Genomic DNA, 115343 nt, shown 5'->3' with positions numbered 1-115343 from the left:
TTCACGCACTTCCGCGCAGCGTTCAGGGCTTTCACTGCCATGCAACTGCAGAATATCTGGTGCAATGTTGTCGACGATTTCCTTCAGTCCTGCATCATCCATATTTACGGTGAGCGCAACAATCTTCGTTTTGCCACGCACATGGTCTGCCAGCTCTTTCGCCTGCGCGATGGAAACATAACGCGGACTTTTCGGAAAAAAGACAAATCCGATCATATCGACTTGTTCTTTCGTAACCGCGTCCGCAGTTTCCTTTGTAGAGATGCCGCAGATTTTTATCGTAGCGGAAGAGACCATATTTGCACCGTGTTCAAGCAATACCAGAATGACCGTTAGACCAAAATAATCAGGGTTTGTCACCCTGTTCTGGTCATTATATGGAACCTGAAACGGACAGGACCAATGAGAAAATCTGGAGTTTATCGCGGTAGTCTAATGACTCTTGGTATATGTGGTGCGCTCGTTGCCTTTGCAAGCAGCCCCTCCGCGCAAACAGTTTACCAGCACCAACCGCAAGTGCCCATCGGGTTTAATCAGGGATGTGCAGGTACCTATGCCGTTAAGCCACTGAAATCAGGCGTGCTTAACCTTCGTACCGGTCCCGGAACCAATTACAACGTTGTCGGCCGCCTCATTTCCAACCAGGCAATCAACATCGTCGATTGCAAAGGCAACTGGCTCGGCATCCGCGACCCCCAAACCTCCGAACAAATCGGCTGGGTCTACAAAGGCTATATGCGCCGCGTTTAATCCACGCGCTCGCACCTCCCTTTCAAGCTTCTCAACTCATCTCCTAGGTTGAGAAGCTCCTCCAGCATTCACATCCCCATCAAAGTGCATAACCGTTATAGCTTCCTCTGTGTGTTGATTAGCTTTCAGTCTAAAATATTCTTCTAGCTCAACTTTTTTTGCTGCGTCGGATTTACTATCAACTTCAAACCACTCACCTTCAGTGTTCTTTCGCAGGGCTATGAAGTGGGCTCCTGCCCCGACAATCAATCGATCAACGGTGCCGTCTTCTGTAAGGTCTGTGATTTTTTTGATGTTAGCTTGAAGATCTGCTTCTGAGTTAGGCTTATCAAGATGGGTGTCCTTTAGGTTCGGCACTCCAAGTTGTTGTTGTTTTGATTTTATTATAGCCATCCCAGTATGAGGATCTGCCCCGTGTTCTCGAATATAGTCCTCAGGTGTCATTCCTTCGTAGAGCAACTCGAATTGTTTTTTTGCAGATTTAAGGAAAAATCCATCTGCGTCTTCTGAAATCTGACGGCGCATCTCTTCGATTGTTAAGCCAGGATAATACTCGCGTACTTCCCCAAAAGTTATGATATCGGACTGATTTTTGTAACCATCACAGGTGTTTTGTAAGAGCGCATCTTCCATATCTTGCGGAGATACTGCCCCAAAACCCAAACACGCATTCAGGGCATGCTTCAGACAGAATTTGCCATCTTGCTCCTCACAGTAGAGTTCGGGGTTAGGGCCGCTGGGTGTTTTGCGAGAGTCAACATTATTGCGAATGCCCGGAGCAGCATGTTTATAGGGCACAAGGATATACTTCTTTTCTGACATTATTGCGCGAACTTCACGCATTAGCCCTGCAACTTGCTCTAGGAGGTTTTCTGCTGCTGCCATATTGCCTGCCCTAATTGAGCGTTCAATCATCGGTATCAACTCTGAGCTCAGCAGCTGGCAGTTCTCAAAAACGGGGATTTTGTCTTCGTTGGGTATGTTTGCTTTCAATCCCTTCAAGGATTTAACCCATTTTTTTGCCTCTGCGATATTTGGGGTATTGATGGGTTCTGGCTCAGCTTGCTTTTCTTCGTGTGCCGGTTCTGGTGGTTGAGTTACGCAGGCCTGAAGATGTTTGCTGACATCTTGAAGTTGTTGCAGCGCATCTCGGGCAGCTTTGGTGTCATTGTTTTCAAGGTACATTTCAATCTGACTAACCATCTGATCAGACAGCATTTTATAGGTTGCAATTTCGTCCAGTATTTTAGGATCTGAAATCTTGGATTCATTCGCTATAGAGGCTGCAATCACGTTTTTTAACTGTTTTAGTTGATCAGCTATGGTTTGTTTTGTCCCATCATCACTAGCTTTTTGTGCAGCCTGCGTTTGGGGTTTTGGCTGAGGAGTACTATTCAAGTCCAGAATTTCTTGAGCATTTTGATACAATTGATCAATAAACGGTAAGCGTTGCTCTGAGTATTCGATACGACCGTCACGCCTCGAAGAAAGCATCACGCCTACATCCCGGATTGTTTTGTCTGCTTGCTCAATCATCGAGACAAATTGTGCCAGTAGCTGCTGGTCAGTAATTGTTGCCTGTTGCTGCTTCAGACGCTTTTCCCTCTTTCTCGCTTCTTTCAATGCGTTGCGAATAGAGGCCGCTCTTTGTCTTACTTCTTCTAAATGATGTTCTTCATTAAACTCAGCTTCTTGTTGTAAAGCTGTGGGGTCGGACTGATTGGGTGAAGTCGTCTGATCTTGAGATGGCGGTTGATGCTCTGATGCATGCAAATCGGGAGAACCTTGAGCAGATTCTAAGAAGAAGCGCATCGAGTTGATTGCATCCTCACAGGTGGCAAGTTTGCCCCGTGCTTCTTGCAGTTTTCTTTCCGTAACGTATTGCCGGCCTTCGGTAATGTAGGCTTGAGCTGCGCTGCCATATTGGGCAAAGCTGCTTGCAAGAGCAGGGTCTTTTATCTCGGCTCCTGCCTTCAAAACTTCATTGAGGTTTGCTTGAGCTTCATCCAAAGATCCCATGCAGCCAGCAAGGGCTTTGTTTAACGCATTCTGAGCTGCATTTTTTGTGGCTGAGTCTGGCCGCGATCGTTTTCCTTGAGTTGGATTAGCTGCTTGTTGCTCTGCTGCTTCTCTTGCGTTGACCACGCAGTCTATCAGCGTTTCGGTTAAGTTCTTGAGCGTAGCTAAGTTGGCTGTAATGGCCTCTTCAGAAGAACGTCCATGCCCTTCAATCAGATCCTCTGTCTCTGCAAGTAAGTTGATTGCAACTTGATAGTTCTTTTCAAAATCCCGTTTGAGGGCTTTGTCGGGAACTTCATTTACCTGCTGATAGCAAGACTGGATTTCAATCCGTGTTGTTTTCAGTTCCCTGCTGAGGCTCGGATCAACGGGAACAAATCTGACGTAACTTTCTGTTTTTTCAACTAGATTATTGAGAGTTTTCAACTCAGCCTGGCAGGTATCAAGTTCATGTCGTTTGAGCAAGCCCTCAACCTGCTTAACTTGCCCCTTTGCTTGCTTTGAAGAATCCGCGAATGCTTTTTGCTCTTGAGGGGATTTAATGGTCTTGCGAAGTCCATTGGCCTCTGAAAGACGGGTATTAGCGTCTTTAATCGCCGTTTTGATATTCTCAGTTTCGCGGACAGTCTGCTTCTGCATTTCGAGCACTTGCTGCACGCCTTGTAACTGTGCTTCTGCATCAAACAGCCGCTGGTCAGCACCTGCCGCATCGCCGTTTTTTACCAGACTGGTGACGTATGTCATTGTCGATGCAGCTTGCTTGAAGAGTTGATCAAACAGGGTCTTCTGGTCTTTTGAAACGAGTATCTTCCGCTCAGCCTTGTAACCTTTCAGCTTTGCAGAAAATTCCGTTGCTCGTTGTTGCAGAGCTTGAAGTGGATCAACATGCGGCACTGAGCTTTCAGAGTTTTGCTGACCATCAACACCGTTTTTCTGCTGCTCTGTAGCCCTACTCTTTCCTACCAAAATTCCAACACCATCAACGAGTGCTGCGATGTCATCAAGCGTGCTGTCCGCATCAAGAAAGTTGCCTGCCTGCAAAAGATCATCTGCGTTTTTCATGCGACTTTGAGTTTGATCACAAAGACTATCAAACGTCTGAATTTGAGCATCTGACTGGAGGGTGTGTTTTAGTGCTTTATAGCTTGCAAGTTCCGCTTTGTATTGAGCAGAACGATTTTTGCAGTGAGCCTCAATCGTAGCAGGTGTAGGGTCGCCGTCATACTCATCGAATGGCCATGAGTTGTGTTTGTAAAACTTCTGCGCCCATTGGTATTCAGCAACTTCGAGCGTACCCTTAGCCATAGATCGACTCCCAACTTCAGCCTTTTCCTGAGGCTATTCTTGTTGGGCCAACAATATCTATAAATGTGGAGCCAGCTCGCATGCATTTGGGGGCACGGTGAAGAGAGATTTGAAGTCTTCTGGCTAATTTTTAAAGAGATGTAACTTCTAAAATTGTGATCGACTGGAAGTGTAGAACATTCAATTGTTTAGGGAATAAAAAAGCGCCGCAGGAGCGACGCTTTTCTTGATCTCACAATTCTGTCAGACCTAGGTGATGTTATAGGCCGCAATGGCTGCCATGTTGAAGATCTCGCTGTCCTTTGCACCCATCGGCACAATCTGAACTGGCTTATCCATGCCCACCAGCAGCGGCCCGATGAGCGTTGAACCACCAAGCTCTTCCAGCAGCTTTGTTGCGATGGAAGCAGAGTGGAACGCTGGCATGATCAGAACGTTGGCAGGTCCATTTAGACGACAGAACGGATAAGCCGCCATCTTCTCCATGTTGAGTGCGATATCTGCACCCATTTCACCGTCATACTCAAAGTCCACCCGGCGGCGATCAAGGATCTTCACGGCTTCCTGAAGGCGCTCAGTCCGCTCACCCTTAGGATGGCCGAATGTGGAGTACGCCAGCATAGCCACACGTGGTTCAGAACCCAGACGGCGAGCAACGTGCGCTGCCTCTTCTGCAATATCCGCAAGTTCCTCAGAAGTCGGCATATCGTGAACAGCGGTATCAGCCACCAGAACGGTTTTACCCGGTGTAACAACAAGCGATACACCAATCACGCGGTGCCCAGGCTTGGTGTCGATACAGCGGCTGATGGTTTCCAGCGCAACAGAATAGTTTCGTGTCGTACCCGTTACAACACCATCTGCGTCCCCTCGTGCAACCATAATGGCTGCCCAGTAGTTACGGTCATTGTTGACGAGACGCTGACAGTCGCGCTGCAGATAGCCTTTGCGCTGCAGACGAGAGTACAGGTACTCGGCATAATCTGCGTTGCGGGTGGAGGAACGTGCACTGTCCAGACGAATACCCGGACGGTTCACATCAATACCGGCAGATGTCGCATTCGCGCGGATTTCATCTTCACGACCAACAAGGATCGCTTCACCCAGTCCCTGCGCAACAAAAGCAGAGGCTGCACGAATAACCGCTGGTTCTTCACCTTCCGCGAAAACAATCCGCTTCGGGTTCTGGCGAACCTTGGAGATAATCCGCTGCAACGTACCTGCAATCGGGTCACGACGGCCCTGAAGTTGAGCACCATAAGCATCCATGTCCACGATCGGGCGACGTGCCACACCGCTATCCATAGCTGCTTGCGCAACAGCCTGCGGAATGCGGGAGATCAGGCGCGGATCAAACGGCACCGGAATGATGTATTCGGGACCGAAACGAGGGCGACTGCCGCGATAAGCTGCTGCAACTTCATCAGGAACATCTTCACGAGCCAGCTCTGCGAGCGCCTGAGCACATGCGATCTTCATCTCATCATTGATGGTTGTCGCATGAACGTCCAGTGCACCACGGAAGATGTAAGGGAAGCCGAGAACGTTGTTTACCTGGTTCGGATAATCAGAACGTCCGGTCGCAACAATCGCATCAGGACGAACTTCCTTGGCTTCTTCCGGTGTAATCTCCGGGTCAGGGTTCGCCATCGCAAAGATGATTGGGTTCGGCGCCATGGATTTAACCATATCAGGCGTCAGGGCACCCTTAACGGACACACCAAAGAACACATCAGCTCCATCTAATGCGTCTTCAAGCGTGCGCTTATCGGTCTTCACAGCATGAGCGCTCTTCCACTGGTTCATGCCAGCTTCACGACCCTGATAAATCACGCCCTTTGTATCGCAAAGCAGCACGTTCTCATGTGGAACGCCCATCGCTTTCACCAGCTCAATACAGGCGATACCCGCCGCGCCCGCGCCATTACAGACAACTTTCACGTCTTTAATGTCGCGATCCGTCATGTGAACCGCGTTGATCAAGCCAGCTGCTGCAATAATAGCAGTACCGTGCTGATCATCGTGGAACACCGGAATATCCATGATCTCACGAAGACGCTGCTCGATAATAAAACAATCCGGCGCCTTGATGTCCTCAAGATTGATGCCGCCGAAAGAAGGGCCGAGGTGCTTTACGGAGTCGATGAACTCTTCAACGTTCTGGGTATCCACCTCAAGGTCGATGGAATCCACGTCCGCAAAGCGCTTGAAGAGGACAGACTTACCTTCCATCACTGGCTTTGAGGCCAATGCGCCAAGATTACCAAGGCCAAGAATTGCGGTACCGTTGGAGATAACGGCAACCATGTTGCCTTTGGTGGTGTAATCGTAAGCCCGGCTTGGGTCTTCTGCGATTGCCAGCACAGGAACAGCAACGCCCGGGGAGTAGGCCAGGCTCAGATCGCGCTGAGTAGCCATTGGCTTGGTTGGCGAAATTTCAAGCTTGCCCGGTTTTCCTTCATTATGGAAGGCTAACGCGTCTTGGTCAGTAAAGCTGACCTGCGAGCTTGCTGTTTTATCAGTGGTTGGCATGCGAAAAATTCCTCACCCTCAAGCGCAGTGTTCTTTTCAAATATCACTGGACGACATTATCCCCGTAAATTCGCGTTCTCAAGCTGTGAACTAAACGGACACGGGTGAAACACATAGAACCATTTGCTAGTGTCTGCGCCATGACTACAGCAGATATTGAAAAGCCTTCCCCAGCAAAAGGCCGCGTCACACCCATGATGGCGCAATATATTGAGATCAAGACAGCCAATCCGGACAGCCTCCTGTTCTACAGAATGGGCGACTTTTACGAGCTGTTCTTTGAGGATGCAGAGATAGCATCCCAGTCTCTCGGAATTACGCTCACCAAGCGCGGCAAGCACAATGGTGATGATATTCCGATGTGTGGCGTTCCTGTGCATGCTGCTGACGACTATCTGCAAAAGCTGATTGGCCTAGGCCACCGTGTTTCTGTCTGTGAGCAGACGGAAGACCCGGCAGAAGCCAAAAAACGCGGTTCTAAATCTGTTGTTCGCCGCGATGTAGTGCGTCTTGTAACCCCGGGTACTATCACCGAAGATCGCTTGCTGGATGCAAAGCGCAACAACTTCCTTGCTTCTCTTGCCCGCGTCAAAGGTGGCAGTGCAGCAGACGGCAATCTTTACGGCCTCGCCTGGATCGACATGTCCACGGGCATGTTCCGTGTGGCCGAGAGTGATGATGTGCGCCTTGCTGCTGATCTGGCGCGTATTGACCCTTCCGAACTGGTGCTGGCAGATGCACTGCTGCAAGAAACAGAGTTGCGAGCGACAGTCGAAGGACTTGGCGCCGCCCTTTCTCCTGTACCTCGCACCTTCTTTGATGGCGCAAACGCTCAGGATCGTCTCTCCACCTACTTCTCCGTGGGCACGCTGGACGGTTTCGCCAACTACACCCGTGCTGAGCTGATCGCCGCCAGTGGTATTCTGGCCTACATCGACAAGACCCAGCTGGGAGAGCGCCCTCCTCTGGATCCGCCAGTGAAGGAAGCTGCGGCTGGCCAGTTGCTGATCGATCCGGCAACCCGCGCCAATCTGGAGTTGACCCGCACCCTTTCCGGCGAGCGTCGTGGCAGCCTGCTGTCTGCTATCGATAAAACCGTGACCGGTGCGGGATCCCGCTTGTTGGCAAGCCGTCTGGCTGGTCCCCTTACGGATCCGGAACAAATCCGTCATCGTCAGGATACCATTGCATTCTTCGCATCGGACACTATGCAGCGCGAAGATATTCGCGGCCTACTGAAGTCCGCGCCGGATATGTCCCGCGCCCTGTCCCGCCTTGCTGTGGACCGTGGTGGCCCGCGTGATCTACAGTCCATCGCGTTTGCGATGAAATCAGCAAGTGAAATCGCTGGCTTGCTCGCATCCGGCGGTGCTTATCCGCAGGAAGTCGGCTTTGCCGTGCAAAAGCTGGAACAGGCGCCGCATGCACTCGGCGAAAAGCTTGGTATCGCTATCGCTGAAGAGCCGCCGCTCCTCAAGCGTGATGGTGGCTTCGTCGCGCCGGGTTACAATCCGGACCTCGATGAGCTAAAAGCCCTGCGTGATCAAAGCCGTAAGGTTATCGCTCAGATGCAGGCTGATCTGGCAGAAGAGCTTGGCATCCGCTCCCTGAAGATCAAGCACAACAACGTGCTTGGCTGGTTTATGGAAGCGCCGACAGCGCAGTGCGATCCGATGAAGGATAACCCTGCCCGCTTTATCCATCGTCAGACCATGGCCGGCGCTATGCGCTTCACCACCACCGAGCTGGCGGATCTGGAAAGCAAGATCGCCAGCGCTGGTGAACGCGCTCTGGCAATCGAGCTGGAAATCTTCAATGAGCTGACCAAAGCCGTCGTTGCTGCAGGTGGTCTCATCAAAGCCGCTGCAGAAGCACTGGCTATTCTGGATGTGTCCACGTCTTTGGCTGTTCTGGTAGAGGCGGAAAACTATTCCCGCCCAACCGTTGATGGCTCGCTGGCCTTCACCATCGAAGGTGGTCGTCACCCAGTTGTTGAGCAAGCTCTGCGCAAATCCGGCGAACCGTTTGTGGCCAACAATGCCAACCTCGGCCCGCAGGAAAACTATGAAAACGGCCAGATCTGGCTGATTACCGGTCCTAACATGGCCGGTAAATCCACCTTCCTGCGCCAGAACGCTCTGATTGCTGTGCTGGCGCAGATGGGTAGTTTCGTTCCTGCAACGAATGCCCACATTGGCGTCGTGGACCGCCTGTTTTCCCGTGTTGGTGCTGCAGATGACCTTGCAAGAGGCCGCTCAACCTTCATGGTTGAGATGGTGGAAACCGCTGCGATCCTCAATCAGGCAACCGACCGTTCGCTTGTTATTCTTGATGAAATTGGCCGCGGAACGGCAACGTTTGATGGCCTCTCCATCGCTTGGGCGGCCATTGAACATCTGCACGAAACCAATCGCTCCCGCTCGCTCTTCGCGACCCACTATCATGAAATCACAGCGCTTTCGCAGCGTTTGGAGCGTCTCAACAACGCAACCGTTCGTGTGAAGGAATGGAAGGGCGATGTTGTCTTCCTCCATGAGATCATCGAGGGCGCTGCAGACCGGTCCTACGGTATTCAGGTGGCAAAGCTTGCTGGCCTGCCGAAAACCGTTGTCAGCCGTGCGCAAAAGATCCTGAAACAGCTGGAAGAGCAAGACACCAACAAGCCTTCTGAGAAGCTGTTGGATGACCTCCCGCTCTTTGCCTCTTTCTCCCAACCGCTGGAAACCATTCCGGAGCCGGAAGAAGAAGAGAGCTTTGTGTCCAATGAGCTGGTGGAGCTGCTGGATAGCTTTGATCCGGATGATATGACACCACGTCAGGCGCAGGAGGCGCTCTACGCACTCAAGCAAAAGCAGAAAGAGCTGAGCGCAAGCTAAGCCCTCTTGAGGTGAACCTGCCTGCTATCGTCATCCCGGTCACCGAGCCGGGATCCATAAATGACAGCACTAAGAGCACCGCTGGAGATTTCCGGCGGTGTTTTCATGTGAAACCTGATAATCGGGATGAGCAAGGCGGCAGGCAATACCTGCGCTACTTATTGAAACTAATTCTTCGGCATTGGCTACGCGCCTTGCCCGGGCTTTCTTTGGATGAACAACGTCGCCTCTTTTGCCTATAAGGCACGATAGTCAGTTTCCTGAAAAGACAGTGGCTTATCCAGTCAAGTTTCCCTGCCCAAACAGTTCCTCCGTCTCTGACAAGCACATCAGCAAAAGCAGGTTGCCCTGCCGGTGCATCAACACCCGTCACCGCGTGATACCCTATATTCCTGGGCCCTTCCCCTCAAACCATGCGGCCACGTTTGAAGTTCGGTTCACCGGACCACCGAAAGCTGCGTTACCTCTTCCGATAGCCCCGCCCAGCCTACGACACACTGACGGTCGCTCCGCCAGCAGCCCGTTACGTAGGCATGCGATTAGTATGGGCATGGTTTCAAGCGAGGGGGATAAGTTTTTGAGACCCGGAACTAGCCTCATTGTGTCATCCCGGCCATCGAGCCGGGATCCATACTCCCTTGCCTTGCTATTTAACTAAGGCCTTAGCCGATCACTGATACCGGGGTTATGGGTCCCGGGTCTACGCTATGCTTCGCCCGGGATGACATCGAGAGATTTACTTTACGCAAACTCTGCGCAGCTACCTGTTACGAAACCGAAATGCACTCATGCTGATGGAGCGATAGGTGAAACTCTCATGCAGCTTTTCACCATAGGCATGCTCACCCGCAGCTCCATAGGCCACTAGAAGCGGAAGGAAGTGCTCATCGGTTGGCAGGGCCTTTTGATAGTACTTGTGAATGCCGGAGGAAAGCAGAGCACAGGTTTCCCCCTGTTCGACGAGTTCAGTGATCCAGTGGTCAAACTCCAGTGCCCAGTCCGGCGCGTCACCACTGCCGCTCACCTCAGAGAAGTTATGCGTCAGCGCGCCACTACCGATGACAAGGATGCCCTCTTCTGCCAACGGAGCCAAAGCCCGCCCAAGATTGAAGCTTTCTTCGCTGCCATAGGAGTACGGCAGGGAGACCTGAACTACGGGCACATCGACGTCAGGAAATGCCAGAGACAAAGGCACCCAGGCACCGTGATCCAATCCCCACGTGTCATCCTCCCGCACATTCAGGCCATAGCGCGTGATGGCCTCATGCACGCGGGAAACAAACCAACTTTCAGCGGTCGCTTCGTACTGCATCTCATAGAGTTGGCGTGAGAAACCGCGAAAATCGTGAATGGTCTTCAGCGGTCCGGCAGCATTGATGCTCAACCGTTCTGTTTGCCAATGGGGCGAAATAACAAGCAAAGCCTTTGGCTTACCTTCTGATTTCGCTAGGTTTTTGAGAAACTGATGAGCTTCCAGCTCAGGTCTTATTGCGAGATCTGGTGCTCCATGTGGTAAAAAGAGAGGTGATTGTTTCATGTGAAACGCTTTTTTGTTTCGGTTTGTTGATGAATTTCCTATCTCTTGCAGTGTATTGCATCAATGAAACCTAACCAATCTCAGTAAAGCTGATAGGACTGTTCACTAAAACAAGCATTATCCATTTACTCAGCCCAACGGAATTTCACGCGACCTCTGGAAGAAGCATGAAACACCTGCTAGATAGAGGAGCTTTTTATCAATGGGCCTCTTCATGACACGAACACTGAAAATTACGCGCCTTCCCCATAACGAAGGATTGGAGCTTCCTGCTTACCAAAGCGCAGAAGCTGCCGGGCTGGATCTGCAGGCTGCCAATGAAGAGGCAATTACGCTGCAACCGGGCCAGCGCGCCATGGTGCCAACAGGCCTTTCTATCGCGCTGCCATCTGGCCATGAAGGTCAGGTTCGCCCTCGTTCCGGTCTTGCTGCCAAGCATGGCGTGACCGTTTTGAATACGCCCGGCACCGTTGATGCGGACTATCGCGGCGAAGTGAAGGTCATTCTCATCAATCTGGGTGAGGAAGCTTTTGTGATTGAGCGCGGCATGCGCATCGCGCAGATGGTTGTTGCACCAGTGACTCAGGTGCAGATCGAAGAAGTGAAAGAGCTGGAAACCACGGAGCGTGGTGCTGGCGGATTTGGCTCCTCAGGTCTCTAAAGGAATACAGGGAAGTAATATGAAGCCGGAATTGGTGATTTTCGATTGTGATGGCGTTCTCGTCGACACCGAAACCATAGCGAATGAGGTCCTCTCCGGCTTCATGAAGGAAATCGGCCTCGATTTCTCGCCTTTGGACTGTCACCACCGCTTCACCGGCACCGCGATGGATACCATCAAGGAAGAAGCTGAGCGTTTGAGCGGTAAAAAACTTCCTGATGATTGGGCCGCACAGGTGCGCAAAGCCGATCTGGTTGCGTTCGAAGCTGGGATTGAGCCAATTCCGGGCATTCTGGATGTGGTGGCGCACTTGAAGGCAGAGGGCATTCCATTCTGCGTCGGCTCTTCCGGTCGCTACGAAAAGATGCAGATGACCCTTGGTTCCTCCGGTCTTTGGGAGACCTTCAAGGATGTCCTCTACTCCGCGCAGGACTGCAAGATGGGCAAACCAGCACCGGATATCTTCCTCTACGCCGCCAAAGGCATGGGCTACAAGCCAGAGCAATGCGTGGTGATTGAAGACAGTATTGCGGGCATCAAGGCTGCAAAAGCCGCAGGAATGCGCGTCTTCAACTACACCGGCGATGCAAATGCAGACATCGAACAAGCCAAAGCGCTTGGTGCGGTCACCTTCAGCCACATGTCTGAGCTGCCAGCGCTTCTGGGCCTCAAATCTCTGGATGAAACCGCAGTTTAAAGGCTGCGTGTTTCAAGCCACGTTCGATCCTTGCAAAAGACGATACTAATTCCGCAATCAACTAGAAACGAATTCTAAGAAATGCGGAATATTTATCTCTTGTTTCTACATCTGGCAGTTTTCGGGGTTTTTGAAACCTCGAAAACCCTCGATACACTTCCTACATTTCAGTGAGGATTTTGATGAGCCTGCCTTCGGGATTCTGACGTGGGGACAGGGCTCAATCTCACTGGATAATTGTATAAAGGGGATTTCGATGAGCACTTCCAAGCCGGGTCGTGGAAAAATTTACTCTTCCATCACTGAGACAATCGGAAACACACCAATCGTACGTCTGGATCGCTTGGCGAAAGCTCATGGCGTAAAAGGCAACCTGCTGGCCAAACTCGAGTTCTTCAACCCAATCTCCAGCGTAAAAGACCGCATCGGCGTTGCAATGGTTGAGGCGATGGAAGCGGCAGGCAAGATCATTCCTGGCAAAACCACTCTGATCGAGCCAACATCAGGCAACACCGGCATTGCGCTGGCATTCGTCGCAGCTGCGAAAGGCTACCGCCTGATCCTCGTGATGCCAGAGACCATGTCCATCGAACGCCGCAAGATGCTGAAGCTTCTCGGCGCTGAGATTGATCTGACTGAAGGTCCAAAGGGTATGAAGGGTGCTGTTGCACGTGCTGAAGAGCTCCGGCAGGAGATCCCGGATGCTGTGATCCCGCAGCAGTTTGAAAACCCGGCCAACCCTGAGATCCACCGCAACACCACTGCGGAAGAAATCTGGAACGACACCGACGGCAATGTTGACGTGTTTGTATCCGGCATCGGTACCGGCGGAACTATCACGGGTACTTCTCAGGTGCTGAAAGAGCGTAACCCAGCGCTTCACGTGGTTGCTGTTGAACCTGCTGACAGCCCGCTCCTGTCTGGTGGTCAGCCGGGTCCGCACAAAATTCAGGGCATCGGCGCTGGCTTCGTACCGGGTGTGCTCGACACGGCTGTTTATGATGAAGTCGTCACCGTTTCCAACGAAGACTCCTTCGCACTCTCTCGTGAAGTTGCGAAGACGGAAGGCGTTCCAGTCGGCATCTCTTCCGGTGCAGCGCTGAAAGCAGCGATCGAAGTTGGCAAGCGTGATGAGATGGCTGGCAAAAACATCGTCATCATCATCCCAAGCTTCGCAGAACGTTATCTCTCCACGGCTCTGTTCGAAGGTCTGGAAGCGTAAGTTCTGGCAAAACAGCCCGAAACAAATTAAGGGGGGCTTATGCCTCCCTTTTTCATGCGTAACGTTATTTCGAATGCGAATCCGAACTCATTTCGAGTCTGAATCGAATCAGCGTTACTCTGGCGGTGTGCCGTTTTTATCCAGCACTTCACCTGCAAGATACAGTGAGCCACCAAACAGAATGCGCGGTGCCTCTTCCTCATCCAATGACCGCCCGACAACCTCAGAGATAGCATCTTCCAGTGTCTCATGAGACGAGGCGGACAGACCTGCAGCCTGTGCAATCTCAGCAAGCTCCTCCGGAAAACGCCCCGCAGCCGTGGTCGTCAGCGGCACGCACATCACATGCTTTGCCAGCCCCTCAAACTGCTGGAAGAAGCCTTCAGGATCCTTCGTGTTCATCATGCCCATCACCAAAAAGGTTGGGCGCGAGGCCTTGTCAGTCAGGTCCGCAAGAAATGCCGAGATTACCTTTGCGGCGCCGGGGTTGTGTCCCCCATCCACCCAGATCTCTGTGTTCTCCGGCAGTCTCTCAAACAACTTGCCTTCATAAAGCGGCTGCATCCGTGCAGGCCAGTTGATCGACCGCAGCGCCTTGTCACAAGCCGCCCGTGCCTCTTCACTCTCCAGCAAGCCCGCAGCGCGCAGAGCAGCTAAAGCCAGGCCGGAGTTGGAAAGTTGATGGAAACCGGCAAGCTTTGGTGGTGAAAGGTCCATAAGGCCGAATTCATCCTGATAGACAAGCCGTCCCCCCTCTTCCCAGGCAGAAAACTCCTGTCCCTGGAACCAGATCGGTGCCCGCACCCTGCCCGCCTTGTTCTCAATCACATCCCGAATAGTATCCGCCTGAGGCCCAACCACAACCGGACAACCCGGTTTGATGATCCCCGCCTTTTCCATGGCAATGCCTTCAAGGCTGTCACCCAGGAAGTTCTCGTGATCCTTGGAAACCGGTGTGATGATGCTGACCAGCGGGTTTTCAATAACGTTGGTGGCATCCAGAACCCCACCAAGGCCAACCTCCAGAACCAGATAATCAGCTGGGTTGTCAGCAAACAGACAGAACGCAACAGCGGTTGTTGCTTCAAAGAATGTCAGCTCATGACCATCATTGGCCTTCTCAACACGCTTAATCGCCTCCAGCAGCGACTCATCTTCAACAAACCGCCCTGTCGCTCCCAACCGAACACGCTCGTTAAAGCGAACCAGATGCGGAGAGGAGTAAACATGAACCGTCTTGCCCTGTGCCTCCAGAAGTGCCCGAATGGACGCACCGGTAGAGCCTTTGCCGTTGGTGCCTGCTACATGGAAAGTCGGCGGAATGCGCTTCTCTGGGTTTCCCAGCGCCTTGAGAACCCGATGCATGCGATCAAGGGATAAATCAATCTCGTCCGGATGAAGTTTCATCAAGCGATTAAGGGCAATATCGATCTTGTTCATAGGCTCTGCACCTGCTGGGAATTCAATAAAGAAAAAGCCCGGCACAGTATGCCGGACTTTTAAAAACAAGTCGTAAGTCCATAACCCGTATGGATTTAGGAAGTCGCAGCAACCTCAGTGCCTGCTTCTGGTTCTGCCGGCTTTTCTTCAAGCACTGGCAGCTGAGCGTCACGCTTCATCAGCAGGTTACACAGGTTGGAAATGGTTTCTTTCAGGTCGTGACGGTGCACAACCATGTCGACCATGCCGTGATCACGCAGATACTCAGAACGCTGGAAGCCTTCTGGCAGCTTCTCACGAATGGTCTGTTCAATCACACGCTGTCCAGCAAAGCCGATCAGAGCATTTGGCTCAGCAATGTGCACGTCACCCAGCATCGCGTAGGAAGCTGTCACACCACCGGTCGTCGGGTTAGTCAGCACCACGATGTAAGGCAGACCTGCTTCACGAAGCATCTGCACAGTCACAGTTGTGCGTGGCAGCTGCATCAGGGAAAGGATGCCTTCCTGCATGCGTGCACCGCCAGATGCAGCGAACATGACGAAAGGTGTTTTGTGCTCAACAGCATATTCCATGCCGCGGATGATAGCTTCACCAGCTGCCATACCCAAAGAACCGCCCATGAAGGCGAAGTCCTGAACAGCAGTGGTCATGTCGTAGCCGTTCACCTTACCGTTTGCGACCACAACAGAGTCGGTCATGTCGGTCTTGGCTTTGGCGTCCTTCAGGCGGTCAACATACTTGCGCTGATCGCGGAACTTGAGCGGATCGACAGTAACTTCCGGAGTTTCGATCTTGGTGTACTCACCTTTGTCGAAGAAATACTCCAGGCGCTTCTTGCTGGAGATGCGCATGTGGAAGTTGGAGTTCGGCACGACCCACTGGTTTGCCTCAAGGTCGCGATGGAACACCATCTCGCCTGTTTCAGGGCACTTGATCCAAAGGTTTTCCGGTACTTCGCGCTTTTCGAGAAAGCTGCGGATTTTCGGCCGTACGACGTTGTTAATCCAGTTCACGGGCAGCCGCCTGTCTTTAATTTCGTTTTCGATTTTTAATGGCCATTAAACGGGCCATACGTAAAGCAATACTTATTTCCGAGCTTTTTCTACACCCACACGTAGTGAGCTCACAAGGTCGGTAACAGCAGCTTGTGTCTGATTTGTGGCTTTACCATTCTCATCAAGGCTCTTGCGAATTGCCTCAACAAGGATGGAGCCAACCACCACACCATCAGCGTGTTTGCCAATTTCCTCAGCCTGTTCAGCAGTTTTAATGCCAAAGCCAACAGCTACAGGAAGATCTGTGTGGGATTTAATTCGTGTAACCGCCTGTGCAACGGCGGTTGTGTCTGCAGCAGCAGATCCGGTAACACCGGTAACGGACACGTAATAAACGAATCCAGAGGTGTTCGCCAGAACAGTTGGCAGGCGTTTGTCGTCAGTTGTTGGCGTGGTCAGGCGAATGAAGTTTACACCGCCCTCAATTGCCGGAATGCAGAGTTCATCATCTGCCTCAGCAGGCACATCAACAACAATCAGGCCATCAACGCCAGCTTCGCGCGCTTCTTTCACAAACGCTGCGCTGCTGCGTACATAGATTGGGTTGTAATAACCCATCAGAACGATTGGGGTGTCATTGTCCTTTTTACGAAACTCACGCACCATCTGAAGGGTCTTGTCCATGGTGTGCCCATGCGCCAGAGAGCGCTGAGTCGCCAGCTGGATTGGAACACCTTCAGCCATCGGGTCGGAAAACGGCATGCCAAGCTCAATAACATCACTGCCAGCTTCCGGAAGAGCATCCAGAATAGCTTGTGAGGTGGCGAGGTCCGGGTCTCCAGCCGTAATAAAAGTTACGAGTGCAGGACGTCCTTCAGCCTTGAGCTTTGCGAAGCGTCGATCAATACGAGTTTCAATCATTCATCCGACCATCTGATGTATTGGGGCAAGCCCCACCAATCAATCAGCAAGGATGTAGGGGTGCAACTAGCCCCATGTCAATAAACACAGCGCAAATAGAATGCGTTTCTGGCGATTTTTATGAGAAATAGACAACAGCTCCAGAGAATATCCAGCGATATAGACTCGTGAAGGCGGCGATTAACCATTACGTCAATCAAACTATTGCCTTTTCTGATCTTGTGAATGCGCCAATGGAAGCCGACACAACACTCTAAAAAAACAAAAAAGCCGCAGATGATCAGCGGCTTTCTGACAGCGTATCTCCGAAAAGTGGAAACCGGTTTTCGGATAAAGATACGTGAGAGTAAAAAATGAAAGCAGTTCAAATGTGAACTGCTTTCATCTTGAAACTAAACGCAAATTAGTTGCGGCGGCTTTCAAGGAAGCCAACAATGCGGCGTACATCATGTAGCACTGGCTCAGCGATTTCCGCAGCGCGCTCTGCACCATCACGAAGAACAGCATCAACGCTTGCAGGATCGTCCATGATCCGGCGCATTTCATTGTTCATTGGAGCCAGTTTATCAACCGCCAGCTCAGAAAGGGCAGGCTTGAATGCTGAGAACTGCTGACCGCCGAACTCGCCCAGAACCTCTGCTTTGGACTTGCCAGCAAGAGCCGCGTAAATGCCAACGAGGTTGTCAGCTTCCGCACGACCTTCCAGACCATCCACTTCACTCGGAAGAGCCTCAGGATCTGTCTTTGCTTTTCTGATCTTCTTCGCAATGGTGTCCTGATCATCAGTCAGGTTGATGCGGGAAAGATCAGAAGGATCAGACTTGGACATCTTCTTATTGCCGTCACGCAGGCTCATGATACGGGTCGCAGGACCAGTGATCATTGGCTCGGTGATCGGGAAGTACAGCTCATCTGGTGCTTCGTGAGAAGGCTCAGGGTTAGGAACACCCAGACCCAGCTCTTTGATGCGCTCAGCAAAGTCATTGTTGAACTTCTGCGCAATATCGCGTGTCAGCTCAAGGTGCTGCTTCTGGTCATCGCCAACCGGAACGTGGGTTGCGCGGTAAGCCAGAATGTCTGCTGCCATCAGGTTTGGATAAGCAAACAGACCAACGGAAGCGTTTTCCGCGTTCTTCCCTGCTTTGTCCTTGAACTGAGTCATACGCTTCAGCCAGCCCATACGAGCAATACAGTTGAAGATCCATGCCAGCTCAGCATGTTCTTTCACCTGACTCTGGTTGAAGATGATCGACTTCTTCGGATCAACACCGGCTGCGAGGTAAGCAGCTGTTACTTCGCGGGTCTGCTGCGTCAGCTCGGCAGGATCCTGCCAGACTGTGATCGCATGCATGTCAACGATGGAGAAGATAGTCGGCATCTGGTCCTGAAGCGGAACAAAGCGGACAATCGCACCAAGGTAGTTACCGAGGTGGAGGTTTCCGGTTGGTTGTACACCGGAGAAAACGCGAGGCTGAAACGCCGTCATAACAAATATCCCTAGGCTTGGGCCTGTTGGAAGGGCCAGTGGGTTGCGCGAGCATAGATTGAATGGGTGACAAACAAACTAGGACAGCCCGCGCAGAGTAAGCCCGGTGGTTATGACTGCGCTTTTGCGTATGCGCAAGTGCTTTACAAAGCCGGAAAGCCGTTATCGCCGCAATTTCTGCAATTGTGCGCGAAAATCTACAGTGCCGGTCAGCTGTACCAGAATTCCAAAGGAAACCAGTCCGATAGCGACCAGAATGACAAGCTCACTGGCGCGCACCACAAACAGGTTGGAGGCTGATAGGGGCTCCAGAACAAGCGTGCCGCCATAAACCACAACGCCCATCAATGCGCTGGCAAAGCCCAATAGCGGAATTCTCTTCATCAATGCGCTGTCGATGACGAAATGACCACGTCGCCAAAGCACAAACGCCAGCAAGCTGGTGTTGACCCACCCTGCAGCTGTCGTGCCGATTGCAATGCCAACGTGCTTGAAGCCTGGGAACAGCAGGATCGACAGGGCAACGTTCACCACCATACCCACGGCAGCAAAGTACATCGGTGTTTTGGTATCTTCTCGCGCAAAGAAGCCCGGAGACAGCACCTTGTTCAGCACAAATGCTGGCAAACCAACGGCAAATGCCATCAACGCCAGCGCCGTTTGCTCAACAGCCGCATCAGTAAACTGACCACGCTGGAACAGCACCGCAATCACAGTGTCGGGAATAATCACGAGCGCAACAGCAGCCGGAAGCGTCAGAGCAAGTGCAAACTCCATGGACCGGTTCTGCGTATGATAAACCAGCTCTTCCTGTCCCGAGCGCAACTGCCGTGTCAGGCTCGGCAACAGCACAACGCCAATCGCAATGCCCACCACGCCAAGAGGCAGCTGATAGATGCGGTCCGCGTAGTAAAGGTATGAATTTGCACTGCTTTCCAGCGATGCGATGATCGTGCCGACCGTAATGTTAATCTGGGTAATCCCCCCGGCAATCACACCGGGAACCCCCAGCACCAACAGACGCTTAACACCGGGTGTCCAGCGCGGTCGCATAATTGGAATGCTGAACCCAAGCCGCTTCATGCCAATGGCAACAACAGCCAGTTGCACAACGCCAGCAACAGCAACACCAACCACCAGCAATACGCCAGTGGTCTGGTTCGGCTCCATGCCGTAAAAGCCGATGCCCGCCAGCACCGCCATCATCACCACATTGAGCATGACAGGCGCCATCGCAGCAGCCAGAAACCGCTGAAATGTATTGAGAATTCCGCTGATAAAAGCGAGCAATGACATAAACAGCAAATACGGAAAAGCAATCCGCGACATCAAGACGGTGAGGTCAAACTTTGCCGGATCAGAATAGTAGCCCGGTGCCAGCAGATGCACGAGCAAAGGCATAAACACCTCGGCCAGTGCGAGGATAACAACCAGCGTCCAGAAAAGAGCAGCTGCGATCTCACCCGCAAACTGCCGTGCGCCGTGCTCGCCATCCTCCTCAACAGAGCGGGCAAACAGCGGCACGAAGGCTGAATTGAATGCACCCTCTGCGAACAATCGGCGGAACAGGTTAGGCAACCGAAAAGCCACTACAAAAGCATCCGCAACGGGGCCGGTGCCCACAAAGGCAGCCAACATAACGTCTCGCCCGAAGCCGCAAAGGCGGCTCAGCATCGTCGCGCCACCAACCGTGGCGAAGCTCTTGAAAAGGCTCATATAAAATTACTTACCTGTAAGTTTTTGAGGTCTACGGCGTGAGCTCATAGGTGCTTTTTGTGGCTTTTTACCGTCAAATGCATTTTTAAGTCTATCGCGAATGGATTCCTGTCGGCCCACATTGTGAACTTTCTGGCCGGTCAGATCCGTCACATAAAATACGTCCACCGCCTTCTCCCCAAACGTTCCAACATGCGCGCTGGCAATGTTCAGGTTCAATGCAGAAATCTCGGTGGTCAGATCAGAAAGCAAACCAGGTCGATCAAGGCCAGTCACTTCAAGAACAGTATAGTTCTCAGACCATGAATTGCTAACCAAAACAGTGGTTTGCAGGGAAAATGCCTTGCTCCGTGCATTTGGTTTTTTCGCCAGTCCTTTCACTTCCGGCACTGGTGTAGTCCCACGCAATGCTTCTTTGATCAGACAACAAATCCGCTCACCACGACGATACTCATCATCATCTTCCGGTAGCTCACGACTGATATAGATCGTATCTAGCGCGAGGCCGTCCTTGGTGGTGTCGATGTGTGCGTCCACGATGTTCGCACCAGCCGCAAAACAAGCCTGCGCGATCGTGGAAAGAAGCCGCGGATGGTCCGGCGCCAGAACGGTGATTTCTGTAACACCTTCAAAGGCATGCGGTTTTACAGCGGTCGCCAGATGCTCTTCTTCCGCATCCGTCATTCGGATCAGGTTGGCATGGTTGATCTTGCTCTTCAGATCAACGCGCAGCCAATAGGCCGGATAATGACGGTTGAGGTAGTTGTCCAACTCCTCATCGGACCAGCCTTCGAGCTTCTCAGCCAGCTCCTGCTTAGCAAAATCAACACGTTGCTGCTGGCTCATGCGGCCATGGCCACCACTGAGAATGGTTTCGCTCTCATAATAAAGCGTGCGCAGCAGCTGGCCTTTCCAGCCATTGAACACATTGGGACCTACAGCCCGAATGTCTGCAACGGTCAAGATCAACAGCAGCTGTAAGCGCTCCAGACTCTGCACTTTGCGGCAGAAATCCTTGATGGTTTTGGGATCACTCAAGTCGCGAGACTGTGCGACGGTGCTCATCTCCAGATGCTGTTCAATAAGCCAGGCCACCGTATCGGTTTCTGCGGGAGAAAGCCCCAGACGCGGGCAAATCTTGCGTGCAATCTTCGCTCCAGCAATAGAATGATCCTCAGGCCGTCCCTTCGCCACATCATGCAAAAGCATTGCAACATAAAGAACTTTTCGGCTGTGAACCGACTTGATGAGGTCTGTCGCCAACGGATGGCTATCCCCACCCATCCCGCGCTCAATTTCAGAAAGCACACCGATGGACCGGATGAGATGCTCATCAACGGTGTAGTGGTGGTACATGTTGAACTGCATCATAGCCACGACCTTCCGGAACTCCGGCAGGAACTGTCCGAGAATGGAAGACTCGTTCATCGCGCGTAGAACGGTTTCCGGATCGCTGCGACTGGTCAGGATCTTCAGGAACAACCTGTTCGCCTGTTCATTCTTGCGGAAGTCAGCATTGATCAATCGGCGAGATCGACGAACCAATTTCAGCAATTCCGGATGCATATCCAGATTGGTTTTGTCGATCAGATAGAAAACTCGGATCAGATTGACCGGGTCTTTTTCAAAGATATCCTCCTTCGCCGCAACGATACGTCCATTCTCGACAAGGAAGTCCCTGGTACCCTTGATAGATCGCCGCTTATGCTTGCTGCCCGGAACAAAACTTCCCAAAAAACGCGAGATACTTGGAGCAGACTTTACATGCTGCTCTTCCAGTGCTGCTGCGAAAATACGGGTCAGATCACCAACGTCTTTCGCAACAAGGAAGTAGTGCTTCATGAACCGCTCAACAGCGCGCATGCCGGGGTGGTCCATATAGCCGAGCCGGTCAGCGATTTCTCGTTGCACATCAAAGCTTAAGCGCTCTTCTGGCCGGTTCGTCAGAAAATGCAGATGACAGCGCACAGCCCAGAGAAAGTCCTGACTTTTTCGGAACCGATTCAATACACGTCGGGAGAAGACACCCTTCTCAACCAATCCTAAGCCATTGGGAACACGATAGAAATACTTAGCGATCCAGAACAGCGTGTTCAGATCACGCATCCCGCCCTTGCCTTCTTTGACATTCGGCTCCACCAGATAGCGCGAAGCACCATGCCGCTCATGCCGATCATCCCTCTCTGCCAGCTTGGCTGCGATGAACTCCGGCCCGGAACCTGAAACGATTTCCTTATCGAAGCGCTTGGTAAGTTCTTGAAATAACTCAAGATCACCCCACACATACCGTGCTTCCAGAATGGCAGTTCGCACAGTCATATCTTCACGGCACTGCTTGATGGTCTCATCAAGGTTGCGGGTTGAGTGGCCGACTTTCAGGCCCATGTCCCAGAGCATGTAGAGGATGAACTCAACGACCTGATCACCCCAGGGCGTTTGCTTGTATGGCCAGAGGAAGAGCAGGTCCACATCCGAATGCGGTGCCAGTGTTCCGCGACCATAACCACCAACGGCGATCACACTGATGCGTTCAGATTTCGTTGGATTTTCAACGGGATAGACGTGTGTAACCGCAAAATCATAGATCACCTGAATGATCATATCCTGCACGCAGGACAGGCGCTCAGAACAACGGCGTCCCTGCCCGTCATCCATCAGGAGCTTTTCGATTTCCTTGCGGGCTTCTTTGTGAGTGGATTTCAGCTTGGTCAGAACTTCACTGCGCAGCTTAAAGCTGCTGCCGTCGCCATCGTACTTTTCAACCAGCTTGCTTAGTTCGTTGAGAAGCGATTTGGGATCAACCAGTTGATCCACTTTGAGTTCTTCAGGCGTCATATCAGCAGTCCACTTCAAAAGTCAGCACACTGACTTTACAGAGCTTTGATTGCTTAGACTACTGCGTATCTCCGAAAAGTGGGTGCCGGTTTTCGGACAAAGATACGCGGACAACAAAGCGTATCTCCGAAAAGTGGGCACCGGTTTTCGGATAAAGATACGCAAAAAACGAATCCTAAAGCAGTTCATTTTCTTCAGCTAAATACGAACTGCTTTAGATATTGTCGCGAGAGCTAACCACTCTTAGTTGGTGAATGAGGTGCTCAAGGGATTCTTCGGAAAGACCGTTGATCTTGGAAGCCAGCATGTTGGTTAGCTCCGTCGCCCGAGGTGTCAGGCCACCTGTATCGATGGTGATCTTCGGATTGGAAAGTTCCGCAAGCCGTTGAAGTTCCTCAGCTTCATCCCAGATCACGTTGAAGTAGGTGATGATGCGCTGAACCATGTACCAGGTCGGGGTACCACGCTTGCCGTGTTCAAGCGCGCTCAGGTAGGCTGAGGAAACCGAAAGGGCCTCCGCCATCTCCTTCAGGGTAATGTTCTGCTTTGCCCGCAGCTCCCTAACCTTGGCTCCAAAAGGTGTCATCCTGCTGAAATTCCTAAGCTATTTCTTGCGCTTGCGGATGCGAACGTAAAGCGCACCGCTGCCCCCATGCGAAACGTGAGCTTGATCGAAGCCTACCACACAGCTGCGCATATCAGGAAGAGAAAGCCACTGCGGCACCATTCTGCGCAGAACACCGCGATCGTCGCCGTATGGACTATGCGAGTTATCCAGCCCCTTACCGGTGATCACCAACACCAGTGAATAGCCCATGGCCTGCGATTGATAGATGAACGAGGTTAAGCGTTGGTGTGCCTGATACTGGGTCAGACCATGAAGGTCGATCCGCGCATCGATATAGCCCTTCCCACCGCGAACAACTTTCTTGCGCTCTTTCTTGTTCAGCGGCGAAAGTGGCGGAATTGGTGGCACAACCGGCGTCGGTGGAGTGTAGTCCGGAGCCGTCTTCCCTTTGTAACCACGCGACTTTTTCGCCTGTGGCTTTGGCGGAGAAACAAGTTGCGGCTTCAGCTCCGGCTGAGGGGCTTTAGCGGTCTGTGCGTTGATAAGTGGTTGATCAGGTTCGGAAAGCTGCGTTGTGTCTTCCAGCAGGTCAGAAAGGCGCTCTTGATGCCATGGTGTCAGAGTGGCTTTCACCCTGTTCCACAAGCGCTTGTCTGCTTCCGTCAGCTGCTTTGTCTTGGCTCGCTTTGTGCGATCACCATTCGTCATCTATCCGATCCGTCCACGATCAATTATTCTTTTGGAACAAGGAGATAGAATTCCGCACGGTGACGGATATTCCCGGCAATTGCACCTGCCTCTGCACCACTTCCAACATAGATATCGCCACGCGCCGGGCCTTTGATGGCTGACCCGGTGTCTTGGGCAACCATAAGCTTGGCGAAGCGATCACCTGATTTGTCGTAGGTCCTTAACTCACTAGAGACAAAAATTAAACTGCCATATGTGTGCAGATCATCATCAATTGCCAGTGATCTCAGGTCCGTAAGCGCTGTTCCTGCACCTCCAATGGCGGCAACCTCAGCGTTTTCCGGAGATTGTAACTCAAAGAAGATGTAGGATTTATTGTGCCGGAACACGTCTTTTTGCTGAGATGGATTCGCGGATAACCATGCCCGAAGCGCATCCATGCCCATGTTTTCACGGGTGATTTCGCCGCGCTCAATGAGGACACGGCCAATCGCAGTGTAGTCATGGCCGGATTTGCCTGCAAACGCCAGGCGGCGCAGTTCGCCATTGGTCAGGCGAACCCGCGCAGAACCCTGAACAGCTGTAAAAAATGCATCTATCGGGTCTTTCACCCAAAGCACTTCAAGGTCCATTCCATCCAGCGCGCCGTCCATAACATCCCCGCGTGTCGGCATCACTTTCAGGTTCTTCGGATAACCGTGAAGGGGGACAACATATTCGCCAGTGCGAACAAGCGAGCCTTTCAGCTCTGGCATGTAATAGCCGGTCACAAACCCGTCGTCCTCAACGCGGCGGAACGTAAAGTGTTGTTCCAGAAAGGCTTTTGCTTCCCGTCCGTCGTTTGCGTTGATTTTGCGCGATTTTGCGCAGATAGCGCGTAATTTTGCGTCGCTAATGCCAAACGCTTTGGTCGGCAGCGTTCGGCCCTCGCTTCCCTCGCAATGCGCTACAAATGCGGAAAGGGCCGCAGAGTGATCATCTGCAGCCCATCCTTCGATTTCGTTGGGATCAAGTGGCCCGGAGAGCTTCGCGCTTCGCATGGTCCTATGGTCATTTCCTAGGGTAGCTGTAGCAGCAGAACTTATCCCCGCCGCGACGGTGAGAGTCATAATGAACCTCACTACGCCGCGAGAGAAAGAAAACGTCATGCAGATTCAGTTGCAACCAGTTTCCAGTTTGGATCGTTCACACCAGTCACGCGAGCAAAGGTCCAGATGTCGGTCAGCTCGCTCACCGCTGTTGGGTCACCATCCACGATACGGTTTTCAGAATCCCGTGTCGCGGTGATCAGCTGGCTCTTGAAGCGAACGGTCACTTCAGCAAGGCTGTCTTTCTGGTTGAACACGGCTTCCACGATGTCAGCCTTGTCGATGCCCACGAAGGTGGACTCAACACGCTCATTGCGGCTTTCACGGTCATCAATCGCTGCGGAGAAACCGGTGAATACCTCAGGAGAAAGCAGGTCTTTGAGCGTACGGCGATCACCCTGAGCAAACGACATCAGAATGATTTCGTAAGCGCCACGGGCACCTTCTACGAACTCTTTAGGATTGAAAGACGGCTCAGCTTTCCAGATTTCGCGCAGGCCGTGGTTCAGATCAGTGCCCTTCTTGGCAACCTTGTCGATCTCGGCCTCAATCTGTTCGCGAGCTTCACGCTCAGCGCGCTCAGGGTCGTGGTGAACATGTTCACTGCCTGGAAGAGGAATAACATTGTCCTCATTCTCAGGTGCCTGAGTCTTTTGAGAGTCTTGTTTTTGTTGGGCAGAATACGGGTCAAAAGGTTGACGCTCGTTACCGGTGCGATTGCCCAAAACGGAGCGTAACCGCAGGAAAATAACAACTGCCGCAATAAGGAAGATGATGTTGTAGACGTCGAATATTTCGTTCATTCCGAGTACCGACCGGTCCTTTACTCGTTGGCTGCCAGGCGCCGATGATCAAATGCTTTAGATATCTAGATAAGGTGCTCTAACTCATTTTTACAGGCTCTGTCACTAATTTAAGGTTTCTATCAGCAACATCCAGCTATTTCGTGTTCATCCCAACGCCTTTTTAAGGTCTTAACACGCAAGTATAAGCTTAAATCAGTCATTGCAATTCTGCAGAAACAACCCACTATATGAAAGATCACTTCAAATTGAGGTGATCAACAAACACAATAGACCTGAACCAACGCGGACGCTATGCCACTCGGACTTATCATTCTTGCCTGTTTCATTCTGCTGCCAACTATTGAGATCTATCTCTTTATTGAAGTCGGAAGTGTCATCGGCGCAATCCCAACCATCCTGCTGACTGTAGCTTCCGCAGCTGCCGGCACATATATGCTGCGCCAGCAAGGCCTGTCTTTGCTCATGCGCATGCGCGCTGAAATGGATGCTGGCCGGGTTCCAAGTCACGAGATGATGCATGGCGCCATGATCGTCTTTGCAGGCCTGATGTTGTTGATCCCTGGCTTCTTTACGGATGCGATCGGTCTTCTGCTGTTTATCCCGCCAGTGCGCGAGGTCATCGGCAACTATCTGGCCCGTCATGTGAAGGTGCAGAACATTCACGTCAATCCGGGCTACCGTCGTCAGGATGGAACTGTAGACCTGAACGAAGACGAGTGGAGCTCTTCCCGTCACGGTGAAGAGGACACCCCGTCCCGCCCACGCTCCAATGATCCGGACCAGATCAGCCCATGGTCGGGCGACAACGACAAACGTCGCTAATCAGCAAAGCTTACTGGAGAGCCGCCTGAACAGAGGCCGGGCTCTCCAACAGTGTCGCGACCAGTGCCAGCAGATAAGTTATATTCAGCTCCTGCTCATCATTCCATGTGGTTGAAAAACACCAGCTGTTGCCATCACCATCTTCCAGCGCATACGTCATGTTGAGCACGCCGATCTCGCTGCCGCCCTTATAAGCGTAGGCCACCCAGTTATCCGGCTCCGCTACGCCCGGGTTCACAAAAATCCCTTTGATATCCTTCACTTTCCTCACGATCTTGCAAAGCTCGCGATTGGAAATGTACCATTCAATGCCTTCCGTCAAAGGCACGGAAACCTTGTCGATTGGGGGCAACTGAGCAGGCAACGCCGCAAGAATGCGCGCCCGTTCTTCTGGTCCGGCCTGACGATAAGCCTCGGCGGTTTTCTCATCGGCTTTCAAATGAAACAGCTGCTGCGTGGTAAGTGCTGGAGAGGTTTCTCCCGGCAGCATCACATTTTCCTGTCCCACCAGATCCATCAGCAAGTCCGTGGCGGTGTTATCGGAGATCTCGATCATGTTGCGGGCCACATCCAGCAAAACGAACTTCTTGCCCACTGGCTCGTTCTGCATCGTTCCACCTGGATACGAGATATGCCGTTGTTCAAGTGTGATTTTCTCCTGCCAGATCAGGTCTCCATCTCTCACCCGCTGTGCCAGCTGGTCCAGCACATACAGCTTGAAGGCAGACCCGACGGCGAGCCGATCATCACTGTTATGCTCCGCATGCACTGTGTCGTTCTGCATCAGCAAAAAGCTCTGTTTAGGCGCTTGCTTCTTCATGTGGTCCAGCAAGTCTTCATGCTTCACGTCCTTCACCAGCGCAAAACGAAACAGTAGACCCGTCAGCTGACCATCCTTGTTCTGCTTCAAAAGCGTTGGGATTGTGTAGGATTTCGTCTCTACGAGAAACTTATGCGGATCCTGTGTTGGCACCACATCAACCGCCGGACCATAAATCGAGCGCTGTTCTGAAAGGATGGAAACCAGCAGCTCTTTTGGGATCTTCTTGTAGACCTCTGGCGCAAAATCATCAGCATCAAACTCAGGCCCATTCCAGACTTTCTTGAGCACTTCCACCGGGCTCTTCGCCTCTTGCGCACCAGCAGAACCCGAGGCCACTACGAACACCAGTAGAACGCATAACGCCTTAAAATAACTAAGCAATTGCATCTCCAGAATATCTACTCGAAGTATATGCATCCTAGGCACATAAAAACTAACATTACCTTAGGTGACGGAGTGGCCAACCATGCCAAAGCAGCTCGTCGTACCCCCTCAGAGTCCCTGCCGGTAACCAACAAATAAAGTTGAAGAGAACCACGCTAGTATTCACGACCCTTAAAACTTATAATTGCACGAATTAATTAGTGTATTTGTGGGCGGGATTACATGGCGGCGCATCAAACCTCCAGTCGAGTGGATTGGGTCGACTACGCGAAAGGCTTCTGTATCTTTCTCGTGGTGATGATGCATTCAACCCTTGGGGTTGGCAGCGCCATCGGTGAAATGGGCTTCATGGGCGACATCGTTGCATTCGCTAAACCCTTCCGCATGCCGGACTTTTTTATGATCTCCGGCCTCTTTCTAGCCCTGACACTGGACCGGGACTGGCGCCTGTATCTGGACCGTAAAGTGGTCCATTTCTTCTACTTCTACATTCTCTGGCTCACCATCCAGTTTGGCATGAAGGCACCGTCCTTCGCTGCCGAGTTCGGCTGGGATGGCGTGTTGATGCACTACGCCCTCGCCTTCGTACAGCCCTTCGGAACCCTCTGGTTCATCTACGCTCTACCGGTCTTCTTCGTCATCACCAAACTGCTGCACTCGCTGAAAGTGCCATGGCAGGTGACCATGCTGGTCGCCGCAGGCCTTCAGATCAGCCAAGTGCACACCGGTTCCGTGCTGATTGACGAAACCGCCTCCCGCTTTGTGTTCTTCTTCGCAGGCTACGTGTTCGCGCAAAAAATCTTCGTGATTGCCGATTGGGTGCGCGAAAACACCATGAAAGGCCTGGCCTTTGTCTTCGTCTGGGCCGTAGTCAATGGCCTCTTCGTCGGCTACGGCTACGCAGACCTGCCCTTTGCATCTCTGGCGCTTGGCGGACTGGGCGCATTGGCAGTGATCACCGTCTCAGCGCTGCTGTCCAAGGTTAAAGCGCTGGACCTGCTCCGCTACATGGGCAAGAACTCCATCGTGATCTACCTGTCCTTCTTCTTCCCGATGGCCGTATCCCGCACCATCCTGCTGAAACTGGGGATCATTGAAGACGCAGGCCTGATCTCGCTGATCGTCACCTGCACGGCGACCATTGCACCAATGATCCTGTTCTGGCTGATCAGCAAACTCGGATACGGCCAGTTCCTGTTCAAACGACCAGCATGGGCTTACATCGCAGAAATGCCGCGTGCCAAAAGCCCTGCACCCTCACCAACCTGAGCGCAGTGCTAAATGCTGATTTTGTGAGCTCTCGAAGCGTCCGCTGTCGGGGGCTTTTTCTATCAAGCCACAGCACCGCCAATTTTAGTGGTTGGGTTCAGAAGGTCTTTCCGGTCTTTGCTTAGTGTTTCCCGTGAAACAGCTATTCGCGTGACAAGATCAGGGAAGACACATCCATGAAACTCGGGGCTCTCAGGGTTCTGCCGCTACTTCTCATTTTGATCGCCATCGGCTGGCTGGAGCTGCGCCCCTTCCCAGCTGTTGCGCAAAAAGAGGACAAAGCCCGGCAAATCCTTCACGAGACCATCGAGAAGTTCCAGGACATCAAGCAGATGACGTTCACGGTCTATGCCAGTGAAGAACGCATCTTCAAAGACATGGTGCCACTCAACTTCGTCTTCGAGTACACAGTCAACATCCTCGGTCAGGGTGATCTTAAGATCGATCTCCCGCGCCCGAATGGCGTCAGCGAAATCTACCTCGACGACGGCATCATCACCTACTTCGACAAAACGCGGAACATCTACACGCAGGGCGACTTCAACGGCACCGCCTCAGAGCTGATTGAAGTCCTGCGCAACGACTTCCAGCTCACTCTGCCCGGTATCGATCTAGTCAACCCGGAGCTGGACAAGATGGTCGATGAGCTGACAACCCGCTCCGTCTATGTGGGCCGCGAAGTCCTGCCCGAAGGCGTCGCCCATCATCTCGCCTTCTTTAATGACGAAGTAGATTGGCAGCTATGGGTCTACGAAGACACCGGCCTGCCCGGTTATCTCATTATCACCTATAAGGAAATCGGCGGACTGCCTCAAACGCACCTGTCATATCGGGGATGGAACCTTGATCCCCAGTTGCAGCCGAAAGACTTCAGGTTCCAGGCACCAGAAGGTGCGGAACGCTTCAGCCTGCCCGCCCTTTCAGCAGTAGAAAACGGAGGGAACTCAAGATGAGTTGCTCCACCACCCATATCCTCGGCCACACCGTCAGAACGCTGGCAATGCTGGCCCTCCTCTCCGGCTTCAGTCTCTCTGCAACTCAGGCTCAGGAAACCCCTCCACCACCCAAACAGGCCACGCCTGCTGAGGTCGTTGAGTGTGAGGAAGACTTCATGAAGCGCGAGGGCAAGACGGATCTGGGGACCTCCCAATACCGCGACAAGATCCGCGATCTTTGCAACAAATCCGTCCTTGGCGCGCAAAAATCTGAGAACGGAAACGAACCAGCCACCAACGATTACTACTTCAGCGGCGATAACAGCGGCTTCGTCTATGACCTCAGCGACGAATGCCAGCAGGTGCGCATTCAGGATGAGCTGATCTTCATCTGCCCGGAAGGCAAATACAAACCCACCATCCGCAACAACCGCACCGGCTTCATGCCTTACACCGAGCCCACAGAACCCATCCGCCCCGGCGAAAAGCCGTGAGGAAAATCGCGGGTTAGCGCCCTGTTTGCTCGCGGTACTTGTCAGTCTGACCCAATGCCCAACTGCGAGGTTGCCCTATCCTCTGGTTTGGACTTTTACGCCTGACAGAACGCTCTTCGTGTAGCCTTCAACATCATTCGTCGGGGCAAAATTGCTGATAAAATCAACAGCATACGCTCTGTTGGAGTCGTAATTGTAAGACGGTGTGGAGGCTTGTTTGACATGCAAGCACGAACGACTAAATTTGCAAATCGTTCTGGGTCATTTCCGCTTTCTTCGCTTTTCGCCATACTATTTATTGCACGTGTTGTGGAAGGCTCATAGGGGTCGTTGTCGGATGGACTTCGCCTTCTCGCTGCACCAAAGTCAGTTCGATGATCTCCCGGTTCCACCAGCATAACGTGGAGCCCGAAAGGGGCGACCTCCATTGATAAAGCCGCCGCATAGTTCGCAATCGCAGCTTTGGATGCGCTGTAAAGCGCTTGAAAGGGGATTGGGAGCCGTGATGCAATAGAGCCAATAATCACAATCGTTCCTGCTCTCCTTTTTCGCATATCAGGAAGAAAGGCGCGTACCATTCTATCAACGCCAAGTAGGTTGGTGTTGATCTGTCGAGCAGCTTCGGAAGCAGCTGTCATTTCGATAGGGCCAGCGATGCCAGAACCCGCATTCAATATCAAACAGTCGGGGACAAGGTTGATGCGGTTGCGAAGTGCAATCACAGAATCTTCGTCGCACACATCAAGTTCTTCTAAAGTGCCTCCATGGCGAGATGTACCAATCGCTTGCCATCCGTTTACTGTAAAAGCTTTTAGCATCGCGGCACCCAGCCCTTTGGAGGCACCGGAAATTAAAACAGAATTCATGAGCAATTCTCCAGATTTCAAATATGTTATCGATGGTAACATTGGTTGAGGCTATCTGGTCAAGTGGAAAGTTATCAATGGTAACATCGAGGCAAGAAAAACAAATTTCGGGCGCATCTGAGTATCATCACGGACGATTGCGTGAGGCGCTTCTGGACGCTGTCGAAGCCCAGTTGCCTGAAAAGGGGCCTGAGGGAGTGAGCTTACGGGCTGCCGCCAAGCATGCAGGTGTGTCCTCTGCTGCAGCGTTCAGGCACTTTAAAGACAAGCGGGCTGTGATGACGGCCGTTGCTGTCCGCGCACATCGCGGCATGGCAGAGCATATGGAAACTGCAGCAACTGAAGCGCGCAGTGCGGGGCTCTCGGTATTTTCCGCTAAAGGGCGAGCCTATCTGGACTTTGCTCTTTCTGAGCCAGCCAAGTTCAAAACAATGTTCCGCACGGCATTGTTGGATGAGGCCGATGTCGATTTAGTCGAAGCAGAGGCACGCATGACGCGCTTATTGCTGAACGATGCTGGTGAAGATGAAAATCACACTGAAATCCCAGCTAAATCCCTGCTTGCGTGGGGAGCCGTGCACGGCCTGGCAATGCTCTCGATTGAAGGTGGATTGCCCAACACAGCCATGAAGGATGATCGCTCAGCAATTCTGGAGGCATTAGAGCTGTTAGAACCGCAGGATGAGTGAGAGTAACTTCATTTTTGTGAGGTGGAAGTTGAGAGCCTGGTAGCCAGAGGCCGGTCCAACCCTACCATCCGCTAAAACATCATTGAAAAAGGGTTAATAGCCCTTTCTTTGTGCGCAATTGACGGGCATGATCCAGCCCATGTCGACACAATCCATTGCCCCAGCTCTCACAGAGAACGATCACCTCATCCTGATCGATGGCTCTACCTTCATTTTCCGCGCGTATCACGCGCTGCCGCCGCTTACTCGCAAGCCCGACGGATTGCCCGTTGGCGCGGTTTCCGGCTTCTGCAACATGCTCTGGAAAATGATGCAGGAAGGCCCGACCAAGGAAGAAGGCGACGAGCCAACACACTTCGCCGTGATTTTCGATAAGTCCGGCAAAACCTTCCGCAACGATTTCTACCCGGAATACAAAGCCCACCGCCCACCGCCGCCAGAAGATCTGCGCCCGCAGTTTGGCCTGATCCGTCAGGCAACGCGCGCATTCGGCGTGCCTGCCATTGAGCAGCAGGGCTACGAGGCCGACGATCTGATCGCCACCTACGCCCGTCAGGCAGAGGCCCAAGGCGCCCGCGTGACCATTGTTTCCGGCGATAAAGACCTGATGCAGCTTGTCACCGATAAGATCGGCATGGTCGATACCATGAAGAACAAGATCATCGGCAAGCCTGAGGTTTTCGAGAAGTTTGGCGTTGGTCCGGAAAAGGTCGTCGAAGTGCAGTCGCTGGCAGGCGATAGCGTCGATAACGTGCCGGGCGTTCCAGGCATTGGCCTGAAAACCGCCGCTCTGCTTATCAATGAGTTCGGTGATCTGGATACCCTTCTGGAACAAGCCGAAACCATCAAGCAGAAGAAGCGCCGCGAGAACCTTATCGAGTTCGCTGAACAGGCCCGCATCTCCAAGCGCCTTGTACAGCTGGAAGAAGCCGTGCCGGTAGAAACCCCAGTTGAAGACTTCTCCGTTTGTGACGTCGACGGTGCGCAGGCAGTTGGCTTCCTCAAAGCCATGGGCTTCACCAGCCTCACCAAGAAAGTGGCCGATAAAACCGGTGTCGTGCTGGAAAACATCGAAGCCGCTGACATTGTGATCGAAGGCTGGGAAAGCACTGCAAAACCGGCAGAACAAGCTGAGGATTCTGCGGGAGAACTTGAGGGTAAAGCATGGACTGCCGCCCCTCTGGCAGAGAAAGTTGCAGCTGAAATATCTGCACTTCCTATAGATAATTCCGCATACGAAACAGTTTCCACCGTTGAGCGCCTCAAAGAGTGGATAGCGGAAGCCTATGAAGTGGGCTATGTGGCTGTGGACACCGAGACGGATGCCCTCAACGCCATGGAAGCTGGCCTCGTCGGCGTCTCCCTCTCCTGCACACCGGGCAAGGCCTGCTACATCCCGCTGGCCCATGTGGACGGCGAAGGCGATCTCCTCGGTGGCGGCGCGCTGCTGGAAGGCCAGATCCCGCTTCAGGAAGCCATCTCGCTGCTCAAGCCAATGCTGGAAGATCCGGCTGTCCTCAAAATCGCGCAGAACATGAAGTACGATTGGCTCGTGCTCAAGCGCTACGGCGTGGAAATGGCGCCGTTTGATGACACCATGCTGCTCTCCTACGCGCTCGACGCGGGCATGGGCGGCAATGGCATGGACGAGCTCTCCCAGCGCTGGCTCAACCACACGCCAATCCCGTTCAAGGAAGTGTGCGGCTCCGGCAAATCCCAGATCTCCTTCGACAAGGTGCCGCTGGACAAAGCCACCGCCTATGCGGCCGAAGATGCAGACGTCACCCTGCGCCTTTGGAAAATCCTCAAACCACGCCTCGCCGCTGAGGAAATGACTGTGGTTTATGAGCGTCTGGAGCGCCCAATGGTGGCGACGCTGGCCAAAATGGAGCGCCGCGGCATCTCAATCGACCGTCAGATGCTCTCCCTGCTCTCCGGTGAGTTTGCCCAGGGCGCAGCGCGTCTGGAAAGCGAAATCCACGACGTCGCGGGTGAAATCTTCAACGTTGGCTCGCCAAAGCAGTTGGGTGAAATCCTGTTCGGCAAAATGGGTCTTCCTGGCGGCAAAAAAACCAAGACTGGCGCTTGGTCCACCTCCGCCTCCGTGCTGGATGATCTGGCCGCCCAGGGCCATGAGCTGCCAAGCAAAATCGTCGAGTGGCGCCAGCTGAGCAAGCTGAAATCCACCTACACCGACGCCCTGCCAAGCTTCATCAATCAGGAGACGGGCCGCGTCCACACCTCGTTCTCGCTGGCGTCCACCTCCACGGGCCGTTTGTCCTCGTCCGAGCCAAACATCCAGAACATCCCGATCAGAACCTCTGAGGGCCGCAAAATCCGTCAGGCATTTATCGCGGAAAAGGGCAAGAAGCTCATTTCTGCCGATTACAGCCAGATCGAACTTCGTGTGCTCGCGCACATGGCCGATATTCCGCAGCTCAAACAGGCGTTTGCTGATGGGCTCGACATTCACGCCATGACAGCCTCCGAGATGTTTGGTGTGCCGATTGAGGGCATGGACCCGATGGTCCGCCGCCGAGCCAAAGCGATCAACTTCGGCATCATCTACGGCATTTCCGCGTTCGGCCTCGCCAACCAACTGGGCATCGCACGCGGCGAAGCAGGCGACTACATCAAAACGTATTTTGAGCGTTTCCCAGGCATCAAAGACTACATGGAAGAAACCAAAAAGTTCGTCCATGCAAATGGTTACGTCGAAACCATCTTTGGCCGCCGCGCCCACTATCCGGATGTAAACACCAAAAACCCGAATATGCGTCAGTTCTACGAGCGCGCCGCCATCAACGCCCCAATTCAGGGCTCTGCAGCAGATATCATCCGCCGCGCCATGGTGCGTATGGACGAGGTTCTGGAAACAGCCAATCTGGACGCGCAAATGCTGCTGCAGGTGCACGACGAATTGATCTTTGAACTGCCTGAGGATCAGGTGGAAGAGACCAAAAAACTCGTCATCGCCACCATGGAAAAAGCAACAGAACCAGCCCTCCAGCTCTCTGTCCCCCTCAAGGTGGAAGCAGAAGCCGCAGACAACTGGGAAGAGGCGCACTAGCGCCTCTTTTTCCCTCAGGCGTGGCCTCAAGCTCCCATCGGTGTCATCCCGGCCCCCGAGCCGGGATCTATTGGGCATTCAGAGCCACGGGGAACACCAAAGCAAAAAGGCCAGCTTCGCAAATTAGAAGCCGGCCTTTCGATCATCCTCTGAGTGAAATGGCTAGTTGAACATCTCAACCTTTCCACATTTCTTATCTGAGAAGCTCTCTGGCTTCCATTGCTTGCCTGCCAGGTAGGTGTAGCAGACTTTGATTTTGTTGATAGCTTTCGGGCTATTGACGCCTTTGCTGGCATTCAGCGGGCTGCGATCCAGAATAACCAGATCAGCAACCTTGCCCTCTACCAAGCTGCCGACCTTGTCATCAATCAGCGTTTGCTCGGCGGCGGTGATGGTGATGCCCTTCAAGTTCTCATAGACAGAACGACCATTATCATCGCCTTGCCATTTGCTTTCAGGCATGTTTTTGACCTGATCACCTTTGATATTGGGATAAACCCAAGTACTGCGTGTGACCATCTGCTCAACATACCAAAGCGGGTTCACCGGTGCGATGGGGGCATCGCTGTGCAGTGTGAAGGGTATTTCGTAGTCCACATCCAGTGAGGTTGTATCCAGAAGAGGGGCGCGTCCGTCGCGGTCGCCTTGCTCGCTGATTTTATTCAGGTCTTTGCCATCCAGCAGGCTAACAAAACCGCCGCCCCAATACCCAACATGGCCCGTCAGGTGCGAGACAATGAAGCTTAAGGGATAACGCTGCTGAGGCTGGCATTTCACAGCCCGTGCACCGGAGATGAGCGTGGAGAGTTCCTGAACAACTGGGTCCGGCACTGGCCCTGTCGGGTCTCCCCCAACGGTCGCGTGAATTAGGGTGACCGGGTTAGAGTTGCATTTTGAAGTGGTCAGATCAAACGCAATCTGGGCAGCAGCTCTCATTGCTTTGTCGCCATTGGTGTGGATTTGAATAGCCCAGCCTTTATTCCAGAAAGGTTCCAGGGCTGCATAAAAGCTGCCTGCACCTTTATCCAGATTGGAAATGCTTGGATAAGCGCTATTGTCCGGCTTATAAAACTTATAGTTCGCCCCATGCCAACCTGTCACAGGCGTTTTTACGCCGGCGTCTTCATCCACGCATATTCCCTCTGCATTATAGTCCTGCGTAAGAAAGGCGGAGCAGCCCTGTGTTGAGCCATCGGCCCAGAACTTGATGCCAATCGCCCCATAACGCCCATCCGTATTGGTGATTTCCTTGCCGTTACTGATCACAGTATCCGGCCAAGTTCCGGTCATTTCCTCCTCGGCGATCTTAAGAGCCGTTCGGTCCGGGTGCGCTGGGTCATTCGCCGTGGCAGAAATAAGCGTGCGAATGCGGAACGGAGTTGTAAAATTCCCATCCTCGTCTTTTTGCAAGGCCAGATCCTTGTTGAACTGAAGAATCGGCGTGTTAAAGCCGCCTCCATTCACAACCGTGGTGACGCCAGTTGCGGCAACCTTCTCAATAACAGGGGGAGCAGCAAGCAGGCCCGCGTCATAATTGAAGAAGAAGAACGGGCTTTCATGAGAAATGCCTGCCGTAGTTTGCATGGCAAAAATAAATGCACCATAAGAAGCTTCTTCCTGAATAAGGCCGGAAAAATACTCTTTCCCATCCTTGAGATAGGTCTCCCATTTGCCAAGAGGCTCAGGAGAAGGCACATAATTCTCTCCAGCCTCTTGTTTTGTAATTCTGTTTATTTCAGGCCCACACGGCCAATCACTGCATATATTGGCTTTCATAAAAGCTTGCCCGTTCACATAGCCAACATGCCCGGACTGATCCAGAATGAAGACAGGATGATCATCCGCCCCATCAACATTTTGCTCTATCTCGTCAGCAGGAAGAGACCGGAACTTGGCAACCCGCTCGATTTCTTCCGGGGTTACCCCAAATCGGGAAGGGTCAATCCCGTTCCCCACAATCCACGCCTTTTCAATCGGGTCTCCCTTTTCTGGAAAAGGAACCCATCGGTTCTTTGCATTGTTTAAAGTGTTCCATGTCCAATCCAGCCCGGATTGAACTCGCCCGTCATACACGCACTCGACTTCGTCTTTGAAGCGCGGCGCTTCCTGATTACTATAGGTGCGGTAGTTATAGGGCTCCGGCAGGCAGGGAGACAGATCTGCCACACCGGCAAAACTCACCACATTGGGCAGGTGCATATGCGGGTCAATAAAGCCGGGCATTAAAGCGGCGCCTTGCAGGTTGACTTTGTTGACTTCTTTTCTTTCTAGATACTCCTGAACATCACTCTCTTTCGTTAAAATATTAGCGATCTTGCCATCTTCAACCAGCACCCCCTTCGCCTCTTTGCTGGTGTCCCCTTGTTCATCCGCCATGGTGATAATATCGCCACCATAGAAGAGCGTGGTTTGTTGAGCATGTGCATGGGATAGCAGAGCAAGTACTGTCATTGAGACACAAGATGACAAAAGCACTATACGTGTCCCTAATCTTGTGTTGCACGTATTCTTTGGGGAATTGGATTTTAGCATTGTAAGTAAATCTCCTGTAATCAACAGGCTTATGGTCGACATAGGAGGTTTGTTATTTCGTTATGAAGCTGGTTTATTTTGTTTTAATGACATTTTCACTGATAGAAGGCTCAAATAATTTAACTGAAGTGCTATTTTTAGTTTCATTAACTTTTGTAAGTATTTGGATTTTTTGAGCTTATACGCTTGTTGATGTAATTTTTGCTTTTGATTGGATTCTAATGCTGAGGAATTTTCTTTTGTTGCGAAAGGTATTCAGCAACACCTCCCCCACCTGCAGCATCTCCCCATTGACACCGCATGCATCTGGCGCCATTCTGTTTTTCGAGGCTTCACAACCTCTCCAAACAGCGGTTACCGCTCCCGATCGATTAGCGGATTTTTTGTGCCTGCTTTATAGGTAGTGCGCAAACCCTTTGCTATGAGCGGGAGGGCGGTGAATACAATACCTCCTTCGGGGGGGAATAAACTCGCCTGTCTGTTTGCAGGTTGTGAACCTCCCGCTCGCCAGCGGGCCGTCACAAGCTTGCTGTCGTCGCGGTCTTTCAACACCCTACAAACAGAGGGATTGAGAATGGACGACACCGCATGCGCATGTAGCGCCACAAACACGCTTCAAAACGAAATTGACGAAGTCATCATAGCCGTCTCGGATTTGGAAAATCTGGCTTATATGCAGCAATTAGTGCTGAATGAGCGGATGAAGGAATGCCGAGAACGCGATGCTTTGTTCACTCTGCAACAAGCCTTACGCGACCGACTGGAAGCATTAAGAAAAACCTGCGGAATACTGGAGCGGGTCGCCCATCCGCAGCCAATAAACTCCAAACTATCGCTTCTTGAATAAGTCACTGTGATCGGTGCCTGAAGTGTCTGCCATTACACCCCGCACGATCACCTCTTATAGGCGCCCTGCTGGTCTGCGGACCCACCACCCTTCCGCAGGCCAGCGCTTTGCTCCAAAAAGCCTCCAAACAAAACAAACCCCGCCATAAAAGACGGGGTTTGATAATATCCGGCGGACTTGTAGGGCATCAAGGCCGGCAGGATTACCTTGCTGGTCTACCAGCCGCAGGATTTGCCTTTGTTCTGCTCATCCAGATAGGCTTTGAGCGGAGCAAAATACTCAAGAATAGCGGTCGCATCGGCCTCACGGCTGCCAGTGAAAGCTTCCAGACTGTCCTGCCACGGCAGAGCGGAACCTGTTTCCAGCATCGCATTGAATTTCTTGCCAACTTCCTTGTTGCCATAGATGGAACACGCCGCCAGCGGTCCTTCCCAACCAGCAATGCGGCAGGCCTCACGGTAGAACTGGAACTGGAAGATATGCGCGAGGAAGTAGCGGGTGTACGGCACATTGTTTGGAATGTGGTACTTGGCACCTGGATCAAATGCATCTGCTGCCCGCTCAACCGGTGCTGCAACACCTTGATACTTCTCGCGAAGCTCCCACCAGCCGTCATTGTAGGTCTCTGGCGTCAGCTCACCATTGAACACCTTCCAGCGCCACTGATCCACCAGCAGGCCAAACGGAAGAAACGCGATCTTATCCAGAGCTTGCGCCATCAAAATGTTGGTATTCACCTCTTCTGAAGCATCCAGAGGCAGAAGGCCGATCTGTTTCAGATACTTAGGCGTAATGGAAAGGCTCACCATATCGCCAATTGCCTCATGGAACCCGTCATTCGGGTCATCCTGATACATGGGCGACTGGTGGTTATAGGCGCGTTGGTAAAAGTTGTGCCCCAGCTCATGGTGAACGGTGTTGAAGTCCTCCCCCGTCACCTCAGTGCACATCTTGATGCGCAGATCCTCTTTGCCATCCACGTTCCAGGCGGATGCATGACACTGCACATCTCGATCACGTGGCTCGGTGATCAAAGAGCGCTCGTAGAATGTCTCAGGCAGCGGATCAAAGCCAAGTGAGGTGAAGAACCCTTCCGCCGTCTGCACCATTTTCAGTGGCGTATAGTTCTGCTCCTCCAGAAGCTTGGTCAGGTCATAACCCTGCTCATCGCCTTCTGCCGCAACCAGCGGATAGATGTTGCCCCAGGATTGCGCCCACATATTACCCAGCAAATGCGCAGGGATTGGCCCATCCGCAGGCACTTTATCGGCACCGTAATGATCCACCAGCTTGCCGCGCACATAACAATGAAGGCTGTCGTAAAGTGGCTTCACCTCACCCCACAGGCGATCAACATCCTGCCGGAAATCATCTGGATCCATATCGTATTTGGAACGCCACATGGAGCCGGTGTCTTTAAAGCCAAGCTCCTGAGAACCTTGATTGGCGATACCAACCATCTCCGCGTACATGTCCTTCATGGGCGGAGAAACAGTGCGCCAGCCTCTCCAGACTTCCAGCAACTTGTCGTAATCACGGCTGGTCGCCATGATGCGGCTCAGCTTGGCAAGAGACAGTGCCTCACCATCAATCTCATACTTGCCGGTGCCATAGATGGTTTCCATCTCAGTGTTGAGCTGAGCAAGCTTCTTGATCTTGGCAGGGTCGTTTTCAGGTGCTGGCAGTGTCAGGTTCAGCTTCAAAAGCTTCATTTTGCGGGCAAGATCCGGCGGAAGATCAAGTCCATCAAACTGCTTTGTCTGGTTGGCGAGGGAAACGTAAAGCTTCGTGGTCCGCTCAGACATCAAAGCATTCAGCCAGTTGGTGTCATAAGTGATGAAGTTGGCATTCACCCACGCAATGCGGCCAGCTTCCTCTCCAATCTCCTGAATGGCTTTTTCTGAAGACTCGATGAATGCTTTCGCATCCTCAACCGTAATGGCCTTCTCCCCCTCAGCCTGTGCTGCACTCAGCGGAATGAGCGCAAGCGAAAGTGCAGGCAACACAGATAAAAAACGCTTCATGAGAGCCTCCCCCAACCATGGCGTACTTAAGAGATTTCAAATGTATTTCTTATGCATAATCTCTCTGTTATGCCGTTACGGTAAGGGTTTTATCCTGTAAGTCTAGCCCGTTTATCCGCGATATTTCTCCTATTTTGGCGATAAACTCGCAAAATTATTGCACGTGCATTAGCGGTAAATTGCAACCACTTAGTTCTCTTCAGCAGCTCTATGTCTATTCCTGAAGCTGGCTAACTATTGCGGTTCAGCACATCGTTTCTGGTGCGCAATGGTCACCATCGTGAATCACCAAAAGCAAGCGTTCTGTCACCCAGGTAAAAACGATCACGCAACGTTCACTTGCCTGCCTATATGTGCTGTGTTTAATCCCCTCAGGGTCACTATCCTCTTAATCTGAGTAGAACATGACAGAGATCTCCAGACGACAGCTCCTGCTCTCCGCCGCTGCCTTTTCCGCTGCTCCCCTCTTCATCGGGCGCGCTCAGGCAACGGATACGGATGTGGTGGTCGTCGGAGCTGGTGCCGCTGGCATCTCTACCGCTCGGGCACTGAAGAGCCGTGGCTACTCAGTCATCACCATCGAGGCATCAGGTCGTATCGGCGGAAGAATTCTGACTGATAATGAGAGCTTCGGCGTTCCATTCGATATGGGCGCCTCTCGCCTTCACAACCGGGAAAACAACCCTTTCGCAGATTATGGCCTCGCCAACGGCTTTGATATCTACCGCGCGCCTGATGAAACCCTCATGTACGTCGGCAATCGCCCGATAAATGACTCTGAACAAGCTGCGTTTTTTCAAGCACAGCGCAAAGCCCTCCGTGCCATGTGGCGTGCTGGCCGCGATGAATTGGACGTCTCTCCCGCTTCCGTCATTCCGGATCTGGGAGATTGGGGCCTGACCGTGGACTTCCTCATCGGTGCCTACGAAATCGCCAAGGATCTCGACAGCTTCTCCTGCGTGGATTGGTACACCGCAGCAGGCGGCAGCGACTTTTATTGCAGACAAGGCATCGGCACCCTGTTTCAGCATTCGGCCCGTGATGTTGCTGTACAAACTGATGTAACGGCAGAGAAAATTCGTTGGGGTGGGCAAGGTGTGACTGTCGAAACCAGTGAAGGCACTATCGCAGCAAAGGCGGTTGTCGTCACTGTCTCAACAGGTGTACTGGCCTCTGGAGATATTGAGTTCGATCCTCCGCTTCCGGTAAAAAAACAGGAAGCAATTCAAGAGCTTCCAATGGGTCACTATTTCCATGTCGGCCTACAGATGAGCAAAAACATCTTCGGCACCGGAGCTGATGCCTACTTCAACTACAAAGTGGATGAAGAAGTTAACGGCTCTCCTAAAGCCTTCGGCGCGCTCACCAACGCAGGCGGCACAGATCTTTGCTACTTCGATATGGGCGGAAACTTCGCCAAACACCTGCTCGAAGCAGGCAACAACGCAGCCTATGACTTTGTCGTTTCAGAACTGAAACGGATGTTTGGCAACCACATCGAAAAATACATCGTAGAGTCCAACAGCTACGACTGGCTGCATGATCCTTACACCTACGGCTCCTATGCCGCAGCCAAGCCTGGTGGGTTCTGGGCCAGAGATGAGATGCGCAAAAGCATTGCCGACCGCATTTGGTTCGCGGGTGAGGCCATGAGTGATGATGATTGGTCTACCATCGCTGGCGCCCACAAATCCGGCCTCATTGTTGCCGAGGAAATCTCAGAGGTTCTCTAGAGAGCTGACGGCCCAAGGCGATCTCATAGCCCCATAATTTCTGGATAGGATCAAACTACGGATTTTGTAGTGTTGCAGGACCTGATGACCAGCTACTCAGCCATCGTTTCCTGTAGGAGCACACATGACCAAAGTTCTGATCCTGTACTATTCCACCTACGGGCATATAGAAACGCTCGCCAATGCGATGGCTGAAGGCGTTGAAGCGGCAGGAGCGACACCAACAATCAAGCGTGTGCCAGAGCTGACGCCGGAAGATGTCGCTCGGGCACACAACTTCAAACTGGATCAACCAGCTCCAATCGCTGAACCAAATGAACTGGCCGATTATGATGCCATCATCTTTGGCACCCCAACCCGCTTCGGCAACATGGCTTCTCAAATGCGCAGCTTTCTGGATCAGACCGGTAGCCTATGGGTTCAGGGCAAACTGGCAGGCAAGGTCGGCAGTGTGTTCACATCCACCGGAACCGGCTCAGGCAATGAAACAACCATCAGCTCTTTCTGGACCACCCTCGCCCATCAGGGAATGGTCATCGTCGGACTGCCCTACACCTGCCCAGAAATCTCGGATATTTCGGAGGTACTGGGTGGTTCGCCTTATGGGGCAGGCACTATTGCAGGGGGTGATGGGTCGCTGAAGCCAAAGGAGAAAGAGCTGAACATGGCCCGCTATCAAGGAAAGCACGTCGCAGAAATCGCGAAAAAGCTCAGCGCCTGACACTCCCTCAAGGCCTCCGCCGAGATGGTAGATGAGTGTTGAAGTTGGCTCGTCCACGAGTTGTGCTAAATCCTGAGTGACCTGCATTTCTGCTTCAAAAGCTGATAAGATTTCTCGAAAATTGTCCTTGACCTCAACTTAACTTGAGGAGTTAGAACGCCCCAAAACGCCAGCGAAAAATATAAGAGTCCGCTGGTCAGATCGTTCTTGAAAGGAACTGAAATGCAGGAATCGGGCGCAAGCGCCAACAGCAGTTGGGCTGAACTGTTCACGGGCAAGCAAGCTATTGCTTCATTGGTCCTTTCTGGTGGGATCGCACTGCACGCCGTAAACACCTACATCTCCGCAACCATGCTCCCCTCCATCACCGCAGATATCGGCGGGCTGGACTATTATGCATGGAACACCAGTCTTTTCATTCTCGCAGCAATCCTCAGTGCCGCCGTGGCAGGCAAGGTGCTGCAACGCATTGGTGCCCGGCATTCATTCTTTCTGGCAGCTGTTGTGTTTATGACAGGCAGTGCACTGGCAGCTATTGCCCCCAACATGGGCGTGATGCTTCTGGGGCGGTCTGTTCAAGGCGCTGGCGGCGGCCTCATCTTCACCCTCTGCTATTCCATGATCGCATTCATGTATCCAGAGCGTCTCTGGTCCCGCGCCTTCGCGCTTCTTTCTGGCACATGGGGCATCACAACCCTGTTTGGCCCCGCCATTGGCGGCATTTTTGCTGAGCTTGGCGTCTGGCGTGCTGGTTTTGGTGTGCTGGTTCCGGTGACGATCCTTTACATCATGGCCACACTCGCCCTTTTGCCAAAGCATCAGGAAAACGGCGGCTCAGAGCACCCAATCCCGCTTGGTCAGCTGGCTCTTCTCGCAGGTTCCGTGCTCGTGCTTTCCATCACCAGCGTGTTTGAAGGCGCCATCTGGAGCATTCTCGGCTTCGCCCTTTCTATTGCAATGATCCTCACGCTGATGAAACGTGAGAAGAAGGCAGCCACCCGCCTTTTTCCAAAAGGAGCCTTGGAGTGGGGCTCGCCGTTGTTCTTTGTGTTTGCCAGTATGGCGCTCTTGATCCTCTGTGTGAATACGGAATTCTTCATGCCGTTCTATCTCCAGAAACTGTTCGCTGTTTCTCCGTTATGGGCTGGATACATTGCAGCAACGGTTTCAATTGGGTGGGCGTCCATGGAGGTCTATAGCGCCCGCTTTACTGACCAAGCTATGCGCCGCGTCGTGAACATCGGCCCTGTTCTCATGGCCATTGGCTTGATGACACTGGCCGTTATTTTGCCGATTGGCACTGCAGGAAACCTGATGGCGCTGATGGTAATCACCCTCGCTCTCATCTGCATCGGTGCCGGCATTGGTATCGGCTGGCCACATCTGGGCGTATTCGCGCTTCACTTGACGCCGGATGACGACAAGGAAAATGCAGCCTCCGCACTCGCAACCGTGCAGACTTTCGCAGTCGCATTCGGAACAGCGCTCGCTGGCCTCATTGCCAACTCAACCGGCTTTAACAGTACGGTTGGCACTGCAGGCATCGCCAATTCAGCCTTCTGGCTCTTCTCCAGCTTTGCTGTTTTCGGTGTTCTCGGATTTTTCAGTGCGCGCAAGATCACCAAGTGGCACGCCAGTCACGGTATGGAAGAGGCACAAGCTCAGACTTAAGGCCTTGACGAGAAATAGCTTTAGAGCGTCAGTGTAGTCCTTGTTTCTCCTAAAGATCTAGCAATGCTTGCTTAAGGCAATCATTAGATTGCAGATTGCCGTAAACGTAAGTTGGCAATCTCACTGTGATACCACCCTCAGAACAATATGAGGAGAAGTGTCATGTTGAGGAAACTTGGCGCAGAATTTGTAGGAACCTTTGCCCTGGTCTCCGCTGTGTGCGGCGGGGCATTGGTTTCTTACGCACCGGTTGAATGGTATGGCGGATCTGGCCTGCTGGGTGTGGCTTTCGCTGTTGGTCTTTCAGTTGTTTGTATGGCCTACGCTTTTGGCAATGTCTCAGGTGCTCATTTCAATCCATCGGTGACCATTGGCCTCTGGGCCGCCAAGCGGTTCCCAACCGCAGATGTAATCCCCTACATCATTGCTCAGGTCATTGGTGGTACAGCCGCCGCCTTCGTGTTCTGGACCATTCTCGCCCACGGCCCCGGTGATCCTCCAGGCTTCGCCTCCAACGGCTATGGAGAACACTCCAACGGTGGCTTCTCTGAAATCGCAGTGGCAATTACAGAAATAACCGTGACGGCCCTCTTCCTGATCGTGATCATCGGTGCAACCTCGAAAAAGGCTCCTGCGGCCCTTGCGCCACTCGCCATTGGCCTCATGCTGGCCTGCATGCACATCATCGCAATCCCGATTTCCGGTGCTTCTTTGAACCCAGCCCGCTCCACCGCAACAGCTATCGTCAACGGTGGTTGGGCTCTTGAGCAGCTCTGGATGTTCTGGTTTGCCCCAATCGTTGGCGCTTTAGTCGGAGCAGCTGTCTGCTGGATCATCGGCACCTGCGGGCGTGAAGAAACCGACTAACCGGCAGAATTTACAACGCAATTCAGCCCTGCTCACGTTTAAAAAGATGTGAGCAGGGCCTTTTACATCAGCTCATTCAATCCCCAGCTAGGGAAAACCCCTCAATTAAAACTTGACTATTATACTCATATTTATAAAACACAGCTAGAAACAACGTTTGCAAAATGCAGACTCAAGCTAGCTAAAGCAGCGTCTCAGCCAGCCACTCCCATACAAATTCAGACTGAGGCGATCATGTCTAATTCGCGCTACTCCCGTGCGGCCCTCCTGGCCAGCACGACCCTCTCGCTCGTCCTGATTTCTGCAGCTGTTTCAGCGCAGGAAGCCACACAACCTGCTGAAGTTGAGAGCCCAGCAACAATGCTGGATGAAATCATCGTTTCTGCAGGTAAAGAAAAAGTGGCGATTGATACGCCTCAGGCAGTCTCCTCCGTTTCACAAGAACAGATTGAAGCATCTCAGAGCAACACTCTGGGGGAGATTCTGAACACGGTGCCAGGCGTTACAACCATCAACGCCGATAATGCACTGGGCCAGTCTTTGAACATTCGCGGCATCGGTGGTGCGTTCGCCTCTGATGAAAACCGTATGATTATGCAGATTGATGGGGTTACATCATTCTTTGAGATGTACCGGGCAGGCTCATTCTTCTTCGACAGCGAGCTGTTAAAGGAGGTTGAAGTACTCCGCGGTCCAGCCTCCTCTACACTGTTCGGTTCAGGTGCAATAGGTGGTGTTGTTAGCGCACGGACGAAGGATGCAAGCGACTTCCTTGAAGGCGACGACAAACTGGCAGTTCGCACTAAAGCTCTTTGGGATTCAAATGGCAATGGCGCCCGCGGCACCGTCACCGTTGCTGCACGGCCTCTGGAAGATCTTGAGATGTTGCTGAATCTGAACTACGGACGTGACGGTGATTATGATGGTGCCGATGGTCAGGAACTTGGCAACTCTCGTATGACAGACCTCTCGGGTCTTGCTAAGCTCAAGTACAGCTTCGGAGCCAACAAAGACCAATCGCTTACTGCGAGCTATTTCAACGTCGAAAAATCTGGCAAAGGTCTCTATGACCAAATCACGTTCAGCCCGGGTTTTGGCTACGCTGATCAGGTCACAAATGAGCAACAGGCTGTACTGGCCTACGAAAATGCTTTTTCTAATAATGATTTGTTGGATCTCAAAGCACAGATTTCATGGAGTCAGACCCAGCGTGAGCTGGATGACATTACATTCCGGGCTGGGCCATCAGCACCATTGGGGACTGAGGCGGAGTATGTCTACAACACTTGGCAAGCAAAGCTGGAAAATACCTCAGAAGTGCAGTTCTCAGAAAGTTTGGATGCCTATTTCACTTATGGTGTTGAAGGCAAATACCATGAGCGTCTTAATCCACGCTTGAACCCAGATGGAAGCGTAACTCCTGGCTCGTCGTCCCATCCAGAGGGTGAGACACATTCAGTTGGTATTTTCGGGCAAGCTGAGTTTGTAATTAATGAGCGTCTTACACTCATTCCTGGGATGCGTGTTGACCACTCTCGCTTGAAACCAGGCAATGGAGTTGCTCTTCGGAAGGATTTGGATGAAACGGCGTATTCTCCAAAACTTGCAGCGATTTATGAGCTGACTGAATGGGTGAATGTGTTTGGTTCTGTATCGCACACAGAGCGCATGCCGGTGCTGGACGAAGTATTTTCCGGTGACGGTTTTACAGATCTTGGAAAAGAAAAATCCAACAACTTTGAAGCAGGTCTTGGGTTTAAGTTCAATGATGTGCTGCTAGCAAATGACAGCCTCCGCTTCAAAGTGACAGGCTTCTACAACAACATTGATAACTACCTTTACTCTTCTAGGGATCATGCGACGGGCAAAACAATCACGACAGCGATTGATGAAGCGCGGATCAAAGGTGTGGAGCTGGAAGCTGGATACTCTTCAGAGAGCTGGTATGGAAACCTGGGTGCATCTCTGACGCGCGGTGACAACCTCTCTGATGATGAGTACCTGGAAAGTGTTGCCGCCGATAACCTTTTTGTCTCAGTAGGTTATAAGTTCACTGACTACAATCTGGATGTTTCTTGGCGTTCTGATCTGTATGCTGAGCAAGATCGCGTGAATGAAGCTGCTGACGCATCCCCGGGATACGCACTGCATAGCGCACGTTTGGCATGGAAACCTGAAGATGGCTTCCTTGCGGGTTCTGAAGTTCGCGCAAGTGTAACCAACATTTTTGATCAAAAATACACAGCGCATCTAAGCGAAACAGAAGGCAAAGGTCGTTCCTTCAAGCTTAGCTTGGCGAAAACATTCTAAGCCTCTTTTCGGTGCGCTGTGAGTGCGGCGTGTCTGGCAATGCTGGTGAGACAGATTTGCCTGAATGAGGCTAGGCCCTTTGTGGCGGAGGGCTGGAGACGGCGGGGAAGCAATTCTCCGCCGCTTTCTTTTTACAGCGTATCGCTGAAAAGTGAGGGGCGCTTTAAGCCGTGATGAGAGCTATTTAGCCGTGCTCCGTTTCCAGCATCTCGGCCCAGGTCTTTGGAGTGTCGCCGTTAAGTGGGTTTTTCTTGGAGCGTTTGTATTTGATGGTCTCAAAATGCATGCTCAGGGTATCAGCCAGCAACATGCGCCCGATCAGGCCTTTTCCAAACCCAACAATCTCTTTAATCACCTCAAGAGCCTGAAGCGTACCGACAAGCCCGGTCAAGGCACCCAACACACCTGCTTCAGTACAGGTTGGGATGGAACCAGCTTCAGGGCGTTTCGGGAAAAGGCAGCGGTAGGTTGGGTTAATGTAGTTGCCATCCTCATCCTGCACGAAGGGCTTCAGCAGCGTAACAGATCCGTCAAACTGCCCCACAGCAGCGGTAACCAAAGGACGTCCGGCATAAAAACACGCATCCGAAACGAGATAGCGGGTAGCGAAGTTATCAGAGCCATCAACGACGATATGGTAGTCATTGATCAGCGCCATTGCGTTCTGCCCGTTGATGCGGGTCGGATGCGGAACGACGCGCACATTAGGGTTCAGGCGAGCAATCGCTTCCGCCGCGCTGGCGACCTTAGGCTCCCCCAGTTTCTCAGTATCATGGATGATCTGACGCTGAAGGTTGGAGAGAGACACAACATCATCATCAACAATGCCGATGGTGCCAACACCCGCCGCAGCAAGGTATTGCAGAACCGGAGCGCCAAGTCCTCCTGCTCCAATCACCAGAACACGCGCAGCTTTTAGTTTTTGTTGTCCTGGGCCGCCAACATCGCGCAGGACGATATGACGAGCGTAACGTTCCAGTTCAGAAGCTGTAAGGGAAAGCAAGTGGGACTCCAATAGTTTAGCCGAGCAGGCGGCTCACCAGTCGGGCTGTGTAATCCACCATGGGAATGACACGCGCATAGTTGAGACGAGTCGGCCCGATAACACCAAGAACGCCCACAACGCGCTGTTCACTATCGCGGTATGGGGAAACGATCAAGGAAGAACCGGAAAGCGAGAACAGCTTGTTTTCCGAGCCGATAAAAATACGTACGCCTTCACCGCCCTTGGCAAGATCCAGCAGCCGGATCAGCTCGCTCTTGTTTTCAAGATCATCAAACAACAGGCGAATGCGCTCCAAATCTTCCTTCGCGCCCACGTTTTCCAGCAGGTTGGAACGTCCACGCACGATCAGTGTGCCAGGATCATTCTTGTCCCCGCCCCAAACAGCAACACCGGCATCCACCACCTTAGAGGTGAGTGTATCCAGCTCCGCCTGAAACTCGTTTCGCTGCCGAACAAGCTCAGATTGCGCCTCGGCAAGGGTGCGATTGCGGATGATGGAGTTCAGGTAGTTAGAAGCTTCTGTCAGAGCGGAAGGCGGCAGGCCAGCAGGCAGATCAACAACACGGTTTTCGACCGAGCCATCCTCGCTCACCAGCACGACGAGCGCTTTCAGCGGCTCAATCTGCACAAACTCGATGTGGCGAAGTGTTGTGTCTGTCTTGTTGGAAAGGACAACTCCTGCCCCTCGACTCAAACCAGAGAGCATCTGGCTGGCTTCTGTGAGCACCTGTTCCGGTGTTTTATCTCCGCCCTTGGCTTTCACCTGAACAGCAATCTGCTGGCGCTCTTCCTTGGTCAAGTCTCCTACTTCAAGGAAACCATCCACGAATAGGCGCAATCCCGACTGTGTTGGCAGGCGGCCTGCGCTGGTATGCGGGGAATAGAGCAGCCCATGATGCTCCAGATCTGCCATCACATTGCGAATGGAGGCTGGAGAAAGAGGCTGGGAAAGACCGCGCGCAAGATTGCGGGAGCCAAGCGGTTCACCGGTATCAAGGTAGTTCTCGACGATACGCCTGAAGATCTCGCGGGAACGCTCATCAAGATCCTCAAGAGGGACAGAAGGAGGAACGCTCGTCACGGTATCGGTACTCCACATCAACAGCAGGTTTCGGGCAAAGGCCTCCTTCAATCCCTAGCACAGGACAATTGAACAGCCAAAACGCAATTTTAGCAGAAAATCAGCTCCCAAACCAAAACCAGCCTTTGCGCTTGCGGCAATCCGCAGCTAAAAGATCCGCAATACCATTTGTGAGATTATAGCTATTAAGCAACCCGAGGGAGCTTACCTTGAACCGTCCATCCAAACGTACACCTGAAGAAATGCGTCCAGTCAGCCTGGAGCGCGGTGTTGCAAAGCATGCCGAAGGCTCTTGCCTGATCAAATTCGGCGATACCCACGTTCTGTGTACAGCAAGTTTGGAAGAGCGCGTTCCGCCGTGGCTCCGTGGTCAGAACCGTGGCTGGGTAACCGCAGAATACGGAATGCTGCCACGCGCAACGCACGATCGTATGCGCCGTGAGTCCTCCGCAGGTAAGCAGTCTGGCCGTACTCAGGAAATCCAGCGTCTCATCGGCCGTTCTCTGCGCGCTGTTGTGGATCTGGGTGCGCTGGGTGAGCGTCAGATTACCGTTGACTGTGATGTCATTCAGGCAGACGGCGGCACCCGCACCGCGTCCATCACTGGCGCATGGGTTGCTCTGCATGATTGCCTGAAGTGGATGGAAGCGCGCGACATGGTCAAGACCGATAAGGTTCTGAAAGACCACATCGCAGCAATCTCCTGCGGTATCTACGAAGGCACTCCGGTTGCTGATCTGGACTACGCAGAAGACTCTTCTGCTGACACCGATGCAAACTTCGTTATGACTGGCAAAGGCGGCATCGTTGAAATTCAGGGCACTGCTGAAGGTGAGCCATTCTCTGAAGAAGAACTCGGCCAGCTCATGGGTCTTGCAAAACAGTCGATTTCCAAACTGGTTGAGCTGCAGAAGCTGACGGTGCTCTAATGCAGGCAGAAACAACAGAAAGTCGCCGCCTGGAACCTGGCAAGCTCGTGCTTGCCAGCCACAACAAAGGCAAACTGCGCGAAATTCAGGATATGCTTGCCCCGCACGGCTTCGAAGTTCTCTCCGCTGGTGATCTGGACCTGCCAGAACCGGTTGAAGATGGCGATACCTTCGAAGCAAATGCGGCAATCAAGGCTTTGGCTGCTGCAACGGCAACTGGCCTGCCAGCTCTTGCAGATGATAGCGGCTTTTGTGTAAACGGCCTGAACGGCGATCCGGGCATCTATTCCGCACGCTGGGCAGGGCCGGGCAAAGACTTCGGCGTTGCCATGCAGTCTGTACAGGACAAGCTGACAGAAACCGGCGCAACAGATCGCACTGCTTACTTCGTGGCTGTGCTGTGCATGGCTTGGCCGGATGGTCACACCCAGTTCTACCGTGGTGAAATCCACGGCGAGCTTGCCTGGCCTCCACGCGGTCTGGAAGGTTTCGGCTACGATCCAATGTTCGTACCAGAAGGGTTCGACAGAACCTTTGGCGAAATGGACAAACAAGAAAAACACACAACGAAGGAAGGCGAGGCCCTGTCTCATCGCGCCCGCGCCTTTGTTAAGTTTCAGAAAGAGTGCTTGCCGGCGTAATACGCGTTCCCGAAAAGTGGCTTCCGGTTTTCGGATAAGAACTCGTACAGAAAAATCTTTGGCAAGCGCAAAGGGAAAAGAATGACTGTGTCACCGGCTGGCGGCTTTGGGATTTACGTGCATTGGCCATTTTGTCTGGCAAAATGCCCGTATTGCGACTTCAACTCCCACGTACGCCATCAGCCGGTCTCACAGGAGCATTACGCCAAAGCTCTTGCAACAGAGCTGGCACGCTATGCGCAGATGGTGCCGGGCCGTACGGTCGACTCCATCTTCTTTGGCGGCGGTACCCCTTCCCTTATGGAGCCGAAAACCGTTGAGACAATCCTCAATGAAGTCGCCCGCCTCTGGCATCTGCCGGATACCGCCGAAATCTCCATGGAAGCCAATCCAACCAGCGTGGAAGCGACCCGCTTTGCAGGCTACAGATCCGCTGGCGTAAACCGCCTGTCCGTAGGTATTCAGGCGTTGGATGACAAGGAACTGAAGATCCTTGGACGTCAACATTCTGTTTCGGAGGCGATTCAAGCCGTTGAAATTGCGCGCAAGACATTCCCGCGCATTTCGTTTGATCTGATCTATGCCCGTCCAAACCAAACCTTGAAGGCATGGGAGCAGGAGCTCAACCGCGCCATCGATCTGGCTGCTGACCACCTGTCCATGTATCAGCTCACCATCGAAAGCGGCACCATGTTCCAGCGCCTCTACGCAGCTGGTAAGTTGGAGATGCTGGACCCTGATCTGGCCGCAGACATGTTTGACCTGACACAGGAAATCACTGCAGCTCGTGGTTTGCCAGCTTACGAGGTGTCCAACCACGCCGCGCCTGACGCTCAGTGCCTGCACAACCTTATTTACTGGCGTTACGGCGATTATGTCGGCGTTGGTCCCGGTGCTCATGGTCGTTTGACGTTGGAAGACGGTACCAAACTGGCCACGTCCACCGAAAAGCATCCGGAAACATGGTTGGGGCTGGTTGAAACCAAAGGTCACGGCGCTATTTCTGAAGATAGACTTGTTCGTGATGAGCAAGGTGATGAGCTGTTGCTGATGGGGATGCGGTTGCATGAAGGCATCGACGTACCCCGTTATGAACAGCTCTCTGGTCGTCAGTTCAATCCGCAACGCCTGCTGAATCTGCAGGAAAACGGAATGGTGGAATGGGTGAGCAACACCCGCCTGCGTGCAACGCAAACAGGCTTTCCTCTACTGAATGCCGTAATTGCTGAGCTGGCTTCCGATTAGCATTCCCAAATAAATTTCATTAGCAATTTCAACTTAGTGAAATAATTGCATTCGAATTACTCGATTCGATTGGGGTATTATTTTACATATTGTGCAATGCAACATGGTCGGTTACACTTACAATCACTTTGGCAGCGGTGAAGAACCTATTGATCTTCAATGCAAGTTAAGGTTGGTTTGTATTTCTCCATGAGTCTATGTTGCTGAAAAGGTATAGGGCTGCCTATACTTTTGCGGTGCAGCACTTCGGGCTAAAGTGTATTCGTGCTGCGGAAATCAAAAAACTACATGAACGAGAGTTGGCTGAAGCGAACGTCTGGGGAGGAAACATTCTGTGCTGTTCTACCATTTGTATGAAATGAACCATGCAGCGATGTCCCCTGTCCGGGCTGCAGCGGATATGACACGTTTGTATTTTCAAAACCCGCTGAACCCGATGGCGCACACGCAAGTTGGCCGCACAGTTGCTGCATCCTGTGAGATGCTGGAACGTGTGACCCGCCGCTATGGCAAGCCGGAGTTTGAGCTTTACACCACTGTTGTTGATGGCGAAGAAGTCGACATCACTGAGGAAGTCATCTGGTCCAAACCATTTTGCGACCTGCTGCACTTCAAGCGGGATCTGCCGAAGAGCAGAAAAGACGACCCGAAAATCCTGATCGTCTCCCCAATGTCTGGTCACTACGCGACACTGCTGCGCGGTACTGTTGAGGCTCTTCTGCCAAATCTGGATGTTTACATCACAGATTGGGAAGATGCCCGTCAGGTGCCTATTGCGGATGGCCGCTTCGATCTGGACGACTACATCGAATACATCATGCAAATGCTGCATTATCTGGGGCCAAACACGCACGTTCTTGCCGTGTGTCAGCCATCAGTCCCAGTATATGCTGCCGTCTCCCTGATGGAAGAAAATGGAGACAAATGCGCTCCGGCAACCATGACGCTGATGGGCGGTCCAATCGACACCCGCGAAGCGCCGACTGCCGTGAATGATCTGGCCGTCGAGAAAGGCATCGACTGGTTCAAGCGCAATGTCATCATGGAAGTGCCCTTCCCGCACAAAGGATTCACGCGCCAGGTTTATCCGGGCTTCCTGCAGCTCTCTGGCTTCATGAGCATGAATCTGGACCGCCACATGGTCGCTCACCGTGATTTCTTCCAGCACCTGATTGAAGGTGATGGTGACAGCGCTGAAAAGCACCGTGACTTTTACGACGAGTATCTCGCCGTCATGGACCTGACCTCCGAGTTCTACCTTCAAACGGTCGAGACGGTCTTTATTGAGCATTCTCTGCCAAAGGGCGAGATGATGCATTGTGGCAAGATGGTCGATCCGAAAAAGATCACCGGAACCGCGCTCTTCACCGTTGAAGGTGAAAACGACGATATTTCCGGCGTTGGCCAAACGCAGGCCGCGCAAAAACTGGCTGAAAACATTCCGTCCAGCCGCCGCTTACACTACATCCAGCCGGGTGTTGGCCACTACGGGGTCTTCAACGGTTCAAAGTACCGTTCCGAAATCGCTCCACGGATCGTAAAGTTCATTCAGGACAATCCGATCAACGTTCGCGCAGAGCAAGCCACCAAACGTGCTGCTAAAAAAGCGCTTCGTGACAACCCTTCTGAGAAATTTGCAGGCGATCCACTGCGTGAAATCCTGTTGGCTGAGCCCAAAGGCGCTGCTGATGATTTGCAACTGATCAGCGGTGTTGGGCCGAAACTGGAGCGTGCCCTGAACGGCGCTGGCATCTTCCATTACTGGCAGATTGCGAACCTGACAGAAGATCAGGCAGCCGCTCTGGATGACCGTCTGGACATCCGTGGCCGCATGGTTCGCGACAATTGGGTTGAGCAAGCGCGCCGCCTCAATGATTCAGTGCATTCTAATTGAATGTAAGTGAATATAACCAATCGTCTAATAAAATTTCATTCTATATCTTGAAAAGAAAATAGAACCACCCCATCTCAAGTCTGTTGATTTGAGAAGGGGTGATTTTAATGAATGTAAATGCAATAAAACCCTCCTGGAATCCTCTAAGTATTGCACTTATGGTTCTGGGATTCGTAGTTTTCTGGCCTCTTGGTCTTGCTATGCTTGCCTACATCTTGTGGGGCGACAACTTTAATGGCTGGAAGCGTGAAGCTAAATGCCAGTGGAATCGTAGCAATCTGAAAAATGCGATGGATAATATGCAAACTGCGACCCGTAGCGGTAACGCTGCTTTTGACGACTACCGTGAAAAAGAACTGAACCGCCTGGAAGAAGAGCGCAGAAAGCTCGACAGCATGCGTCAGGAATTCGATGATTACATGAACGACCTCCGTCGGGCTAAAGATCAGGAAGAGTTCGACCGGTTCATGAGAAACCGTCACAACCGCCCAAGCGAACCTTCAGCAGGTGAAGCAATCTAATGGGTCTTAAAGGTTCATAACAAGCATCCGGTGCTCTGTCTTGGCAGGGCACCCTTTTCTGCGTTTGAACTATGTTGCAAGACTTCAGCGCACTAAAGTAAATGGCACTGGTTGACTTTCAAATCACCCTTTTCTCTGTAATAACGAGAGCAATCAGTGCAATTTTTGAGGTGACATGGGGTTCTTTACGACAAAGGTTTTGCCGGAGTTTATTGAGGTGGATCTGGGCCATAAGCCCCTACAGATCCGGCTGAAACGAAACTCAAGAGCAAAGCGCTACATCCTCAGAATTCCACCGGGAGACCCAACCCCGGTTATCACCGTCCCAGCCCGAGGCAACCTGAAAACAGCTCAGGACTTCGCTAATCGGCAGGTGGGCTGGCTCAAGCAGCGATTAGGCTCCCGCCCAGATACAATCAAGTTTGAAGAACATGCCCGTATCCCGATCAGAGGCGTGCTGCATACCTTGCGCTCCTCAGGCAAACTGCGCGGTCTGGCTCAGCTTGATATGGAAGAGGAAACCGACGAGCCACTGCTGATGCTCCCCGGTGAAACGCAAAGCTTCCACCGCAAAACCAAAGACTTCCTGCGCAAACTCGCCAAGGATGATATCGAAGGCCATGTACGGCACTTCACCAAACAGCTCGGCCGCAACTATCACAGCATCACACTACGAGACACCAAAAGCCGCTGGGGCTCCTGCTCCCATGATGGCAAGCTATCCTTCTCATGGCGCCTTGTGATGGCCCCGCCGGATATTCTGGAATATGTAGCGGCTCATGAGGTCGCCCATCTTGTGAAGCTGGATCACTCACCGGAGTTCTGGCGCATATGTGAGGAGTTGGCTCCTCACACCAAGCAAGCCCAACGCTGGCTCAAAGAGCACGGCTCTCAGCTACACCTGTACGGGCAAGAGTAACCCTACCCACCTCCGAATAGCCTTCCAAGCAGATCCAAAGGGCTGGCGCTGTTGTTGTTTTGCCGTGGTGGTGGAGCGGTTGTTGCCTGCACAGCTGGCCGCGGAGGCTGTGGCTGCTGAGGAGCAGTCACAAAAGTTGGCTGGCGCCGTGCGGGTGCTGTACCCGGCTTTTGCAGAGGAGATGTCTCCGCAAGATTGATCGGTACGCCCGGCAAACGCGCAATCGGAATGTTCTGATGCTGCGTTTCCATTATCCAGGCCCAGATCTCAGCCGGTAGCGTCCCTCCACTCACCTTCTTCATCGGCTTGTTGTTGTCATTTCCAAGCCAGACAGCAGTGGTCAGTGAACTCGTGTAACCAATGAACCACGCGTCTTTGTAGCCCTGCGTAGTGCCGGTTTTGCCGCCTGCAGGACGCCCCGCCAACAATGCCCGCTTACCTGTGCCGCCATAAATGGTTTGCGCCATCATGCTATTGATTTCGCTGAGCTTATCGCCCCGAACAACGCGCCCTGTCCCATCACCAGAACGCCGGTAAAGCACTTCGCCCTTCTCATTGCGAATCTGCCGAACCACATGCGGAACCACACCATACCCACCATTGGAAAATGGCACATAAGCTGCTGCAATCTCTAAAGGCGTAACCTCAGAGGTTCCCAGTGCAATTGAAGGGTTGGACTTCAATGAGGAAGTAATGCCCAACCGCCGTGCAGTTCGCGCCACATTCGCAGGCCCGACCTCATGCGCCAGCTTGGCAGCGACGGTGTTGATGGAAAATGCCAGCGCTTGTGTCAGCGTCACGTCACCATAGTAGCGCTTGGTGTAGTTCTTTGGTGTCCAGCCTCGATATGTAACGCGCGCATCACGACGAATGGTGTTCGGTCCAAGCCCGCGTTCCAGCGCTGCCAGATAAACAAACGGCTTAAAGGCAGAACCGGGCTGCCGACGCGCATAAACCGCACGGTTGAACTGGCTCTTCCGATAATCAACTCCACCCACCAGAGCGCGGATCGCACCACTGCGATTGAGCGTAACCACAGCCCCTTGGGTCACGTTAAACTCTTGGCGAGACTCTGCAATGCGTGAGGTAAGCGCTGTTTCAGCCGCCTGCTGCATGTCCCAGTCGATCGTTGTGTCGACAATTATGTCTTCACCGATAGACCCCACATAACCCGGCAACAACTCCATCACATAATCAGCCACATAATTGCCACTGCTGCTATTGTGACTGGTGACTACATGCGCCGGGTTGAACAGAGCATTCTTGGCATCATCAGCCGTGATGAAACCCGCGCTATGCATAGCTGCAATCACCACCTGCGCACGCCCTTCCGCCAACTGCGCGTTACGCGTTGGAGCATACTTACTCGGTGCTTTCAGCAGCCCTGCAATGGTCGCAGCCTCAGCCAGATTAATCAGGCGGGCCGATTTGCCAAAGTAAACCCGGGCCGCTGCATCCACCCCATAAGCACCAGCGCCAAGATAGACCCGGTTCAGGTACATCTCCAGAATTTCTTCTTTGCTGTAGTTCCACTCCAGCCACAGCGCCATGACTACTTCCTGCATCTTTCGCTGCATGGTGCGTTCTGGCTTCAAAAACAGGTTTTTAGCCAGCTGCTGTGTGAGTGTAGACCCGCCCTGAACAGTACGCCCACTGGTGTAGTTCACAAACGCTGCACGCGCGAGACCAATTGGATCGATCCCAAAATGATACTTGAAACGCCGGTCTTCAATCGCCATCACGGCATCAGGCAAGTACTTTGGTAATTGCTCGAGCCGAACGGCCTCACCGCCAGTATCACCGCGGTTTGCGATCAAAGTACCATTTGCAGAAACAATGCGCACATTCGGTGGTCGCTGCGGCACAGCCCACTCTGAGGCTGGCGGCAAATGCGCAGCGTAATAAGCAAGAATGCCGCCGACAACAACGATGCCCCAGATGCCAAGCACCACGCTCCAGTACGTGCAGAAGCGCAGCGACTTCCACATAAACCGTCGGAATTTACTCTGGCCTTTGGGCTTTCCAGAAGATGTTGCGGCATCCAGCGCCGCCAATGTCTGCTGCTTTGCCTTTCGGCTCGGCTTCTTCGCAGGCCGCTTGGCGGCGGTGTTTTGTGTTTGTCGTGGCCTCTGCGTCGCAGGTTTTCTGCTCGACGCTGAGGGAGTTTGTGGTGCAGGGCGTGGTCGTGGGGACGCCTGCTTGTTCGTGGCCGCAACTCTGTTTGGACGGCGGATGTAATCCTCGTCGTCTTCAGGCCGCAGTGCAACGCCTTGCAGACGAGGACGTTGTGATTGTGGAGGGCGTTTGGGCTGACCGGCACCGGGCTGCTGAGGCGGTCTGCCGGAAGGGCGTTGCCCGGGGCGCACAGGCCTCCGTTTTCTGCCATTTCCATTTTGGCCAGTCGCCATAACTCCAAATCACCCCGATACTAATCACTTATCTCAGGCAATGGCGATCAGATAAGACCGAGCATGCCTGAACAAACACAGGCCACAGACTGCTTGGGAGAGAGACTGTAACCTGGATACAAAACACGAACGATTTTAGGGAAACAGGCTTAATTCTGCGTTAAACCATTCACGCGAATTGCGAAGATCAGCGATCAAAACTGGAGAGCGTTTATCGATATTCGCGCAAGCAAAAAGGGCGGAAACCCGCCCTTCATTGAATGAGATACTTCTGAGAATCTAGCTGGAATACCGGCTAGCATCCTCGCCATAGTAATTCACGTAGCGTGAGTTCAGCTTGGAGACCGGCATAATGATCAGCACATCAGTTGTTCCAAACTGGTGGTCAATTACAGCGCCATCACCAATAAAAGCACCAAGACGCAGATAACCCTTGATGAGCGGTGGCAATGAACGCAGTGCAGCTCGTTGATCGACCTGATCTTTTGGAATGCGGTTCATGTCAACATACTGGTCAGGAAGTGCTGAAACTCGCCATTCTTCGGGAGCTCCTGCAAAATGATGCAGGAAGGAAAGCTGTTCTGCAAGCAGATCAGGATCGGTGCCCTCAATCGAAGCACAACCAATCATCACATCTATATTATGCATCAACACATAAGACCAGATGCCATGCCACAGCAGTTCAACGGTCTTCTTGGTGCGATAAGGCTTCAGAACACAGGAGCGACCAAGCTCCATAAAGTTCAGATCACTGTGACGATCCAAGATGCCCTGAATATCAAACTCACCGGCCGTATAGAAACCACCGTTCAACTCAGCCAGTTCCTGACGGAGCAGGCGATATGTGCCAACAATCTGAGGCTTTAGTTTGGAGAACGGTTTATTGCGAACCTGACTGTTGTGATCCACTACCAGCAGATGATCGCAGATTTCGTCGTAGCTGTCGCGATCAAGGCGGCTCAGCTGCGTTTGAGCATCTGCAATCGCAGACATCTCTTCGTAAAACACTTCGTAGCGCAAACGCTGAGACATCTTGAGTTCTTTGGCGCCATTGGAAAGGCGAACTTCAAGCGGTCCAATCTTACCGAGGCTTTGTCCTGCCTCCGGCATTTTTCCCAGCATTGCCTGTGGGATCCACCGCGGCGCAGGTCGCCCTGCAAGCTTGTTCGGTGTGATTTTTCTTAGGACTTTCATCGGGGAAAGATGTCCAGATCCAGCCATACTATAAATATCTCATATTGCTTAGGTGTTTAAAAAACATTGCAATAATGAGAACGCCTTTCTGAATTTGCACCAATCGAGTAACCCATGTCAATTTTGGGTAGTCAATCTATGATATAAGCTCGTTTTAGGACAGTTGAGTGACATAACACCAACATTTATCCGCTTAAGCGTGCCCATATCTGCTAAACCATGCTGTCACCACAGTTAACCTGAGTATAACAACTGCCTCTTGATATTGAACAGGCTAAATATACCAAGTTACCCCTTAGCATACCGCTTTAGCACAGCTTCGAGATCCTGCTTTTTTAGGGGTTTGCTCAAAAATCCATCTGCACCAGCCTTCAGAGCCTCTTCTTTTGCCTCCGGCATAACATCCGCTGAAACAACATAAATCGGAACCTGAGCCGCAGAATTGCCTTCTCTGCCTCTAATTTGGGAAATCGCTTCCAGTCCATCAAGGCCTGGCATGTGAAGATCCATCAGAACCACATCAAATGTTCCGGTTGCGCTGAGAGTTACAGCCCTGTGCCCATCTTCGGCGAGCTCCGCGTGGTGCCCCAGTTTGCTTAGTAGCGCCTTGACCAGCATCCAATTGATTGGATTGTCTTCTGCCACAAGAACATTGAGATGAGGCTCGTGCTCTTGTGGTTCTGTCGTCTGCTTGATTTCCTCTGGAGCCGCACTGCTTTGCTCATCCGTTTCTTCAACTTCGGGACCAAGTGCAATGACGCGCAACAAAGATGCGCGGCGTACAGGACGTGTCAGATAGCCAGAAAACTCGCCAGTTTTGATATCGGCAATGCGAGCTCGTTCCTGAGGTTTGATGAGCACGATGATCTCAGGAGCATGAATAGAATGCTTTTGATAGAAGTCGCGAATACGTTCAACATACTCTTCGCCAACCAACAGGCGATCAAGCTGAGTTGTGAGTAGATTTGTTTCTAAATCTTCAGTATCAAGTACTCGGGTATGAGCAAAACCGTTGCTGATCAGAGTTCTCTGAACCAGATCAGCTTCAATATGATTACTGGTCAGGATTGCAATGTGCTCTGAATGTTCTTCAATAACCTTATCGACTACCTTATCGACCGGCATTTCAAGAAGGAACGTCGAACCACATCCGAGCTGGCTTTGAACAGTCAGTGAGCTGCCCATCAGTTCTGCAAGTCTCTTGGAAATCGCCAGTCCCAATCCGGCACCATCAAACTTGCGGTCACGTCCATATTCACCTTGTTCAAACTCCCGGAAGATGCGCGCTGCAGTGACGTCATCCATTCCAGGACCGGTGTCTTTTACTGCAAATTCCAAGAGATGATTACCAGCGGAATCCTGCGACACCTGCAAGACCAGTGAAACACCGCCTTGCTCCGTGAACTTGATCGCATTGCCGACTAGATTGTAGAGCACTTGCTGAAGCCGAGCTGGATCACTTTGGATTACCTCAGGGACTTCCGGTGCGATGTAAGAACCGATCTGAAGCCCTTTGGCATGTGCCTTGGGAGACAGTAACTCCACCACACGTTCGACCAACGGTGTCAGTTCTACCGCTCCGGTCTCCAGCTCCAGTTTTCCGGCTTCTATTTTTGAGTAGTCAAGGACCTCATCAATCAGCATGAGAAGCGTTGAGCCAGATGTTTTGATAGCGTTGATGTAGTTCTGTTGCTCGGCGGTTGTTGAGGTGTCGTCAAGCAAATCAGCCATGCCCAGAACGCCGTTGAGTGGTGTCCGTATTTCGTGACTGACCATTGCGAGAAACCGGGATTTGGCTTCACTGGCATTTGCTGCATGGTCCCGGTCTGCACGTAGCTTTTGCTCTGCGTGCCGCCGGTCTGTGACATCCGTGAGGATCCATTGGATGATCGGAGCGCTTCCGCTGCCGTCACGAATGCTTAAACGCAGCAGAGAATACCAACGGGTTCCGTGCTTTGTGCGCAAGGCAACATCTTCTGTTGTTCCTGCGGCACTTTCTTCAAGTTCTGGTGTGAAGTCTTCTGCATAAGGCAAGTGAATGGCTTTGCCCACTTCAATGCCAAATCCAGCAGGAAAGTTCCGCTTTCCAGCATCGTTGATGGAGAGCACGAGACCGCTGCTGTCACAGCGGATAACAATTGCGCCCAGCGCATCCAGAATGGAACGGTGCCGGTCATCGGCTTCACGCAGCTGCCAATCTGCATCACTTGCCAGTTCAGAAGGATCTTCCAGCTGCTCCACCTCACTTTGGATTTGGGCAGCTTTCCAGCTTTGTGCAATCACATCACTTGCAGGAAAACGGCGGAACAGAACAGCGCCGGCACCAAAGGCAAGCAGCACCACATAAAGGCTTTGCGCAGAGCGCCAATCCGTCAGAAGCAGCGCGATTGCAAGACAAACAACGCCAACGAAGATGGAAAGGCTCTTGAGAATAAACGAGGACTGCTCTGAGACTTCTGTTTGCTTGATAAGAGACACGCGAGCCTGAGTAACAACGTGGGTGCTCTCCTCGGTTTTTAGTCTCCGCTTCAACACTGCTTTTGCTCCAGCCGAACGATTTCGGAAATTCAGTAAAATTCAATTGGTAGGATATAACAGATTATGCTGCTGCCAAATAGGCCGAAGAGCGCTTGAAACTCAATGCTTCAGCTAGGTGAATCCTCTGCACCTTATCCGAACCATCCATATCTGCGATTGTGCGAGAGAGTTTTAAAACGCGATGATAGCCTCTTGCAGACAGTCCAAACTGAATGGAAGCCTGCTCAATTAACTCCTTGCTGCCCTTATCAAGCGCGACAATCTGTTCGATGATCCGCGCGCTTGCATGCGCGTTTACTGTGATGTCCAGTCCCAGTGATGCATAGCGTGCCTGCTGAACAGCTCGCGCCTTTGCCACGCGCTGGGCGACAGTCTCGGAGCTTTCCGAAGTGGTTGGGCTGATCAAGTCTTTTGCTGAAACTGCTGGCACGTGCAGCTGCAAATCCATGCGGTCAAGGAAAGGTCCAGATACGCGTGACTGATAGGAACTGGCGCATTTATCTCCTCGTCGGCAGGTATGCCCGGGCTCGCCAGCATAACCGCAACGACATGGATTCATTGCTGCAACCACCTGAACTTTAGATGGGTAGCTGACGCGGTAGTTAGCGCGCACTATCGTTGCCACTCCGTTCTCGATTGGTTGCCGAAGGCTATCCAGAACGGAGCTGTCAAACTCCGGCAGCTCATCCAAAAACAGAACGCCGTTGTGAGCCAACGAGACTTCACCGGGCTTGGCTTTTATCCCTCCACCCACCAGAGAAGCCATGGAAGCTGAATGATGTGGGGCTCTGAAAGGGCGTTGATTGCTTAAAGCGCCATCTTCCAGCTCTCCTGAAATCGAAGCGATCATAGAAACTTCCAGCAGCTCACGAGCAGAAAGCGGTGGGAGCAACGAAGGCAATCTACTGGCCAATAAGGTTTTCCCGGAACCTGGGGGCCCAACCATCAGCAGGTTATGAGAGCCTGCAGCAGCAATCTCCAAAGCGCGCTTTGCTGTCTCCTGCCCGCGAATATCTGCAAGATCCAATGAACTGGCGGCAAGTGGTGAACTGCGCGGTTTCGGATCGGATAGTGTTATCTCCCCTTTGAGAGCGCGATAAAGCTGTACCAGTGAACTGGCTGCGATGATCTTCAGGTTTTCATCAGCCCATGCAGCTTCTGATCCGCAGCTTGCCGGGCAAATCAATCCCTTCTCATTGGCAACAGCGGCAATTGCGGCTGGCAGAGCCCCGTTGACGTGAGAGATACTGCCATCCAGCGCAAGTTCGCCAATAACAACAAAGCCTTCTACCGCCTCAGCTGGCAGAGCGCCCATAGCCACCAAAAGTCCCAGAGCAATTGGTAGGTCGTAGTGGGAGCCTTCTTTGGGAAGGTCAGCAGGCGCGAGGTTCACCGTCACGCGTTTGGCTGGTAGCGCCAATCCAGAGGCAATGAGTGCAGAGCGTACCCGTTCCTTGCTTTCTGCTATTGCTTTGTCTGGCAGGCCAACGAGAGTGAAGTAGACAGAGCCGGGGCTGATCTGCACCTGCACATCAACATTGGCAGCATCGACGCCCTGAAAGGAAACGGTAGAGATGCGAGAAAACACCAGACACTCCTGCAGCCACAATTTATCAGAATTGCAGTAATTAAGCAGGAACGAATGGGAAACACGCAAGCCTTGAATACTCAGAAATACGAAAGCTTCCTTTAAAAGCTTCAGGTAATTTCTTGAGTAAAAGAAACGACTGATCCGAAAAAAATAAAAGGCCCTGTCGTTAAACAGAGCCTTGATCTTGTTTAGTTTTCTAACTTCTTTTCAAGCACATCCCAAACCCGGGCCGCTACATCAGGGCCGCCAAGTTTCTGAATGGCACGAATGCCCGTTGGCGCTGTCACGTTGATCTCGGTGAGGTTTCCGTCAATCACGTCGATACCGACGAGAATGAGGCCCTGCTCCTTCAGAGTTGGCCCAAGGCGTGCGCAGATTTCTCTTTCACGCTCAGTCAGATCGCTGTCCTTTGGAGAACCGCCACGAACCATATTGGAGCGCAGATCGCCTTCAGCAGGCACACGGTTCACTGCGCCAGCGAACTCACCATCCACCAGCAGAATGCGCTTATCACCGTGCTTTACATTCGGCAGAAACTTCTGAATGACCCATGGCTCGCGGAAAGTCACGGAGAAGAAGTCGTAGAGAGAGCCGTAGTTCAGGTCGTCTTGCGTTACGCGGAACACCGCCGCACCGCCGTGACCAAACAGCGGCTTCATGACGATATCGCCATGTTCCTCGCGGAAGGCATCGATTTCTTCGCGATCATGGGTGATCAGTGTTGGTGGCATCAGATCAGCGAACTGGGTCACAAATAGCTTTTCAGGCGCATTGCGCACGGAAATCGGATCGTTCACCACAAGCGTTGTCTTCGAGAGCTTCTCGAGAATGTGGGTTGCTGCAATGTAAGCCAGATCGAACGGAGGATCCTGACGCATCAGCACCACGTCCATCTCGGACATATCAACGCGCTGTGGCTCACCAAAGCTGAAGTGGTTGCCAGCTTCATCGCGCACCGTTACCGGCTCAACGCGGCACATAACCTTTTCACCCCAAAGCGCTAGACGCTCCGGTGTGTAGTGATACAGTTCGTAACCACGATCCTGCGCTTCCAGCATCAGGGCAAAAGCACTGTCGCCTGCAATGTTGATGGTGGAGATGTGGTCCATCTGAACCGCGACTTTAAGCGGCCGCTTGGCACCAGAAGTAGCTGCTTGGGGCATAGGCACTCCTAAAATAACGCAGGGGTAGAAATCCACGTAAATAATAATGGATGTTAGCCGCAGATATGTGGGTCAGAAAGCAATTTGTCTACATTTTTGCGATAAAATATTTGTTTCCTAAAAAATTTCAGCTTCGAAAAGATTAGGAAAATGCTGGGCTCCCCCGTGCTTTGGCAGAATAACCGCATCAAATCTCAAGGTTTTTCCCACCACTTCATGGTGGTGAGAAACCCATTCCCGCGCGGCATTGGCGATCCGTCGTTGAGAACGTTGCGTGATTGCATATAAGCCATCATCCACACCCCGCCGTGCCTTCACCTCCACAAACACGATTGTCTGGTCCTGTTCGGCAATCAGATCTATCTCGCCCTGCTTGGTTTTGTAGCGTCTTTCCAGAATCTGCCAGCCCGCCTGACGAAGCAGCATCTCGGCCTTCAGCTCCGCTTGAAGCCCTTTGTGGTAGGCCGCCTGCTTCTTGAGAAGGTTGCTCTTAGTCGCTCTCGGTGTCTTCTGCGGATCCTGCATTTTTCAGCTCCATCGCACGGGCATAAATCGTTTTCCGATCCACCCCGGTTGCTTTAGAGACTTTCTTCGCTGCTGCGCTCACTGGCATTTCTTTCAATGCCTCCAGCAACAGTGCGTCTGCATCAACCTCGGTCAGTTCCTGCTCTTCAGGTGGTGAGACAAGGATAACAATTTCTCCCTTGGGGCGATCCCCCGAGAAGAAATCACTCAGTTCTGCAAGGGTTCCACGCTGAAATGTCTCAAACCGCTTGGTCAGCTCTCGTGCCACAACGGCCTGTCGCTTTCCAAGAATTTCATTCATGTCAGCAAGCGAAGCCCCAACTCTGTGCGGGCTTTCATAAAACACCAGCGTTGCCGGAATTTCCTTCAGCTCCTCAAGACGTTTCTTCCTGCCGTGGGTCTTGTTTGGCAAAAAACCGGCGAACAAAATCGTATCAGACGGAAGACCAGCTCCAACCAGACCACTTAGCATGGCAGAGGCACCTGGGATGGGAATTACTTTGTGTCCCTGCTCAACCACGTCACCCACAAGACGGAAACCCGGATCGGAGATCAGCGGTGTCCCTGCATCTGAAACCAGAGCCACTGCACGACCTGCCTCAAGCGCTTCCATAATCTTCGGACGCTGCTTCTGGGCGTTGTGCTCGTGATACGTCATCATCTGCGTGCGGATGCCATAGCGTTGCAGCAAAACACCCGTCACGCGGGTATCTTCACAGGCAATAAGATCGCAGGCTGCAAGGGTTTCCAGCGCACGGATGGTGATGTCTTGCAGGTTGCCGATTGGCGTTGAGACGATGTGCAGGCCCGGTTCAATCCGTTTAGCGTTCAGCGAATGCTCGCCTATGTAGTATTTCCGCTCAGATGCAGCTTCGGAATGATCCATGGTCGCCTCGTGAAAGCTCCAGAATGGAGCAAGTTTTGCACAGTAGAGAGTGCACATCTAACCAACAAACCGCAAAATGACTAATTACAACGGGGAGTTTTTGACAGAATCCTTAAAAAAATCGCGGATTTCCTTGGGTTGAGGCTGTATTAACTGCGGTGGATCTGTAGAAATAAACCAAATGACAGCCTCTCCCCGAAAAGTGGGAACCGGTTTTCGGATAGGGACTGCGCAAAACAATCGATTAGAGCTGAGTGCATGCGGGCATGTCGCCAACTCTAAATGTAAATTGCCGGATTTCATTCCTTGTTAAACGAGGGATTGATCTGACGGCCTTCGGAATAGATGGGGCATCCATGAGCTTAGGATCAGCCACACTGCGTGGAATGAGCTTCCGCAAACTTGTGACAGGGGCTGCACTTGGCATCTCGGTCCTGTTGGCTGGCTGTGTTAATTCACCTAACTTCTCATCGGTGAACACTCCTCTTCAGCCTGATTTAAACCCGAACGGACAGCCGCAATTGGTCTCTGGCCGTGCTATCGGCAACGGTTCAGTACGTGTTGGCCTGCTTCTGCCGTACTCAGGCGAAGGCCAGTCCGCTGCTTCTGTGGCAACCCTCTTTGAAAATTCTGCCAAGCTGGCACTAGAAGATTTTCAGGGCGCTGACATTCAGCTCCTCGTAAAAGACACCGGCGGCACCGCTGAAGGCGCAAGCATCGCGGCACAGCAGGCAATCAGTGAAGGCGCTGAGCTGCTGATCGGCCCGGTCTTCGCGCCAGCCGTTCAGGGTGCATCCGCAGTTGCACGTCGCTCTGGTGTTCCAATCGTTGCATTCTCCTCTGATACCAACGCAGCCAAGCCGGGCACATATCTGCTCAGCTATCTGCCGGTTTCTGACGTAAATCGCATTGTTTCTTACGCAGCAGAGCAGGAACGTCGCTCCTACTCAGCCTTGCTTCCAAACAATGCCTACGGCGCAGTTGCTGAAGCAGCCTTCCGTCAGGCAGTTGGGCAAACGAATGGCCGCATCATCACCATTGAGCGCTACATTCCGGGCAATGCTGAAGATATTCGTGCCCGTGTTGCCAGCCTGAGCCGCTCCATTTCTCAGGTAGACACTCTGTTTGTGCCTGAAGGTGGCGGTGTTCCTCCGTTCGTTGTGCAGGTGATGACCGAAATGGGCGCTAACCTTGGCGAAGTGAAGATGATCGGCAGTGGTCAGTGGAACACGCCGGAAATCCTTCAGTCTCCAGTCATGGTCGGCAGCTGGTTCCCGGGGCCGGATAACCAGAGCTTCGAGCGTCTCGCAACCCGTTACCGCGAAACCTATGGTTCTCAGCCACCGCGCAATGCGTCGCTGGCATATGATGCAACCATTCTGGCCGCTGGGCTGGTGCGTTCCGCTGGGCCAGATCGCTTCTCTGACCGTGTGTTGACCAACCGTGATGGCTTCCTCGGCATTGATGGCATCTTCCGCTTCCAGCAAGATGGCTTGAACAACCGTGGTTTGGCTGTTTACGCCGTGACCGGTAAACGCGAAGCAGAGCCAATTGCTCCGGCACCGCGCAGCTTTGCAAGCCAGTTCTAAGCTCCGCAAATTCTGATGTTAAAGAGCCTCGCTCATCTGAGCGGGGCTTTTTTATTGGCATTTTCAGATCCTTCTAATTGTGCCGGTCCTGTTGGCCCTACGGTGATTACTCTGGCTTAGGCTGGTTTCGTCTCATGCCGAACAAAGGCACACAGCGATGCAGGAACTACGCTTTCATCATGTTGGCATCCCAACCAGCGAAAAGCTGCCGGAAGCGGACCACAATGAAAAACTGAAGCTGACAGCCACCGGCTATTTTGATGGCCCCTACGCCATCGAGTGGATGAACTTCGATGATGACAATCCCCTTCCTGAAGTGATCAAAACAACGCCGCACGTTGCCTATGTGGTTGATGACCTGCACGAAGCCCTGAAGGGCAAAAACGTTATCCTCCCTCCGCAAAGCCCGACAGAGGGTGTCTGGGTTGCCTTCATTCAGGACGGTCGCAACCTGATTGAACTGATGCAATTTGACAGGCCTGAACAGGAAATCTGGCCCCATCCGGATAAGTTCAGGCTTTGATCCCACATCTACGCCACCGCGATTTACCCAATGGGACGAATAGCCTTTAGGAAACTAATGAAATCCGTAGGGAAAACGGATAGAACTAGCTCAGGAAATGAGTTGGTGGGTCTACGCCCGCGCAAAAGGTGGTTTTAATAATGCTTTCAGACAAGCGTATTCTTCTCATCATCACAGGCGGAATTGCGGCCTATAAATCGCTGGATCTGATCCGCCGCCTTCAGGAGCGTGGTGCAAAGGTTCGTGCGATTCTCACCAATGGCGGCTCTCAGTTCATCACACCTCTCGCAGTTGGCGCCTTAACCGGCGACACCGTGTTCACCGAGCTGTTTGATCGCGAAGCGGAACATGATGTGGGCCACATTCGCCTTTCTCGCGAAGCGGATCTCGTCGTTGTTGCCCCTGCCACTGCAAACATCATGGCCAAGATGGCTCATGGGCTGGCAGATGATCTGGCCTCCTGCGTGCTGTTGGCAAACGACAAGCCGGTTCTCGTTGCCCCTGCCATGAACTCCAAAATGTGGAGCCACCCGGCAACCCAGCGCAATGTGGCGCAACTGAAAGCTGATGGCCTTCACTTCGTTGGACCGAACGCGGGCGAAATGGCGGAAAAAGGCGAGGCTGGCTATGGCCGCATGTCAGAGCCGCTGGAAATTGTAGCTGCGATTGAAGACCTCCTTTCTCCCAAAGACCTGCCTTTGAAGGGTAAGCGTATCGTCATCACCGCTGGCCCAACGCATGAGCCCATTGATCCGGTGCGTTACATTGCCAACCGCTCCTCCGGCAAACAAGGCTACGCCATTGCCGAAGCCGCTGCCGAAGCCGGGGCACAGGTGACACTGGTTTCCGGGCCTACAATTCTGGCGGACCCGAAGGGCGTGGAAACCATCCGCGTTGAATCCGCAAACGCCATGCTGGCCGCTGTAGAATGCGCCCTCCCTGCAGACATCGCGATTATGGCTGCTGCCGTTGCTGACTGGCGCGTGGCGCATGACAGCAACCAGAAAATCAAGAAGGACGGCAGCGGATTGCCGCCAGCGCTCAACCTGGTCGAAAATCCGGATATTCTGAAAACAGTAGGTCACCTACAAGATAAACGTCCGAAACTGGTTGTTGGTTTTGCTGCCGAAACAAACGATCTCATCGCCAACGCGCGCGGAAAGCTGGAGCGCAAAGGCGCTGATATGATTGTAGCAAACGATGTCAGCCCCGAGAATAACGTGATGGGCGGTGACAACAACACGGTGCGGCTGGTGACACATGGCGGCGTCGAGGATTGGCCGAAAATGGGTAAGGACGAAGTAGCTCGCCAGCTCGTCCAGAAAATCGCAGAGCTTTCCTGAGAGACTAGCGACTGAAATGAATTTTGGAAGGCCGGTGCAATCGTACCGGCCTTTTGTTGTTTAGGCGGACACTTGCTCGGTTTCGCGCTCAGCGCCAAGCGGTTGTTTGCCCAGGATCATGTCGGATGCTTTCTCGGCAATCATGATTGTTGGCGCGTTGGTGTTGCCGGAGATCAGCGATGGCATGACAGAAGCATCAATCACGCGAAGCCCTTCAACCCCATGCACCTTGAGGTCAGGCCCAACCACGGACATCTCATCCTGGCCCATCTTGCAGGTGCCAACAGGATGATAGATCGTCTCGGCTCGCTCTCTCACCGCCTGTTTGATGCTGTGCTCGTCGCGGCCAAAATCGTGGATCATATCCTCCCGGTATTCCGAGAGCTCTGGCCCTTCCAGAATATCCCGCGTCATACGAATGCCCTTCACCAGAACATCCAGATCTTCCTGATCTGTCAGATACTTCGGATCAATCCGTGGTGCATCCATAGGATCAGCGGAGTTCAGCCCCACTTCCCCCGTTGATTTCGGACGCAAAACGCAAACGTGGCAGCCAAATCCATAACCACCATAGAGCTTGCGGCCATGATCATCGATGATGGAGATGACGAAATGCAGCTGAACGTCCGGGCGATCCAGTTCTGGACTGGTCTTCAGGAATGCACCACCCTCTGCCGCAGGTGAGGCAATCATACCCGACCCATCTTTCCGCCAGCGCATAATCTCCTTGAACAGCTGAACCCCCGGCTTCAGGCCCAACCCCAGCATATCCGTTTTGTTGGAGCGATAGCTGATGGTGTAATCCAGATGGTCCTGCAGGTTCTTGCCAACACCCGGCAGATCATGCAGCACCGGAATGTTGTGTTTCGCCAGCTCATCCGCAGGCCCAATGCCGGAAAGCATGAGCAGCTGCGGTGATTGGAAAGCGCCAGCAGAAACAATCGTTTCCCGCTTTGCCTTCACCACCGCCAACTTACGTTTCTGCTTATACTCAACGCCAATGGCCTTCTTGCCCTCAAACAACACCCGCGTGCTGCGAGCATGAGTGATGACGGTCAGGTTTGGCCGATCCATGACAGGATGAAGATAGGCCGCTGCCGCTGAGCAGCGCTCGCCTTTCTTATCGTCCTGATGGAACTGCGTGACCTGATAAAGCCCAACGCCTTCCTGATCTCCGCTGTTAAAGTCGTTGTTCCGTTTGATTTGCCGCCCTTCAGCGGCAGCAAGAAAGGCGTGAGAGATTGGCAGAGGGGAGCGTTGCTCTGAGACCTGCAAAGGTCCGTCAGCCCCATGCATGGAGCTTTCACCGCGTTGATTGCTCTCCGATTTTTTGAAGTAAGGCAGCACTTCATCAAATGACCAGCCATCTGCACCTTGCTCAACCCAGCCGTCGTAGTCTTCTTTTTGGCCGCGAATATAAAGCTGCGCATTGATCGCGCTGGAACCGCCCAGCGCCTTACCGCGCGGATGGAATGTCGTGCGGTCATTCAGCTCGGTCTGCGGAACAGAGTCAAAAGCCCAGTTGTTGATCGCGAACGGCTTTGCAGAAACCATTGCCGCGATACCAAGCGGCGCGCGTACCAGAACGGACTTGCCCTCGCCACCAGCCTCCAGCAGGCAAACTGAAATTGAAGGGTCTTCAGAAAGGCGAGCTGCTAGCACGCATCCCGCCGAGCCACCTCCAACAATCACATAATCAAAATCCATTGTGCCCCTCCCCAGAAACAAAAGCACACTCCCGAAAGGCCTCTCCTCTTTCGAAAATGCAGCAGCAAGAATGGTCTTTGGCGTATTCCTGAGAAGTTCTCCCGGTTCTCAGTTGAGAACACGCCTCAAAACAAGAGCTTCGCACTCGCCTGAATACGGCGAGCTGTTTTATGGCCTGATGTTAGTGAGCCTTTCCCTAAACGGAAACCTGAACATTCTGGTGAGTATGTAAGGCCTGCAACTTCTCGTGGTGTATTCGCCGAAAAACTCATTGAAACGCAGGGGCTTGCTGAGTTTCTTCCCCAGCTTATCCCCGCCGCAGGTTTCTCTGGTTCGGGTCGGTCAAATCATGCAGTCGGTTCGCAGCAGCTTGCGCAAATCGCAAAATCACGGCTTTGCGGGTGGCCGCTGAAAGCTTGTGCTCGGGTGCTTCGCGGATAATCTCAGCCATATAATCATCCGCCAGAATGAACCCGGTCTCCTCCGGAAAAATCTCCTGCGGAACATCAGGGCTGGTCGCAAAAAACAGGCGATCACAGTAATCGCGATACTCATGCCATTTGTTGTCGGATTTGAAGTCCTCGATGGATGACTTGATCTCGATAATCCAGATCTCTGACTTCTTACCAAGCACCACCAGATCAGCCCGCCGTCCCGATGCAAGCGTGACCTCAGGAAGGCTCGTAAGACCCAGAACGCGCAAATATCGCTGCACTCCTCGCTGGATTTTCAATGCGCGGTCAGACTGACGACCATCGACAAGAGGATCATCAAGTTGAACGCGATTAGAGCCCTTCACAAATTCCATGAAATCGTTCCCACTTTGTTCTTTGTGATATTAGCAAGCTGTCAGACAAATTCAATCGGAGATTAGAGGGATCTTTAGTTAGGGGCTGGCACTGCGATATTCAACTGACCCGCTAATTCTCGCATGTTTTCGTCAAGCGGGAACAACCTGATGCAGTCTGCCAGAGCATCATGAGCTTGCGATGCTTGTCCGGCTTGCAGATACAGCTCCGCAGCCCGTATCAAAAACGTCTTCCGCCAGCGCTTGGGAGCAGTCCTCATCACCGCATCATTATGAAGGGTCGTATGCCATTCCCGAAGTAGCTCCGCTCCATCATAGTGCTTCCCAAGCAAAGCAAACCGCTCTGCCTGAAGCAACCCATAGCCCGGATTGCTCCGCAATGCCTCTGAAGCTTCTAAAGAAGGAACCTCACCACACGCCAATGCATACCCCAGATCAACTAATGCCTCGCAATCTGTAAGGCTTTGCGAATACAGTAGGTTCTTATCCGCAAGAAGCTCAGCCATGTCCCGCTGAAATGTTTTGATCAACTGGCGGATGGTGTTGAGCGAATAAAGCTGGTCGTGCAACGCATGCGGCCCGGCAATCCCATAACAGTTCAGGTTTTCGCTCACAGAAAGGCGCTGAACAGCAAGGTAACCGCAGGTATCAACCCAATCAAATAACCCGAACAGCAAATGCACCGGATGCCTCAGATCTCCTGCTAAGCGATCCAGCAACTCCAGCTTTTCCGGTGCAGGCCGAGCTAGATACTCAGCGCTTTGCGTGCCCGCTATGACCAGTTCCAGCTCAGGCGAAAAGGCATAGATCTCGCCGTCTTGCCTGCGCAGACCGGTGATTAGTGCTCCATATGCTCCCATGGAAGCGCCGTAATAGATGATCCGTTCAGGCTGCTCCTGAGCGATAGCAAGGTCGATGGCATGATCAATCTCTTGCTCCGCATCAAGGTACCACTGTGAGGCGGCATCATTCAGAAAAACACAGGCATGCTGTGTCTTGGCAAACAGTCGCTCCAGTCCGAACTTGCCGGAGGGAATGCGAACCTGCGAGAACACCACCACCAGCACACCGCTGCGGCCACCGGATTGGAGTTTCACCTCCAACCCGCGTGAAGATACATCTGGTCGCTCAGCTAAGTCCAGCATCAGCGGATGGGCTTAGGGCTTCTTGCGCTTCAGGTAACCACCGGTGTCACCAGCCGGAGCAGATGCGTAGTCGGAAGACTTGCTCGGTGAACGACGAGGAGGAGACTTTTTGCCAGCAGGTTTGCCCTTCGGCTTCTGCGCAAACTTGCCATTGCCCGGTCCTTTGCGTGGACCGCTACCCTTCGCTCGCTTACCAGCCACCTGCGCATTGCTGCGCGCGCTTTTCGGCTCACGATCAGACGGGAAGAAGGTGAAACCATCCATCTCCGCGATCTTCTTGCCAATAAGCTTCTGAATGGCACGCAGCATGCCGCGATCTTCCGGCAAACAGAAGGTGATCGCCGTTCCGCTCTTGCCCGCACGCGCTGTACGCCCAATACGGTGAACGTAGTTCTCCGTCGCGTTTGGCATGTCGAAGTTGATCACGTGAGAAATGTCGGACACATCAATACCGCGAGCTGCAACATCAGTCGCCACAAGGGTCTTCAGCTTACCGCGTTTGAATTTGTCTAGCGTCTTCTGGCGTTCTGCCTGAGACATGTCACCATGGATCGCCTCAGCAGGCACTCCATCTGCATTCAGGCGGGCGGCAAGACGGGCACTGCCCTTCTTGGTCAGAGTAAACACCAGTGCGCGCTCGCACTCATCCTTCTCCAACAGCTCTTTGAGCAGCGGGAACTTGGCGTCTTTTTCCAGATGCGCAATCTGCTGTGTCACAGTCTCAACCGTGGTCGCAGGCGGAGCGGTGCTCACCTCAACTGGGTTGGTCAGAAAGCGTTCTGACAGATCGCGGATCTCGCGCGGCATGGTCGCGGAGAAGAACAGGGTCTGACGCTTCTTCGGCAGCAGATAAGCGATCTCTTCCAGCTCTGCGATAAAGCCCAGATCCAGCATCTGGTCTGCTTCATCCAGAACGAAGATTTCCAGCTCATCAAAGCTCACACCGTTCTTGCGGTGCAGATCCAGCAAGCGGCCAGGCGTTGCCACCAACACATCCAGACCACGCTGCAATGCGCGGAACTGCGGAGGAAACGGCACACCGCCCACAACACAGCTGGTGTACATCTTGGTGCGGCCCGCATAGGCCTTGATGTTCTTGGTAATCTGGTCCGCCAGCTCGCGGGTTGGCGTCAAGATAAGGCTACGCACGCTTTTCGGCGCAGCGCGATACCGGCTCTCAAGCAAGCGCTGAAGAAGCGGCACTGCGAAAGCGGCGGTTTTACCCGTTCCGGTCTGCGCAAGGCCAAGCAGGTCCTTGCCATCCAGAATGTACGGAATTGCGTTTTCCTGAATAGGTGTTGGCTCGCTATAGCCTTTAGATTTCAGGGCGATCTGAAATGGTTTTGCAACACCAAGTTTGTCAAAGTCAGTCAACAGTGATCTCTCAGATAAGCAGAGTATCCGTTCCCGGTTCTGCTGATTTCGTCATGTGCTTCCCGCAGTCCTCTGAAACGTAAAGTGCGTTCCTCAATTAAGCAGATGCGTGAAACAATCTTGAAGAAGTTTGCCTTCGAGAAATCCAGCACAGCAGCACGCTGTATCAGTTAATTCTACTGGAATAGTCTCTGGGGCGTGGTTTGATCGGGCTATTAACATAGACCCGCCACATTATGCTAGAATTATTGCCGGGGAGCATAATATTCTGGTTGTCCTGACAAGAAAAGGGCGACAATTCTGGTTAGAGCAGTCCAGCTACTTGCATGTTTCATGTTCTTCTTTATGTATGGGTACCAAGAAAAATGATGCTGCTTTTATGGCCATTATCCTAAAACTGGCCTGCTGCTAATAACATTAAAGATTAGGGTTCGAGCTTTGATTGATGCAAATTTTGAAGACTTAGAAGAAAACGCTGAGGAAGCTGCCCGGCTTCTTGCTAACATGGCGCATCCCAAGCGCCTGATGGTGTTGTGTCGACTTGTTCAGAGCGAATGTACTGTAGGTGAACTTGCAGAAGCTGTGAATTTAAGCCAGTCCGCACTTTCACAACATCTTGCCAAGATGCGTGCCAGTAATCTGGTCTCCACCCGTCGCAGTGCTCAGACAATCTATTATTCACTGGCCAGCGCTGAAGTGGAATCCGTTCTGCAAACTCTTTACGGTCTTTACTGCGCTCCTCAGGAAGAAGCATAGCAGGGCCTGCCTTAAGGCCCCGCGATAACCACTGAGCTACCGTCCCACCTGCGTTTCTCTTCTGCATTTGGTAGCTGGTTGAACATATGAAGATCTACCGGAATTTCATCCTCGGACTTCAGACCTGAGAACTCACCAAACAGGCGGACGGTTTCTTCGTCCAGCGCGCCACCAATATACAGATGGGAAATGTCTCCGTTTACATCGGAGAGCTTGAAGCGTGTTTCCCAAAGCCAGAACACCTGCCGGTGGTCCTGATCGCTTTCGTAAACCATCGTCAGCGCAGGCAGGAAGCCCGCATTGGTGTGTGGCACTGGTGGCAGCTCGCCTGCTGGGGTTTCCCCTTTCAGGTATCCAGTCGCAGTCGGGAAGGACCATTCCGGTGCTTTCCGCCATCCAAGCTTGGTCAGCTCCTGCTCCAGCTGTTCCGGCGTGCCGGACCATTGCAGCGTAATTGGCTCTTCCAGTTCGCCCGTAATGGAAACGCGTTTTGCAGGCAGCAAGCGCCAATCCTGCATGCGCCAGCTGGATTTCTGGATCACAACGGACTCGCTGCGCGGCTCATAGGCTTCAGCAGCCGTCGAATAGTTTTGGCTGATGTGCCATGTGGATGCGATCGCCAATGCACATAGTGAGATGATCGTCAGAGCTGTTCTGCCCACCTTCTCATTATGAATGTGCCCGAAGACGAACGAGAAGAAGAAGACGGTACCAGAGCCAAACAGCAGGCCTGCCAGCACATCTGAAAGCCAGTGTGCCCCCAGATAAACCCGTGAAAACCCGATCAGGATCGCGAAGGTCGCAGCAACGGAATAGATAATTGTCTTGCTCAGGCGAGAGCGCTCATGGGCCACCAGAACCGCAATCACCCCAATCAGAACCGTATTGATAGTGGCGTGCCCGGATGGGAATGAGAATGCATCAGCGCCGGAATACAGCTCAATCGGACGATCACGCCCAATCAATGCCTTGGTGATGACCACGAAGATCGAGGAGCTGACAATTGCAATCACAAAGCCCGTTGCGCGGCGCCATGCCTTGCGGCCAAACAGATAGATACCCACGGCGAGCGTAACGGTCGCAGTCACCGTGCCATCGCCCATCATGGTGATCATGACCATGATCTTATCGATGATCGGCGTCCGCGCGATCTGGAAGAAGTTGCTGATCGCAAGGTCCGCTCGAGCCATCGGCATGCCCGGAGCCACGGCTCCAGTAAACCAGATGAAGCCCGGCAGCGTCACCAGCAGGAAGAATGCAGAGACCAGCATGCCCACGCTGCGTGGGTTTTCCGGGTCATATGTCCGCGCAATCCATTGGCTGAAGCGATCAGGACGACGACCAAACCAGTTGACGATTGCCTGATGCGAACCACCAACAATCGGCAGAATAAACATGATCAGCCAGCGGATAATCGCCACGGCGATCAGAAGAACCAGCAGCAGACCGCCAAGGATAATCGCAAGGCGGGTGTTGATCTCACCAATCGCAAACAGGGCAGAACCAGCCATCACGCCCGGCACCAGATGCAATGCAGCCCAGGCAAAAGCAGAGGTCACGTTGAAGAAGGTAAAGCGGCCAAAACTCATGTCGGCCATGCCGGCAATGCCCGGTACAACAGATTTCACACCCGGCACAAAACGGCCAATAAAGATGCTCTTACCGCCGTGTTTGGCAAAGTAATCTTCACCACGTTTTAGCCAGTCCGGATAGCGGCTCAAAGGCCAGATTGTCCGCACTTTGTCTTTGTAAAAGTAACCAAACCAGTAGGAAAACGCGTCGCCGGTTACAGCGCCTGCAGTCGTCCATAAAAAGATACTTAGAAACGGCAGTTCACCAAGGCCGATAAGCGTACCAGCTCCCACCAGAACAACCGTGCTTGGAAACACCAACCCGATCAGAAAGAGCGCTTCACCCATTGCGACGATAAAACAGATAAGGCCAGCAAAAGCCGGATTTGCTGCAATGAAATCAACAATGTGGTTGAGGAATGTGGTGACGAAATCGACGTTCACTGAAAAGTCTCTAGCTCTTTCTTAAATTACTTAGATCGCTGGGTGACCACTGAAAATGTATACATCGTGCCAAGGTGACCAAAATATGGTGCGCATTCTGTTACATTTATATGCAGGCATCTGGCCCTTTGAAAGGGAAATAACAAGCCCTATTCCCTGCAAAAAGCATAATAGTCCCACTAATCAGACCCATACGTTAATTCTGGTGACGAAAAACATCGTTTAGCTCTTTAAGCAATAATACAGAATGGCTATTCTTGGCCCAAAGCCGAATGAGCAAAAATAACATTTTACGCCATGCCCCAGATGCGAAGGTCACTTGCATGTTTCAGTCTGCAAACATTCCTCAGACAGTCAGTAAAGAGCTGCTTCAGAAAAGACTGCCTGAACTCCGTGAGGAATTGTTGGAAGTTCAGCATAAGCTGAGAGAGAACAAAGCTTTCGCAACAATCATTCTGCTCGCTGGCGTAGACGGCTCGGGTAAAGGCGCGGCAATCTCCCGTTTGTATGAGTGGATGGATACGCGTTACCTGTTCTGCAACGCTTATCATGAAGAGCGCAGCGAGTCTGAAAGCGCTCGGCCAAACTACTGGCGTTACTGGCGAGATCTGCCAGCACGTGGTGAAACCTCCATTGTGTTTGGCTCCTGGTATCAGGAACCACTGCGTGATGCGGTTATGGGCAAGATTGATGACGCCGAGCTGGAGCGCCAGCTGTCTGCCATCAACCGCTTCGAAAAAATGCTCGCCTACGAGAACATTCTCCTTCTCAAGTTCTGGTTCACCCTGCCCAAGGCAGAGCAGCAGGAACGCCTGCATGATATCGCAGCCAAAGGCAAAAAAGGCCGCAACTTCATTGAGGAATGGTCCGGTGCTGAACATTATCGCGCAGCTCAGACCGCAGGTGAAAAAGCTTCTCTGCAAACCAGCACCGGCTACGCGCCGTGGTTTGTGATCCCGTCACAGGATCCGGATGTGCGTGATCTTGCACTGGCAGAAACCATCGCCCAGTCCATGAAGAAGAAGCTGGAAAGCGGCAACGGCAAACCGGTTTCAGCCCCTGCCGTGGTCACCACCCTGTCTCAGGCCAATGCGGTGGATGCGATTGATCTGTCCGCGACCATCTCCAAAGAGGAGTACAAGGAAGAGCTTGAAGAGCTTCAGGACAAGATGGCGTACCTGACAGACCGCAAGCGCTTCAAAAAGTTCGGCTTTATCTCTGTCTTCCAGGGCAATGACGCAGCTGGCAAAGGGGGCTCCATTCGCCGCCTCACCCGCTCCATGGACCCGCGGAACTACAAGGTGCACCCAATCGCAGCACCTTCTGTGGAAGAAAAGCTGCATCCATACCTTTGGCGTTTCTGGCGTCGCCTGCCGAAGAAGGGCCACAGCGCCATCTTCGACCGTTCCTGGTATGAGCGTGTGCTGGTGGAACGCGTTGAGGGTTTCTGCTCTGAAGCTGACTGGATGCGCGCCTACAACGAAATCAACGCTTTCGAAAAAGAGCTGACGGATTCCGGCTTCATCCTCTGCAAGTTCTGGCTCGCGATCTCTGAAGAAGAGCAACTGCGCCGCTTCAAGGCTCGCGAAGAAACCGCCTACAAGAACTACAAGATCACCGAGGAAGACTGGCGCAATCGCCTCAAATGGAACGAATACGCCATTGCAGCCGGTGACATGGTGGACCGCACCTCAACCCGTTACGCCCCGTGGACGCTGATCTCCTCAGAAGACAAGCGCTACGCTCGCATTCAGGTGCTCAGAACCACCGTGAACGCCCTCGAAAAAGCGATGAAGAAGAAGGACAAGGACAAAGAGATCTAAGCCAGCTCTCTTTGCCCGCCTTTGTTAAATCACGTCCTGTCACACGCTGTTTTGTGACAGGACTTCAGCGGAAACCAGATCAACTTCTCGTCCGCCGCGCCAGACGTTGATCACCGCCTCAATCTTCAGCGACTTCTTCACGCCCTCATACTCCGTGACCTGCTGCTGCAACTGTTCGTAGTCGGCGCTTTCAACGTCCGTAGCAATGTCCTTTTCCATGTAGGCCTGAATCCGCAAATCATCCGGCCCCGGCTTGCTGATATCAAACCGCATCTCCTGATGATTTGACATGCACATCACAGGACCAGATAACAGCGGAAATAACCCTTGATGACACACCGCGAAGACGGTGGCACGCTCCTGCGGTGAAAAATGATCGAAGAAGCTCATGTCATCGATTGGTTTGGAATCGAAGGTAAACGTGCGCTCCTGACGGCGTTTAAAGTCCTCCAGAAACTGGCGGCCTTGCTGCTCAGGTATTCTGACACCTTCCATCATGATGTCGTTTTTCAGGGTGCCTTCCACATTGTCTGGATCCGGGCTGCGCACATCAAACTCCAGCTTGAAGTCCAGCACGCTGTAGCTCTGAAAACGCGGACCGTCATAGACCTTGAAGTTCTCCTGAAAGTTTGCACCAGCCATCTCGCGTAGTTGCTCAAAGGCTTTGACCTTGTTCTGATCCGTCACGGTGGGGGAGTACAGATCAAACACCAGCTTCTTCGCGTTGACGCGATCAGTACCGCAAAACCAATCGACAATCTTGTCCCAGAGCCGCGTCGCCGGATTGCCAATATGCTCCCGGTCAGATGCGCCTTTGATGCTCTGAAGATCGCCCGCAGAGATCTGCGGATGAATACGTGTCGTGTCCAAACCAACTGAAGATGACATGGTCCACCCTCCTTCACGTGGTCAACTGGTCATGCAGGGGCTTTGCCTCTGCCTGTCAGATTGAAGGAAAATGCAGTGTTTTGCTGTTCTGAATGGCACTGGAGCGGAAAAATAAACACCAATAGCACCGCATGGCATCCCATGCAGTGGTGTAGCTAGATTTCCCGAAGGTCGGGAGGAGCAAGGCGGCAGGCAACGCCTGCGCATTGAGTTAGTAATAGAGTCTTCGGCATTGGCTACGCGCCTTGCCCGGGCATTTTGGTATGGCCAACATCGCCTCTTATCCTGAAAGACACGATAGCCGGTTTCCCGGAAAGACAACGGCTTTGCTCAGATAAGTTTCCGTATCCGAACAGGTCCACTGCCTATGATATGGCCAGTCTGGCTGGTCCATATCACTGCGTGATGCCCTTCAGGCTTGGGCCCTTCCTCTCAGACCATGCAGTCACGTCTGAAAATCGGTGCCACCGGACCACCAGAAGATGCGTTACCTCTCCTGACAGCCCCACCCAGCCCACGATACGCTGACGGACGGTCCGCCAGCTGCCCGTCACGTGGGCATGGGATTAGTATGGGGCCATCTTTCGCTGGAGGGGATAAGTTTTTTCAGCTGTCAGGGAGCCAGCCTAAGCATTCAACCCTTTCATGCCTTCAGGTGTGTACCGTTCGCCGACAACTGAAATCAGAGCAAGCTTGTCTTCCAGCGCTTCAACCTCCTCAGAAGAAAGCACAATCTCAGTTGCTGCAATATTCTCTTCCAGATAGCGCAATCTCTTGGTTCCCGGAATAGGCACAATATCGTCTCCCTTCGCCAGCAACCAAGCCAGAGAGAGCTGTGCAGGCGTACATTGCTTCTGAGCGGCAGCCTCTACAATAACCTTCGTGATCCCCTCATTCACCTGCAGCGCTTCTTTGGAGAACCTCGGCAGGTTTGCGCGGAAGTCACCTTCTTCAAACTGTGTCTCAGAATTGAAACTGCCCGTCAGAAAGCCTCTGCCCAAGGGAGAGTAAGGCACAAAACCAATCCCAAGCTCGCGGCAAGTCGGCAGGATCACCTCTTCCACATCACGCGACCAAAGAGAATACTCTGTCTGCACCGCCGCAATAGGATGAACGGCATGGGCGCGGCGAAGCGTCTTTTCGCTGACCTCACAAAGCCCGATATTACCGATCTTGCCTTCCTCAACCAGCAACGAAAGCTCTCCCATCACATCCTCAACGGGCTGCTCCGGGTTCACGCGGTGAACGTAGTAAAGGTCAATATAGTCAACACCCAAACGCTTCAGAGAGGCTTCACAAGCCTGTCTTGCATATTGTCGGCTATTCTCGATCGTCCGCTTGTACTCACCGGGTTTACGATTGATGCCAAACTTTGTCGCGATTTTCAGCGGCGCCTTGGTTTCCTTCAAAAAGCGACCAATCAGCTCCTCATTGTGATGAGGGCCATACATGTCCGCTGTATCAAAAAAGTCGATGCCCAGCTCAACCGCTCGCGCCATCACGCGCAAGGATACGCTGTCATCATGTGAGCCATAGAACTCACTCATTCCCATGCAGCCTAGGCCGAGCATGGAAACATTGAGTTTGGAACCGAGTTGGTGAGTTTTCATCAGCATCTTCCTTGTGTTGCTGCTGATTACTTGCCATGTTTCAAAAATGGAAAATATGAGCAAAACTGGAAAGCAGATTTCCGAAAGTGGAAATGAAATCCTGCGCGATCTTGTTTGGGATGACACAAAAGCCTTTCTGGCTGTTGCAAGAACTGGGACGCTCAGCGCTGCCGCTCATCGCCTGAGCATCGGTGTCGCAACGCTCTCAAGAAAGATCGATCGCCTTGAAGAAACGCTGAAAATTCCGTTGTTCATCAGGCACCAGTCCGGCTACCAGCTCACCGAGGATGGTCGTGATCTACTAGCAAAAGCTGAAGCGCTGGAAGCCGCCGCCACAGCATTCGCCTCCGGCGCAAAAGCACAGGCGGGCATCTCCGGCAAACTCCGTCTTGCGACCGCTGAGAACCTCGCCACCCATCTGATCCTGCCCGCATTGCCAGAGTTTCGTGCAAATTACCCGGAGCTGCACATAGAGATCCTGACCGACGTAAGCTCAGTCAACCTGCACCGCCGCGACGCAGATCTGGCAATACGCATGGTGAAACCAGAGAGCGGCAACGTCACCCTCCGCCGCCTCGGAACACTTGGCTTTGGCCTCTATGCCAGTAAAGAGTATGCGCTCAAACGAACAGAGTGGGCTGATCAGGAGAATTATGAGCAGGACGACTTCATTTCCTGGTGCGAAGCGCTCTCGCATCTGGTGAATGCAAAATGGATTGAACGCGCTCTGAAAGGCCGCCAACCCGCTGTTCTGACATCATCACTGGCAACGCAAGTCGCAGCGACACAAGCCGGCCTCGGCCTCGCCGTCCTACCGCATTTCCTTGCATCGGATGCTGGTCTTGTCTGCGTGAATGCGGATATCGGTGTTGAACAACCAATCTATCTGGTCATGCACTCCGACCTCGCCCACTCCCCCCGAATGCGCGTCATGGCAGACTTCCTGGCCGACCTGATCATCCAAAACCGCAGCAAACTCAGCGGCCCGTCTAGGAAGAGTGCTGCATCTTAGTTTTGTGTGTTAGTTAGGTGAAAGGCACAATATTGGACGTTTCATCTTGTCTGCTGAAACGACTGAAACGATCAATCCAGCCTCCATCGCCATTGAACAGATCACCGTCTATTCCATGAGTGATTTCGGCGATGTTGTAGAGCTTTCCTCCTTTAATAAGAGAAAACTCCAGATTGCCAATAGAGCTTTGTGATTGCAGAAAATTGAATAAGTTAGACAGTGTTGTCTTGATAATGAGTTGTTGGATCGAAACCCGTGAATCCTGTTGCAGTTGAGTTAGAACTTCTGGGTCTAGCTTGTCCTGAAACAGAGGAGACGACGTATCTAGAGTTTGATCGTAGACCTCTTCAATAAGTGCCTTGCCAAGCTGGTCTAATATTGGAATGAAGGCTGATGTCGTGACTTTTGCTGGTGAAGCTTCGTGTATTGCAAAGCCAATACAGTTTTCAAGGTTGATGACATGGCTGAACTCTGCGATCCAACCAACATTTTCGTCAATTAGATCCCCCCCTAAACCATCGCTAATCTCTGTTAAACGATGGAATTTTTGACCATCGTAGATGCGAAGTTGCATGTCATTCATGCAGGAATTATATTCTAACATATTGAAAAAATTAAATAGTGTAAGCTCGACGACTTTCTTATTGAGAGCAAACACGGCATCACTCTTAATCTCATCCAAGCCACTTTTTTTAAGGAGCCCACCACACTGATCTAAAGAGTGATCGTACACTTCGTGTACAAGTGGCTTTCCAAATTGCTTCAGCAGGTCGTCAGAGGAAATTGTACTCGAGGTTGAGGCGATCTCTCTCTCATTTGCCATTTCGCTGTAAGATGAAATCCAGCCATCCTTGGATTTGTACGCAAGCGCCAAGCTATCTGTTAATGCAGAAATATTGAGAGCTCTTTGGCCGTCAATCTGCACAAGCTGATACTCGTCTTCCAAAAGTGAGAGAAATCTCTGCAAAGTAATTTCAAGGACTGCCTGAGTATGTTTATGCATCAGAGCTTTTGTTTCAGGAGGGAGACCATCGATCTCTTTTGTGAAACTCCACTCTGGATTATCCAGAGTGAAACTCTCCAAGAACTGCTCAGAAAACTTTAATCCTAGGTCATGCACTTCACGGATGAAGTGCAATCCAAACGCGTTTAGCAACTCAGCTTCAGAAGGCATTACAAGCTCGCAAAAATTGTATTCTTACGAAGATACAATATTAAATGACAAGCTTGCACAACCTCGAAACGCTTTTAAAGCTTTTGCCAGAGGCTGAGTTAAACCACGTTCCGTTCAATCAACGGCTTGTTGGCGGCCAGACGGTCAACGCCGAGTTCGGAAAGGTCCAGCGTTTCATAACCACCTGTTACGATATGCTCTGCGAGTGCGCGTCCAACGGCAGGGCTTTGTTGCAGGCCGTGGCCGGAGAAGCCCAGTGCGATGTAGAAGTCCTCAATGCCCGGCACCGGACCCATAAAGGCGTTGTGGTCGAACAGGTTCACATCATAATGCCCTGCCCACGCCGCACCGGGCTTGATGGCCTCAAACGCAGGAACACGGTTGGCCAGTGTCGGCCAAAGGTGCTCTTCGAAGAAGGAGTAGTCGACATCATAATCGTAACAATCCGGGTCCTGCTCTTCATCCGGTGAACTGCCGCAGATAAAGCCGGTGCCTTCGGGACGTACATAGGTTCCATTCGGATCAATCAGCAACGGCAAGCCCGGAACCTCATCGCGGCATTCAAAGGTGAAGATCATCCGCTTTTTGGAATGAACTGGTGCATCAAAACCAGCCTCTAGACAGATCTGCGTGCCACCGGAAGCCCCGGCAGCATTCACCACCACGCCAGCTTCCACCTGTTCGCCGTTGGAAAGCGTCAGAATCCAGCTGCCGCCCATGATCTTTTCAAGGTGAACCACCTGATACGGCTCATAAGGCACATTCAGGGAGCGCGCTTTGCGGCGAAACGCCTGCATCAACCCATACCCGTCAAACCAGCCTTCGCCGGACAGGCCATGGCAACCAGCGGAAAGATCGGAAACATTGAGCCAGGGAAACTTGGCTTTCAACGCATCAGCTTCCAGAAAACCGATGTCCGCGCCCATCTTCTGCTGAAGCGCGTGGTTTTCTTCCAGAATACTGCGCTTGTCAGATGTGGCGAGGAACAGATAACCGCCTTCAACCAGATCAATGCGCGGCTTATCGCCGTCCACTTCCAGAAGATCGCCAATATTGCGCAGGAAATCGATGCCGTAGAGCGAAATATCGATGTTCACGGCAGAGGAGAACTGTTGGCGAATAGAAGCGGCAGAAAGCGCCGAGGCGCAATGTTGGTAGGACGGATCTTTCTCAAAGACCGCAATGCTACCCTTGAAATCGTCGCGCTGTGCAAGATGGTACGCCACCGATGATCCGATGACAGCCCCCCCAATAATAGCAACATCAACTGAAGCTATCGCCATAGTTACACCTGAATACTGAGAAATTGAGAAAGTAAGAACCGACGCCCGAAACATTTTGGCGGGTATTTGCGAGCGCCGGTCTAAGAGGAAGACGAAACGCCTCCCAAGAGTTTAAGCGTATTCCTGAAAGATGCCTCCCAGCTTTTTCAGGAACGCGCTGTAGATCAGGGCTTAAAAGAAAGCCTGAAGGCCAGTCTGCGCACGACCCAGAATAAGGGCGTGAACGTCATGCGTACCTTCATAAGTGTTGACGGTCTCAAGGTTCTGAGCATGGCGCATCACCATGAACTCCTCAGAGATGCCGTTACCACCATGCATGTCACGTGCCTGACGAGCGATATCCAGCGCCTTGCCGCAGTTGTTGCGCTTCACGATGGAAATCATCTCTGGAGCAACGCGGCCTTCATCAAACAGACGACCAACGCGCAGGGAAGCCTGAAGGCCGAGTGAAATCTCGGTCTGCATGTCTGCCAGCTTCTTCTGGAACAGCTGTGTCTGTGCCAGAGGACGGTTGAACTGCTTGCGGTCCATGCCGTACTGGCGAGCGCGCATCCAGCAGTCTTCCGCAGCGCCCAGCGCACCCCAGGAGATGCCGTAGCGAGCGCGGTTCAGACAGCCGAACGGGCCTTTCAGACCAGAAACGTTAGGCAGAAGAGCGTCTTCACCCACTTCCACGTTGTCCATCACGATTTCACCAGTGATGGACGCACGCAGAGACAGCTTGCCCTCGATCTTGGGAGCGGAAAGACCTTCCATACCCTTTTCAAGAACGAAACCGCGGATCTGGTTGTCATGCGCTTCAGACTTCGCCCAAACCACAAATACGTCTGCGATTGGGGAGTTGGAGATCCACATCTTGGAACCCGTGATGCGGTAGCCGCTCTCGGTCTTCACAGCGCGGGTGCGCATGCCAGCCGGGTCAGACCCTGCATCAGGCTCGGTCAGGCCAAAACAGCCAACGTATTCGCCAGAAGCAAGCTTCGGCAGATACTTCATGCGCTGCTCTTCAGAGCCGTAAGCGTAAATTGGGTACATCACCAGCGAGGACTGCACACTCATCATGGAGCGGTAGCCGCTGTCGATGCGCTCAACTTCACGCGCAACCAAGCCGTAAGCCACATAGGAAGCAGCAGAGCCACCATATTGCTCAGGAAGTGTCACGCCGAGGAGACCCTGCTCGCCCATCTCGTTAAAGATGGAGCGATCAGTTTTTTCTTCGCGGTAAGCTTCCATTACGCGTGGCAGAAGCTTTTCCTGAGCGTACGCACGCGCGCTTTCCATGATGAGGACTTCGTCTTCATTCAGCTGGTCGCGCATCAGGAACGGGTCTTCCCAATTGAAGACGCCTCCGCCTGTTGGATCACTACTCATTCTCAAAATTCCTTATTCAACGTCAAACTTCACACCCTGCGCCAATGGGAGAGCGCCGGAGTAGTTGATGGTGTTGGTTGCGCGGCGCATGTATGCCTTCCAGGCATCAGAGCCAGCTTCACGGCCTCCACCAGTTTCCTTCTCACCGCCGAATGCGCCGCCAATTTCAGCGCCGGACGGACCGATGTTGACGTTTGCAATGCCGCAATCAGAGCCAACAACAGAAACGAAGGTTTCAGCTTCACCCATGTCTTTGGTGAAGACGGAAGAAGACAGACCAGCACCAACACCGTTCTGAATTTCAATCGCATCATCAAAGTCGGTGTAGCGAATGACGTAAAGGATCGGAGCAAAGGTCTCTTCCAGAACAGGACCAACCTGACCTGGCATCTCAACGATCGCTGGCTGAACGTAGTAAGCATCCGGATATTCGTCAGCCATCACGCGCTGACCACCGTGCACGGTGCCACCAGCCGCTTTCGCTGCTTCCAGAGACTTCTGCATGTTGTCGAATGCGTCTTTGTCGATGAGCGGACCAATCAGAGTACCGTCTTGGGTTGGGATGCCAATCTTGACGGAGGAGTATGCTTTGATCAGGCGAGGAATCAGCGCGTCATACACGCTGTCATGGGTGATCAGACGACGCAGTGTGGTGCAGCGCTGACCACAAGTACCCATAGCCGCAAACGCAACGCCGCGCAGGGTCAGATCCAGATCAGCAGATGGGGTCACGATCGCTGCGTTGTTGCCGCCCAGCTCAAGGATGGATTTGCCGAAGCGCTGTGCAACACGCGGGCCAACCTGGCGACCCATGCGGGTGGAACCAGTTGCGGAGATAACTGGGACGCGCTTGTCGTCGACCAGAGTTTCACCGATTTCACGGCCACCCTGAATGACCTCCAACAGGCCTTTTGGTGCGTCATCACCAAATTTGGCAGCTGCACGCTCATAAAGCGCCTGAACAGCCATTGCTGTCAGAGGAGATTTTTCAGATGGCTTCCAGACAACGGAGTCACCACAAACAAACGCCAGTGCTGCGTTCCAGGACCAGACTGCAACCGGGAAGTTGAACGCGGAGATTACGCCAACAACGCCGGATGGATGCCAGGTTTCCATCATACGGTGACCCGGACGCTCGGTCGCGATGGTCAGGCCGTAAAGCTGACGGGAAAGTCCAACTGCGAAGTCGCAGATGTCGATCATTTCCTGAACTTCACCCAGACCTTCAGAGGTGATCTTACCCGCTTCCAGGCTCACCAGCTTGCCAAGGTCGTCTTTGTAAGTGCGAAGTTCTTCACCCAGCAGGCGAACCAGCTCACCGCGGCGCGGTGCAGGCAGCTTGCGCCACTCTTTGAAAGCGTCATGCGCACGACCAATGGCAGCGGAGGTTTCCTCAACGCTGTCTTCCTTGATCATCGCCAGTGTTTCACCGGTGTTTGGAGAGGTTGCAGCCAGTGTGCCACCTTCCAAAGCAGAGCGGGCAACACCCATACGCTCCATGAGTTCAATTGTTTCTTCTGCGAATTTCACGGTATCCAGACCTACGGTCATTGAAGTCCCCAAACTGTGAGAGATGCTAAATTCGTTATTTGAACAGAGTGTCTCTTGTCCGGACCATCGGTAAAAGCTACGTCTTTTCCATTATTCATTCGCATATGGAATGACTGATAATTTCGTCTGGATCTTGCGTCAGGAAGAAAACTGCTTAAAATCAGTAAGATAATAATGGGTGCCGGCCTATTTGAGATTCTGTTTTATGAAGGAGATGATGCCAGATAGAACGAAATTTAATCGTGTTGGCTGTGCCTAACCTCGCGATTTCAGGAGTTTCGAGCTGTCCACGGCATCATGAGAGGTCAGGATGAAGCGTGGTTTTATCCCCCCGATTGATTGTTTGATTGCTTTTGAAAGCGCTGCGCGCCACGGCAGTTTCACCCGCGCCGCAGAAGAACTGTTCCTGACTCAAGGCGCAGTGAGCAAACAGGTGCGCTTGTTGGAAGGGCGTCTGGGCGTAGAGCTGTTCAAACGGATTCGCCAACGTATTGTTCTGACGGATGCCGGACGCATTTACCTGCACGACATCCGCGGCACGCTGGAAAAGATGACTAGCGCCACCCGTCAGGTGATGTCCTTTGCAGGCAGTGAGGATGTGCTGAACGTCGCCGTGCTCCCAACCTTCGGCACCCGCTGGCTCGCCCGCCGCCTCCCGCGCTTCCACGAGCGCTACCCGGAAGCCAGCTTCAACCTCTCCGTCCGCCTGCGTCCCTTTGATTTCTCGGTAGAACCATTCGACGGCGCCGTTCATTACGGTGAACCCGTCTGGGCCGGTGCCATTGCAGAGCCGCTATTTCAGGAAGAGGTCATTCCGGTCGCTTCCAGAGCCTTCCGCGACAGACACAGCCTGCGCACGCCGGAGGATCTGGTGGATGTCATGCGCCTGCACCAGTCAACGCGCCCGGATGCCTGGCAAAAGTGGTTCTCTCTGGCAGGTGTCGAAACAGATGGAGCCTTCCAGGGCCCGCGTTTCGATCAGTTCACTATGATCTCACAGGCCGCCGCATCAGGCTTAGGCGTTGCATTGGTGCCGAAGTTCTTTATCGAAGAAGAACTGGCCGCCGGCACACTGGTCCGCCTGTTCGATATCAGCCTGAAACTCTCCTCTGCCTACCACTTCGTCTACCCCGAAAACCGCACCCTCCGCCCAGTCGTGAAGTCCTTCAAAGCCTGGCTACAAGAAGAAGCCCGCGAACAACAAGTAGACCGAGAAACGCTGCTACCGCAGTAGCGGGGTGAGCAGGCGGCATACAATTTTGGAAAGCTGCAGTATTGAAAATTAAATCAGTTATTTTTGATTGGGATGGCACCTTAGCTAGAACTCTGGACGTTTGGCTCGACGGATATCAACGCTTTTTGGAGGTGCGAAACTTTACCTTCCAGCCTAAGGAAATTGTCGCTGAGTTCTTTCATGATCACCATAAAGTGCCGGACAAACATCCTCATCTAGGTTTCCCTGAGATCGCTGAGGAAACGCGGAAATATGTTTTGCAGGCCCTGCAAAAAGTTGAGCTCTATGAAGGGGCAACCAAGACACTTTCAAAGCTGAACGATGAAAACGTTCCTACAAGCCTCGTTAGCTCCAGTTCACGCCGTCTCCTGAATAGTGGAATGGAAGTACACAATCTCTCCAGGCACTTTAAGGCGATAGTCGCTGGGGATGATGGTTACGGACATAAGCCTGATACGCGTCCATTTGAAGAAGCACTTGATCGCATGGGAGCAGATGCCGAAACGACATTAGTCATCGGTGACTCTCATGTTGATGTTCAGGCAGGCAAAGCGCTTGGTTGTCAAACATGCCTGTTTGTGCCGAAACTCAATAGCCTCTTCCATAATTTTGAGTTTTTGAGGTCGATGGAAGCAAACCATGAGATCGATCACCTGCCAGACTTACTTGAATGCATCTGAAAACCAAAAGCACGGGGTGCATTTTTATTAATGTCCACGTCTTGGTGTGAATTATGTATTTATTTCAATACGATAGATTTCATCTATGGAAACTAAAACATAGTCTCTCTGTAGATGGAGTGATGCATGAACGTAATTGCAAAATCAGGAGTACTCTTGATGCTTGTTGCTGGCTTTATGGTGGGCCAGACTGCTTTGGCTAAACAAGCTCGTTGTTTTACATCTGATGATGGCGAGTATCTCTGTGAATTCAAAAACACCGACAATAAAGGTAGTTTTGAAGTGTCAGCACCGGGCAAACCTACAATGATCTTGGTAATAGATGCGCCCGGAGTTGCTTATGGTTGGGCCGATTTTGGTACTGGGCGCAACGTGTCGCTGCCGGGTAAGTACCTCCGACAAGATGCAGATAAAGCATGCTGGTTGAATGATGAAACAAATGCCAAAATTTGTGTCTGGTAGCTTGTTCAGATACTAGAGGAGTTGCTTCGCTTGTAGCTCCCTACCCCAACTCATAACTCGCAAAGCTATAGATTTTGTCTAGGGGCAGGTTGGGGTCCTGTCCCTTATACATTCTGGCGGTAGCGAACACGGGTGATAGTTCGTAGCGTTCTGCCAGTTCTACGGCTTGTTCGTTGGGTAAAGGCAGGTCAATGTTGATCATCTGGCCTTTTGCACTGCCAGCCAATGCGCGGAAGATGAGGTCTGCACCTTCAGGCGTTTCAGCTGCCATTGGGCCAATGCGGAAGCCATCTCGCGCCGCGCGGATAACGCCGTAACCCTGCACACTTCCGTTCTCAACCAGATAAACACCGCGCCGCATCGGGTTCATGGGCTCCAGCCACCGTTCCAGAAAGGCAGCGCGCTCTGCGGGGAAGTAGTTGCGGTCATACTCGATGATGCTGGGCAGAATGCCCTTGCCGATAATGGAGATGCGCTGATCCATCGGCATGGTGATGTTGGAAAGGCCACAATACCGCATGTTCTGGTGAACGAGCTTGAAGCCGGACTTGGCATAGTTGTCCTGTTCTTCAACCACCCCATCAAGACCAATAGTCCGCCCCTCCAGACGCCGCATGGCTGCATTCCATATCAATGCACCCAAACCTTGCCTGCGAAACTCCGGGTGGCAAATGTAAAAGCCGAGAAAGCCAAAGGCCTCGCCGTACTTCACCGCAGAGACCATCGAGACCAGCTGATTGTTTAGATAACAGCCCAGATACCCTTCAGGATCCGCCGCATAATAGGAAGGAGCATCATCCTCACCCGGATTCCAGCCTTCAGATGCGGCCCAATCCAACATGGTCAGAATGCCATCCTCGTCCATAATGCGAATATCAGTATCTTGCGGAGCCATTGAGAGCCTCTTTCATCAACCCGGCATAGTTGAAGTGTAAACAGACACGGAAGATCAGCGTAGCGCATTATGGTTAAAGAGGAGATGAAGGGCTTTCATCTAAATCGACGAAGCGGAACCGGTCACCTGAAGAACTTTATGAGGAAAAGAAACCGGACGCGATAAATTGCAGATGGAGCCTTCGAAAAATCCGATAATCTGACGCACATATCGCTCACATGGGTAGGAGACGTCGCGATGAAGGTTCATGGTAAGGCATACCGGTCTATTTGGCCGCTGGAAGCTGGTAAAACAGTCGGGATCATCGACCAGACGCGCCTCCCCCATCGTTTTGTTGAGGTCGAGCTGCGCACTCTGGAAGACGCAGCTGTGTCCATCAAAGACATGTGGGTCCGCGGCGCGCCGCTGATTGGCGCAACTGCTGCCTTTGGCGTGGCGCTGGAAATGGCAAGAGACCCAAGCGATGCGTCGTTGGACAATGCTTGGGAGGTGCTGCACGCCACCCGCCCGACAGCAATCAACTTGCGCTGGGCGCTGAATGACATGCGCAGCCGCCTTTCTCAGTTGCCTCTGGAACAACGCGCTGATGCCGCATGGCAGCGTGCCGTTGAGATCTCCGATGAAGATGTGGCCTGCAACGAGTCCATCGGCAAACACGGCCTCAAGCTCATCGAAGAGATTGCCGCGCAGAAGAACCCGGGTGAAACCATCAACATCCTGACCCACTGCAACGCTGGTTGGCTGGCCACCGTAGATTGGGGCACCGCGACCTCTCCGATTTATCACGCCCATAACAAAGGCCTGAAGGTCCACGTCTGGGTCGACGAAACCCGCCCACGCAATCAGGGCGCTGGCCTCACTGCTTGGGAGCTGGGCGAACACGGCGTTCCGCACACACTGTTGGTCGACAACGCTGGCGGCCATCTCATGCAGCACGGCATGGTGGACCTTTGCATTGTCGGCACTGACAGAACAACCGCACACGGAGACGTCTGCAATAAGATCGGCACTTACCTCAAAGCGCTTGCAGCTCACGACAACGGCGTACCGTTCTACGTGGCGCTCCCGTCCTCCACCATCGACTGGACTGTCGCAGACGGCCTGAAGGAAATCCCGATCGAAGAACGTGGCGGAGAGGAAGTTGCATGGATCAGTGGCGAAACAGCTGCTGGTGATGTCGAGAAGGTGCGCATCTGCCCGCCGGAAACCCCACTCTCCAACTTTGCTTTCGACGTAACACCATCCAAATACGTCACCGCTCTGATCACCGAACGCGGTGTCTGCGCGGCAAGCAAAGAAGGGCTTGCAGGGCTGTTCCCGGAGCGGGCGAACGCCACCGCCTGATAGAACTAAGACAAACGGCTACCTTGCCGCTAAGCGATCACTCTTCAATGTTAGGGCAGAAATCCAAGTTGAATTTATTGGGAGGGACATATGTCCTACGAGAATATTCTGGTTGAGACACGCGGCAAGGTTGGCTTGATTACGCTAAACCGCCCGAAAGTATTGAACGCGCTGAACAGCGATCTGATCGCTGAGCTCGATGAAGCGCTGAATGTGTTTGATCGCGACCCTGAAATTGGCGCGACCGTTATCACTGGCTCCGAAAAGGCATTTGCTGCAGGCGCTGACATTAAAGTGATGGCCGAGTACGATTATCCGCAGACCTATCTGATGGACTTCATCACCAGCTGGGACCAGATCGCACAGAAGCGTAAGCCGATCATCGCAGCTGTCGCAGGCTTCGCGCTGGGCGGTGGCTGTGAGCTTGCTATGATGTGTGATTTCATTCTGGCAGCGGAATCTGCTCAGTTTGGCCAGCCAGAGATCAAACTTGGCGTTATGCCAGGTGCAGGTGGTACACAGAGATTAACAAGGCTTGTTGGCAAGTCCAAAGCAATGGAAATGTGCTTGACAGGCCGTATGATGGATGCAGCTGAAGCTGAGCGGTCCGGCCTTGTCTCCCGCGTTGTTGCAAATGACGATCTGGTCGAAGAAGCACTCAAAGCTGCTGAAAAGATTGCAAGTTTCTCGACTCCAATTGTTATGATGACGAAGGAAAGTGTAAACCGTTCTTACGAAGTAACCCTTGCAGAAGGTATTCGTTTTGAGCGTCGCTTGTTCCATTCAATGTTTGCAACCAGCGATCAAAAAGAAGGTATGAAGGCCTTCATCGAAAAGAGAAAACCTGAATTCGAAGACGGATAAGCCGATTTTGGGCAGGTCTACACCTTTTTTCATTGACGAGGCTAAGACTCCCAACTATAAGCGCTCCACAACCGGTGGCGGATTTTGTTCGTCACTGAATTCGTTTGACCGGGGCGGCTCTGGGCGGCCTCGTTCGCGATTTGAAAACAGTTCTTACTGACAGATCAGGACAGAGCCCATGGCCAACACTCCTTCGGCCAAGAAGGCGGCACGTAAAATTGCCCGCCAGACGGCCACTAATAAGGCTCGCCGTAGCCGCGTACGTACTTTCGTACGTAAAGTGGAAGAAGCAATTGTCGCGGGTGACCAGACAGCTGCTAACGAAGCATTCAAAGTTGCACAGCCTGAAATCATGCGTGCATCTACTAAAGGCGTTATCCATGCGAACACTGCGTCTCGCAAGGTATCCCGTCTGAATGCTCGTATTAAGGCACTCGGCGCCTAATCCAAGTTTTTTGGACTAAAAAAGCCCGGTCGTATGGCCGGGCTTTTTTGTTAGCTGGATAAGCTTACCCTAGGATAAAACTGGGGCATTTTCGCGGCGAATAGCCTGTGGAATAGTCTCGGAGCCTGTCAAGGAAAATCCTTAAAAAACAATAGGTTAGCTCTAGGTTAAAATTGTCGCAGCTGAAAAGAGCAGATTCTTGGCGAGTCAAGTGACGGCCGGATAATTTTTTTTTATTCGCCTTAGCCGCCCGCCATTAACCAAGTGCATATGAAGAAAGTTGTTGAGTTCACTGCTTTTTGCCGAACTTAGCCGTTGACGACATATGGGCTTGACCTTGCGTCACAGAAAGGGCATTTGCGTTTTGTAAACTTTCCGCTATTGCGGGACCAAAATCGGCTGTGTATGGTCAAGAAGAAGTCGGGTTGCTACCCGATCCCAGCATACAAGTTAGAAGAATCGAACCAGGGTCGGGCAAAGCTGGTCAGAAGGCGTAAAGTCTAGGCGTTGCATTTTATAGTAATTGCAATCTAGGCTACTGGAGTTGTTGCGTCATTTTGCTGCTTTTATTGCTTCCCCCTTTTGATTTTTCTTGAAATTCGATTTTGAGTCTTTTTATAGTGGCCCACTCATTTGGGTGAGTTAACGGAATGCGTCTAGGTTAGTAAATGGAAGTATCTATGCATGAGGCCTATGCAGGCGATCGAAACGTAACGGATGTTTTCGAGAGCTTGAAAGCTGATAGTTCTGCAACTCTTGTAGATGTGAGAACCAACGCTGAATGGACCTTTGTAGGCATACCTGATCTTTCCATGTTGGGTAAGGAAGTCATCCTCGCTGAATGGCAGGGATTCCCGTCCAACGGCCCTCATGAGGGCTTTGCGAGTCAACTTTCTGACCTTCTGGCGCAAAAAGGACTTGACCAAAACGCTGCAATCTACTTTTTGTGCCGCTCTGGAGTACGAAGTAAGGCAGCAGCGATTGCAATGACAGCCCTTGGCTATACAAACTGCTACAACGTGGCAGATGGCTTTGAAGGCGGTCATGATGCTGAAGGTCATCGAGGCTCGGTTTCTGGGTGGAAGGCGCAAGGCCTTCCGTGGAGCCAAGGATAGCTCCCAAGAAATATTAGAATTCAGCAACGGTGCGTTGGCGTCGCACCGATGTGATGTTTTTGTCTAATGACAACGAAATAAAAAGCGTCTGGTACAACAAAGCTCAAAATGAGCAAATTTGATTTAAAGGTTGGGTATCTGTGGCGGAATACCCAACGGCTGCAAGGAGGCGAGCATGCACGTTCAGGAAGCTCCAGGGCCGGAGCAATGGGATCGCGTTAAGAAGCGTCTACGTGCGGAACTTGGTGAAGACGTATTCACCAGCTGGTTTGCACGCGTTGATATGGAAGGGCACAACAACGGCACCGTCCGTCTGTCCGTTCCTACTCGGTTTCTAAAGCAATGGATCCAGTCTCATTATTCAGAGCGTCTGATGGGACTTTGGAAAAATGAATGCGACGACATTCATAAGATCGAACTCACCGTACGTGGTGCTGTTCGTCCACGTCCAGCAGCGGCTAAGCCAGCTGCACGCCCAGCACTGGGTGGCAAGGCAGCTGATATGCGCCCAATTCAGGTAAATGATCCTGTTGGTCTGCGCGCCGCATCTCCAGCACCTGCTATGATGGGTGGTCGGGCTGGTCGTTCCGACCTCTCCTCCAAAGACGTGCTCGAAGGTGCTTCCCTCGATCCGAAATACGTCTTCGATAGTTTTGTTGAAGGTGAATCCAACGTTCTCGCTCTTGCTGCAGCAAAGCAGGTAGCAGGCGGCGGTGTTGTAACCTTTAACCCACTCTACCTCCATGCTTCTGTAGGTCTTGGTAAGACCCACCTGATGCAGGCGATTGCAAATCAGGCCCGTATGGCTGGTCGCCGCGTTTTGTATCTCACTGCAGAGCATTTCATGTACCGCTTTGTTGCAGCGCTTCAGGCACAGTCTGCAATGTCCTTTAAGGAAACTTTGCGTTCTATCGATCTTCTTCTGATCGATGACATGCAGTTCCTTCACGGCAAGCAGGTGCAGCAGGAGTTCTGCCACACTCTTAATGCATTGATTGATGGTGCTCGTCAGGTTGTTGTTGCAGCTGACCGCGCTCCGGCTGAACTGGAAAGCCTGGATGATCGCGTTCGCTCCCGCCTGGCAGGTGGTCTGGTCGTAAATATCTCCGAGCCAGATTTCCAGCTTCGTCGCGCCATCATCGAAGACCGTATGCGCGCGCAGCAGCGCTCATACCCGAACTTCACCGTGCCGGACGCTGTTCTGGACTACGTAGCGCGCAACGTCACCTCCTCCGGTCGTGACCTTGAAGGCGCTCTGAACCGTCTCGTTGCACACAATCAGCTGACTAATTCTCCGGTAACTCTGGAAATGGCTGAAATCACTCTGCGTGATCTCATCCGTGCAGCTGAGCCACGCCGCGTCAAAATCGAAGACATTCAGCGCGTCGTTTCCAAACATTATAACGTCACAAAAGCAGATCTGCTTTCTGCACGCCGTACCCGCACCATCGTGCGTCCGCGTCAGATCGCAATGTATCTCGCCAAGATGATGACCCCACGGTCTCTGCCAGAGATCGGTCGTCGCTTCGGTAACCGTGACCACACAACAGTGCTTCACGCAGTTCGTAAAATCGAAGAGCTCTCCAAGGCAGACAATGGTCTGGCACAGGAGCTGGAGCTGCTGAAACGCATGCTGGACGCGTAATTCGCGTTCCCTATATAGGAGTATATGGACTCCGTGCAGGATTTTGGTGATTATTGGGGCGCTGCTTGCAGCGCCCCTCTTGCATTTTGAGAGCTAAACGTGCAGTTTGAACGACCCCGCAGGAAGTCAAACTCGACGTAATGGGGCAGTGCAGACACAGCGGGGTTTGCATGGGCGCTGGAGCGCATTCTGTTTGATTGAATGCGGCAAGCTCTGAGCATTTTGTATTAGTAATTCGCGGAGTGCGCTGCACCGGCACGCAGCTCCGCCCAGAAGAATGGACGTTTCGCATGAAAGTGACACTTGAGCGGACCGAGCTTTTGAAGTCTCTGACCCACGTACACCGTGTGGTTGAACGGCGGAACACCATTCCGATCCTCTCCAACGTTATGCTGCAGGCTGAAGGTGGCAACCTGAAACTGAAAGCAACAGACTTGGATCTTGAGGTCGTGGAAAGCATCGCAGCAATGGTGGAAACACCTGGCGCGACCACTGTTCCGGCACACATGATCTACGAGATTGTGCGCAAACTGCCAGATGGCTCTCAGGTTGTTCTGGAAACTTCCGGTGATGACAGCACCATGGAAATCCGCGCAGGCCGTTCCCGCTTTGCGCTGCAGATCCTGCCAGTCACTGACTTCCCTGATCTGACCGCAGGTGAGTTCTCTCACAGCTTCACCATGACTGCTGGTGGCATCCGCAAGTTGATCGACAGCACCCAGTTCGCGATCTCTACGGAAGAAACCCGTTACTACCTCAACGGTATCTACATGCATTCTCTGGACATCGGTGAAGGCCTGCGTTTCCGCGCAGTTGCAACCGATGGTCACCGCCTCGCTCAGGCTGAGCTTGAGGCGCCAGAAGGTTCTGACGGCATGCCGGGCATCATCGTACCGCGCAAAACCGTTGGCGAAATTCAGAAGCTGCTGGACGATCCTGAAGTTGAAATCAAGGTCGAGATTTCCGAGACCAAGATCCGCTTCACCATTGGTGACATCATCCTCACCTCCAAGCTGATCGACGGCACCTTCCCGGATTATGAGCGCGTTATTCCGAAAGGAAACGACAAGGAACTGCGCGTTGACCGTGACGTCTTCAAAGAAGCTGTCGACCGCGTGTCCACCATCGCATCCGACCGTGGCCGTGCCGTGAAGATGGCGCTCAGCGAAGGCAAGATCGTCCTGACCGTGACCAACCCGGATTCCGGTACCGCGACTGAAGAAGTTGCAGTTGAGTACGACAACGAAGAATTCGAGATCGGCTTTAACTCCAAGTACCTACTGGATATTGCAGCGCAGCTGGAAGCAGACACCGCGCTCTTCACTCTCGCAGACTCCGGTTCTCCGACCCTGATCCGCGATGAAGGCAGCGACGAAGCGATCTACGTTCTGATGCCAATGCGCGTATAAATCTTTCGCCCTCGGCTACCACAGCCGGGGGCATTTCTTTTCTTGGTATGCTTTTCCGAAAATGCCTTTCGAATTTCGGAAAACAGCATCTGCGAAACTTATTGAACCAAAGAGAGCCTGAATGTCGGATCCAGTGCCTGTGGCGCTTTCTCGCCTCGCGCTAACGGATTTTCGAAACTACAGCGCAGCAAGCGTTGAGTTGAACAGCCGAATGATCGCTTTCGTAGGCGACAACGGCGCAGGCAAAACCAACATCCTCGAAGCAATCTCCTTTCTGTCCGCAGGTCGTGGCCTCCGCCGCGCAACGCTTGGCGATATCGCACGCGCTGATGGGGCCGGTGGCTGGGCAGTAAGCGCCGTCTTAGATGGCGAGTATGGCGAAACGCGCATCGGCACCGGCCTGACGGCAGGTGAACCGGGGCGCCGCGTTCGCATTGACGGTGAAGAAGCTCGCTCTTCGGAAGCTCTGCTGGAATACCTGCGCGTGCTGTGGCTGGTGCCATCCATGGATGGACTGTTCACCGGTTCCGCCTCTGATCGCCGCAAGTTTCTTGATCGCTTGGTGCTCTCCCTCAATCCATCTCATGGCCGAATGGTCGCCAGCTTTGAAAAAGCTCTGCGCCAGCGAAACCGCCTGCTTTCTGAAGGGGGAACACCTGAGTTCCTCGATGCCATCGAAGCACAGGTTGCCGAACTGGGCACCGCCGTAGCTCTGGCACGTAGTGAAACCGTGAGTTTGCTAGCCAAAACACTGGAAACTCAAAAACAGCTCGGCCTCCCCTTCCCGTCTGCGGAAATTCATCTGCAAGGTGCTTTTGAAACAGCCACCATTGGCACGAGCGCATCGGATCGCGAAGATTGTTACCGCGAACTTCTGGTTGAAGGCCGCTTCCGTGATCGCGCTGCAGGCCGCACTTTGGACGGTCCGCACCGCTCAGATCTCTATGTGGTTCACAGCGAAAAGCAAATGCCAGCCGCTCAAGCCTCAACTGGCGAGCAAAAAGCCCTGCTAATCGGCCTGGTTCTGGCACATGCAGACCTCACCTCGTCCATCTCGGGTATGACCCCAATCCTGCTGCTGGATGAAGTTGCTGCTCACCTTGATCCGGGACGCCGCGAAGCTCTTTTTACGCGTCTGGAAGTACTCGGCGGACAGGTGTTCATGACCGGCACCGACCAAAACCTCTTCAAAGACCTGCCAAGCGCAGCGCAGATTTTTGAAGTCGAAGGCGGTGGCATTAAGCTGAGCTGATGGGTTTGGTTGAGCTCACTTAAAGGCAATGCTCTTTTATCTCGCTTGTCAGCCCAATTTCCCTGTGTTTATTCTGAAGCGGTGTTCTCGGAAGGTGGAGACTGCTTTTCGGGCAAGAAACACAAAGTGCTTCAAACCTTCTGTTTTAGAGCAATGTGATCCCCATGGACTTGCAAATTCTTCTCGTTTTCGGGGCAACCCTGTTTGTTGTTGCCATCACTCCGGGCCCTGCCATCACCGCACTGGTGTCGCGCACGCTCGGGTTTGGTCTGCAAGGCACGCTCACGTTTGTCTCTGGCATGCTAATTGGCAGTATGTGCCTGTTTATTCTGGCAATCCTCGGTCTGGCGAAACTCGCAAGCACCTACGTTCTGGCGTTCACCGTGGTCAAATACGCAGGCGCTGCTTATCTGCTCTTTCTGGCCTGGAAACTTTGGCGCGCGAGCGGCTTGCAAGCGCAGCCGATGGATGATCAAGCAGCAGCATCGCATAACACCAAGGGCAGCGCGAAAACGCTGGTCTCTGGCATGCTGATCACACTCTCCAATCCAAAAGGCTTGCTGTTTTATGCAGCGCTGATGCCGAGCGTGGTGCCAATGGAAACCATCACGACCATCGGACTGGTGGAACTGATGTTCGTCACGCTTACCGTATTGTCAGTGGTCTTCGCGATCTATATTGGAGTGACCGTACGGGCACGAAGCCTCCTGACCTCAGAAAAAGCCGTTGGCAGATTGAATAAGAGCGCGAGTGTTGCAATGTTTGGCGCCGCTGCTGCAATCGTCGCGCGATAAGAAGAGCAATAAGATGGAACTGGCAGTTCTTTTGTTTTTTGCAGGAACCCTGTTCGCTGCAGCCATTACTCCCGGCCCCGGCATCGCGGCTCTGCTGGCCCGTATCTTCGGTCAGGGTATGCGCGGTACGCCGATGTTTGTGGTCGGCATGATCTGCGGCGATCTCTTCTGGTTCACGCTGGCGATCATGGGCCTTGCCGCCATCGCAACCAACTACGCCATTGTGTTCGTTGTCCTCAAATGGCTTGGTGCGGCTTATCTGCTTTATGTCGCTTGGGGCATGTGGAACTCCAAGGGTGTCACGCCAACGCAAGAAGGCGATGCGGCAGTAAAAGCAACATCCCGTCTGGCTGCTTTGCTGGCCGGCCTGTCCATGAACCTCTCCAATCCCAAGGTGGTGATCTTCTACATGGCGCTGATGCCGAACATCGTGCCGATGGATAAGATCGGCTTGCTTGCTTATTGGGAACTCGCCGCGACCATGGCCTGTGTGCTGTTCATCGTCTTTGGCATCTATGCGTATCTGGCTGTTTCTGCGAAGAAACTCATGTCCTCGCAGCGTGCATTCAAGCGCCTCAACAGAGGGTCCAGCATGGTGATGGTTGGCGTAGCAGCGACCATGGTAACCCGCTAACGCAACTGCTCAGGAACGGCGCTTGCGAAAGCGCACGGCGCCGTATACTGAAGATGTTCGTCTTCAGGAAAGAACTGCTGCACTTCTATGGATGTAACGAGCCTTGCCCTGTTTGCCGGCACGCTTTTCACGCTTGCTGTCATCCCCGGCCCCGCCGTCTTTGCGATCATCGCTCGCGCTATGAGCTTTGGCAGCAGCGGAGCCATGCTGTTCTGCTTCGGGTTGCTGAGCGGTGATTTGCTGTGGTTCTCCATGGCCGCATTGGGCTTGGCCGCTATCGCAAGCAGCTTCTCCGGTGCTTTCGTTGTCCTGCAATGGCTCGGAGCAGCCTATCTCACCTATATCGCCTGGGGCATCTGGAAAAGCTCATGCGAAACTTCCTCTGAAGAAGCTCGATCTCCCGTACCGCCTCAATCCTCTGCTAAGACATCATTGTTTGCGGGCCTATTGTTCAACCTCTCCAACCCCAAAGCGATCATGTTCTATCTCGCGCTCATGCCTAATTTGGTGAGTGTTGAAGAGATGAATCTGCTGGGTTTTGTTGAGCTGGCCTTGGTGCTGTCCGTCGTGCTGCTCACCATCAATGGCGTCTACTCGTTTCTAGCTGTGAAATTCAGAGAACTGCTCAGCTCTGAAAAGACCATGTACCTGATTAACCGACTGGCTGCACTGGGTCTTCTGTGCATCGCAGCGCTGATGATTGCGCGCTAGAAAAAGCACCAGAAACTAGCTTCAATTTTCTGAAAATCAGAGGCGCTCCACCCAAAACTTGGGGCGTAGTTCGCGCATGCAAAACGCAGTGATGCACGCTAAGGAAATTATCCCCCCATAAAAACAGTGATTATGCAATATTTCCCTTGGTTTACGAGCGCTTAAACTCCCTGATTGCTTGAACCATTTGCCCAACCAATTATAACATGAACTTCAATGAAAACCGTTGTGTGAAGTGATTCGAATGAGCGAAACGTCGACCCCTGAAAATGGCGGACCTGAGCAGGCAAATGGCGCAGGTGAATACGGTGCAGATTCCATTAAAGTGCTGAAAGGCTTGGATGCTGTACGTAAGCGTCCTGGCATGTATATCGGTGACACCGATGATGGATCCGGCCTGCACCATATGGTCTATGAGGTTGTCGACAACTCCATCGATGAGGCGCTGGCTGGTCATGCCGACTATGTGACCGTAACGCTGAATGCTGATGGCTCTGTCACGGTGACCGATAACGGACGCGGTATCCCGGTTGATATTCACCCGGAAGAAGGCATTTCCGCAGCCGAAGTTATTATGACCCAGCTCCACGCTGGTGGTAAGTTTGACAGCAACTCCTACAAGGTATCCGGCGGTCTGCACGGTGTGGGTGTTTCTGTGGTGAACGCGCTGTCCACCACTCTGGACCTGCGCATCTATCGCAATGACAAAGAGCACTTCATTCGCTTCCATCACGGTGAGTCTGCTGGTCCTCTGGAAGTTGTTGGCGACGCACCGGGCAAGTCCGGTACTGAGGTGACCTTCACCCCATCTCCGGAAACCTTTACCAAAACCGAATTTGACTACGACACTCTGGAGCACCGCCTGCGCGAGCTGGCGTTCCTGAACTCCGGTGCTCGTATCATCCTGACCGACAACCGTGGTGTCGAGCCTCACGTTGAAGAGCTCTACTACGAGGGCGGTCTGGAAGCATTCGTCCGTTATCTGGACCGTGCAAAGCATCCGCTCATCGAAGAACCAGTCACCATGATGGCCGAAAAAGACGGCATCACTGTTGAAGTGGCGATGTGGTGGAACTCCAGCTACCACGAAAACGTTCTTTGCTTCACAAACAACATCCCGCAGCGCGATGGTGGTACCCACCTCGCAGGTTTCCGCGCCGCACTGACCCGTCAGTTGACCGGTTACGCAGACACCTCCGGCCTGTTGAAGCGTGAAAAGGTGAGCCCAACCGGCGAAGACTGTCGCGAAGGCCTGTCCTGCGTGCTGTCCGTGAAAGTTCCGGATCCAAAGTTCTCCTCCCAGACCAAAGACAAGCTGGTTTCCTCAGAAGTCCGTCCGGTGGTTGAGAACCTCGTTGGTGAAGCGCTCTCCACGTGGTTGGAAGAAAACCCGGCTCCGGCAAAGTCCATCGTTTCCAAAGTGGTGGAAGCTGCGAGTGCCCGTGAAGCAGCGCGTAAAGCGCGCGAGCTGACCCGCCGCAAAGGCGCGCTGGATATCGCCTCCCTACCGGGTAAGTTGGCCGACTGTCAGGAGCGCGACGCTTCTAAAGCTGAACTCTTCATAGTGGAGGGTGATTCCGCGGGTGGCTCTGCCAAACAGGGCCGTGACAGATCCAACCAGGCTGTGCTGCCGCTGAAGGGTAAGATCCTGAACGTCGAACGCGCACGTTTCGACAAGATGATCTCCTCGCAGGAAATCGGCACGCTGATCACTGCGCTGGGAACCGGTATCGGCAACGAGGAATTCAACCTCGAAAAGCTCCGCTACCACAAGATCATCATCATGACCGATGCGGACGTCGACGGTGCGCACATTCGTACGCTGCTGTTGACCTTCCTGTTCCGTCAGATGCCAGACCTGATCGAAAACGGTTACGTCTACATTGCGCAGCCACCACTCTACAAGGTAACGCGCGGCAAGTCCGAGCAGTACCTGAAAGATGAGGCAGCCTTTGAAGAATACCTGATTGGCAGCGGTCTGGACGAAACCTCCCTTGCACTCGCAAACGGCGAAGTTCGTCTGGGTGAAGATCTGCGTTCAGTTGTTGAAGAAGCCCGTGAGGTTTCCGATATCCTCAATGGCCTGCATTCCCGCTACGACAAAGCAGTTGTTGAGCAGGCAGCCATCGCTGGTGCGCTGAACTCCGACAACCTGCATAACCACGAAAAAGCGCAGGAAGCTGCTGCTTACATCGCACGTCGTCTGGACATTCTGGCTGACGAGTTTGAGCGTGGCTGGGAAGGTGAAGCAACTGAAGAGGGTGATCTCATCTTCAGCCGTGTCGTTCGCGGCGTGAAAGAAGTCACTACCATCGACGCAGCTCTGCTCGGTTCCGCTGATGCGCGCCGTCTCGACAGCCACTTCAAGCATCTGGATGAGGTCTACCACAAGGCAGCTTCTCTGGTTCGCAAAGATAAGTCTGTCGAAATCCGCGGCCCTCAGGCACTTCTGGAAGCTGTATATGCGCAGGGCCGCAAAGGCATCTCCATGCAGCGCTATAAGGGTCTGGGCGAGATGAATCCAGAGCAGCTTTGGGAAACCACTCTGGACCCGAATGTCCGCTCCCTGCTGCAGGTTAAGATCAAGGAAGCTGATGCGGCGGACGACATCTTCACCAAGCTGATGGGTGATGAAGTTGAGCCACGCCGTGACTTCATTCAGACCAACGCATTGTCTGTTGCGAACCTCGACGTTTAAGCAACACGCGACAGCGTAAGAAATCAGAAAAGCCGGATGCATCTGCACTCCGGCTTTTTTTATGCACTCAGGGCAAGCGCGCCAAATCTCTGTTGCTATGGAGAGCCTTAAACGGAAAGGCTAAGGAAGGTGTGCTCGGACATCCAACGATCGAACAAGAAGCTCACATGCCCGCGAGCAGCGTTGGCAGCCTCTTCCGGGGTGCCGTTGCAGTGGGTTTCAATGATTGTGATGTGCTTCTCATGAATATCCGTGCCGCACAGCGGGATGTCCCGATGAGAGAGCGTTACACGATGCATATGAAGTGCACACCGTTCCAGAATTGGCTCCAGCCCACGCAGGTTTGCCTGACTGAATAACGTGGCATGGAACAGCCGGTCATAGGCACTGCAGAGAAACACCTCGTTGGCATCTGCGGCCTGACACATGGCATCCAGAATTTCAAAGAGCCGATCCCGCGTCTCTCCAGAAATGTTGGAGGCGATCATTCGGCCTGCCTGCTCTTCCAGTTGCATGCGGATCTTGACGATCTCGACAGCTTCCGCGCGGCTGATACCGGCAACCCGCGTACCTTTATAATCGTGGCGCACCACAAGGCCGGATTGCTGCAGCTTCAACATAGCCTCACGTACAGTTCCCTGCGCGCAGTCACAGGCATCTGCTACCTGCTGCTCGGCGATTGCTTCACCGGGCTTCAGGGCACCAACGATGATCTGTTCTTCCAGGTAATGATAGACAGCGTCACTTTTACGATTGCTGGAAGATGACCAAGGAGAAATTCCAAAACGAGAAATGAGGGAACGGTCCGAGATCGTGTGCAGCATGACAGAAGCGCTTTTTTTTGGATGAGGACGACTCCGAGAGCTCAATTCGGGCAAATAGCTTCGGATTTCTCATCACAGGAACACCATAAGCACGTATAGCGTGTAAACTATGTTATGTGCAATTGTTAAATATAGTTCCTTAGGGGTAGGGCGTATTGTTGCGCGCTTTGATGTGGCCCGAATTTAATCGAATAAAAAATTGTAGATACAGAGCTATATGTTCCAATTTATTGGCAGTTTTGAAGAGTTTCAACCAGCGGAACACTAAAAGAAGCTACCGGAAATAAATTAATTTAGCCAGCTAATTTGTCCACAAAGGAAGGAGCACATAGAGGCGATTATGTGCTCCTAACCAGAACTGTTTGATCAGGATTCCGGTTTGATCATCACAGTTCCAGATGCGTAAGCGTAGATTTTGCCGTCTTCATCGAGGATTTCGCCAGCAGAGATACCGGTCTGCCGCGTCATGCTGACAACACGGCCTTCCGCGTAAAGAACCTGCCCTACCTTAATGGGACGTATGAACTTGACGTTGAGTTCTGACGTGCCGCGAAAACTAAAGGCGTCTTTAAGTTTGGTCTGCACAGCCAGTGAAAGCACAGAGTCCAGCGCTGTCGCAGCATAACCGCCATGCACAGTGCCACCAGGGTTCAGGTGATCATTGGTCGGCATGCATTTGAAGCGAACAAGGCCGTCCTCAATGCAGTCAATGTCTACATTCATGGTTTCTGCCATGGGCGGACGATTGCCCGCTTTCTGCATGGCTTTCAGGAACTCCAGTCCTGACATCACTTTTACGTCCATCTTTCCAATCCGTCCTATTGAAAATTTCTGAAATCAAAGCCGCGCCAGCAGCGCCTTGAGGTCGTCCCTCTCACGATCACTCAGCTCCGCAAGGAACCTGGCGTTTGCCTCTTCGGTTAAAGTATCGAGAACTTCGGCAATCTCCTGCCCGCGCTCAGTGAGGAAAATGTGCTGAGTACGCCGGTCGTCCGGGCTGGCTTTCCGCTCCAGATATCCGGCAGGGCAAAGTCGATCCAAAACACCGGTCAGCGTGGCACTATCCAGCTCAGCTGCTTTGCCAAGCTGAGACGTGGTGCAACCGTTCTGAACTGACAGTGCTTGCAAAACTATGGATTGAACCGGCGTAAGGCCGAGCTCTTCCAGTTGTTTCTTATAAAAACGCGCGCCGCTTCTGGCGCTTCGGGAAAGTAGATAAAAGATGCAGTTATCAAGGCGCATCGCCAGCACTCCATATACTTTGCATACAAATAGTTTGCACACAAAATATATAAGCACAATTGATCCTTAGGAGGGGGTGAAAGGAAGCTACAGCAGGTTGTAGCTCCCAATCAGGAAGGCTTTAAGCGACTTCGCGGGTCTCGGTCAGGATGACTTCAAAGCCTTCAAAGTGTGGGCCGCCCAGATAGAAATTCATGCGGGTGCCAGCGCCTTTATGAGCAGACGCGAAGGCCTCGGACTTGGTCCAGGCCTGAAAATTCTCATAGGAATCCCAAAGGGTGTGGGAGGCATAAAGCGTATGGTCTTCCACGGTTTCACCCTTGAGCATCCGAAACTCAATGTAACCAGGAACAGAGCTCAGATGACGCTCACGGTTTTTCCAAACGGTTTCAAACTCTTCTTCTTTGCCCCGCACCACGCGGAAACGGTTCATTGCGATGTACACGCCGGAACTCCTTAGCCAATTAGTACTTGAGCCTTTCCTGTTAAAGGCCCAGCAAAGTTTCAGGTCTTCAGAGCCACACTCTAAACACATACCACTACAGGATTAAGAAGGGCATGCGGAGGCTGGCTAGCGAATTAAACCGCTTGGCTGGCAAAATGGTCTTAACGACACGCCCATGGAGGCTGTCAATCCGGGTATGTATGAAAATATGAATTTAATAGTCAAGTATTATTTCGTATATTCACCTGACTTCCTGATCACTTTCATTTTTGACATTGACCCCTATTATAAATATGAGTATTCCACTCATGTTATTCTAAAAGATAGCGCTTTACTAGACGGGCGAATTTGGGAAGCCAAAAGCCACTCATGCCCGCAGGAATGAAATACCTCCTCGCAAATGGGTGCAGCTATGTGTCTTCTAACCAGAGCTCTCAAATCGTTTTCTCTTATGCTTCCTTATGCAGCCGCAGCGCTTCTCAGCCTGTTTTTCGGCATGTTCATTGGTCAGGTCCAGGCTGAAGATCTCCAAAAAGATCAGCGCATCATCTCGATTGGCTCGTCTGTGACAGAAATCGTCTACGCTCTGGAAGCGCAGGACAGGATCGTCGCGGTCGACACAACCAGTCTTTACCCACCTGAAGCGCAAAAACTTCCAAACGTTGGCTACATGCGGGCCCTGAGTGCAGAAGGCGTGCTGGCCTCCAATCCGACCCACATTCTGATGATGGAAGGCTCAGGACCGCAAACCGCGGTGGATGTCTTGAAAGCGGCCTCTATCAATCTGACAGAAGTGAAAGAGGTCTATTCTCCAGAAGGCATCCTCGAAAAGATTGATGTCGTAGGCAATGCATTGCAGCTTCCAGAGGAAACCAAAGCACTCAAAGCCAAAGTCAAAGCGGATCTGGATAGTGCTCTGGCGTATGCGCAGGAGCAGGCAAAGCCGCTCAAAGTCGTCTTTGTCATCTCTGAAGGAGGCGGCAAGCCACTTGTAGCCGGGCGAGAAACCGGTGCTCACGCTGTCATTGGCCTTGCAGGCGCAACCAACGTGTTTGCCAACCTGCGTGGTTACAAACCAGTGTCCAAGGAAGCGCTCATCGCAGCTGCTCCAGATGTCATCATGATGATGTCCCGTCCAGGCTCCAGCGGTCAGTCAGAAATCCTGAAAGAGCCGGGTTTCAATCTCACACCAGCAGGTCTGAACGGAAATCTCATCGTAATGGATGGCGTCTACCTGCTTGGCTTTGGCCCACGCACAGCAGAAGCGATCCGTGATCTGAGTGACCGCTTCGTAAAAATCGCAGCAAAGACCACCCCTAAATCCTAAGGTGAGGCGGCTATGAGTGAGATGACACTGTCTGAGGCGTTCAAGTCACCAATAACCCACGCAAGAACAAGCAGAGAAATCTGCCAGCACTATGCCCTCCGCGCTTTGACGGCTCTGTTGCTGGTGGTTTGCTTTGTCTCGCTGGCTGTTGGCCCAACAGAGGTGTCAGTCTCACATATCTTCGGCGCGATTGATTATTGGCTTCTGGGCGATGAAACCGCGCTCACTCTAAGAGATAAAGTGGTGCTGATGGACATCCGCATGCCAAGAACGCTGCTTGGCTGTCTTGTCGGTGCCTCTCTCGCGGCCTCTGGGGCTATGATGCAGGGGCTGTTCCGAAACCCCCTCGCCGATCCCGGCCTGGTTGGCGTATCATCCGGTGCAGGCCTCGCTGCAGTTTGCGTGATCACCCTCTCTTCCGGTCTGCCTGCTTGGTTTCTGGACGACTACTCTGTCTATCTCCTGCCATGGGGTGCCTTCATCGGCGGGGCGGCAACAACCGCCCTGATCTACAAGGTTGCCACCCGACGCGGCCAAACCTCCATCGCCACCATGCTGCTCGCAGGCATTGCCCTTGGCGCATTGGCTGGCGCAGTCACCGGTTTCCTTGTTTTCGGTAGTACAGACGAAGAGCTGCGTGACCTGACCTTCTGGGGCATGGGCGGACTGGGCAGCTCTACGTGGCCTCGAGTGTGGTCCACGCTGCCATTCGCGCTTGCTGTCCTGATCTCGCTTCCGTTTATCGCAAAAGGCTTGAATGCGTTTCTGCTGGGTGAAGCTGAAGCCTTTCATCTGGGCTTCAACACGCAGCACCTCAAGCGCTTGATCATCATTTTGGTTGCCGGAGCAACCGGAGCTTCAGTTGCGGCGGCTGGTGCAATTGGCTTTGTTGGGATCGTTGTGCCCCACGTCTTGAGATTGGTAATTGGACCAGACCACCGCTTCCTTCTTCCATCCTGTGCCTTGCTCGGAGCATCCCTGCTTGTTGCTGCGGATGTTGTCGCAAGAACCGTCGTTGCGCCCGCAGAGCTGCCAATCGGCATTATCACTGCGGTGATCGGGGCGCCTGTGTTCCTCTCCATCCTGCTTGGTCGCAAGAACCAGGTCCAACTCTAAGGAACGCGGATGCTTGAAGCGATCAACATCACCGTCCATGCAGGCCCAAAGAAACTTCTGCGAGATGTCTACTTCCGCAGCTGTCCGGGGGAGCTGACCGTCATTATCGGCCCCAACGGCGCAGGCAAATCGACACTTCTGAAGTGCTTGACGGGCGATCTGACGCCAACCACTGGCACTGTGATGCTGGACGGCACCTCGATCCTGTCTGTTCCGGCGGTCGAGCTGGCAAGCCGCAGAGCTGTCCTGCCACAAAGCTCGCAGCTCGCTTTTCCGTTTTCAGTTGAAGAAGTGGTGATGCTGGGGCTCGTCTCTGGCACACATGGCCTCTCTGCCAAGCAATTGCGCCCGCGCGTGCTGGAAGCGCTCGACCGTGTCGGCCTCAGCTCTTACCTGCACAGGTACTATCAGGAGCTTTCAGGCGGCGAAAAGCAACGTGTTCATCTGGCACGCGTGCTTTGTCAGGTATGGGAGCCTCGACAGGAAGGCCGGGCCAATTACCTGTTTCTCGATGAGCCGACCGCTAGCCTCGATCTGAAGCACCAGATTGATGTGCTGGAAACAGGCCGCAAGTATGCCAATGAAGGCGGCGGTGTTGTCGCCGTTCTGCATGACATCGATCTGGCCTGCGTTTACGCAGACAAGATCTTCGTGCTCAACCACGGCAATCTGGTCGCTCATGGCACACCGCAGGATGTGGTGACAACCGACCTACTTCGCTCAGTCTACCAGCTCGACGATCGCATGCTGGAAACCAAGTGGGGCCATCTGGCGAAAGGCCAGAACCTCGGCAAAGCATGGTCAGAGTTGCGCCCATCCTGAGCAACGACAGCTTGGCCTGCACGTCTACAGCAGTGATGCAGGCCGTCCTCAGCCCTACTAGCAGCGAACCCACGCTGTTCCTTTAGAGATCATCCCGTCGCTTCAGGCGTTCGCCCTCTATCTTCTCTTCTTCCTCTTTAATGAGATTGAGAGGATGGAGTGCAAACTCGCCTTTGATTGGCGCTTTGCGCTTCAGCACCCTGGAGCGTGCGGTCCACCTGTTCCTTACAGCCAGAAACAGCAGTGCAGCAGATAAAAAGCACAGAGCCAAAGCCATGCTTAGAGCGATCGTGGCCATAGCTTCCTCCCAGAATAAGCTAGTCGCCACTCTTATTTTGGGAGCAAATCAACATTGCTAAAATCATCAATGTATGCGGGTAGAATTTTAGGGATTGCTCAGACAGTTTGAGTCGGTCCCCAGATCGCATGTGGAGTACATGTGATATCCGCATAATACACAAGAATGTGTAGGTACATATCCTAAAGTAATACAAGCCAAATAAGGCAAATAAGGCAGCCCAAACGCCAATAAAATACCAAAGCTCTTTCTAAATCTCCAGAATCGTTAAACCACGGAAATACTGTACGAAAACAGAATCGTGAGAATCTAAAAGCGGTATTCTGTGATGTAAAACATTGAATCGAGGCGATTTTTTTAAATTCGTCCGTAATAAATACTCCATTTTTCTTTCGAAATTTGGCCCCAATTTCCAGAAAAATCACCCTCGTCGAACGCGGAAGCGATCACCGGTACTGCAAACTATGCGGCTGTTGGAAACGCAAAGAACAAAAATTGCAGTCAGATCGCATCAGCGTTCGTTTTTAACGAGAGAGGCTCAATGAGCCATCTGGACCTTAGCAATTCGGCTAGCTCCTCTTATTTCGGAGTCGTCTGGAATCTCTCAATAAAAACTGAGGGAATACAATGGACTATCGTGGCACATATGACGAATTCCGTGACGCATTGCGGGCTTTCGAATCCGGTTGGGATCGCGAAAGATACAACGACGGCAGAATTCAGGATTGGCAGCTCAACGAATGGGCAGGCGGTCCGGTGCAAGACTTCTTTCCAGAGTATGACAGTTGGGGGGATCTGAACGACGACCAGTGGAGCGCAATGTCTTATCGCTCCATGAACTCACTTGGGTTCGTCGGATACCAGTTTGGTGAAGCCCTGCTTATTGACCTGGGCTATTATGATGATGACGTCTTCTACGGCAACGGCGCGGCCACCAACACATGGGATGGCCAGTGGACCGGCAAGAACGGCGTAACCTCACTTGAAGATTTCATGACTGCTGAAAAGCAGGAAGTCGCCATTCAGGAAGCGTTTGGCTACAATCTTCAGATTATCGAAAATGGACTGTCCAACAGTGGTCAGACACTGGATGACTTTATTGGACAGGAATTCACATACGAGCAGAACGGCCAAGAGGTTAGCGTAACCCTCACACTAACCGGTATTCTGGCAGCCGCTCACCTGCGTGGTGCGTACGGCACCCTCGCTCTCCTACAGGGTGGCAACGTTTCTCAGGATGAGTACGGCACATCCATTCTTCAGTATGTTGAACAGTTTGGTGGCTTCGAGAGCCCATCTGTTGACGAAGCGATCGATTACTTCCAGGACCGCCTGACTGGTGACGAAGGCCTGAACGGCTCTCTGCCAGGCGTTGGCGTGCCAAAGGAAGATGCAGACGTGGTGGTCACATGGTCCTACGGTGAACAGGAAGTCGTGAACGACTTTGACACCGAAGACGGCGTGATCTTCGTGGACTGGATCAGCTCCGATCAGCTCAACGTGACTGAGACTGCCGATGGCGTTCTCTTCTCTATCCCTTCCAATGGTGGTCAGACCTTACTCTTGGCCGGAGTTTCCCTCGCCGACCTGACAATGGCTAACTTCTCCATTCAGGATGCATCTGCAGCAGAGCTCATCAGAGACCTTGTTGGCGGCAACTCCCAGCCAGTGGATCCAACTGATCCAGTTGATCCGGTGGACCCTGTTGACCCGGTAGATCCGGTTGATCCTGTCGACCCAGTGGATCCTGTCGATCCGGGTGACGGAGATGACGGTCATGGTGGTCATCCAGGCGATGGCGATGATGGTCACGGCGGTCATACCGGCGATATGTACATGCTCGGTCTGGACAGTGAATCTCAGGTTGTTCCGGACTTCGATCCATCAACCGACATGATCCACATCCTGCAGGGTGTAACTGGTGAGCAGTTCGAGATCTTCGAAGAAAGTGGTGATGCACTTGGACAGACAGTCCGCATCGTGATTACCGATGAACTCGGCAACATCCTCTCCACCACCATCTTCCAGGGTGTAACACTCTCCGATCTATCACTGGCAAACTTCTCCGTCGCAGAACAGTCTGCGTTCAACGAAGTTGTCTCTGCAATCGGTGAAACAGTAGAACAGCCAAATCCGGGTCAGGGCGGCGGCTACGAGCTTGTCTATGACAATGATGGCTCCAACCCTCCAACCGTAACTGGCACAACAGACGAAGGCGGCTCCAAGTTCCGCGCAGATACCAACGCAGACGATATTGTTGGTTTCAATCCGGCCACGGATGAGCTGGACTTCGGCGGCACATCTGTGCACGGCCTTATCGTAACCAAGGCACCTTCTGGTGAAATCGTCATCGATAGCCCATGGAGCTCCGCGGCACAGATCGTTCAGGGAGTGACCTATCAGGATGTCGACATCTCAGACTTCGGAATCGTCGGGAACGAACACCTGCGTCAGGATCTGGGCGGTGTGGTCTCTTGGGAACAAGGCGTGGGTCCACGCGAAGACGACACAGTCTACATCCGGTCCCACGAGTACGGCGTACACGAAGTTATCTCTGACTTTGACCCAGCCACTATGAAAATCAGCTTCCTGTACTACGGTACACGTGAGCGTCTGAGTGTTGAAGAAACCGACGACGGTCTGCTGATTTCTACTCTGCCAAGTGGTCAGAGCTTCCTCTTCGAAGGCATCTCTCTTGACGATCTGGTTCCAGGTCAACTTGAGTTCCACTTCGACCAGGTCATGGAAGATAACCTCGAAGTTCCATTCGGTTTCGACCAGAATGACGTGACCCTTGTAAGCCGTGAAGGCCTTCTGACCCCAGAAGCGCCAGCAGGCGACACTACAGACGGTCACCAGACAAGACCAGGTGACTTCGGCCCAACTGACCCAGTCGATCCGGTTGATCCAACTGACCCAGATCCGGACCCAGTTGATCCTGTTGATCCGGTCGACCCAGTTGACCCAGGTACAGGTACTCCAGGTCAGGTTCCTGGCGATGGTGTGGTTGTGTTCACATGGGCTTGGGGTGAGAACAGCGTTATCACCGACTTCAACCCGGCAGAACATAAGATCAGCATTGGCTGGATCAGTTCAGATCAGATCAGCTTCACTGAAAGCGAAGACGGTCTGGTGATCTCCCTGCCATCCAATGGCGGTCAGACCCTCCTGTTGGAAGGTGTGTTCCTTGAAGATCTGAATGCCGATAACTTCGACATCAAAGATCCTTCTACTCTGCAGGAAATCCGTGATCTGCTTGCGGGTGGCAGCACTCAGCCGCCGGTTGATCCAACTCCGGATCCAGATCCAACCCCAGACCCAGATCCGACCCCGGATCCAGATCCAACTCCAGATCCGGACCCAGTGGATCCAGTCGATCCTGTTGACCCAGTTGATCCGGGTGATGGCTCTCCTCGCGAGTTCACACTGGATTGGCAGTGGGGCAAGCAGGAAGAAGTACAGGACTTCAACCCAGCCCAGGATACCGTGAACATCGGTTGGATTGGCGGCGGTCAGTTTGAAGTTGAACAGACTGACGATGGCGTCCTCTTCACCCTGCCAGGTAACGGCGGACGGTCCCTGCTTCTGGTTGGTATTGTCGTCGCAGACCTGACAGCAAACAGCATCCTCGCAAACGATGCAGCCGCTCAGGCCAAGATTGAGGACTTCCTCGCAAATGCTGAAAATCTGGCAGATGTGGGAACTCAGTCTGAAGCTGAAAATGTAGACACAACCTACATTCCAGAAGCACCTGAAGCTCCATCCGCTCCTGAAGAAGCAGCCGCTTCCAGCAGCAGAGATGATGATGCAGTTGCAGCACCAGCTGAAGAAGCTGAACAGGAAGAAGGTCCTCGCGAAACACAGGATGCTCCGGAACCAGCTCTCGCAGCTGCAGCCAACAACGGCAACGGCGCAATCGGTGGTGATACTGTAGAAATCAATTGGGATTGGGCAGCAGAAGAAGTCATTACGAACTTCGACCCTGCAACTGACACCATTGATTTCGGCAACCTGAACGCATCTCAGGTTCAGATCACTGAAGAGAACAACAGTGTTGTGATCGAAGTTCTGGACAATGGTGGTCACACCTACACCCTGAACGGCATCAGCGCTGATGATCTGACAGAGGCAAACTTTGAGGCAGATGACTTCAATACCATCGTAACTGAAGACGGCGGTGTTGTGGATCAGATCCATTCGATCAACCAGGACGACAACCTGATCTGATCAACAAAGTAACCTAGCGAACTGCTCCCTCCCGGCGAATACCGGGAGGGGTTTCTTGCTTTAATCCCCGAAGACAATTGGGAGAAAGCTTATGCCCGGCAGCCAACGACAAAAAGAATCTGTAATCACCCATGCATTCAGAT

The 115343-nt window shown here is 52.7% G+C and carries 92 protein-coding genes (2 of these 92 cut by a window edge); 48 read left to right on the top strand and 44 right to left on the bottom strand.

From position 1 onward, the window contains the following. Window positions 1–360 carry the 5' portion of a phosphoribosylanthranilate isomerase gene (locus tag AC3CB2_RS11050; RefSeq protein WP_352932230.1) on the bottom strand. The gene continues 357 nt to the left of window position 1, outside the view, so only the first 360 of its 717 coding nucleotides appear in the window; the start codon lies at window positions 358–360; its stop codon lies off the left edge, out of view. A 75-nt stretch (window positions 361–435) separates the two neighbouring features. Here AC3CB2_RS11050 and AC3CB2_RS11045 point away from each other — a divergent pair, with 75 nt between their 5' ends. Further along, window positions 436–750 (top strand): SH3 domain-containing protein, encoded by a 315-nt coding sequence (locus AC3CB2_RS11045; protein WP_197432678.1) that lies wholly within the window; start codon window positions 436–438, stop codon window positions 748–750. A 36-nt stretch (window positions 751–786) separates the two neighbouring features. On the opposite strand, the gene AC3CB2_RS11040 is transcribed toward AC3CB2_RS11045, so the two are convergent. Together AC3CB2_RS11040 and AC3CB2_RS11035 are read right to left on the bottom strand one after the other, a co-directional pair. Next, window positions 787–4074, bottom strand: a complete 3288-nt coding sequence (locus tag AC3CB2_RS11040; RefSeq protein WP_352932232.1) for a hypothetical protein — start codon at window positions 4072–4074, stop codon at window positions 787–789. A 249-nt stretch (window positions 4075–4323) separates the two neighbouring features. Beyond that, the gene (locus tag AC3CB2_RS11035) at window positions 4324–6606 is read right to left on the bottom strand and encodes an NADP-dependent malic enzyme (protein ID WP_014283270.1); all 2283 of its coding nucleotides are present in this window, start codon (window positions 6604–6606) and stop codon (window positions 4324–4326) included. Between the two features lie 140 nt (window positions 6607–6746). Between AC3CB2_RS11035 and mutS the strand changes: the two genes are divergently transcribed. Then, window positions 6747–9482 (top strand): DNA mismatch repair protein MutS, encoded by a 2736-nt coding sequence (mutS, locus tag AC3CB2_RS11030; protein ID WP_352932234.1) that lies wholly within the window; start codon window positions 6747–6749, stop codon window positions 9480–9482. A 760-nt stretch (window positions 9483–10242) separates the two neighbouring features. On the opposite strand, the gene AC3CB2_RS11025 is transcribed toward mutS, so the two are convergent. Next, window positions 10243–11019: a DODA-type extradiol aromatic ring-opening family dioxygenase gene (locus AC3CB2_RS11025; protein ID WP_352932236.1), complete on the bottom strand. Its 777-nt coding sequence runs from the start codon at window positions 11017–11019 to the stop codon at window positions 10243–10245. 202 nt (window positions 11020–11221) lie between these two features. On the opposite strand from AC3CB2_RS11025, the gene dut reads away from it, so the two are divergent. The 3 genes from dut (at window position 11222) to cysK (ending at window position 13599) form a co-directional block, all read left to right on the top strand. Beyond that, the gene (gene dut / locus AC3CB2_RS11020) at window positions 11222–11680 is read left to right on the top strand and encodes a dUTP diphosphatase (protein WP_352932238.1); all 459 of its coding nucleotides are present in this window, start codon (window positions 11222–11224) and stop codon (window positions 11678–11680) included. A 19-nt stretch (window positions 11681–11699) separates the two neighbouring features. Next, the gene (locus AC3CB2_RS11015; protein ID WP_352932240.1) at window positions 11700–12377 is read left to right on the top strand and encodes an HAD family hydrolase; all 678 of its coding nucleotides are present in this window, start codon (window positions 11700–11702) and stop codon (window positions 12375–12377) included. Window positions 12378–12633: 256 nt separating this feature from the next. Next, window positions 12634–13599: a cysteine synthase A gene (gene cysK / locus AC3CB2_RS11010; RefSeq protein ID WP_352932242.1), complete on the top strand. Its 966-nt coding sequence runs from the start codon at window positions 12634–12636 to the stop codon at window positions 13597–13599. 114 nt (window positions 13600–13713) lie between these two features. Here the strand turns inward: cysK and AC3CB2_RS11005 are convergent, their stop codons facing one another. From AC3CB2_RS11005 to AC3CB2_RS10960, 10 genes are all read right to left on the bottom strand, one after another. Continuing rightward, window positions 13714–15039 carry a bifunctional folylpolyglutamate synthase/dihydrofolate synthase gene (locus AC3CB2_RS11005; RefSeq protein ID WP_352932245.1) on the bottom strand — a complete coding sequence of 442 codons (1326 nt, stop codon included), beginning with the start codon at window positions 15037–15039 and terminating at the stop codon, window positions 13714–13716. 95 nt (window positions 15040–15134) lie between these two features. Then, on the bottom strand, window positions 15135–16055 hold the full coding sequence (accD, locus tag AC3CB2_RS11000; RefSeq protein ID WP_008550714.1) for an acetyl-CoA carboxylase, carboxyltransferase subunit beta: 921 nt from the start codon (window positions 16053–16055) through the stop codon (window positions 15135–15137). A gap of 72 nt (window positions 16056–16127) precedes the next feature. Then, complete coding sequence (gene trpA, locus AC3CB2_RS10995; protein WP_352932248.1) at window positions 16128–16958, bottom strand: tryptophan synthase subunit alpha; 831 nt, start codon at window positions 16956–16958, stop codon at window positions 16128–16130. A gap of 403 nt (window positions 16959–17361) precedes the next feature. Further along, the gene (trpS, locus tag AC3CB2_RS10990; RefSeq protein WP_352932250.1) at window positions 17362–18444 is read right to left on the bottom strand and encodes a tryptophan--tRNA ligase; all 1083 of its coding nucleotides are present in this window, start codon (window positions 18442–18444) and stop codon (window positions 17362–17364) included. A 162-nt stretch (window positions 18445–18606) separates the two neighbouring features. Next, on the bottom strand, window positions 18607–20160 hold the full coding sequence (gene murJ, locus AC3CB2_RS10985; protein ID WP_352932252.1) for a murein biosynthesis integral membrane protein MurJ: 1554 nt from the start codon (window positions 20158–20160) through the stop codon (window positions 18607–18609). A gap of 6 nt (window positions 20161–20166) precedes the next feature. After that, a complete protein-coding gene (locus AC3CB2_RS10980) occupies window positions 20167–22995 on the bottom strand; it encodes a [protein-PII] uridylyltransferase (RefSeq protein WP_352932254.1) in 2829 nt (942 codons plus the stop codon). 214 nt (window positions 22996–23209) lie between these two features. Next, window positions 23210–23581 carry a helix-turn-helix domain-containing protein gene (locus tag AC3CB2_RS10975; RefSeq protein WP_008550300.1) on the bottom strand — a complete coding sequence of 124 codons (372 nt, stop codon included), beginning with the start codon at window positions 23579–23581 and terminating at the stop codon, window positions 23210–23212. Window positions 23582–23599: 18 nt separating this feature from the next. Then, window positions 23600–24271, bottom strand: coding sequence for a Smr/MutS family protein (locus tag AC3CB2_RS10970; protein ID WP_352932256.1), 672 nt, complete (start codon window positions 24269–24271; stop codon window positions 23600–23602). Window positions 24272–24294: 23 nt separating this feature from the next. Further along, on the bottom strand, window positions 24295–25293 hold the full coding sequence (mltA, locus tag AC3CB2_RS10965; RefSeq protein ID WP_352932258.1) for a murein transglycosylase A: 999 nt from the start codon (window positions 25291–25293) through the stop codon (window positions 24295–24297). 104 nt (window positions 25294–25397) lie between these two features. Further along, the gene (locus tag AC3CB2_RS10960; protein WP_008550406.1) at window positions 25398–26144 is read right to left on the bottom strand and encodes a Tim44/TimA family putative adaptor protein; all 747 of its coding nucleotides are present in this window, start codon (window positions 26142–26144) and stop codon (window positions 25398–25400) included. 294 nt (window positions 26145–26438) lie between these two features. Between AC3CB2_RS10960 and AC3CB2_RS10955 the strand changes: the two genes are divergently transcribed. Next, window positions 26439–26969, top strand: coding sequence for an FxsA family protein (locus AC3CB2_RS10955; protein ID WP_352932260.1), 531 nt, complete (start codon window positions 26439–26441; stop codon window positions 26967–26969). A gap of 10 nt (window positions 26970–26979) precedes the next feature. Here the strand turns inward: AC3CB2_RS10955 and AC3CB2_RS10950 are convergent, their stop codons facing one another. Continuing rightward, complete coding sequence (locus AC3CB2_RS10950; protein WP_352932262.1) at window positions 26980–28173, bottom strand: serine hydrolase; 1194 nt, start codon at window positions 28171–28173, stop codon at window positions 26980–26982. A 225-nt stretch (window positions 28174–28398) separates the two neighbouring features. On the opposite strand from AC3CB2_RS10950, the gene AC3CB2_RS10945 reads away from it, so the two are divergent. The 3 genes from AC3CB2_RS10945 to AC3CB2_RS10935 all read left to right on the top strand — a co-directional run bounded on the left by AC3CB2_RS10945 (window position 28399) and on the right by AC3CB2_RS10935 (window position 30874). Beyond that, entirely contained in the window at window positions 28399–29445 is a 1047-nt protein-coding gene (locus tag AC3CB2_RS10945; RefSeq protein ID WP_083416820.1) for an acyltransferase family protein, read from the top strand. 176 nt (window positions 29446–29621) lie between these two features. Beyond that, window positions 29622–30398 (top strand): DUF2092 domain-containing protein, encoded by a 777-nt coding sequence (locus AC3CB2_RS10940; RefSeq protein ID WP_054784563.1) that lies wholly within the window; start codon window positions 29622–29624, stop codon window positions 30396–30398. Beyond that, complete coding sequence (locus AC3CB2_RS10935) at window positions 30395–30874, top strand: hypothetical protein (protein ID WP_352932265.1); 480 nt, start codon at window positions 30395–30397, stop codon at window positions 30872–30874. Before AC3CB2_RS10940 ends, AC3CB2_RS10935 begins: the two co-directional genes overlap by 4 nt. A 95-nt stretch (window positions 30875–30969) precedes the next feature. On the opposite strand, the gene AC3CB2_RS10930 is transcribed toward AC3CB2_RS10935, so the two are convergent. After that, entirely contained in the window at window positions 30970–31740 is a 771-nt protein-coding gene (locus AC3CB2_RS10930; protein ID WP_352932267.1) for an SDR family NAD(P)-dependent oxidoreductase, read from the bottom strand. Window positions 31741–31817: 77 nt separating this feature from the next. On the opposite strand from AC3CB2_RS10930, the gene AC3CB2_RS10925 reads away from it, so the two are divergent. Then, window positions 31818–32429 carry a TetR/AcrR family transcriptional regulator gene (locus tag AC3CB2_RS10925; RefSeq protein WP_352932269.1) on the top strand — a complete coding sequence of 204 codons (612 nt, stop codon included), beginning with the start codon at window positions 31818–31820 and terminating at the stop codon, window positions 32427–32429. A gap of 127 nt (window positions 32430–32556) precedes the next feature. Next, window positions 32557–35499, top strand: coding sequence for a DNA polymerase I (polA, locus tag AC3CB2_RS10920; RefSeq protein WP_352932272.1), 2943 nt, complete (start codon window positions 32557–32559; stop codon window positions 35497–35499). A 162-nt stretch (window positions 35500–35661) separates the two neighbouring features. Here polA and AC3CB2_RS10915 read toward each other — a convergent pair whose 3' ends face one another. Continuing rightward, window positions 35662–37950, bottom strand: a complete 2289-nt coding sequence (locus tag AC3CB2_RS10915; protein ID WP_352932273.1) for an amidohydrolase family protein — start codon at window positions 37948–37950, stop codon at window positions 35662–35664. A 655-nt stretch (window positions 37951–38605) separates the two neighbouring features. On the opposite strand from AC3CB2_RS10915, the gene AC3CB2_RS10910 reads away from it, so the two are divergent. Next, complete coding sequence (locus AC3CB2_RS10910) at window positions 38606–38878, top strand: hypothetical protein (RefSeq protein WP_352932274.1); 273 nt, start codon at window positions 38606–38608, stop codon at window positions 38876–38878. A 215-nt stretch (window positions 38879–39093) separates the two neighbouring features. Here the strand turns inward: AC3CB2_RS10910 and AC3CB2_RS10905 are convergent, their stop codons facing one another. After that, entirely contained in the window at window positions 39094–40902 is a 1809-nt protein-coding gene (locus AC3CB2_RS10905) for a M2 family metallopeptidase (RefSeq protein WP_352932275.1), read from the bottom strand. Window positions 40903–41306: 404 nt separating this feature from the next. On the opposite strand from AC3CB2_RS10905, the gene AC3CB2_RS10900 reads away from it, so the two are divergent. The 5 genes from AC3CB2_RS10900 (at window position 41307) to AC3CB2_RS10880 (ending at window position 48204) form a co-directional block, all read left to right on the top strand. Next, window positions 41307–42635, top strand: coding sequence for a flavin monoamine oxidase family protein (locus AC3CB2_RS10900; protein ID WP_352932276.1), 1329 nt, complete (start codon window positions 41307–41309; stop codon window positions 42633–42635). A 124-nt stretch (window positions 42636–42759) separates the two neighbouring features. Further along, window positions 42760–43356, top strand: coding sequence for an NAD(P)H:quinone oxidoreductase (wrbA, locus tag AC3CB2_RS10895; protein WP_352932277.1), 597 nt, complete (start codon window positions 42760–42762; stop codon window positions 43354–43356). A 222-nt stretch (window positions 43357–43578) separates the two neighbouring features. Beyond that, on the top strand, window positions 43579–45027 hold the full coding sequence (locus tag AC3CB2_RS10890; RefSeq protein ID WP_352932278.1) for an MFS transporter: 1449 nt from the start codon (window positions 43579–43581) through the stop codon (window positions 45025–45027). A gap of 162 nt (window positions 45028–45189) precedes the next feature. Further along, the gene (aqpZ, locus tag AC3CB2_RS10885) at window positions 45190–45894 is read left to right on the top strand and encodes an aquaporin Z (RefSeq protein ID WP_008550731.1); all 705 of its coding nucleotides are present in this window, start codon (window positions 45190–45192) and stop codon (window positions 45892–45894) included. Between the two features lie 234 nt (window positions 45895–46128). After that, the gene (locus tag AC3CB2_RS10880) at window positions 46129–48204 is read left to right on the top strand and encodes a TonB-dependent receptor domain-containing protein (protein WP_352932279.1); all 2076 of its coding nucleotides are present in this window, start codon (window positions 46129–46131) and stop codon (window positions 48202–48204) included. Window positions 48205–48388: 184 nt separating this feature from the next. On the opposite strand, the gene AC3CB2_RS10875 is transcribed toward AC3CB2_RS10880, so the two are convergent. Further along, window positions 48389–49207 (bottom strand): HesA/MoeB/ThiF family protein, encoded by an 819-nt coding sequence (locus tag AC3CB2_RS10875; protein WP_352932281.1) that lies wholly within the window; start codon window positions 49205–49207, stop codon window positions 48389–48391. Between the two features lie 16 nt (window positions 49208–49223). After that, window positions 49224–50309, bottom strand: coding sequence for a heat-inducible transcriptional repressor HrcA (gene hrcA, locus AC3CB2_RS10870; protein ID WP_051125860.1), 1086 nt, complete (start codon window positions 50307–50309; stop codon window positions 49224–49226). Window positions 50310–50500: 191 nt separating this feature from the next. Here hrcA and rph point away from each other — a divergent pair, with 191 nt between their 5' ends. The 6 genes from rph to AC3CB2_RS10840 all read left to right on the top strand — a co-directional run bounded on the left by rph (window position 50501) and on the right by AC3CB2_RS10840 (window position 56440). Beyond that, window positions 50501–51220, top strand: a complete 720-nt coding sequence (gene rph, locus AC3CB2_RS10865) for a ribonuclease PH (protein ID WP_008550448.1) — start codon at window positions 50501–50503, stop codon at window positions 51218–51220. Beyond that, complete coding sequence (gene rdgB / locus AC3CB2_RS10860) at window positions 51220–51861, top strand: RdgB/HAM1 family non-canonical purine NTP pyrophosphatase (protein WP_008550688.1); 642 nt, start codon at window positions 51220–51222, stop codon at window positions 51859–51861. Before rph ends, rdgB begins: the two co-directional genes overlap by 1 nt. A gap of 81 nt (window positions 51862–51942) precedes the next feature. Further along, entirely contained in the window at window positions 51943–53106 is a 1164-nt protein-coding gene (gene hemW / locus AC3CB2_RS10855; RefSeq protein WP_352932284.1) for a radical SAM family heme chaperone HemW, read from the top strand. A gap of 373 nt (window positions 53107–53479) precedes the next feature. Continuing rightward, window positions 53480–55000, top strand: a complete 1521-nt coding sequence (gene phaZ, locus AC3CB2_RS10850; protein WP_425328938.1) for a polyhydroxyalkanoate depolymerase — start codon at window positions 53480–53482, stop codon at window positions 54998–55000. 107 nt (window positions 55001–55107) lie between these two features. Then, window positions 55108–55521: a DUF2852 domain-containing protein gene (locus tag AC3CB2_RS10845; RefSeq protein ID WP_041767818.1), complete on the top strand. Its 414-nt coding sequence runs from the start codon at window positions 55108–55110 to the stop codon at window positions 55519–55521. A gap of 175 nt (window positions 55522–55696) precedes the next feature. Then, window positions 55697–56440 carry a M48 family metallopeptidase gene (locus AC3CB2_RS10840; RefSeq protein WP_352932288.1) on the top strand — a complete coding sequence of 248 codons (744 nt, stop codon included), beginning with the start codon at window positions 55697–55699 and terminating at the stop codon, window positions 56438–56440. A gap of 2 nt (window positions 56441–56442) precedes the next feature. On the opposite strand, the gene AC3CB2_RS10835 is transcribed toward AC3CB2_RS10840, so the two are convergent. From AC3CB2_RS10835 to rsmI, 7 genes are all read right to left on the bottom strand, one after another. Then, entirely contained in the window at window positions 56443–58848 is a 2406-nt protein-coding gene (locus AC3CB2_RS10835) for a transglycosylase domain-containing protein (protein WP_488389879.1), read from the bottom strand. A gap of 279 nt (window positions 58849–59127) precedes the next feature. Then, the gene (gene olsB, locus AC3CB2_RS10830; RefSeq protein WP_352933022.1) at window positions 59128–59970 is read right to left on the bottom strand and encodes a l-ornithine N(alpha)-acyltransferase; all 843 of its coding nucleotides are present in this window, start codon (window positions 59968–59970) and stop codon (window positions 59128–59130) included. Window positions 59971–60330: 360 nt separating this feature from the next. After that, window positions 60331–62577 (bottom strand): response regulator, encoded by a 2247-nt coding sequence (locus AC3CB2_RS10825; protein ID WP_352932290.1) that lies wholly within the window; start codon window positions 62575–62577, stop codon window positions 60331–60333. A gap of 64 nt (window positions 62578–62641) precedes the next feature. Next, on the bottom strand, window positions 62642–64168 hold the full coding sequence (locus tag AC3CB2_RS10820) for a YifB family Mg chelatase-like AAA ATPase (RefSeq protein ID WP_352932292.1): 1527 nt from the start codon (window positions 64166–64168) through the stop codon (window positions 62642–62644). A 191-nt stretch (window positions 64169–64359) separates the two neighbouring features. Then, a complete protein-coding gene (gene gshB, locus AC3CB2_RS10815; protein WP_352932293.1) occupies window positions 64360–65334 on the bottom strand; it encodes a glutathione synthase in 975 nt (324 codons plus the stop codon). A gap of 117 nt (window positions 65335–65451) precedes the next feature. Then, window positions 65452–65859: a YraN family protein gene (locus AC3CB2_RS10810; protein ID WP_352932295.1), complete on the bottom strand. Its 408-nt coding sequence runs from the start codon at window positions 65857–65859 to the stop codon at window positions 65452–65454. After that, a complete protein-coding gene (gene rsmI / locus AC3CB2_RS10805; RefSeq protein ID WP_352932297.1) occupies window positions 65825–66745 on the bottom strand; it encodes a 16S rRNA (cytidine(1402)-2'-O)-methyltransferase in 921 nt (306 codons plus the stop codon). Before rsmI ends, AC3CB2_RS10810 begins: the two co-directional genes overlap by 35 nt. A 356-nt stretch (window positions 66746–67101) precedes the next feature. On the opposite strand from rsmI, the gene AC3CB2_RS10800 reads away from it, so the two are divergent. The 3 genes from AC3CB2_RS10800 (at window position 67102) to coaBC (ending at window position 70200) form a co-directional block, all read left to right on the top strand. Continuing rightward, entirely contained in the window at window positions 67102–68334 is a 1233-nt protein-coding gene (locus tag AC3CB2_RS10800; RefSeq protein WP_352932299.1) for a penicillin-binding protein activator, read from the top strand. A 157-nt stretch (window positions 68335–68491) separates the two neighbouring features. Next, entirely contained in the window at window positions 68492–68857 is a 366-nt protein-coding gene (locus AC3CB2_RS10795) for a VOC family protein (RefSeq protein ID WP_352932301.1), read from the top strand. A 140-nt stretch (window positions 68858–68997) separates the two neighbouring features. Further along, complete coding sequence (coaBC, locus tag AC3CB2_RS10790) at window positions 68998–70200, top strand: bifunctional phosphopantothenoylcysteine decarboxylase/phosphopantothenate--cysteine ligase CoaBC (protein WP_352932303.1); 1203 nt, start codon at window positions 68998–69000, stop codon at window positions 70198–70200. A gap of 60 nt (window positions 70201–70260) precedes the next feature. Here the strand turns inward: coaBC and AC3CB2_RS10785 are convergent, their stop codons facing one another. The 4 genes from AC3CB2_RS10785 to AC3CB2_RS10770 form a co-directional block, all read right to left on the bottom strand. Continuing rightward, entirely contained in the window at window positions 70261–71907 is a 1647-nt protein-coding gene (locus AC3CB2_RS10785; RefSeq protein ID WP_352932305.1) for a GMC family oxidoreductase, read from the bottom strand. Window positions 71908–72214: 307 nt separating this feature from the next. Beyond that, complete coding sequence (locus AC3CB2_RS10780) at window positions 72215–72715, bottom strand: MmcB family DNA repair protein (RefSeq protein ID WP_352932307.1); 501 nt, start codon at window positions 72713–72715, stop codon at window positions 72215–72217. A gap of 74 nt (window positions 72716–72789) precedes the next feature. Beyond that, entirely contained in the window at window positions 72790–73860 is a 1071-nt protein-coding gene (locus AC3CB2_RS10775; RefSeq protein ID WP_352932309.1) for an alpha/beta hydrolase, read from the bottom strand. Between the two features lie 12 nt (window positions 73861–73872). Beyond that, on the bottom strand, window positions 73873–75234 hold the full coding sequence (locus tag AC3CB2_RS10770) for a DEAD/DEAH box helicase (protein WP_352932311.1): 1362 nt from the start codon (window positions 75232–75234) through the stop codon (window positions 73873–73875). Window positions 75235–75672: 438 nt separating this feature from the next. Here AC3CB2_RS10770 and AC3CB2_RS10765 point away from each other — a divergent pair, with 438 nt between their 5' ends. After that, the gene (locus AC3CB2_RS10765; RefSeq protein WP_008550373.1) at window positions 75673–75990 is read left to right on the top strand and encodes an ArsR/SmtB family transcription factor; all 318 of its coding nucleotides are present in this window, start codon (window positions 75673–75675) and stop codon (window positions 75988–75990) included. A gap of 11 nt (window positions 75991–76001) precedes the next feature. On the opposite strand, the gene AC3CB2_RS10760 is transcribed toward AC3CB2_RS10765, so the two are convergent. Beyond that, complete coding sequence (locus tag AC3CB2_RS10760; protein ID WP_352932313.1) at window positions 76002–78005, bottom strand: bifunctional DedA family/phosphatase PAP2 family protein; 2004 nt, start codon at window positions 78003–78005, stop codon at window positions 76002–76004. A 323-nt stretch (window positions 78006–78328) separates the two neighbouring features. Between AC3CB2_RS10760 and pap the strand changes: the two genes are divergently transcribed. Beyond that, the gene (gene pap / locus AC3CB2_RS10755; protein WP_352932315.1) at window positions 78329–79828 is read left to right on the top strand and encodes a polyphosphate:AMP phosphotransferase; all 1500 of its coding nucleotides are present in this window, start codon (window positions 78329–78331) and stop codon (window positions 79826–79828) included. A gap of 39 nt (window positions 79829–79867) precedes the next feature. On the opposite strand, the gene AC3CB2_RS10750 is transcribed toward pap, so the two are convergent. Both AC3CB2_RS10750 and AC3CB2_RS10745 read right to left on the bottom strand, forming a co-directional pair. Next, window positions 79868–80716 carry a hypothetical protein gene (locus AC3CB2_RS10750; protein WP_352932317.1) on the bottom strand — a complete coding sequence of 283 codons (849 nt, stop codon included), beginning with the start codon at window positions 80714–80716 and terminating at the stop codon, window positions 79868–79870. A gap of 626 nt (window positions 80717–81342) precedes the next feature. Next, window positions 81343–82326, bottom strand: a complete 984-nt coding sequence (locus tag AC3CB2_RS10745) for an aldo/keto reductase (protein WP_352932319.1) — start codon at window positions 82324–82326, stop codon at window positions 81343–81345. A gap of 55 nt (window positions 82327–82381) precedes the next feature. Here AC3CB2_RS10745 and AC3CB2_RS10740 point away from each other — a divergent pair, with 55 nt between their 5' ends. Continuing rightward, on the top strand, window positions 82382–83338 hold the full coding sequence (locus AC3CB2_RS10740; RefSeq protein WP_352932321.1) for a LysR family transcriptional regulator: 957 nt from the start codon (window positions 82382–82384) through the stop codon (window positions 83336–83338). 13 nt (window positions 83339–83351) lie between these two features. Here the strand turns inward: AC3CB2_RS10740 and AC3CB2_RS10735 are convergent, their stop codons facing one another. From AC3CB2_RS10735 to amaB, 4 genes are all read right to left on the bottom strand, one after another. Next, on the bottom strand, window positions 83352–84512 hold the full coding sequence (locus AC3CB2_RS10735) for a hypothetical protein (protein ID WP_352932323.1): 1161 nt from the start codon (window positions 84510–84512) through the stop codon (window positions 83352–83354). 98 nt (window positions 84513–84610) lie between these two features. Beyond that, window positions 84611–85795, bottom strand: coding sequence for an NAD(P)/FAD-dependent oxidoreductase (locus tag AC3CB2_RS10730; protein ID WP_352932325.1), 1185 nt, complete (start codon window positions 85793–85795; stop codon window positions 84611–84613). A 171-nt stretch (window positions 85796–85966) separates the two neighbouring features. After that, window positions 85967–87166, bottom strand: coding sequence for an acyl-CoA dehydrogenase (locus AC3CB2_RS10725; protein WP_008550412.1), 1200 nt, complete (start codon window positions 87164–87166; stop codon window positions 85967–85969). A 12-nt stretch (window positions 87167–87178) separates the two neighbouring features. Then, window positions 87179–88717, bottom strand: a complete 1539-nt coding sequence (amaB, locus tag AC3CB2_RS10720; protein ID WP_008550323.1) for an L-piperidine-6-carboxylate dehydrogenase — start codon at window positions 88715–88717, stop codon at window positions 87179–87181. 310 nt (window positions 88718–89027) lie between these two features. Here amaB and AC3CB2_RS10715 point away from each other — a divergent pair, with 310 nt between their 5' ends. The 3 genes from AC3CB2_RS10715 (at window position 89028) to AC3CB2_RS10705 (ending at window position 91093) form a co-directional block, all read left to right on the top strand. Further along, window positions 89028–89951, top strand: coding sequence for a LysR substrate-binding domain-containing protein (locus AC3CB2_RS10715; protein WP_352932327.1), 924 nt, complete (start codon window positions 89028–89030; stop codon window positions 89949–89951). A 41-nt stretch (window positions 89952–89992) separates the two neighbouring features. Next, entirely contained in the window at window positions 89993–90631 is a 639-nt protein-coding gene (locus AC3CB2_RS10710; RefSeq protein ID WP_352932329.1) for an HAD family hydrolase, read from the top strand. 126 nt (window positions 90632–90757) lie between these two features. Continuing rightward, window positions 90758–91093, top strand: a complete 336-nt coding sequence (locus AC3CB2_RS10705; RefSeq protein ID WP_008550741.1) for a hypothetical protein — start codon at window positions 90758–90760, stop codon at window positions 91091–91093. Between the two features lie 40 nt (window positions 91094–91133). On the opposite strand, the gene AC3CB2_RS10700 is transcribed toward AC3CB2_RS10705, so the two are convergent. Continuing rightward, window positions 91134–91988, bottom strand: a complete 855-nt coding sequence (locus AC3CB2_RS10700) for a GNAT family N-acetyltransferase (protein ID WP_352932331.1) — start codon at window positions 91986–91988, stop codon at window positions 91134–91136. 237 nt (window positions 91989–92225) lie between these two features. Between AC3CB2_RS10700 and mtnA the strand changes: the two genes are divergently transcribed. The 11 genes from mtnA to gyrB all read left to right on the top strand — a co-directional run bounded on the left by mtnA (window position 92226) and on the right by gyrB (window position 104899). Next, a complete protein-coding gene (gene mtnA, locus AC3CB2_RS10695; protein WP_352932333.1) occupies window positions 92226–93332 on the top strand; it encodes an S-methyl-5-thioribose-1-phosphate isomerase in 1107 nt (368 codons plus the stop codon). Between the two features lie 90 nt (window positions 93333–93422). Next, window positions 93423–94196 carry an enoyl-CoA hydratase gene (locus AC3CB2_RS10690; protein ID WP_008550441.1) on the top strand — a complete coding sequence of 258 codons (774 nt, stop codon included), beginning with the start codon at window positions 93423–93425 and terminating at the stop codon, window positions 94194–94196. A gap of 178 nt (window positions 94197–94374) precedes the next feature. Further along, on the top strand, window positions 94375–94641 hold the full coding sequence (rpsT, locus tag AC3CB2_RS10685) for a 30S ribosomal protein S20 (protein WP_037037191.1): 267 nt from the start codon (window positions 94375–94377) through the stop codon (window positions 94639–94641). 680 nt (window positions 94642–95321) lie between these two features. After that, complete coding sequence (locus AC3CB2_RS10680) at window positions 95322–95756, top strand: rhodanese-like domain-containing protein (protein WP_008550732.1); 435 nt, start codon at window positions 95322–95324, stop codon at window positions 95754–95756. 175 nt (window positions 95757–95931) lie between these two features. Beyond that, window positions 95932–97401, top strand: coding sequence for a chromosomal replication initiator protein DnaA (gene dnaA, locus AC3CB2_RS10675; RefSeq protein ID WP_014283340.1), 1470 nt, complete (start codon window positions 95932–95934; stop codon window positions 97399–97401). Between the two features lie 290 nt (window positions 97402–97691). Beyond that, entirely contained in the window at window positions 97692–98810 is a 1119-nt protein-coding gene (gene dnaN, locus AC3CB2_RS10670) for a DNA polymerase III subunit beta (RefSeq protein ID WP_008550340.1), read from the top strand. Window positions 98811–98931: 121 nt separating this feature from the next. Beyond that, entirely contained in the window at window positions 98932–100062 is a 1131-nt protein-coding gene (recF, locus tag AC3CB2_RS10665) for a DNA replication/repair protein RecF (protein WP_352932337.1), read from the top strand. Between the two features lie 164 nt (window positions 100063–100226). Then, window positions 100227–100856, top strand: a complete 630-nt coding sequence (locus AC3CB2_RS10660; protein ID WP_352932340.1) for a LysE family translocator — start codon at window positions 100227–100229, stop codon at window positions 100854–100856. A gap of 13 nt (window positions 100857–100869) precedes the next feature. Continuing rightward, window positions 100870–101490 carry a LysE family translocator gene (locus AC3CB2_RS10655; RefSeq protein WP_014283343.1) on the top strand — a complete coding sequence of 207 codons (621 nt, stop codon included), beginning with the start codon at window positions 100870–100872 and terminating at the stop codon, window positions 101488–101490. Between the two features lie 87 nt (window positions 101491–101577). Beyond that, window positions 101578–102201: a LysE family translocator gene (locus AC3CB2_RS10650; RefSeq protein ID WP_352932342.1), complete on the top strand. Its 624-nt coding sequence runs from the start codon at window positions 101578–101580 to the stop codon at window positions 102199–102201. A gap of 244 nt (window positions 102202–102445) precedes the next feature. Beyond that, window positions 102446–104899 (top strand): DNA topoisomerase (ATP-hydrolyzing) subunit B, encoded by a 2454-nt coding sequence (gene gyrB / locus AC3CB2_RS10645; protein ID WP_008550360.1) that lies wholly within the window; start codon window positions 102446–102448, stop codon window positions 104897–104899. A 107-nt stretch (window positions 104900–105006) separates the two neighbouring features. Here the strand turns inward: gyrB and AC3CB2_RS10640 are convergent, their stop codons facing one another. The 4 genes from AC3CB2_RS10640 to hmuQ all read right to left on the bottom strand — a co-directional run bounded on the left by AC3CB2_RS10640 (window position 105007) and on the right by hmuQ (window position 107410). After that, complete coding sequence (locus AC3CB2_RS10640) at window positions 105007–105723, bottom strand: GntR family transcriptional regulator (protein ID WP_008550236.1); 717 nt, start codon at window positions 105721–105723, stop codon at window positions 105007–105009. A gap of 366 nt (window positions 105724–106089) precedes the next feature. Further along, entirely contained in the window at window positions 106090–106527 is a 438-nt protein-coding gene (locus AC3CB2_RS10635; protein WP_054784529.1) for a PaaI family thioesterase, read from the bottom strand. 33 nt (window positions 106528–106560) lie between these two features. After that, entirely contained in the window at window positions 106561–106965 is a 405-nt protein-coding gene (locus AC3CB2_RS10630) for a MarR family winged helix-turn-helix transcriptional regulator (RefSeq protein ID WP_352932345.1), read from the bottom strand. Window positions 106966–107086: 121 nt separating this feature from the next. Beyond that, entirely contained in the window at window positions 107087–107410 is a 324-nt protein-coding gene (gene hmuQ / locus AC3CB2_RS10625) for a heme-degrading protein HmuQ (protein ID WP_014283349.1), read from the bottom strand. A gap of 412 nt (window positions 107411–107822) precedes the next feature. Here hmuQ and AC3CB2_RS10620 point away from each other — a divergent pair, with 412 nt between their 5' ends. From AC3CB2_RS10620 to AC3CB2_RS10610, 3 genes are read left to right on the top strand one after another with little or no spacing between them, the layout of a single operon-like run. Next, a complete protein-coding gene (locus AC3CB2_RS10620) occupies window positions 107823–108737 on the top strand; it encodes a heme/hemin ABC transporter substrate-binding protein (RefSeq protein ID WP_488389878.1) in 915 nt (304 codons plus the stop codon). A 12-nt stretch (window positions 108738–108749) separates the two neighbouring features. Then, window positions 108750–109853 carry a FecCD family ABC transporter permease gene (locus AC3CB2_RS10615; protein ID WP_352932349.1) on the top strand — a complete coding sequence of 368 codons (1104 nt, stop codon included), beginning with the start codon at window positions 108750–108752 and terminating at the stop codon, window positions 109851–109853. A gap of 9 nt (window positions 109854–109862) precedes the next feature. Then, window positions 109863–110675: a heme ABC transporter ATP-binding protein gene (locus AC3CB2_RS10610; protein WP_352932351.1), complete on the top strand. Its 813-nt coding sequence runs from the start codon at window positions 109863–109865 to the stop codon at window positions 110673–110675. Window positions 110676–110757: 82 nt separating this feature from the next. Here AC3CB2_RS10610 and AC3CB2_RS10605 read toward each other — a convergent pair whose 3' ends face one another. Then, on the bottom strand, window positions 110758–110973 hold the full coding sequence (locus AC3CB2_RS10605; protein ID WP_352932353.1) for a hypothetical protein: 216 nt from the start codon (window positions 110971–110973) through the stop codon (window positions 110758–110760). Window positions 110974–111600: 627 nt separating this feature from the next. Between AC3CB2_RS10605 and AC3CB2_RS10600 the strand changes: the two genes are divergently transcribed. Together AC3CB2_RS10600 and AC3CB2_RS10595 are read left to right on the top strand one after the other, a co-directional pair. Next, the gene (locus AC3CB2_RS10600; RefSeq protein ID WP_352932355.1) at window positions 111601–115200 is read left to right on the top strand and encodes a 1,4-beta-glucanase; all 3600 of its coding nucleotides are present in this window, start codon (window positions 111601–111603) and stop codon (window positions 115198–115200) included. 91 nt (window positions 115201–115291) lie between these two features. After that, window positions 115292–115343 carry the 5' end (the start) of a type I secretion system permease/ATPase gene (locus tag AC3CB2_RS10595; protein WP_008550481.1) on the top strand. 1703 nt of this gene lie beyond the right edge of the window, so the window shows 52 of its 1755 coding nt (coding positions 1–52); its start codon is at window positions 115292–115294; the stop codon falls past the right edge of the window.

It is taken from the genome of Pseudovibrio sp. SCP20, assembly GCF_057774105.1.
This window is presented reverse-complemented; position numbering and strand designations above follow the sequence as displayed.

What these genes read in the sequence shown, in the direction of transcription:
- AC3CB2_RS10955 (WP_352932260.1), top strand. Translation starts at nt 26,439, where the DNA reads ATGCCACTCGGACTTATCATTCTTGCCTGTTTCATTCTGCTGCCAACT.
- AC3CB2_RS10705 (WP_008550741.1), top strand. Translation starts at nt 90,758, where the DNA reads ATGAACGTAATTGCAAAATCAGGAGTACTCTTGATGCTTGTTGCTGGC.
- AC3CB2_RS10680 (WP_008550732.1), top strand. Translation starts at nt 95,322, where the DNA reads ATGCATGAGGCCTATGCAGGCGATCGAAACGTAACGGATGTTTTCGAG.
- AC3CB2_RS10785 (WP_352932305.1), bottom strand. Translation starts at nt 71,907, where the DNA reads ATGGATTTTGATTATGTGATTGTTGGAGGTGGCTCGGCGGGATGCGTG.
- rsmI (WP_352932297.1), bottom strand. Translation starts at nt 66,745, where the DNA reads ATGGATCATTCCGAAGCTGCATCTGAGCGGAAATACTACATAGGCGAG.
- AC3CB2_RS11040 (WP_352932232.1), bottom strand. Translation starts at nt 4,074, where the DNA reads ATGGCTAAGGGTACGCTCGAAGTTGCTGAATACCAATGGGCGCAGAAG.
- pap (WP_352932315.1), top strand. Translation starts at nt 78,329, where the DNA reads ATGTTTCAGTCTGCAAACATTCCTCAGACAGTCAGTAAAGAGCTGCTT.
- trpS (WP_352932250.1), bottom strand. Translation starts at nt 18,444, where the DNA reads ATGACGGCGTTTCAGCCTCGCGTTTTCTCCGGTGTACAACCAACCGGA.
- recF (WP_352932337.1), top strand. Translation starts at nt 98,932, where the DNA reads ATGTCGGATCCAGTGCCTGTGGCGCTTTCTCGCCTCGCGCTAACGGAT.
- gyrB (WP_008550360.1), top strand. Translation starts at nt 102,446, where the DNA reads ATGAGCGAAACGTCGACCCCTGAAAATGGCGGACCTGAGCAGGCAAAT.
- AC3CB2_RS10610 (WP_352932351.1), top strand. Translation starts at nt 109,863, where the DNA reads ATGCTTGAAGCGATCAACATCACCGTCCATGCAGGCCCAAAGAAACTT.
- AC3CB2_RS10660 (WP_352932340.1), top strand. Translation starts at nt 100,227, where the DNA reads ATGGACTTGCAAATTCTTCTCGTTTTCGGGGCAACCCTGTTTGTTGTT.
- AC3CB2_RS10605 (WP_352932353.1), bottom strand. Translation starts at nt 110,973, where the DNA reads ATGGCCACGATCGCTCTAAGCATGGCTTTGGCTCTGTGCTTTTTATCT.
- AC3CB2_RS11015 (WP_352932240.1), top strand. Translation starts at nt 11,700, where the DNA reads ATGAAGCCGGAATTGGTGATTTTCGATTGTGATGGCGTTCTCGTCGAC.
- murJ (WP_352932252.1), bottom strand. Translation starts at nt 20,160, where the DNA reads ATGAGCCTTTTCAAGAGCTTCGCCACGGTTGGTGGCGCGACGATGCTG.
- AC3CB2_RS10690 (WP_008550441.1), top strand. Translation starts at nt 93,423, where the DNA reads ATGTCCTACGAGAATATTCTGGTTGAGACACGCGGCAAGGTTGGCTTG.
- hrcA (WP_051125860.1), bottom strand. Translation starts at nt 50,309, where the DNA reads ATGTGGAGTACCGATACCGTGACGAGCGTTCCTCCTTCTGTCCCTCTT.
- AC3CB2_RS10640 (WP_008550236.1), bottom strand. Translation starts at nt 105,723, where the DNA reads ATGCTGCACACGATCTCGGACCGTTCCCTCATTTCTCGTTTTGGAATT.
- dnaN (WP_008550340.1), top strand. Translation starts at nt 97,692, where the DNA reads ATGAAAGTGACACTTGAGCGGACCGAGCTTTTGAAGTCTCTGACCCAC.
- AC3CB2_RS10925 (WP_352932269.1), top strand. Translation starts at nt 31,818, where the DNA reads ATGGTAACATCGAGGCAAGAAAAACAAATTTCGGGCGCATCTGAGTAT.
- AC3CB2_RS10835 (WP_488389879.1), bottom strand. Translation starts at nt 58,848, where the DNA reads ATGGCGACTGGCCAAAATGGAAATGGCAGAAAACGGAGGCCTGTGCGC.
- polA (WP_352932272.1), top strand. Translation starts at nt 32,557, where the DNA reads ATGATCCAGCCCATGTCGACACAATCCATTGCCCCAGCTCTCACAGAG.
- olsB (WP_352933022.1), bottom strand. Translation starts at nt 59,970, where the DNA reads ATGCTGGGAAAAATGCCGGAGGCAGGACAAAGCCTCGGTAAGATTGGA.
- coaBC (WP_352932303.1), top strand. Translation starts at nt 68,998, where the DNA reads ATGCTTTCAGACAAGCGTATTCTTCTCATCATCACAGGCGGAATTGCG.
- AC3CB2_RS10810 (WP_352932295.1), bottom strand. Translation starts at nt 65,859, where the DNA reads ATGCAGGATCCGCAGAAGACACCGAGAGCGACTAAGAGCAACCTTCTC.
- AC3CB2_RS10975 (WP_008550300.1), bottom strand. Translation starts at nt 23,581, where the DNA reads ATGACACCTTTTGGAGCCAAGGTTAGGGAGCTGCGGGCAAAGCAGAAC.
- AC3CB2_RS10615 (WP_352932349.1), top strand. Translation starts at nt 108,750, where the DNA reads ATGAGTGAGATGACACTGTCTGAGGCGTTCAAGTCACCAATAACCCAC.
- AC3CB2_RS10900 (WP_352932276.1), top strand. Translation starts at nt 41,307, where the DNA reads ATGACAGAGATCTCCAGACGACAGCTCCTGCTCTCCGCCGCTGCCTTT.
- AC3CB2_RS10845 (WP_041767818.1), top strand. Translation starts at nt 55,108, where the DNA reads ATGAATGTAAATGCAATAAAACCCTCCTGGAATCCTCTAAGTATTGCA.
- cysK (WP_352932242.1), top strand. Translation starts at nt 12,634, where the DNA reads ATGAGCACTTCCAAGCCGGGTCGTGGAAAAATTTACTCTTCCATCACT.
- rdgB (WP_008550688.1), top strand. Translation starts at nt 51,220, where the DNA reads ATGCAGGCAGAAACAACAGAAAGTCGCCGCCTGGAACCTGGCAAGCTC.
- dut (WP_352932238.1), top strand. Translation starts at nt 11,222, where the DNA reads ATGGGCCTCTTCATGACACGAACACTGAAAATTACGCGCCTTCCCCAT.
- AC3CB2_RS11005 (WP_352932245.1), bottom strand. Translation starts at nt 15,039, where the DNA reads ATGAACAAGATCGATATTGCCCTTAATCGCTTGATGAAACTTCATCCG.
- AC3CB2_RS10915 (WP_352932273.1), bottom strand. Translation starts at nt 37,950, where the DNA reads ATGACAGTACTTGCTCTGCTATCCCATGCACATGCTCAACAAACCACG.
- AC3CB2_RS10730 (WP_352932325.1), bottom strand. Translation starts at nt 85,795, where the DNA reads ATGGCGATAGCTTCAGTTGATGTTGCTATTATTGGGGGGGCTGTCATC.
- AC3CB2_RS10700 (WP_352932331.1), bottom strand. Translation starts at nt 91,988, where the DNA reads ATGGCTCCGCAAGATACTGATATTCGCATTATGGACGAGGATGGCATT.
- AC3CB2_RS10935 (WP_352932265.1), top strand. Translation starts at nt 30,395, where the DNA reads ATGAGTTGCTCCACCACCCATATCCTCGGCCACACCGTCAGAACGCTG.
- AC3CB2_RS10890 (WP_352932278.1), top strand. Translation starts at nt 43,579, where the DNA reads ATGCAGGAATCGGGCGCAAGCGCCAACAGCAGTTGGGCTGAACTGTTC.
- AC3CB2_RS10635 (WP_054784529.1), bottom strand. Translation starts at nt 106,527, where the DNA reads ATGGACGTAAAAGTGATGTCAGGACTGGAGTTCCTGAAAGCCATGCAG.
- AC3CB2_RS10600 (WP_352932355.1), top strand. Translation starts at nt 111,601, where the DNA reads ATGGACTATCGTGGCACATATGACGAATTCCGTGACGCATTGCGGGCT.
- AC3CB2_RS10655 (WP_014283343.1), top strand. Translation starts at nt 100,870, where the DNA reads ATGGAACTGGCAGTTCTTTTGTTTTTTGCAGGAACCCTGTTCGCTGCA.
- AC3CB2_RS10910 (WP_352932274.1), top strand. Translation starts at nt 38,606, where the DNA reads ATGGACGACACCGCATGCGCATGTAGCGCCACAAACACGCTTCAAAAC.
- AC3CB2_RS10800 (WP_352932299.1), top strand. Translation starts at nt 67,102, where the DNA reads ATGAGCTTAGGATCAGCCACACTGCGTGGAATGAGCTTCCGCAAACTT.
- AC3CB2_RS10715 (WP_352932327.1), top strand. Translation starts at nt 89,028, where the DNA reads ATGAAGCGTGGTTTTATCCCCCCGATTGATTGTTTGATTGCTTTTGAA.
- AC3CB2_RS10735 (WP_352932323.1), bottom strand. Translation starts at nt 84,512, where the DNA reads ATGCCTTCTGAAGCTGAGTTGCTAAACGCGTTTGGATTGCACTTCATC.
- AC3CB2_RS10960 (WP_008550406.1), bottom strand. Translation starts at nt 26,144, where the DNA reads ATGAACGAAATATTCGACGTCTACAACATCATCTTCCTTATTGCGGCA.
- AC3CB2_RS10650 (WP_352932342.1), top strand. Translation starts at nt 101,578, where the DNA reads ATGGATGTAACGAGCCTTGCCCTGTTTGCCGGCACGCTTTTCACGCTT.
- AC3CB2_RS10745 (WP_352932319.1), bottom strand. Translation starts at nt 82,326, where the DNA reads ATGAAAACTCACCAACTCGGTTCCAAACTCAATGTTTCCATGCTCGGC.
- AC3CB2_RS10970 (WP_352932256.1), bottom strand. Translation starts at nt 24,271, where the DNA reads ATGACGAATGGTGATCGCACAAAGCGAGCCAAGACAAAGCAGCTGACG.
- AC3CB2_RS10620 (WP_488389878.1), top strand. Translation starts at nt 107,823, where the DNA reads ATGTGTCTTCTAACCAGAGCTCTCAAATCGTTTTCTCTTATGCTTCCT.
- AC3CB2_RS10795 (WP_352932301.1), top strand. Translation starts at nt 68,492, where the DNA reads ATGCAGGAACTACGCTTTCATCATGTTGGCATCCCAACCAGCGAAAAG.
- AC3CB2_RS10945 (WP_083416820.1), top strand. Translation starts at nt 28,399, where the DNA reads ATGGCGGCGCATCAAACCTCCAGTCGAGTGGATTGGGTCGACTACGCG.
- mutS (WP_352932234.1), top strand. Translation starts at nt 6,747, where the DNA reads ATGACTACAGCAGATATTGAAAAGCCTTCCCCAGCAAAAGGCCGCGTC.
- AC3CB2_RS10740 (WP_352932321.1), top strand. Translation starts at nt 82,382, where the DNA reads ATGAGCAAAACTGGAAAGCAGATTTCCGAAAGTGGAAATGAAATCCTG.
- gshB (WP_352932293.1), bottom strand. Translation starts at nt 65,334, where the DNA reads ATGCCCCAAGCAGCTACTTCTGGTGCCAAGCGGCCGCTTAAAGTCGCG.
- amaB (WP_008550323.1), bottom strand. Translation starts at nt 88,717, where the DNA reads ATGACCGTAGGTCTGGATACCGTGAAATTCGCAGAAGAAACAATTGAA.
- aqpZ (WP_008550731.1), top strand. Translation starts at nt 45,190, where the DNA reads ATGTTGAGGAAACTTGGCGCAGAATTTGTAGGAACCTTTGCCCTGGTC.
- AC3CB2_RS11025 (WP_352932236.1), bottom strand. Translation starts at nt 11,019, where the DNA reads ATGAAACAATCACCTCTCTTTTTACCACATGGAGCACCAGATCTCGCA.
- AC3CB2_RS10930 (WP_352932267.1), bottom strand. Translation starts at nt 31,740, where the DNA reads ATGAATTCTGTTTTAATTTCCGGTGCCTCCAAAGGGCTGGGTGCCGCG.
- AC3CB2_RS10940 (WP_054784563.1), top strand. Translation starts at nt 29,622, where the DNA reads ATGAAACTCGGGGCTCTCAGGGTTCTGCCGCTACTTCTCATTTTGATC.
- dnaA (WP_014283340.1), top strand. Translation starts at nt 95,932, where the DNA reads ATGCACGTTCAGGAAGCTCCAGGGCCGGAGCAATGGGATCGCGTTAAG.
- AC3CB2_RS10775 (WP_352932309.1), bottom strand. Translation starts at nt 73,860, where the DNA reads ATGCTGGACTTAGCTGAGCGACCAGATGTATCTTCACGCGGGTTGGAG.
- AC3CB2_RS10725 (WP_008550412.1), bottom strand. Translation starts at nt 87,166, where the DNA reads ATGAGTAGTGATCCAACAGGCGGAGGCGTCTTCAATTGGGAAGACCCG.
- AC3CB2_RS10880 (WP_352932279.1), top strand. Translation starts at nt 46,129, where the DNA reads ATGTCTAATTCGCGCTACTCCCGTGCGGCCCTCCTGGCCAGCACGACC.
- rpsT (WP_037037191.1), top strand. Translation starts at nt 94,375, where the DNA reads ATGGCCAACACTCCTTCGGCCAAGAAGGCGGCACGTAAAATTGCCCGC.
- mltA (WP_352932258.1), bottom strand. Translation starts at nt 25,293, where the DNA reads ATGCGAAGCGCGAAGCTCTCCGGGCCACTTGATCCCAACGAAATCGAA.
- wrbA (WP_352932277.1), top strand. Translation starts at nt 42,760, where the DNA reads ATGACCAAAGTTCTGATCCTGTACTATTCCACCTACGGGCATATAGAA.
- AC3CB2_RS10840 (WP_352932288.1), top strand. Translation starts at nt 55,697, where the DNA reads ATGGGGTTCTTTACGACAAAGGTTTTGCCGGAGTTTATTGAGGTGGAT.
- AC3CB2_RS11045 (WP_197432678.1), top strand. Translation starts at nt 436, where the DNA reads ATGACTCTTGGTATATGTGGTGCGCTCGTTGCCTTTGCAAGCAGCCCC.
- AC3CB2_RS10905 (WP_352932275.1), bottom strand. Translation starts at nt 40,902, where the DNA reads ATGAAGCGTTTTTTATCTGTGTTGCCTGCACTTTCGCTTGCGCTCATT.
- AC3CB2_RS10980 (WP_352932254.1), bottom strand. Translation starts at nt 22,995, where the DNA reads ATGACGCCTGAAGAACTCAAAGTGGATCAACTGGTTGATCCCAAATCG.
- AC3CB2_RS10750 (WP_352932317.1), bottom strand. Translation starts at nt 80,716, where the DNA reads ATGTCATCTTCAGTTGGTTTGGACACGACACGTATTCATCCGCAGATC.
- AC3CB2_RS10630 (WP_352932345.1), bottom strand. Translation starts at nt 106,965, where the DNA reads ATGCGCCTTGATAACTGCATCTTTTATCTACTTTCCCGAAGCGCCAGA.
- AC3CB2_RS10780 (WP_352932307.1), bottom strand. Translation starts at nt 72,715, where the DNA reads ATGGAATTTGTGAAGGGCTCTAATCGCGTTCAACTTGATGATCCTCTT.
- trpA (WP_352932248.1), bottom strand. Translation starts at nt 16,958, where the DNA reads ATGATTGAAACTCGTATTGATCGACGCTTCGCAAAGCTCAAGGCTGAA.
- phaZ (WP_425328938.1), top strand. Translation starts at nt 53,480, where the DNA reads ATGTCCCCTGTCCGGGCTGCAGCGGATATGACACGTTTGTATTTTCAA.
- mtnA (WP_352932333.1), top strand. Translation starts at nt 92,226, where the DNA reads ATGAAGGTTCATGGTAAGGCATACCGGTCTATTTGGCCGCTGGAAGCT.
- hemW (WP_352932284.1), top strand. Translation starts at nt 51,943, where the DNA reads ATGACTGTGTCACCGGCTGGCGGCTTTGGGATTTACGTGCATTGGCCA.
- AC3CB2_RS11035 (WP_014283270.1), bottom strand. Translation starts at nt 6,606, where the DNA reads ATGCCAACCACTGATAAAACAGCAAGCTCGCAGGTCAGCTTTACTGAC.